The organism is Halocynthiibacter sp. SDUM655004 (assembly GCF_026015885.1).
GTDB classification, from domain to species: Bacteria; Pseudomonadota; Alphaproteobacteria; order Rhodobacterales; family Rhodobacteraceae; genus Falsihalocynthiibacter; species Falsihalocynthiibacter halioticoli.
Map to the genome: position 1 here is coordinate 171,408 of NZ_JAPDUG010000001.1, position 112,164 is coordinate 283,571.

The window sequence follows — 112,164 nt, forward strand, 5'->3', positions numbered from 1 at the left end:
GATTCTGACGTCGAGTCCTGTTGCTGGGTCGAGCACCATATTTATGAGATCGGGCGCAAATTCTATATGGATGTCATCAAGATCCAACAAATCCCCTAGCGATTTTTCAGCAGCGACCTGTTCGGCGTTGTTTTCGGAAGTGATTTCATCGGCCTGGGCTTTGTTTTTCGTATAAACAAACCAAGATGCAGAACCAAGCAAAGCCGCGCCGAGCATAAATGGGAGAAATGGAAGCCCCGGAACCAGAGCAAATACGCCCATAAGGAAAGCGACGGTCGCGAGCGCAGAGTGGTGGCGTCCGAGTTGTGAGAAAATTGCGAGATCTGTTGAGCCCGTTGCTCCGCCGCGTGCAAGCAAGAGTGCCGAGGCGATAGAGATTATGACGGCTGGAATCTGTGAAACCAAGCCATCTCCGACTGTTAGTATTGCGTAGGTCTCTAGGGCTTGCCCCGCTGGCATTTTGTGAACAACCAAGCCCATTACAAGCCCCATCACTAGATTGAGCAGTGTAATGAGAAGCCCTGCAACAGCATCGCCTTTCACAAATTTTGACGCACCATCGAGAGACCCAAAGAAGGTTGTTTCGGCTTGGTCGTTCTCACGGCGGGCTTTCGCCTCGGCGTGGCTTATTGCTCCTGCGGACATGTCTGCATCGATGGCCAGTTGTTTGCCGGGCATCGCGTCCAATGCAAACCGCGCTCCCACTTCAGCCATTCGGCCTGCGCCTTTAGTGATGACGATGAAGTTGACAATGAGAAGAACACCAAAAACGACTAACCCCAAGAAAACGCTGCCGCTCATTATGAAGCTTGCAAAGCCTTGAATCACATTGCCGGCTGCGTTCGCACCGGTATGCCCCTGGCCGATGATGAGCTTGGTCGATGACACATTGAGCGACAAACGCAGCATGAGTGATGCTAACAGAACCGTCGGAAACGCTGAGAAATCCAAGGGGCGTTCGATGAATAGGGTGACCGTAAACATCAATATCGCAAGAGCAAACGAAGCAGCTAATCCAACGTCGAGAACCCAAGAAGGGACGGGCAAAATCATCATTACGATAACTGCCATCAAGGCCAAAGCCAGCAGTACCGTTGGGCTGAATAGCAAAGGAATCTGGTTCGAGAAACGCATTTTGGATGACCTAATTGCTTGCTATGAAACGCGATGTTTGTCGCTCGCCCATTGGTACGAGGGAGCCGAGTACTGGTAGTTGATCTGTTTGTTGTAGAAGCGGGAACAGGTTCTCGTTTGCGACTACGCTGTTGCTGTCCTGTTCTTCGGAATGGGTCTCCGTTATGGCATCTTTAGGTAGCGAACTCTTTATACGTTTGAAGCGTTTTTTGTATTTGTTGGCAAACTCGGGTGTACGTGAGTGGTATGCGCCGGCAGCGTCTTCCCAGTTGCCCATTTCCTGATAGAGATCTTTCAGAAACCGCGCCGCGTATATCGCGTTTTTCTCCGGGTCGAACATTTCTTGGATCGAAGAGAAATTGTGGCCGTGCCATCTGTAGTTAATTTGAAAACAACCAATGTCGAAACTGCGCGCGCCACCTAGATAACTATCTTGAACATAGTCGAAAGCTTGGTTTCTTGAATCGAACCAGACACCTTTGCCTTCCATATTTACTGTCCAGGGCCAGGGCGAAAAGCTTCCGTTTTTCTTCCGGCCTGTCTCGGCTAGCGAAATAGAATATAGGACTTCTACCGGTACACCTGTTTTATTTGCAGCGGCAAGCGTCGCATCTGAACATACCGAGTTTTGTGAGTTGTTTAGACTTGCGTGGCCTGCAAACGGGGCAGCGAAGGCCAGCAGTACTCCAAGAATAGCTTGAAGCGCGCGTCGCTGGACACGAACAAAAATTTTGTCATTTTGGAGGCTGCCAAGAGCCTTGCAATTCTTGCATCTCATTCTCCCAAAATACAGATCGAACCTTAAGCAAAGGTTAGTGCTGCTGGCTGCTATTTCACGGTGATTGAGTTAGACATTCCACTCAATCTCTCACGGTCTTCGCGACTATTTTGAAGAAGCTGCGCTGCGAATGTAGGGGTGATTTGGCTCTGAGGTGTATCGTTAACAACTTCGACGGTATGTGTTTCGATTTGGGAATCGGCTCGTCGCCCATTGCTGGGCATCTCTCGGTTGCCCCAATCTCGAGTTCTTTCCGCTGTAGGCTTCACTGTGCCTGTTTGTCTCAGCTGAGATTCGTGCGTTATGAACCCAAGTGCGGTGAGCCTCTCGGAGATCTTTTTTTGTAGATTCGGAGGTAGATCGCTGCGCTCTTCCAATGCGCTTTCGCTCAGTTGAAATAGTAGAAACTCCTCGGTCTCTGCGTCAATGTTTGCTTGGAAAATACGCTCAATTAGGCTTGGTTTATACGGACTAAGCAGATTGAATTGGTTGCTCTTCAGCGCAGTTTCGAGCGCGAACTCAAAGTCATTTTGATTTATCAACGCTTCAACTAAGACTTCTTTTGTGTAGCGTCCAATTTCCGTTTCGCGGAATTCTAGATCAATACTTTCCAGGAACACTAGTTCGCTTGCGGCAACCGATTGGGGTTTTGAAAAGTCGCTTACAATTGATTTGAGAGCGCTTGCTTCAAGCTCCCCAAGCTCACGAGCTACTTTTTCACTTATCAAAGGGAAGTAATTGTCATCGCCGTAGCTGACAGCGCCTTCTAGCTCGACATTGTATAACGCTGAGATTTTCTTTTGAAGGTGCTCAGGTAGTAATGCGAACTGCCTTTTCATTTCTTCTGTTTTAATTCTCGGTTCGTTGCGCCCAAGGCTCGTCCAGAAAAGCAATCGTATGCCGCAATTCGCTGGTAAGTTTGCGGTTAGCTCATCGTTTGGATTCTTCCCAGTTAGCCTTTGCGCAATTAGGCTAAGCACGACTCTAGAGTTAAATTTTTGACTTTTCGGTTCGAGTAGCCCTAAGGCTTCAGATCCTAACCCAGCATAGATATGTGCTTTAATCTGCTTTAGTTTGTTACTCTCAGTTGATTCTATTTGGACTGCATGATTGGCTTTGCGTAGATTTTCTAACGGGTCCTCAACTGTCGCCCAGTTGTTTAAGTTAAAATCAAAATCGCAGAATGGCTTTTTATGAAATTTTGATGCATTTGCATGTTGCAAGGGGTCATGGATTTCAGACTGTAGTTGTGTGGGAGTAGTAGAGCGCGGGGCCTCTTCCTGAATTGAATTATTCCTTCGCACTGGGTGTGCGTTGGTGTCTAATTTGACGGCCGCGTCGGGTTTCATCTCTGGTATCGGCTCAATTTCCACGAAACCGTGATTTACAACTCGACCTAGTTCGGTAAGCAATTGTCGCTCAAAATTTGAAGACTGTGCGGCCAAACTTGATGGCCTATCTTTTGCAATTTTGTCGGGTTTGTTTGGATTGATTGAATTTACTATTAGTTTGCCGCTAAGTATTTGGGCTTGAGGCCGCAGTAGAGCCATTTGGGTTATTGCGTAGCCCAATGCAGTTTTAATTCCACCAACTAGCGAAGCGACCTCTTTGTTGTCTTCTGAATTGTTATGTGCAGACCTAGTTGGTTCTTCGCTAAATACGTCTAACACGAGCCTATCGCCCTCCAGCTCAAACGCTTCTGTCTTGCATTCACAATTCAAACGCAGCGATAGGGCTTGTTTGTTCGCATCAAAACTAACATCTGCAATGCGTGTGCGAGGTATGCGATCAAATACTTTGTTTGTAAGTATCGATAGGTCTTTGGATTCAAAGTGAAGCGCGTAACCGCTTTCCACTTTGTGCAGGCTCCAATCAACTTCTTTGGAAAAGTCCAGAACCAGCCTAGAAAAATCTTTGTGCTCGCCAGACCGTACGACAATCGTTTCGGCGGCGAGCGGGACGCCCAAAAACAAAAGCGCGAGGATTAATCCAAAGCGTTTCATACCGCGATCGACTTAACTTCTTTAAGCGCCTCTTCTAGCTCTCCAAAACTTGGGCGACTGTGGCTTGGGGTGTTTTGCCGCCCGACCTCGATGCAAATATTTGTGGCGTGGTTGTGCAAGTTGGCAACGAGCACATCCTTTATCAGGCTGTAGAAATGTGCATCTTCTTCGACGACCGATTGAACCTTTGCTGCAAAGGGGCCCATCAACCCATAAGCGAGAAAGACGCCGAGAAAGGTCCCGACAAGTGCGCCGCCGATCAGTTTCCCAAGTATTTCAGGGGGTTGATCAATCGATGCCATTGTTTTGATAACACCAAGAACCGCGGCAACAATGCCAAGCGCAGGCAACCCATCTGCAAGCGCCTGAAGGGCGTGACTTCCATGCATTGCGTGTTGAAAATTTGCGTCTATGCGCTTCTCCAATACGTCCTCAACTTGATGCGGATCATCGTAGTTCATCGAGGCAGAACGCAATGTGTCGCAGATCAAGCCGATTGCCTCTGCGTCGGCGAGAATGCGCGGGTAGCGTGTAAATATTTCGGATGTTTCTGGTGCTTCGATGTGTTCTTCGAGTGCAACTGAGTTTTGCCGTGCGAGTCTAATGAGCTCAAATAACAAGCAAAGTAGATCGCGGTAATCATTGTGTTTCCAGCGTGTGCCGCGAAAGACTTTTAGAACGTCAGATAATGTGGATTTCGCCCCAGAAGAATCATTCGAGATGAGGAATGCACCAACACCCGCACCGCCGATCATCATCAACTCAAAAGGTAATGAATGAAGGATTATCGACATCTTGCCACCAGCGGCTAAATAGCCACCAAAGACCATGACGAAAATCACGACAATGCCTATTATTCCAAGCATTTACTTTGCTCACTAACTAGGGAAAACTCTGAAAAGAATTGCAGGCGTGTATTAAAAAACCCTCAATATGCCCATCATTCGGACTGAATGTTCGCATTGCGCCCTGCTAAAACGACGCTAATTGCATATGCGGACTCAGCTGGTAGTGATGCGAGAATATTGGCAGCGGTTTCGGACCTCATTCTCGCGATAAAACCGGCGGCGAAATCAGGTTCCATCTGCTCAAAGAGAGGCGCAGATTCGCTGGCTTTCATGTTCTCGTATAGTGCCGTGAGTTTATTAATATCTTCGTCTGCAGCGGAGTTTGCTTGGGCGATTGTTTGGCTTAAGGCCTCTTCTGCGGCGAGGAGATCTTGCATATTTTCTTCATAGACCCGTTCCGCAATTGCAAGTGTTGCTAACCTCTCTGCAATTTCGGCCTCTCGTTTCTCTGCATTTCGTTCTCGTTCTTGCAAAGAGGTTACAAGTGCCTCAAGGCCGTCCGTTGGAATACAGTAATCGGGCTCTGCCGGAGCGGTTAAACTCTCAAATTCGCGTGCAAGCGCTGGGCCCGCGCCACTGCCGAGGCGCATGAGCGCGGAGAGAATAAAGAAGCTAGCAACGATGATAAGGACGTTTCGGCTGCTTTTTCGTTTTCTGGAACGCACGTCTTTAGTTTGCTTAGGTCTCATTTGGCCCCCGATCGATGAAAAAAGCCAGCGCCCTTTACACTCTCTTTCGGGGCTGCTTCAGCTTGCGGCGCCTCGCCGTTCACGGGCAGATCGTGCAGAGAGGCAACGAGAATTTCGAGTTGCTTTGCGGCAGTTTCTGCACGTTCGGTTAGTGAATGAAGCGAAGCGGTTGAGTTGACGGCCGCCTGCTGGGCGTTCTGCAAGGTGGTCGTCATGTCATCGACCTGTGCCGACATGACGGCAACCGCGCCTCCAACCCCTTTCTCAAGGTCATTAAATTTTTTGAGCCGCCGAGAAAGGATCACGCAGTAAAGAGCAGCGCCTAATGTTCCTGCGAGCAAGAATATGTCTGAAATTAAATCCATCTAAGCCTCTCTAGTTTAAAACGAATTCCATGATCAGGAGATCACTCGCATTCTCCTCGCCGACTATGAGTTGAACGCGATAGAGGACTTGGATCCGGAGCATGTAGAGTGAATTCGAACGCTCCAAGTCTTGGACTTTCAAGGCCCTCAAGTAGCGGTTCAGGGTGTCCACAATCCGGGGCTTTAAAGCCTCAACGGCCTTTTCCTTACCCTTTGGGACTTCGATTTGAGCGGAGAACCTAAGGTGCCGTTGGTTGTTGCCGTCGTTGAGCGAAATCAGCAAAGGCTCAAGGGGAACAAACGAAACGTCTGAGTAGTCAGGTGTTTCGCTGGCGTGTTCCTTCGAACTTTTTTTGAACGCATTGGTTCCCATGCTGAAATAAAAGTAGCTACCGGCACCGCCAGCCAAAAAAAGTACGAGACTTAACAGGACCATTCGAATGGCTCCTGATGAGCGGCTTATCTTTTCAGAATCCTGGGCAACCATTTCGTCCACCGTTAAATGCGATGGAATCGTTATGCCGCATGAAAACTAACCGATTGTTAAGGCTGATCGGTGAAAGTTGATTCTGTTGATTTGGCAGAAGCCAATTGAAAAGGAATCGAAGTGCAACAATTTCTCGCTCTCTGGCAGTCTCTGAGTATGCCTCGGAAAATTTCTGTCGTCGCGGCAACTCTGGCTATGTTTAGTGCTGTTTTGATGATCTCGCGGGTCGCATCTTCTACGTCCATGTCTCTATTGTACGCGGGGCTAGAGCCGGGAAGTGCTGGTGAAGTCGTTGCGGCTCTTGAACAGCGTAGTGCGCCATATGAGGTGCGTGGGAGCGCGATCTACGTCGATAGCCAGCTTAGAGACGAGTTGCGGCTCTCGCTCGCCGCAGACGGGCTCCCGGAGAACGGCGCACAAGGCTATGAGCTGCTCGATTCTCTTACAGGTATTGGAACTACCTCGCAGATGTTTGACGCGGCGTACTGGCGTGCGAAAGAAGGCGAATTGGCGCGCACAATTCTTGCCAGCTCTAGCTACAAAAGCGCTCGTGTTCATCTATCGAATATGGTCAAGCAGCCGTTTAGTCGGGATGGTGACCGCACCGCATCGGTGACCGTCAAAGCGCAAAGCACAGTTACCCCGGATCAAGCGCGCGCCCTCAGATTTCTTGTAGCGTCGGCCGTTTCTGGTCTTATGCCAGAAAATGTCTCCGTGATTGATGGGCGTATTGGCAAAGTGATCGGCGCTGAAAATGAAGATCACGGTTTCCAAAATCCGGACGAGCGCGCGAAGGATATCAAGAATCGAGTGCTCCGGATTATTGCGGCACGCGTAGGGCCGGAAAACGTTGCTGTCGAAGTCAGTGTTGAAGCAGACATGGACAGCGAATCTATCGTTTCGCGAGAGTTCGATCCAGAGAGCCGTGTAGCGATCAGTACGGAAATTGAGGAACGGACTGCGAAATCCAATGATGTTCGAGGGTCTGCTGTGACCGTCGCGAGCAATCTGCCGGATGGTGATGCGGGGGCAAAAGATGACAACCGAAGTAGCGAAGATCGAGAATCAAAAGAGCGGACAAACTATGAGGTTTCTGAGACGAAACGCGAAGTTCTAAAGGCTCCGGGCGCGATAAAGAAGATAACCGTAGCAGTACTTGTCGACGCGGTTCATACGGTCGACGAAAAGGGTAACGAAAGCACAGCCCCACGTTCGCAAGAAGAATTGGATGCGCTCAGAGACCTTGTTGCTTCCGCGGTCGGGTACGACGAATCTCGCGGCGATGTAATTACCATCAAGTCCATGGTGTTTGAAAAAACAGCCGAACTCGGGACGGTAGCTGATGTCGATATTCTGACTACAATGGGAATCAATCTGACCCAAATCGTTCAGCTTGTGTTGCTCGGTTTGGTCGCGATGATAGCAATTCTATTTGTGATCAGACCATTTTTCTTGGGGAAACATAACGTAGGTCAGGCTGGTGAAACGCTTGAACTGCCAAATGAACTCACGCGCGAGCAGCGCCAAAACGCTCCAATCAGCGGTGAAATTGATGATGGAAGTCTGCCGATTCATCAGATGAATACAATTGCAGAGTTTGATTCTGGCAACGAGTTTGAACCATTGCCGGAGCTCAATGTGGCCTCCGGATATGTCGGTCAAACCGAGCCTAGCGATCCTGTCGCGCGGCTTCGTAAGATGATTGAAGAGCGTCAGGAAGAAACGGTTGCGACATTGAAAAACTGGATGGAAGAAGGGGAGACAACATAATGTCAAAACCTCTTCAGCTTGATGATTTTTCAGCTACAGAGCGACTGGAAATCAAAAGTCAAAAGCTTCCTATTGAAAAGCAGGAAGAGATCCGTCTCGCGGCATATGAGCAAGGTTACAAGGCGGGATGGGAAGATTGTGTTGCCGCTAATGAAAGTGACCAGACGAGAATTTCGGAAGAACTCGCGAGCAACCTTAATGAGTTGTCATTTACGTATCATGAAGCGCGGTCGTCAGTTCTGAAATCACTTGAGCCCGTGCTGAAGAAAATAACGGGTAAAGTTCTTCCAAGTATTGCGATGGATAGTTTTGGCGATCTTGTGGTTCAGAAAGCGTTAGCGCTGGCGAATGGTGCTTGCGATGTCCCGGTTGAGATTGTCGCATCCTCTGCAACTCTTGAAAAGATCACACCTTCTTCCAGCAAAGTTGAAAGCCTTCCATTGCAGTTCGTTGAAGAGCCCTCTCTTGGGGTCGGCCAAGTGTTTTTGCGTTTTGGAGCAAGCGAGCGTCAGATCGATGTCGAAAGCGTATTTGAAGGCATTAATGAAATCGTAGACGGCTTGTTTGAAGAAGACGGAGGGCTGGTAGCAAATGGATGAGAATTCAATGAACGAGACTGTGGGCAAGCTGTATACCGACCTCCCGCTAGAGTTAACCGTATCAGTCGGGCGCGCGCGCCCTCTGATTAAGGATTTAATCGAAGCACAAAAGGGAACAGTACTGCCCTTAGATGCGCGCGTTGATGATCCAGTAACGATCTATTTGGGCAACAAATTGGTGGCAACGGGTGAGCTGGTTGAGATGGACGGAGATCAACGCGGCAACCTTGCCGTCAAGCTCACGACAGTTAGCGGTTTGACAGAAAGTCAAAACAGATGAACTCGCTCCCAATTCGCGTTCTATTCCTGACCTTTCTAATTCTAGCCGTGTCAGGAGATGCAGTTAACGCACAGGAAATTGCGATCTCCTTTGGCGAGGGTACGTCTGTAGCTGGTCGCAGTATTCAACTCATCGTGTTGCTGACGATTCTCAGTGTCGTACCTGGGCTGGCGATCATGATCACGTGCTTTCCATTCATTGTGACTGTGTTGTCGATATTACGACAAGCTATTGGCTTGCAGCAATCACCTCCCAACATGTTAATTGTCAGTTTGGCAATGTTTTTGACTTATTTCGTAATGCAGCCTGTGTTCGAAGAAGCATGGGAGACCGGGCTTGATCCTCTCGTTGCCGAGGAGCTGGAACTGAAGGATGCGGTAGAGAACATGCTTTCCCCGTTCAAGATGTTCATGATGTCGAGAACAGATCCGGAAACGCTCCAGTCTCTAATCGACCTGCGAGAATCCACAGTTTCTGGTTCTACAGAGGCCGAGGAACAGCTTTCAATTCTAGTACCTTCATTCCTCATTTCTGAAGTGACGAAGGCATTTCAGATAGGGTTCATTGTTTTCCTACCATTTCTCATCATTGATTTGGTCGTTGCCGCGATCCTAATGTCGATGGGTATGATGATGGTGCCCCCCGCGATTGTTTCGCTTCCGTTTAAGCTGGCTTTCTTTGTCGTAGCGGATGGCTGGACGCTCATTAGTACAGCGCTTGTTGGCAGTTACTTTTGAATTTGCACACACGATGAAATCGCCAAAATTCTTTTGAAAGCGGCAACCTCTTCTCACGACAAAAAACTCGATTCGGCTAATTTTTCATGGCTAGCGCAGGGTTGCGGGTGGAAACAATTCAACCGATTGCGGCGAATTTGTGATGTTTAGACATGTTTCTGACATAATTTGAGCCAAATTCGCCTAAGTTCTTCCATATTTCGATGGGTTGGCGCATATTGAAGGTAGTTTAAGGCGCTCCGAGCGTCATAGTAATTCGTATCAGGAGTACAGAGTCATGAGACGCTTGGGTTTCAAGAATACAGTCGCAATTGCAATTTTAGGGTCATTCGCAGCAACCGGTGCTATGGCTCAGAGTAATTCCAGCAGCGCGAAATTCTACACGATTTCGGATGTTAAGAGCGCTGGAGATATTAAAATCCTCTGCGCCTTCAAGGATCTTTCCAATGGTCAGGTTGCGTATCTTCAAAGCATGCCAAACTTCGACGATATCCTCGCGGCTGCGGTTAAAGTTTGCCCAGATACGGCGCTCGACCTGACAGATTTTGCAACTGCTTCGGTTGGCGGCGGCGATGTCGGAAATGATAAAGACGAAAACCCAGTTTTTATGGGTGAGCCAAAACGCAAGAAATCTAGCTCCAAGCCAACTTCCGTCAAAACCAAGCCAACCTCCGTCAAAACTGTGCGCGAGTATGATGATGACATAGAGGACGAGGAAGAAGATTCAGGCGACGACGGTAATGACGGCGGCGGCACTGGAGACGGTGGTGGAACTGGCGACGGCGGCGGCACTGGAGACGGTGGCGGTACTGGCGACGGTGGCGGTACTGGCGACGGCGGCGGCACTGGAGACGGTGGCGGTACTGGCGACGGCGGCGGCACTGGTGATGGTGGCGGTACTGGTGACGGTGGCGGTACTGGTGACGGTGGCGGTACTGGTGACGGTGGCGGTACTGGAGACGGTGGCGGCACTGGAGACGGTGGTACAGATAGCGACGATGAGAAGCGCGGTAACGGCAATTCATCCTCTACCAATGGCAACTCTGGTGGTTCCAAAGGTAACGGTAGCAGCACCTCTAGCGGCAACCAAGGGAACGGTCAGTCCAAAAAATAAGTATCTTCAAGCCTGACAAAAAGAATGCGCGCGGTGCAAACGCCACGCGCATTTTTTCGTACTAATGTCAGATTTTCAGCTTTTTAGAATGCCGCCTGTTAAAACAGCAACCCAGTTATTTGGTGATTTCGGGCTTTGCATGCGCAGGAAAGTGTAGCCTGTTTTTCTCCAAGGTTTGATCTGATTTACCAAGTTATCCAGCACATAATCGCCGTTTGACGTGCGCATGATCAGAACAGCATGGGCATTGCGCTTTTTGTCTAGAACAGTTGCAATCAAAAGCGCTTCGGGCGGATAGCCCATTTTGATGAGTTCGCGCTTCTTAAGCAGAACAAAATCCTCACAGTCTCCACCGCGTCGTGTCGGGAGCGCCCAGTATTCTTTTACGCGATACTGTTGGCTGTCAGAGATTTCATTCACCCGTCGATTGATACTCGCGTTCAATCTCTTAATCTTGTTCATATCGAGTTGAACGTTCGCGGATTTTGACGATCCAGCACAGGCCCATGAATAGCGCCCGCATACGCCAGCAAATCCCATTGGTGCCGCAGCAGGGGAGCGTTGAATGAGAAAACGGCTGTCGACCCGTTCGGAGGCTTGTGTTTGCGTAGCGCTGGAACCGACTGCAACCGCAGCAGCACAGAGAAGCGCGATCGCCGCGCGTGCAAGCTTGACTTGAAATAGTCCTTCAATTCTGTTCCGCATAACAATAGCCCAACCTAAAAACACTGTTGAGCCTAGGAAGCCATTCGAATCTGGCGGGAATGTGGTGCGAAATTGGGTCATTGTGTGTCGATAATCAAAGTCTTGTCACATGTTGGTACTATGACTTCTTTAGCAATAAGGACTTTTTCAACGCCTCCGGTTTTGTTATTTGATAGTCCGTTGAAACGGAACTTACGTTGGTTGCAATTCGTGTGTGATGATAATTATCAAGAGAAACGTAGCAGCAACCGAGCACAAAAGGTAAGCCTCTTCCGATAACATTGCGATCTGAATTGGTCACAATTCGGTTGGTCGGCGAAAAGACGCGAGGTTTGTGCGAAACCTCGCTCATTTATGACACTTCGTTTCAAGAGCAGCATGTTTTGAGCCCCAATTCTATTCGGTTACAACAGGGCCAGCGGCGATCATTTCAGAAAGCCCGCCGGATTCAACGTCGTCTGAGCCAGCTCTAGCGGTGATCGCCAGAATGCCGCCATCAAGCTGGGAACGGATCTGTTCGGCTACGATGAAGTCAGTTGCGCTATCCTTAGGTAGGACGCCCAATGACACGGGGATAATAGCACCGGAAGGGATTAGCCAAAGCTCCAGTTCAGTTCCGTCCGCGGGTTGCTCTTCTTTGTCCTCGATGTGTACGGCGCCGGAACTCACGTTGTAAGTCAGCGCAAGAAAAACATCATCGCCTTCTGTTTGAAGGGTTGCGCTATGAGTTGCCACGGGAAGAGGCTCAGGCGCAGGAAGCGTTGCAACACCAATTGCTAGAATTATCATAAGTGCGGAAGCGGCACCTAAAAAGAAGCGAAACCAGGAATGTTTCCGCTTCGGGGCTTTGGGCGATGCCTTTTTAGTTGGCGTTGCGACAGCCGGTTCCGATAACCGTTTCTTTATTGTGAGCTTGATATGCCGTGGCGGCAAAATTGGGACGATGACATCTGGTTCGTTTTTGTCAGCGCTCTGAAACTTTGGCGTTTGGCGCGCGGTCCAGAAAATCCATTCGATTGGGTCCAGGCCGCTTGCCTGATAGCTGCCAGCAGTTGCCCAGATTGCGAGATACGTATCGAACAAAGCCTCTTCGGATTGAACACGGCTTCCCAGAGTTTGATTGCAATATCCGAATAATTGCGAGCCGGTCTCATTGTACAGCTTGGAAAGCGCGTCTTGGTCGCCGTTTCCAATCTGCAGGATCAAATTCTCTAGTTCGTTTGTACTGGTCATCACAGGCCTTTGGTCGTTCTATGATGTTGCTAGACACGGAAATCGTGGCGGCATTGAGGGCGGATTTCGTCAATTTTGCAGAACCGTCAAATAAACGGATCATATGCCCATTGCAGAAGCGCTTGCCGCTGTTTGGGTCGGCAGAATAGATCGTTTGGGTGGCAGTTTGACTTGATTTGCCCTGCATGGCGCGCGAAGGATTTCCAGCGCTTGATCTGAATTGAGTCGATGTTCTCCAACCGTCTGCCCATGTAATACCGGCAATACCATTGAAACCAGCCGCGTGGGTCAGGTCCGTAGATCCAACCTTTCTGTTTCCAGACACTTAGAGGTTGGCGGCTTTTGATGCCGAAATAGTTGAGTTGAACAGATGGCTTGTCAGCAATTTTTGCCATTTCGAACCAGTCTTCGGGAAATTCATCTTGGCAATCGTTGATGTACTTTCCTTCAAATACGCCGAGTTCAAGCATTTGCTTTGGCGTATGAAAGGGACGGAACGCTGGGTCAAAATTCTCACCCGGTTCCGCAATGCACAAATACACGTAGTCAGTTTGAAAGCTATCGTTTACGTGAATCTCGCGGGTCATAAAAAAACTTCTTGAAAAGTGGCGCTCCGCCCGAAATTGACGGAGCGCCGTAGGGTTTAGCAGCTTGGTTTAGTGCCGGGGAGCAGCACTTTGTCGACAACGTGGATTACGCCATTATCCGCCATAATATCTGCGATAACAACGTTGGCCATTTGACCTGTGCCGTCAGCTACCATCACCCCGTCAGCGCCGGCTTTGATGCAAAGGCGATCGCTTTCGAGCATTGGTTTCACGTAAGTTGAGCCAGCAGGGATCATGTCTGAGGTCAGCTTACGGTCGTCTACGTGGTAAAGAAGGACGTTGGTGAGTTGCTGTTTGTTCTCTGGCTTGAGAAGCGTCTCGACTGTGCCTTCTGGCAGAGCAGCAAATGCATCATTCACCGGAGCGAATACTGTGAACGGACCTTCACCGGAAAGTGCGTCTGCGAGGCCGGCTGCTTGTACGGCTGCAACCAGAGTTGTGAAGCGCTCATCGCCTGCTGCGATTTCAACGATGTTGTCAGCAGTTGCGGCGGAACCTGCGGCGCTGATTGCGAGTGCTGCTACTGTAGCTTTGATACCAAATTTCATTTTATCTTCTCCAAATTGCTGGACTGTTTTGCTAGTCCGTTTCTGTGTTCGTATCTCGATTACGCGAGCCGTCTGGAGATGGATCAGAAAATCACGGTTTCGTGATGATTTATTTTTAATCGACTGATTTAAAACATAAAAACCCGCCAATGTTGGCGGGTTTTGTTTCTCTTCGTCGTTTTATTGGTGCCTAGATTTTGAATATCGGCTGCAACAATCGCGGCATTAACGAGTTAAACTTTAGTGGAGCATCCGTTGCGGCCAAGCAGATGCACGGATCACCTGCATCAGCGATTGGGGTATGCTCAACATCTTCGTTGGCAACCTCAACATCTCCGACACCAAAACGTCCACCTTCGTCACTAAAGCTACCTTGCAGAACGAGCGTCAGCTCAAGGCCTCCGTGGGAGTGATCTGGCATGGCTTGACCTGGGGGAATGTGAAGCAGGCGAACAGAACCATTCTCTCCAGCAGAGATGATGCATTGCTTTACGCCCAGCCCAAGAGATTTCCATTTTGGCGGCTGCCCTTCGAGCGCCTCCATAACCGGGCCGGGGAGTGCGCCTTCGCGCTCATATACCGGTTCACGGACGAAATCATCGTCAAGCTGCGCTAGAATGCTCGCCTTCAAATCTTTTGAAAGGCGTTCCTCCAGCGTCGTTTCAAGTACGACACCGCCAGCGGCATTGTGCGCCTCAAGCGAAGCGCGGCAGTCGTCACATAGTGACACATGCGAGGCAACAACCAACGCAAAAGGCTGTGGAAGTGTTCCTGCGGCATATGATGCGAGCAGGTGGTCTGGTAAATGATGGGTAATCGCGGTCATGATCGCATCCCCTTTAACTCATGTCTTAGGCGCTCCAACCCCAGTCGGACGCGCGATTTGATTGTTCCAAGCGGTAACCCCGTCTGGTTGCTGATCTCCTGGTGGGTCAGCTCACCGAGGTACACCCTCTCGATTATTTCCCGTTGGTCCGGTTTAAGCCGCTGAATGGCTTCTCTGAGCTTGGTAGCTTCTTGTTCTAGTGCGAGCGACTGTGACGCATCTGGTTCCGGATCCGGCTCTTGCGTGAGCTCTTCCGGAATGGGGCGCCGCTCCTTTCGGATCATGTCGATCATACGGTTGCGGGTGACCTGATAAACCCACGCAGAGACTTGCGCTCGGTTCGGGTCAAATTGATCTGCCTTACGCCAAACTGTCAGCATTACGTCTTGAACGATCTCTTCGGCTTGACCCGAAGATACTCCAGAACGCATGACAAAACCTTTCAGGCGTGCGGCGTAATGGTCAAACAAAGCCCCGAATGCGGCTTTGTCGCGATTGTCGCGGACGGCAATCATCCACTGTGTTTCTTGTGATAGCGCGCTTTGCGTGTTCACGTCGGTCCTATCCATTTGCCAAGCGGGTATACCCGAACGCCTCACTGGTGGTGAGACATAGGTGCGCCGCCGTGGCTTGAGGGCTGTTTGTGTTTCTGCTTCTACAACTATCATACTTCCAATACGGGGCAGCAGAAAATTTGGATCAAAAATGATCCGAACTGTTTTTTTCGGCGTAATATCAGTCAACAACAAGCTGGAGAGACCATGTCATTTGATATCCCTCACTCAGAACCAAAGCGCGTAGCCATTATAGGTGGAGGCATTTCAGGGCTTGCCGCAGCGTATCTACTCTCGACCCGCTGCTCGGTCACTCTATTTGAAGCGGGTCAGAAACTTGGCGGCCACGCACGAACGATTCATGCGGGCCGGAATGGTAATCAGCCTGTGGACACCGGTTTCATCGTATTCAACAAAGTGAATTACCCGCATCTGACGAAGATGTTTGAGCATTTGGATGTTCCGATCATCAAAAGTGATATGAGCTTTGGCGCGACGATTGATGATGGGCGGGTCGAGTACGGCTTGGCCACACTTGGTGCTCTCTTCGCTCAGAAGCGCAACCTTCTCCGCCCAGGTTTCGCGCGCATGATCCGTGACATCGGACATTTTAACAGCCAAGCCGAGAAGCTCGCCACAGACGACAGCGCCACAATCGGCGAACTTATGGACGATCTTCGCGTTGGCGAGTGGTTCCGACGCTTTTATCTGTTGCCGCTTTGCGGTGCGATCTGGTCCACGCCGCCCTCCAAAATTCGCGACTTTCCAGCGCACACGCTTGTACAGTTTTTCCGCAATCACGCGCTTTTGTCGGCGACGGGACAACATCAGTGGTGGACCGTAAAGGGCGGAAGCCGAGAATATGTGTCACGCTTGGAACATTACCTGCGCGCGCGCGGTGTTGCCCTGCGTACGGGTACTCCTGTCTCAAATGTTGTGCGGAAAGAAGGGGGCGTAACAATTCAAACCTCGGCTCAAGCACCTGAACAGTTTGATGAGGTGATCTTTGCATGCCATTCAGATCAAGCGCTAAAGCTCCTGCAGAATCCAACACCAGATGAAATCGCTGCACTTTCTGCAATTCGCTTTCAGGACAATGAAGTCATCCTGCATCGTGATGAAACACAAATGCCGTTGCGCCGTTCTGTTTGGTCAAGCTGGGTTTATCGCGCCAATTCAACAAAAGACGAGCCGAAAATCGGTGTGACCTATTGGATGAACCGGCTTCAAGCCATTCCCGAAAATGATCCTCTTTTCGTGTCGCTTAACCCGCTTAAGCCCGTACCGGACGAGCTGATTTATGACCAAAAAACATTTCGGCACCCTGTTTTCGATGGGGCCGCTCTAAAGGCCCAGCATGCGTTGAAAAGCATACAGGGGCAAAACCGAACTTGGTTTGCAGGGGCGTATACACGTCACGGATTTCACGAGGATGGTTTTGCAAGTGCCGTACGGATTGCCGACGCAATGGAGATGCAGACAGCATGACCTCCGCTGTTGAACATATTCGTGGTGTAACCCATCATATTCGGCGCGGCGATGTTCAGCATCGCTTCCGCTATGGTGTTGACTACGTCTTGCTTGACGCCGAAGCGAAGAATGCAGCGCCAAGCCTGTTCTCGCGGAATAGGTTCAACCTGCTTTCGGTCAATGACCGGAGCCACGGTGGCAAAATTGCAAATGGTGACGGAGCAAAGTGGGTCAGGAGGGTGTTGGCCGAGAACGAGATAGAAGCAGCCGACACCAAGATCCTTTTGCTCACTCAACCAAGCTTTCTTGGTTATGTCTTTAACCCAGTCAGTTTTTGGCTGGTGATGCGCGAAGATGCGTTGATTGTAGTGATTGCCGAAGTCTCAACACCTTTCGGTGATCGGCACTCCTATCTGTGCTTCAATGAAGGGTTAACACCGATAACAACGAATGACCGGATTAAACGTCAGAAGAAACTGCATGTTTCACCCTATCAACTTGTTGAGGGGGAGTATGAATTCGGCTTCGATATTCGGCCGGATCAAATTTCGATACGGATCATTCATACGCGCGGAAATGAAGGATTGGTTGCGACTTTGTCGGGTGGACGCGGGCCACTTACGAACACTGGCATATTGAGTGCGATTGTTCGGCGACCGCTTGGCGCCGCGCGAACGGTTGCCCTGATTTATTGGCAGGCGCTGAGGCTAAAGCTCAAAGGTGCAACCTATCGAACGCGGCCCGCGCCACCCGAAACCGAGGTATCCAAATGACCACCATATCTTTACTCCTCTTTGGGGCATTGCTCTTCGTGCTGCTTTCGTCCGGCTTTAAGCGCCAGAAACTTGAACAGTATGCTAAAAGCGGTCCCCGTTTTGATGTAAGCGAAGTTTTTGATGGAGCTGTTCTCTGTGAGGGTGTGATCTATGGCCCGATGGGGTCTGTGACCTCTCGGTTCGTTGCCACCATGGATGGAAAGTGGTCGAAGGACGCTGGCAACATTCATGAAGTATTCACCTATGCAAACGGCGAAGAGCAGTCGCGAAACTGGCGTATCACGGTGAAAGAGAACGGCCATTTCGAAGCGACTGCAGATGATATTGTTGGCGTTGCGAAGGGGCGGCAACTTGGTTCTGCTGCGCGCCTTACATATCGCTTGCGGCTTCCTGAGTCCGCTGGGGGGCACGTTCTTTCGGTCACAGATTGGATGTACCAACTCGACAACGGGACGATTATCAATCGATCCGAAATGAGGAAGTTTGGTTTCAAGGTCGCTGAACTCGTTGCAACGATGCGCCCTCTTGGAGCTTCCGATGTTTAGCGGAAAAACCTATTGGATTGTTGGTGCCTCCGAAGGTCTTGGCCGTGCGCTTGCAAAAAGCTTAAGCAATGAAGGCGCGAAGCTTGTGGTGTCGGCCCGCTCCGAGGAACGCCTGAAAAGTCTTGCGGATAAACTGCCAAACGCTCGCTGTGTTGTCATGGACGTTTGTGACAAGAGCTCGGTGGAAGTGGCGTCCCAGCAAGTTGGTGAAATTGATGGGCTTATCTATTGTGCTGGAGCATATGATCCGATTGGGGCTCTTGATTGGCAAAACGATAAGGTTTTGCGAATGGCGGATGTCAACTTTCAAGGCGCGCTTCGCGTGCTTGGTGAGGTGATGCCGAGCTTCAGCGCGCGCAAGTCGGGGCATATTGTCCTGATTGGTTCGCTCGCGGGTTTTAGCGGATTGCCACAGGCCGTTGGATATGGCGCGAGCAAATCTGCATTGATGCATCTTGCAGAGAACATCAAAGCAGATGTCGCTCGTACAGATATTCAAGTTCAAGTTGTAAATCCGGGTTTCATAAAAACGCGACTTACGGATAAGAACGATTTTGACATGCCCTCGATCATGGAACCAGACCAAGCAGCGACCGCCGTCGTTAACGCGATGAAATCTGGACGCTTCTCAACAAGCTTTCCGCGTCCGTTTTCATGGATATTTAAGCTTTCGCGCTTTGTGCCGCTGTCGCTGTTTCATCGTATAGTTGTGCGATGATTGCGGATTTGTTCATATTTTCGCGACTATTCGGTATTATTTGAGACATTTTTGCATCCCAAGACCAGTTGGCTAAAATTTTACTCGACTTTAAGTTGAGTGGTTCCTAACACTTATACGCAGTTATGCGATACTGCAGGGTGGCGGTGTCTGACCTTTGGGAGGTTTGACTGTGAAAGACGTGTCTTTTGACGCGGAAATGAACAACCTAAGCGTGTGTTATGAGTTTCCTGCGCCTCGTTCTGGCGGGTTCTATCAGAAACGGTTAAAGCGTCTATTCGATCTCATAATGGTCGTGTTCTTGCTGCCGATTGTTGCCCCGCTCGTTTTTCTGTTTTGGCTATTGATCCAATTTGGTGGCGGCAAGGGTATTTACCGTCAGGACCGTGTTGGACGGGGTGGCAAACCCTTCTCGTGCCTTAAACTGCGAACAATGGTTTGTAACGCCGAGCAGACATTAGAGGATTTGTGCAAGAATGACGCTCAAATCGCCGCAGAGTGGGCCAAGAACCAAAAGCTGGCCAATGATCCGCGAATTACCAAACTTGGCCGTTTCCTACGGGCGACGAGTTTGGATGAACTCCCACAGATCTGGAACGTGCTCAAAGGTGACATGAGCTTCGTTGGGCCGCGCCCGATTATGACCGGGCAAAATCAAGCCTACAAAGCCGCTGGCGGTCGCGCGTATTACACTATGCGCCCTGGTATTACGGGTCTTTGGCAGGTTGCAGGTCGAGGAACGACATCATTCGCAGACCGCGCGGCTTTTGATGAAATCTATTCGGAGCGAATTAGTTTTGTCGGCGACCTTAAACTCATTCTTAACACAGTTAATGTCATTTTCGAGCAAACGGGGCATTGATGTTTAGGTTATCGATGGCTGATTCAACTCGAACTCCTAGCGCTGTTGGTAGCGTTTGGTCGAGTGATTTTTGCTCGCGTCCCGTTGTCATCAGTATCCTAGAACGGGGCATTAACGAATGAAGATTGAGGAAACTCCACTCGACGGCGCGTTGGTCATTACGCCTGACCGTTTCCAAGACCAACGCGGGTTCTTTTCAGAGACATACGTAAAGAAGAATGTCGAGGAGGCTCTCGGCGGCGTCGAGTTTGTGCAAGACAACCATTCCTATTCCAAAAGCGCGGGAACCCTGCGCGGCCTTCACTATCAAGAGCCCCCGTTTGATCAGGCGAAGCTGGTTCGTTGTACGCGTGGTTCGATCTTTGATGTGGCGGTCGATTTTAGGCAGGGATCAATAACATATGGAGAGTGGTATGCCGAGGAACTGAGTGCAGAGAATGGTAAGCAACTCTTTGTACCACAGGGTTTTTTGCATGGCTTCCTGACGTTGGAAGATGACACTGAAGTTCTCTACAAGTGCAGTAACTATTACGCGCCGAGTCATGATCGGACTATCGCGTGGGATAGCGCGAATATTCTTTGGCCGATTGAAGGCCAACAGCCGATTATCTCTGAAAAAGACGCCGCTGCGCCAGCATTTCAAACTGTCGATTGTCCGTTTAGTTTGGAGGCCTGCGCATGAAGCTTCTTGTTACAGGCGGAGCGGGTTTTATCGGGTCAGCAGTTGTGAAGCTCGCTCTCAAACGAGGCTACGAGGTCGTCAACCTAGATGCGCTCACATACGCGTCATGCCTCAGAAGCCTTAGCGATGTCTCGGATCATCCTGCCTATAGCTTTGAGAAAGCGGATATTCGAGACAGATCAAAACTTGATCAAATCTTTGCAAAACATAAGCCGGATGCCGTTATGCATCTTGCCGCAGAAAGCCACGTGGACCGGTCCATTGATGGCCCAAGCGCGTTCATCGAAACCAATATCGTTGGTACGTTTAATTTGCTGGAAGCGTCAAAATCGTATTGGCAGGTATCAGGTCAACCGAAAAACTTCAGGTTTCACCATGTGTCGACCGACGAGGTTTTCGGAACCCTCGGAGAAACGGGTATGTTCACTGAAACAACTCCGTACGCCCCAAACAGCCCATATTCCGCGTCCAAAGCTGCCAGCGATCATCTCGTTCGGGCTTGGGCGGAGACTTACGGTTTGCCAGTGGTGCTCAGCAATTGTTCAAATAATTACGGCCCACGGCAATTCCCTGAAAAATTGGTTCCGGTAGTTATCCTTAATGCGCTCGCCGGCAAGGAAATTCCGATCTACGGCAATGGCGCAAACATTCGTGACTGGCTCTTTGTCGAAGACCACGCGGATGCGCTCCTACACGTTCTTGAGAGAAGTGCGCTTTCTGAGAGCTACAACATCGGTGGCGAAAACGAAGCGACGAATCTTCAGATCGTTAACCTAATTTGCGCTGTGTTGGATGATCTGCGCCCCGCGCAAGAGCCGTATAAAGAGCAAATACGTTTTGTCAGGGACAGGCCTGGTCACGATCTAAGATACGCGATTGACCCGCAAAAAATTCGCAATGAGCTTGGATGGCGGCCTTCGGTAACGCTCGAACAAGGCATGCGCAGAACAGTCGAGTGGTATCTGAACAATCAAGATTGGTGGGCACCCCTATTGATGCGAGACGGCGCCGGAGAGCGGCTGGGAGTGTCCGCATGATCTTGGTTTTTGGTAAAAACGGTCAAGTGGCGCGAGAGCTTAACAAATTCGACAAAGCGCATTGCATTGGTAGAGATGAAGTCAATCTTGAGCGGCCGGAAGAGAGCGAACAAATAATCCGGCAATTGCGCCCTCTCGCAGTCATCAATGCTGCGGCCTACACCAATGTGGATACGGCCGAAACAGAGCAGAAAAAAGCGGCTTTGATTAACTCTGACGCTCCGAGAATTATGGCCAAAACCTGTTCCTCTCTCAGTATCCCCTTTGTACACATTTCGACTGACTACGTGTTTAGCGGCGAAGGCCATCTGCCGTGGCGGCCAGAGGATGAAACTGATCCGATAAACGCCTACGGGCGGTCAAAGCGCGAAGGAGAGTTGGGTGTTCTCAATGCTGGAGGTCGGTCAGCGGTTTTGAGAACCAGTTGGGTGTTTTCAAGCTACGGGACAAATTTCGTCAAAACTATGCTTCGCCTCGGGGAAGAGCGCGAGGAAGTTCAAGTCGTAGCCGATCAGTTCGGCGGGCCAACGTCGGCCGCTGAAATCGCTAAAATATGCATGCAACTGGTTGCGCATTTAGAGGCCGATGCCAGCGCTGCAGGTATCTACCATTTTGCCGGTGCTCCAACAACAAGTTGGGCAGGATTTGCCGAAGCGATATTCGCAAAAGCACATATCGATTGCATGGTTACCGAGGTTCAATCGCGAGACTATCCTACCGTTGCTAAACGCCCCTTAAATTCACGTCTTTGCTGCGAAAAACTCTCTGGTTTCGGAGTTGCACAACCAGACTGGCGCGATGGTTTGACACAAGTAATTGACGAAATGGGAGCCTCTGCATGACACAGAAAAACAGAAAAGGCATCATTCTCGCGGGCGGTTCGGGAACGCGACTATATCCTATCACCATGGGCGTTTCGAAGCAGTTACTTCCAGTCTACGACAAACCTATGATTTATTACCCGCTTTCAGTCTTGATGCTTGCGGGAATTCGAGAAATAGCAGTCATAACAACGCCACGTGATCAGGCGCAGTTTAAAGAAGTTCTCGGCGATGGGAGCCAGTGGGGAATTGAGCTTGAATATATCGTTCAAGCTTCACCGGATGGTCTCGCCCAAGCTTTCATCCTCGCCGATGAGTTTCTTGATGGCGCGCCGTCCGCGCTCATTTTGGGTGACAATATTTTCTTCGGTCATGGGTTGCCGACACAGTTAAAAGCGGCAAATTCCCAAAGCGCCGGTGGAACGGTGTTCGGGTACCATGTTTCAGATCCCGAACGATACGGAGTTGTTGCTTTTGATGACCGCGGAAAGGCGCTAGAGATCATTGAGAAGCCAACGGTGCCCCCATCGAACTATGCGGTAACGGGCCTATATTTCCTTGATGAAAAAGCGCCTCAACTCGCAAGAGAGGTGCGGCCATCGGAGCGCGGCGAGCTCGAAATTACGTCCTTGCTCGAGATGTATTTGCATGCCGGTGAACTCGATGTTCGAACAATGGGCCGTGGGTATGCATGGCTCGACACGGGTACGCACAGCAGCCTTTTGGACGCGGGGAACTTGGTTCGGACTCTAGAGGCACGGCAGGGCATGTTAACCGGAAGCCCTGACGAAATTGCATTTGAATCCGGTTGGATTGACGGCGAAGGGCTAAAGGAGAGAGCCACTCTTTTTTCAAAGACAAACTACGGAAATTATCTGGCCTCTCTGTGTATCGATGGCGTTAACTTTCCTGAAACTCAATGCGCGCAACCTGTCATGGCGGAAGTGCCGAGGCTCATATGAAGGAGAGCAATACAAGCGCACGTAAACTCATTTCAGACAGTATAAGTACTATACTTCTGAAAGCGGGATCATTGCTGGTTTCGCTTGCGTTTGTTTCTGTTCTTTCATTTGCGCTGCCTGCGAGTGAATACGGCAAATTGGCAGTTGTTCTTTCGGCCGCAATGATTTGCTCGGCCATTGGTTCTTTTGGTCAGTACGATTTGCTCGTTCGTGATCTCTCTAAATCTTCGCCCGATCGTGAAGGGTTCAAAAAGCAAATTGCAGTTTCTACAAACTGGGCATTCTGGGGCGGAATAGCCTGCGGCTCCGCAGCATCAATGTTGCTGCTTTTCGGCGGATTTGGCTATCGGCTGGCAATCGCTGTTTTGGCCCTATCTTCGCTCTTGAGTATTAGTTTCGCTTGGTCGGGCGCTGCCCGCGCACGCGGAGAAAATTTCTGGTCTTTGGCACCACGAGAGATTTTGTGGCGGCTGGCAGTCGTTATTATTACGGGCGGGCTACTTGTAATTGATGTTCAGATCTCCGCGGCTTCGATGGGACTGCTGCTTGTTGCAGTGCTTTTGTTGTTCCTGTTGTTGCAAGGTCAAAAACTCGGGTTCCGTTTGCGGTGGATCACTTTGGCCAAGCCGGCGAGATTGCGGACACAACGCGCAAAATGTAGTTTTGACCTGATGATTGGGCAAGTTGCTGCAGTCGGATTGAGCACAGTCGATATCGTTATTGTTGGTCTGATGATTTCCGAAACTGCCGCTGCAGAATACTTTCCGGCGAACCGTATTGCGTTAGCAGTTAGCACTGTTACGTTCGCGCTATACTTAGTGATTTCTCCACTTGTGTCCGCCACGCATTCAAAATTTGACCGCGAGAAGTTGGAGTTTTGGGCGAGCATTGCGACAGCTGCTTCTGTAAGCATAAGCATCCTCATTGGCGCATTGATTTGGGTTGGATACCCTTTGGTTTCAATGCTGTTTGCAACGGCAACGTCCCCAACAGCAACTGCGCTCACAATCCTCATTCTCGCTCAAGTCTTGCAGGCAAGCCTAGGGTTTGGGAACGCGTTCTTGGCGATGACGGGCCGTGAAAGAGCGTTAAGAAAAATTGAGTTTTGGGGCCTAGTGTTTGGGCTAATGTTCATGGCCATTGCCGCTTTGTCGGGATCAATTGTACTTGTTGCAGGCGCGCGTTTGATCGCTGTTGTGGCTAAGAAGGCTGTCGTTGCTTACACGGCCTATAAGCTTACGGGCTTCGCGCCTTTCTCTTTGAAAGCCCCCACGAAGGCTCTGCGGCATGCATAGCTCACCTGCAAATTCAATAATGCCCGGTTTCGAGCCACGTGTTGACTATCGCATCAGCCCAAAACTCGCCGTAGATCTCGTTCTTTTGCTACTAAGCGTGCGCGTTGTTTTGGGTGCAGTTGGCGTTTGGGTTAACGTTGGGCTTTCGGCGCCGCTCACTTTCTTGAATTTCGCTACATTTTCTTTGTTGGCGTTGTCATCGCCAGTCTTCTGTTCGCGTTATCTGAAACTTACTGTTTATCTTTTGTGTTTTGCGTTCGTTTCGGTTTTGAGCTTCATCATTACTGCTCCACCAGAAATCGCACGTGGCTTGGATGCGGTGTTTAGAGTTGTATTTCTTGCGGCTTGGGTTGGATTCGCGTCCATCTATTTTCGCAGTCAATATGCGGTGGAAAGGCTTCGGCAGTTTGTTCGCTTCCTTATCGGCTTCGGATTCGCGATAAGCGTTTTGCAAATCATAGCTGCTCCGGATCGTTTTCAAATTGCCGGAGAAGTTCGCGCGTTTGGCGTTTCGAGCCACCCTGTTTTGTTCGGAATGTTAATGCTGCTCGCGATTGTGGCGGACGAAATTCTCCGCCTGAAACTTGATCGATCTAAAAGCGTCACTGACTATGTGATTAGATTGATGGGCCTTCTTGCCATGACATTTGCTGTTGCTCAAACGGCCTGGCTGATGCTGGCGGTCATCATCGTCGTTTTGGCCTCTTATAACGTTCCTAGACGGCTTCGAGGTGTGTCCTTCTTGTTCTTGGCTGGTGTGTCAATGGGAATGATCTACGCTCTTCCTTGGACGCGGGACCTGTTTTCACTCTTTGAGATATTTACCTCTTTTGGTGAGATATCGAGTGACGTGTACAGCTATCATCTGGTCGATAATTCTATGGCTTGGCGCGTGGTGAATTGGAAGATGTCTTTGAGTGCAGCTATGCCAGTCTGGTATTCTGGTTTTGGCCCAGGGCACTCTGAATTCTATAACTATTTTGGGCTAACACTTCACAATATGTTCTTTGAAGTGTTTGTCGAAACTGGCGTTTTCGGCCTGCTCTTCCTTTTTGCAATTGTTTTGGAAATTACGCGCTGCCTTAGACAATCAGGTCACGTGGGCGCGCTTGGAGAAGTAAGATCCCACAGGCTATTTGTCGCGTTTTCCCTCAGTCTTTTTGCCGCCTGCGTACTAAGTGTCACGCTTCTGGGGCAGACCCTGTTGCTGACTCTATACTTTAGTTTGCTCGTCATTGTGACAACGCCAACTTCGGAAATGGGATAGTTCATGGTTGCTCAGATCGACAAAGAATTGCTGCTCCGCCGCCCGTGGAAAGTGCCAGGAAGATTGTTTTCCTATGCATTCATCGAGGGACGCCCTCTTACGACAAAAGGCAGGTGGATTAACGGGTTGGTCTTCGCGCTTTATCGGTTAGCGCAGGTAATCCCCGCCCCGAAGCGACGCGGTCAGGTGGTTTTCATCGTTGGAACTGGCCGAAGCGGAACCACAATTTTGGGTAAGCTCTTCTCGATACACAGAGAGGTTGTTTTTCTGAATGAGCCAAAAGCTTTGTGGCATTTCGCCTATCCAAGAGAGGATCTGATCGGAAGTTATTCAGAAGGGCAGGCTACAGTCGTTGTGGAGCCTCAGCAGGACTCACAATTGATCGCCAATAAAGTCTCTCGTGTGTATCGATGGGCGCAGTTCTGGGGGGGCGCGCGTTGCGTTGTCGATAAGTATCCAGAGTTGGTTTTTCGAGATCGCTTTGTTTTCGATCTCTTCCCGGATGCAAAGTTTATCGCGATGCTTCGCAATGGTGTCGATACCTGCTGTTCGATTGACAAGTGGTCGGCAAAGAATGGTTTGTCAAAAAATGGCGAGACACATGATTGGTGGGGACGAGATGATCGGAAATGGCGTTTGCTCGTTGATGAGCTTGTTCCACTACATCCAGATTTGTGCCCTTACATAAGCCAGATTCGGCAGTTCACAGATCATCGGGACAGGGCCGCAGTGGAATGGATTTTGGCAATGCGCGCGGCCGTGTCCGTAACGCGCTCTCAACCTGAGTCGGTTCATATCGTTAGGTACGAAGACCTATGCAATCAACCTTCGAAAACCTTGTCGCGCCTGTTGGAGTTTTGCGGCTTAAAAAGTGACTACACTTTCTTTCGCTACGCGGAGTCAAAGCTCTCTCGCGTTTCATATTATCCAGGCGTCGCGCTTGATCCCATAATCGTAGTACCGTTTCGCGAAACCATGGTTGAGCTTGGTTATCGAGAAAGCTGTGATCGCGTTCAGCCGCGAATAGAGCACGATGAAGAGGTTTTGTTTCCAGCTAGCAGAGATGAATATGCGCGTTCTACTGGCTCATAAGTTCTTCAACCTTGTGGGCGGTGCAGAGGTGTTCGTGCAAGAAACTGCGCGCATACTACAAGAGAATGGTCATGACGTTCATTTTCTTACTACTGGTAATCCGGATGACGTGGATTGGTCGGATGCAATCAGCCCATCCCAGGTTACCTTCGTCGACCCGCCGGAATACCGAAGCGGGTCGCCGGTCCAAAAACTTGCAAATCTGCCTAAAGCAATTTGGTCAACCCAAGCCAAGAAGGTTACGGCTGATCTTCTGAAGAAATTCCAACCAGATTTACTGCATTGTTTTGCGGTTCACGTGCATTTAAGCCCATCAATTTTAGCCACTGCAAAAGAAGCGAAAATTGCGACGGTTATGACTTGCAACGATTACAAACACATCTGCCCGAACTATAAGTTGTTTCATCACGGACGCGTTTGCGAAGATTGTGCCGGCAGCAAGTTTTTCAACGCCGTTAAGAACAGATGCGCGAAAGATAACTATGCGCATAGCGTCGCGAGTGCACTAGAGGCGCAGTTCCATGCGAGCCGAAATGTCTATGGAGAGTTGGTCGACCATTACACGTTCTCCTCTGATTTCATGGCGAAAAAAACAATCGAATTTTGGCCGGACCGCGAGTTCAGCTGGAGCAAGCTAAGAAACCCTTTCAACAGCAGGGACTTCACGCATTCGATGGAAGACGACGGATATGCGCTCTATTTCGGAAGATTGGTCGAAGAAAAAGGAGTTTCGCTATTACTTGAAGCCGCAAAGCTTTGTCCTGATGTTCCAATTAAGATTGTCGGTGACGGACCAGAACTAGAGCGGCTTCAATCAACAAAACGGGCTTCCAATTTGGATCAAGTTGACTTCTTGGGGCCAGTTTGGGGGGACGCATTAACCCCTATACTTAAGCGAGCGCGGTGTATTGTAGTTCCTTCGCTTTGGCATGAAAACTTTCCCTATGTGATCAATCAAGCGTTCGCAGTTGGCCGTCCGGTAATCGGTGCAAATCGTGGCGGCATTCCGGAGTTGGTCGCAGACGGCGAGCGCGGATTAGTTTTCAAAGTTGAGGACGTTGGTTCTTTAGCGAAGGCCTTAGACACACTTAACAATTCGACAAAGGACGCAGCGCGCATGGGTCAGAACGCAAAGCTCTGGTCGGATGAAACCTTTTCGGATCAAGCCTACTACACCGACCTGTTGTCGGCCTACGAAGGGGCAATTCATGCGAATTCTGATCACGGGCGGTAATGGCTTTATTGGATCACACTTCGTTGGCCAAGCCGTGAAGGCGGGCCATGAGGTTTCTGTGCTTTCTCGAAAGGCACAGCCGGTATTCGCCCACGGACAGGAATTTCAGCACCTGCCTGGCGGGTATGAAGCCTTGGCGGCACATCCCGAGTGGCTGAATGGTGTAGAGACGGTTGTACATGCGGCATGGTCATCGGTTCCCAAGACCGCCACCGCAGACATGCAAGGGGATGTGCAGGCAAACGTTATTGGAACGCTCAAGCTTCTGGAGATGTTGAAAGATGCCCCTTCCCTGAAGCACCTCGTGTTTCTGTCCTCTGGTGGTGCTGTCTATGGGGCCGCTGGCGGAGAGCAAAGCATCCGAGAAGATCACCCTCTTGAGCCAATCAGTGCTTATGGCGTCGGAAAGCTGAGCGCCGAGAAATATTGTCAGCTATTCTCCAACGAAACTGGCGTTCAGTTAACCATTGTTCGTCCTTCAAACCCTTTCGGTATGGGGCAAATTTCAGTGGGGGTGCTTGGCGTTGTTTCGACATTTCTTGTAAATGCTATTCAAGGCAACCCTAGCAAGATTTTTGGAGATGGAAGTGTTGTTCGGGACTACCTTCATGTGAGTGATTTGGCGCGGTTTCTATGCAAAACGGTCGAATGTCGCAAATCTGGGATTTACAATTGCGGTTCTGGAATAGGGACCTCGATAAACGAAGTCGTTGAAGCAGTTGAATCTGCGTTGGGCAGGCCGCTCGTCGTCAATCGTATTCCTGCAAGAGCATTCGACCCGCCCCATATTGTTTTGGATAATTCTCAGGCAAAACTCAACTTCGGCTGGACTCCTGAAATACCTTTGAAAGATGGAATCTCGGCATTGGCGCGGGAGCTTAGTTCACATGCAGATTAACATAATGGGAACACGGGGAATTCCAGCCGCGCACGGAGGTTTTGAAACTTTCGCAGAAGAGTTGGCGCTTTTCCTAGTAAGTCAAGGACATGAGGTGTTGGTTTATTGCCAGAATGATCACGGCGAATCTGGCGTCTGGAAAGAGGATCATTGGCGAGGGATCAAACGCAGGTTTTTTGCCCCCAAAAGCCTAGGCCCGCGCGGAACGATTGAGTTTGACTGGGCTTGCACTCGCGATGTTCTTAGGCAGCCCGGCGTTGATTTGGTTTTGGGCTATAACACTGCGGTGTTTAGCGTTGCCCAGCGCCTTCGGGGGCGGTGCGTCTATATGAATATGGACGGGATCGAGTGGAAACGCGCCAAATGGTCCTTGTGGGCAAAGGTATGGTTTTTTCTAAATGAAGTTATCGGCGCAAATATTGTGAATGTCCCGATTGCCGATCATCCCGAGATCGCGCGCCATGTTCGAAAAAGATGCCTGAAGAATCCAGTCGTGATACCTTACGGCGCAAACCCGATCGAGCATGCTGACGAGACTGCTCTCTCCGAGTTTGGCCTTGGAAAAGACTCTTTCCTGGTTTCGATCGCACGTATCGAACCTGAGAACTCGATCCTTGAATTGGTAAGGGCTTTCTCCAGCATTTCAACTGATAAAAAACTGGTCGTCCTAGGCCGATTTGATGGCGACAATCCATATCATAACTCTGTTAAGAAAGCGGCTAGCGAGAATGTGTGTTTTCCCGGCGCGATCTACGATCCAGAAAAGGTAAGTGCACTAAGATACTATTGCCGCGCATATCTACATGGTCATCAGGTCGGGGGGACGAACCCATCGCTGGTAGAAGCGCTTGGCGCAGGTAACGCGGTAATTGCCCATAGCAATCCGTTCAATCGATGGGTTGCTGGCTCTGACCAATTTTTCTTTTCGGATGAGGTCGAGTTGAGAGAAATCTTGGATTTTGTTCTTTCAGAAAATACCAAACTTGCAGCCGCTCGGCACGCCGCGAAGAAGCGGCATGCCGAGAATTTTCTATGGGAGGACGTGCTTGTTCAATATGAGAAACTACTGACAACTCAATTCACAAAGCGGCAGATCAAACTGGCGAGAACCTAAGCGAGCGCAGGTGTCTGCTTGTGAGCGGAGGCCAATACCCAGCCGAAACAGATTGCGCTGCAAGCGCTTCTTCTGAACTGTCGCCATATTTTGCCGTCACATCATAAATGCCGCTCAATCCTGCAACACCGCAAATATCGGAAGCTCGCGAAGCAACTTGCCCCGACGTTCGAATGTAGGAGCCGTGCGAATTTCCATGTTCTGCTTGTGCGCCCAAAAGAACTATAGAGTCGCCGGATGTTCCGCTCTGTGGACCGAGCCCGAATTCAACACTACCACTCACGTTCGGAGTGAAGAAAAAGCGGGCGCGATAGGTGGTCCCGTCAGCAAGAAGTGTCTGATCGAATGCCGTGACTGATCCGATTTGCGTACGTGTTTCGGATAGATTGCCAACTGGTCCGGAAAAGTGCGTTTCACCTCCAGGAAGGCCACTGAATGCGAAGCGAGCATTTTGAGAGGTACCGGCGCGATAATACGCGGTGATTGCGTAGGTTTCCGCCGCGGTGACGTTGAAGATCGTTTTCAATCGACCCCAAATCATCCCTGTAGAAGATACTTCCACACCGTCAAATTCGCCAAGCGCGTTCAGAGATAAGGCGTTCGCATTGCATGCATCCTTGATCCAATTGGTTGTATTGGCGCGGGAGTGCGCAATTAAATTGGTGCTTTGCGTTTCTAAAAGCAGACCCAAAGCGACTCCCGTAACTGGATCATGGTCGAAACGCGGTACATCGGAGGCGACTTCAGAAATGTTCCCTGATTGGTCAAAATGATATGCACCCGTGCTTCGAGAGTGACTCACGTTTAGGGGCAAGCTCCCGCCTGTGAAATCAAATACTGTCTCACGCGACAGTTTCCGCTGTGCTGCGGTGTATGAAAGTCCGTATCCGATCATGCTCAAACCACGAATGCATGGATGCCGGACGCTGTCGTTCCTGTCGCGAATACGCGGCGAACACCTGTGGGCAACGTCATAAAATCTGAAACCTTAACCGTGCGCGTTTCCTCCTTTTCGGTCAGAATAACGAGCGTACCGCCAGTTTCGATGTAAAGCGCAAGGGCGACTGAAGAGAGATCTGTCGTATCGTTTGGGGCAACTGGAACGAGGTCCGTTGACGGGCCGTTTAGATTTGGTTGTCGGTTTTCAAATGGGTTGTGCATAGCAATTCCTTATTGTTCAGCAATCGATGATTTGCGCGGGATGCGGTGAATTTGCACACAATGAATTAAGGAGTCGTGCGAGCGGCGTTCGCTGGAAACCGGCCATCGCAACAGCTGAATTAAACTAAATTCTTGATACTTAAGTTCGGAGGGGTCACGCAAAATTAAGGCTGCTTGTGCGTTCAATCGTGAGGGATTGAGGTCAAGGAGAAGCAATTGCCACGCATTGCAACAGAAGTCGTTTGTCGAGTTACGGTTAGCCTGCTTTTTACGTGCTGGCTCTACAGCTTGGCATTTGCCGAAACCGTCGTGATCCGGAATGATGCTGGTGGAAACCTTATAGATCGAGTCGCAACGATAGAGCGCTATCGCAAGAGTGCTACCAATGTAGAAATCCGAAAAGGCTACTGTGCTTCGGCTTGTACATTGTTTTTAGGGCTACCTAACGTTTGTGTGGAAAAGGGCGCTCGATTTGGTTTCCATGGGCCAAGCTCTGCCTACACTGGTATATCGTTGCCGCCTGATAAGTTCGAATATTGGTCTCGTCAAATGGCATTATACTACCCGCCTCGAATTGCGCGCTGGTTCCTTAGTTCAGGGCGCTTCAGATTGGTCGGATTCTACTTCATCAGCGGCTCAGAGATGATCCGCCAAGGGATTCCAGAATGTGCACCGAGGAAAGGTCAGGGTGTCTAGGCTGGGCTCGCCGCAAAAGGTGTTGAGATGTTTGATAGCTCTGGTGCTCGCCCGCTTTCCATTTCTCTAGCAAATCCCAAAATAGACGAGGTCTGCCCAGCTTCACTGGAAAGCCCCGAAATCTCAGTCAAGACAGGGGATAATTGAGCGATGTTTGAAGGCGATGCGCCGCTTGTTGCGTTCAGTACTGCGCTCGCAAGAACCGCTACTTGGCTATTGAGTTCAGCTTCAGTGAGATTTGCACTTTTAAGTTGTGAAATTAGTTGTTGAACTAAGGCCGCACAATTCTCAGAAGACACCGCGCAGGCAGCACTAATTACCTCTGCATCGAAGAAAGTCGATTGAGCTATTGCGCCTTTTGCAAAAGGGCCAAATGCTGCGAGGAGTACCGTTGCTAATATGGCGCGTCTCATGTTTTTCCTCGCTTGAGTTGTGATGGCACCTGAGAATTTGCACAAATTCCTTGATTTTACAAGGGTAATTGCATCATCTGAGTTTAGAGGTGCTCGGAAGTTTGAAATGCATAACTGCGCTCAAATTTCTAACAAGGCCTAGATTGAGAGCTTGATCAGGCCTGAGCCAAGTCGCGAAAATCGCCAGCGAGGAAAAAATGAACAGACGGGAGAGGCTTGCAAGAGTATGCATTTTGGTTCCCGCTATGATTGTATTTTTTCTTTCAGCTATCTTCGGAATTAGTGAGTATAAGTTTTTAGTCCATGCGCAGTCTTCAGAACAAACAGCCCCTCCATCGCTATCATCACGGCGCCAACTCTTAGAGCGCTGCATCCAATTGCTGGCGGATCCAACGCTTAACATCAGGCCGTCATTCGAAGTTTCAAATTCGGCAGAACGATGCCTTGCAACCGCATTGAAAATTGAGAAGCTTTCAGCCGAAAGTAGTCGGTCTCAATTAGTAATCGCGCAATCTTCACTTCTGGTGGGGAAAGAGGCCGCCGCTATAGGCGCGATATCAAACTCACAGAAATTGGCGCCGAGTGAGGGTTGGCTCGCCGCGCATCGCGTTAGGCTTTTGGTGCCACTCATACCTTCGCTAACGCCCGAAGCTCAAAGTGCGTTCACACAGGACGCTTCGGTCCTTTTGGCGTCCGCAGAGTATTCCTGGGTTCTTCCGCAAATTTATGTCGGTCAGAAGAGCCTCCGACCGTATCTGCAAAGTATTGTCGAAGAACTCCCTGAGTTTCAGAAGCAGGTGTTTCTCAATCAACTTGCAAGAAGGGCCGAGCAAACAAATGGCTGACCTTTCTGTGCCCGCTCAAGGGGTGTCTACCCGCCAGTTTAGCGCAAACCAAAGTTTAGTGAGAGTATCGCTGCTTGCGATTATTCTCATCGCGCCCATTCCTGCCGGTTCAAATCTTCCAATAGTGTGGTGCATTTGGGCGGTCGCTCTGTCTGCCTTAACATTTCTCTGGTGCTTCAGTGCGCAGAGCGGCTCAATTCTTGATGTGGTTTTGACGGCCAGAACACCACTTGTGTTGGGTTGTTGTGCAATCGGTTTTGCTGTCGCTCAGAGCTTCGCAGGCAGCCTCGCGCAATCCGCCACTCTACTTGGCGCGATACGGCTCCTAACCTATGCCTTCCTGTTTTTTCTGTTGGGCGCAACGGTGAAAAATACCGGACAATTCGCTGACGTGCTGTTTTTCGGAATCGCGCTTCACGCCACTGTTGCTCTGTTATTTTTGTACGGGATTAACGACTTCTCTATCTGGGGCCCGAAGCAGCATTACCTTGGCTCCGCCACGGGGACTTACATCAACCGAAATGCTTTCGCATCCTTGCTTTCCATGGGGTTGATACTGGGGGTATCACGGTTTGCGCGTCCCCAATTTGATAAGGGCTTCTGGGCGCGGGGCTGCGCATGTGGGATCATCATCGCGGCGTTGCTGGCGACACAATCGCGCGCAGCAATTTTGCTGGGCTTGGGAATAGCAAGCATCTGTTTCGCAGTGTCTTGTGGAGCGGGACAGAGGCGAACTTTACGCGTAGCACTTTTTGTTTTGCCCTTTGTCGTGGTCGTCGCCGGTTTGACTGCTGTCTCAGATCGCAGCGTTTTCGCATTTGTAGACCTGCAAACCCGTGCGGAACTCTGGCACCAAACGCTAATCATGATCGCGGATCGTCCGTTTGCGGGATTCGGATTAGACACATTTCCCATGGCATTTGAACGGTATCACTTGCCTACGTTGCCAGTGGATGTGGTCTGGCTCCATCCGCACAATACGTATCTGACGCTCTGGTCAGAGCTTGGCATGATCGCCGGAAGTTTGATTCCGTTGGCGATCGGTTGGGTGTTTGTGATCTTGCTCCGCGCACAATGCCTGTCTGCAAACCACAGCTCGATCCGAGTTGCCGCAATCGGTGTTATCTCGTTTGCGTCGCTCCATGCGCTTGTCGATTTCAGTATGGAAATCCAAGCGAACGTATTCCTTTTCATCGCAATCATCGCTCTAGCTATCGTCGAAAATCGTTCGCGGAGTGAAACACCAGTCGAGGTGGAAAATGGTTAAACAACATCCGCAGCATCAGTTCGGTGGCGCCGAGAAAATAGGCGTGTCAAATAGCGCTCAACAAGTTGGCGAATACTTGGATTTGCGAGACCTTGTCGTTGTTCTCTATCGGAAAATTTGGCTAATCGCGGGTATCGTAGCCGGTTTCCTTGCGGTTGCTGCGACGTTCTTGGTTTTGACGACGCCGCAGTTCACGGCCACTGCGTTGCTCTTGGTTGATCCCTCACAAAAGAATTTGCTCAATCCCGATGAGGGGTTTTCTCAAGGCGGTATGTCTGATGCCGCTCGGGTAGAAAGTGAGGTTGAGATACTTCGATCCGGAACGGTCTCGCTGGCAACGGTCGAGCGCCTTGATCTTGTTACTGATCCGGAATTTGGCCCATCGCTCGGGCTCTTTGAAAAGCTTGGGCTTGCGTTTGGGCGAAATGAGAATCCTGCAGTTGGTACGGATCTTTTGAGTCAAACTTTGGATCGATTCATGGCTGCAACTGAAATTCGTAGGCGTGGCCAGACCCACCTCATTGCGGTTTCTGCCACGTCTGAATCCGCGACGAAAGCGGCATTGCTCGCGAACACATTGGCGCAAACCTACATCGGGCTTCAAATAGAGGCCAAGGTAAACATGTCGATGGCGGCGCGCGATCTCTTGCTGGCGCAAATTGAGCAGGCGCGTGAGAGCCTTGCGCAGTCAGAGGACGCACTCGATTTCTATGTTGAACAAAACCTGGAACGGTTGAGCCGAGAAGCAGGGGGCATTGATATCGAGCAACTGCGATCAGAGCTCGAAGACTTACGCAGCTTGCAAGTTCAATCAACCGCACAGAGACAGGCGTTGTCGAGTGCCTATCAACAGCGCGATTGGGCGCAGATCGCGCAAGTTCTCGAGGACAACGCGCTCGCAAATCTAGTGGGACAGCGCGAAGCACTGATTGCGCGACTGAATACAAGCACGGAAACAACCACGCGCGTCGACCTGCAGCAGGAGTTGGAGCGCCTAGATGCTCTGCTAGATGCAGAAGCCGCAACGAATTTGCAGTCTGCTAAACTCGATGTGGACAATTTGAACGCAGAGGTACGGAGCAAACAGGGCGCGTTGCGTTCTGCCATCTTTGACGGAAACTTGTCCTCTGCGACGCTCGCGGAACTTTATGACCTTCAACAAAAAGCTGACATCGCTCAAAGGCAATACAAAAACCTTCTGTCACGGGCGCGGGATCTAGATGCGCAATCACTTGTCCAGATGGCGGACAGTCGAATTGTCTCCGAAGCGTTGCCACCACGACAGCCAAGTTTCCCTAAGAAAGCAATGGTCTTGTCCTTCGCCTTTGTGCTCGCGCTCGGCGTCGGTGTTTCGGCTGCATTTCTTAGCGAGTTCTATTTTGGCGGTATCACTTCGGTTGCTCAGCTTGCGAACGTTTTGCCGATCCCCGTAGGTGGCGCGATTCCGAAGGTCGAACAACAAGTGGGGCACTTTTCTGTTGCGGACACGGTTATTCAGGCTCCGCTTTCGCCTTATGCAGAGTCAGTCCGTCAACTTCGGGCAAGTATCGATCTTGGTGTTTTAACGCCCAAAGGCAAATGCACGGTCGTTATGGTGACGTCTGCGTTCCCGAGCGAAGGGAAGAGTTCTTTGGCGCTCGCCTTGGCGCGCACTTATGCTGTGGCGGGAAAGTCGACGCTATTAGTTGATACGGATTTGCGAAAACCGAGCCTGCACCAATATCTAGGGCTCACGCCTCAAACCGGTTTCTTCGATTACCTTCGATACCCCGAGAAACTTGCTGCGCAATCGGGCTTCTATGATACGGATACGCTTTCGAAAGTTGGCGTTGTCCTTGGCCGCGGCCGCGCTGATGTGCCCACGGATCAGCTGCTTCAGTCTGCAATATTTGAGCGGTTCCTTGATAAGGCACGCGAAGCAATGGATGTGATCATTCTTGATACATCACCATTGTTGCCAGTCGTCGACGCTATTTATATCGCGCGGCATGCCGATGTTGTGTTGAATTGCGTTCGCTATGGCGGCACAGGGCAGACGAATTTGCGCGAGGCGCTCGACCGACTGGCGCGAGGGGTACAACCTTCAACGCCGGTCTACTCCGTACTCACGCACAATCGTTCACGCGGCTCTGATTATGAAAACACCTATGCTCATCCGGGTGGTGTTTAGCCGCCTAAACCTCGCAAATCCTCCTCTCCGATTGACTTTGAGCCTTTAGTTCGGGATACGAGCAGAAGGGAATGATAGCGGTAACATCGCCGCCCTCGAGGAGGACTAGAATGCACATGGAATTGAATAGCGGCTGGGTGCTTCGGCAAGCTGGCAAAGAAAGCGGCATGCCATTTAGCGTGCCAAATGATGTGCATTCAGTGTTGCTGTCCGAAGGACAGATCAAGGATCCGTATTGGCGCGATAGAGAGGCGTCGCTTGATTGGGTCCACGAAAATGAGTGGGTTATTGAACGCACGGTTCAGGTCGAAGAAGGCTTGGATGGGCCAGTTTATCTGACACTAAGCGAAGTGGATTGCCACGCAGAAGTCAGCGTGAACGGCGCTCTTGTCGGAGTGTGCGAAAACGCATTCCTTCGTTATGATTTTGAAGTGTCTGAGCACCTGGTATCGGGTGAAAACAAGATAGAAATCCTCTTCTTGTCAAATAGTAAGGTCGCAGCCGCCAAGGCAGATGCATTTCCCTTTGCCGTGCCTTTTGTGGAGTGGAACTGTCGGCTTCCGCACTACAACTTCTTGCGCAAGACACAGTGTGATGCAGGCTGGGATTGGAATATCGCGCTTTCACCAATCGGTGTTTATGGAGGTGTTTCGCTTCGGGCCGGTAATGCTGTGCGGTTTGATGATGTAAAGCTTACTCAACATCACGAGAACGGTCGCGTTCGGCTTGATTTTGAAGCGTATTTCCTCGCGGATTCCGTTGGGAATGTGCCGCTGAAAGTCGAAATTGATGGAAAAGTTGTCGAACAATCCGTCGCTTTCTATCCCGGTCAATCTAGTGCACGGGTATCGATCGAGATCGATGATCCCAAACTTTGGTGGCCCGCTGGTCACGGTGAGCAGCACCTTTATGATGCCGAGATTACGCTTGGTGGCGAGTGTCGGACAATGCGTGTTGGTTTGCGTGAGGTCGAGCTTGTTTGCGACAAAGACGATGTCGGCCAGCGATTTGCATTTCGTGTGAATGGGCGCGAGATTTTTATGCGCGGTGCAAACTGGATACCTGCTGATGCTCTCCCTGCGCGATCCACTCCAGAAGCCGTTCGCGACCTCCTGACCTCGGCGATTGAAGCGAACATGAACATGATCCGAGTCTGGGGTGGTGGGCGTTACGAGCCGGATTGGTTCTATGAAATGTGTTCCGAGATGGGCCTGATGGTTTGGCAGGATTTCATGTTCGCCTGTAACATTTATCCTGCGGCTGACCGTGATTGGCTGGCATTGATCCGTGAAGAGGCCAAGCAGCAGGTTCGACGTTTGTCCGCTCATGCCTGTATTGGGCTTTGGTGTGGTGACAACGAACTAGTTGGCGCGCTTGGCTGGTTTGACGAGTGCAAACAGGACCGCGACAAATACCTCGCTATGTATGATCGTTTGAATCACGCTCTTGAAGAGGTTGTGCTGGACGAGAAGATCGACGTTCCATGGTGGCCAAGCTCACCTTCAGTCGGGCCTCTAAACTTTGACGATGGCTGGCATGACGATACCTCTGGCGACATGCATTTCTGGGATGTTTGGCATTCGGCGAAAGATTTTGAGCACTACCGAACTGTGCGTCCGCGCTTTTGTTCGGAATTCGGGTTTCAGTCATTCCCCTCAAATCGGGTTGTCGAGAGTTTTACGGAGGCCGAGGATCGAAATGTCTCTTCTTCGGTGATGGATGTCCATCAGAGGAATGTCGGTGGAAACAGCCGGATCGTAGAGACATTGGCGAGGTATTTCCGCTTTCCCGAAAGCTTCGGCGACATGACCTATCAAAGCCAGATTTCACAGGCGCTCGCGATGAAAACTGCCATCGAATTCTGGCGCGCAAACAAACCGCGCTGCATGGGAACGCTATACTGGCAGCTCAACGATACTTGGCCCGTTGCAAGCTGGGCGAGCCTTGAATACGGCGGCGGCTGGAAGCTGTTTCACTACGCAGCCAAGGAGTTCTTCTCGCCTGTTTTGGTTACGGCGCAACCAGATGAGGCAACGGGCGAGATAGTTCTATACGCTGTGAATGACACGCCCGTGCCCGCAGAGATTTCGGTCAACCTACGTCGCGTTGACGTTGGAGGCGAGGTTTCGGAAGCGAGTTCCTTCGATGCCAAAGTGCCTACCGATAAGGCGATTGAAGTTACGAGATTGTCCGCAGCTTCGCTTTCGGAAACCGAATTCCTGCATTTCGATTGGAGCGATAAATCGGGCGAGCACAGTGGCGAGAACGAATTCCTACCTAAGCGCCCCAAAGAGTATGAATTCCAAACGCCAGAGATTGAATGCACAGTTTCTGACAACGGAGATGTCACCCTCGTAAGCGACAGGCCAGCGCTTTATGTCACTTATGACCATGGCGGTGATGATATCTATTCGCAGAATTGCGTGACGCTCCTGCCCGGAGTGCCGAAGACCTTAAAGAAGCTCCGCAAACGCAGATCACATTTGCCAGCCTCGAAGCCGAGCGTTCGATCTCTCATGTCTTGAAAAATATCTGACCGGAGTCGCTAAATAGAATAGCGGCTTCGGTTTCGAAGGCCAATTTGGGATGAAGTGAATTTTTGGGAAATTGGTGCCCAGGAGAGGACTTGAACCTCCACGTCCATACGGACACTAGCACCTGAAGCTAGCGCGTCTACCATTCCGCCACCTGGGCAGGTGTCGTGGCGTGGGAATTACTTCGGTGTGTGTGTGGTGTCAACGGGATTCGCGTAAAAAACGCGGAACATCCCAAAAACGCTGTGCCTGCGACGTGATAGTTGCTTGTCCAATTGCAAAGAGAAAGCTATTGAAGCAGATGAAAATAGTATCGGAGGCACCCATGTCCAAACTAGTCACCATTTACGGCGGTTCCGGTTTTGTCGGGCGGTATATTGCACGGCGAATGGCGAAAGCTGGTTGGCGCGTGCGCGTCGCGGTGCGTCGTCCGAACGAAGCGATGTTCGTGCGTCCCTATGGTGCGGTTGGTCAGGTCGAACCGGTTCTGTGCAATATTCGCGACGATGCCTCTGTCGCAGCAGTTATGCATGGCGCAGACGCTGTAGTGAATTGTGTCGGAATTCTATCGGAGACAAAGCGCAACAAATTCGACTCTGTACAACATGAAGGTGCAGAGCGGATCGCGCGTCTTGCCAAAGAGACTGGCGTTGCGAAGCTTGTCCATATCTCGGCGATTGGCGCAGACGAGAATGCAGCAAGCGATTATTCGAAGTCGAAAGCTCTGGGTGAGCAGGGGATTCTTGCGAACTTCCCAGAGGCGGTAATCCTTCGCCCATCGGTGATTTTTGGCAATGAGGATGAATTCTTTAATCGCTTTGCGTCTATGTCGCGGCTCGGGCCCATTCTTCCGATCTTTGGCGGCAACACTCGCTTTCAGCCAGTGTATGTGGATGACGTAGCAGAGGCCGCTGAAAACGCGATCCTTGGCGACGCAACAGGCATCTATGAGCTTGGTGGTCCTGAAGCTCTTACACTGCATGCTGCCATCGAAAAGATGCTCGGCGTGGTGCACCGAAAACGCCTTGTGATGAACCTACCGTTCTTTGCAGGTCGGATCCTCGCGGGTATCCTTGATTTTGTTCAGTTCGTATCGATGGGGCTTATTCACAACGGTGTCTTAACGCGGGATCAGCTCAAGAGCTTGCGCGTTGATAATGTTGTTTCCGACGATGCCAAGACACTAAGTGATCTTGGCGTTACGCCTACGACAATGGAAGCCATCATGCCGACGTATCTATGGCGCTTCCGCCCGAATGGTCAGTTCGAAGAGCTTCGGGACTCTGCGAAAAATCTCAAAGCCTAGGTATAGGCAACGACCAATAAGATAGTGCCGAGGATCACCCTATAGATGACATAGGGTGTGAAACTTACGCTGCGCAAAAGTCGCATCATCAGAGAGAGTGCAGCGAGCGCCATCAAAGCGGATAGGGCAGCGACGATCAACGCATCGCGAAACGCACCGGATGTCTCTGACCCCGCAAGATCAAGAGCGGAAAGTGTACCGGAGGCAATAATGGTTGGAATAGACATGAGCATAGCCAGCTTTGCTCCATCCGTCCTCGTATATCCAAGCAAGCGCGCGCCGGTAATTGTTGCGCCCGAACGCGATGTCCCCGGAATAAGCGCGACCGCTTGCCAAAGCCCCATCACGAGCGCGTCTTTCACATTCCATTCGCCGCTAACTTTGCGCTCCGCGCTTTGTTGGTCGGCCCAATATAGTACGAGCCCAAAAATGAGCATCGTCCAGCCAATCACGGCCATACTTCGCATGCTGTCGCTTAGGCCGGTTATCTTAAGGATGAAGCCCGCGATGATTACGGGAATAGTCGCGATCAAGAGAAGGAACGCCAGTCGCGCACCTGGCTCCGAAATGCGACCAGTTAACATTGCAGGGACGCCGCGCGCAGCAAGCGATACATCCGCCCAGAAATAGATGATCACTGCAAAAAGCGTTCCGACATGGGCGGCAACATCGATCACTTGGCCCTGATCTGGCATATCCATGAGAATCGGCAAGAGAATCAGGTGACCGGAGGAGGAAACAGGAAGAAACTCTGTAATGCCTTGAATTATCGCCACTAGGGCAAGATGTAGCAGGGGCATATGCACTTCCTTGAACGAAAACTTCCCCACAGGTTAACCATTTGTAAATAAATGGAAAGTGGGAAAATAGGTAACTTTGGCTTACCTAAAATGCAGGAGGCGCTACAAAAAATGTCATAAATCATGTCGTTTTTTCGTATATAGGTCAGTAATACTGCCTTTTCTTTTGTTCTGGCCTTGCGTAAAAGGTGCTTCCACTTAGATTTCGGAGGCTCCGCCATGGCAAAACAGCCAATGCTAAAATTTGTGTCGCTTAATCGCGCAATGCCGACCAAACGGGAAGCAGAAGAGCGTAAGCAGGATTTCGACGAGATCTATGCCGAATTTGCCGCAGCAAAAGCCGCAGAGCAAGCTAGCCGTTGTAGCCAATGTGGTGTGCCTTATTGTCAGAGCCACTGCCCGCTGCACAATAACATCCCTGACTGGCTCAAATTGACTGCCGAAGGGCGTCTACAGGAAGCCTACGAAACATCCCAGTTTACGAACACGTTCCCCGAAATCTGTGGTCGTATTTGTCCGCAAGACCGTCTTTGCGAAGGCAACTGTGTGATCGAACAATCCGGCCACGAAACAGTCACCATTGGTGCGGTTGAGAAATATTTGACCGACACTGCTTGGGAGAACGGCTGGGTCAAACCAATTGTGCCGGTTTCTGAGCGTGACGAAAGCGTGGGCATTATCGGCGCTGGTCCTGGCGGACTTGCCGCGGCTGATGTTCTGCGCCGCCAAGGTGTACAGGTAACTGTCTATGATCGCTACGATCGCGCGGGCGGGTTGATGACATATGGCATCCCCGGCTTCAAACTCGAAAAAGATGTGGTTCAGAAACGGATCGAGCAGCTTGAAAAAGGCGGCGTGAAATTCGTTTTGAATTGTAATGTTGGCGAAGACATTACATTCCAAGCCATTCAGGGGCAGCATGACGCGGTTCTGATTGCGACTGGTGTTTACAAGTCCCGCGACCTTCAAGCGCCGGGGTCCGGTGCAGAGGGCGTAGTTCGAGCGATTGATTACCTCACAGCGTCTAACAAAAAGAGCTTTGGCGATGATGTGCCGGAGTTTGACGGCGGTGACCTGAATGCTGAAGGCAAGCGCGTTGTCGTTGTTGGCGGTGGTGATACCGCCATGGACTGTGTCCGGACCGCGATCCGTCAGGGTGCAAAGAGCGTGAAATGCCTTTACCGCCGTGACAAGGCCAACATGCCAGGTTCCCAGCGAGAGGTTCAGAACGCCGAAGAAGAAGGCGTGGAATTTGTATGGCTCTCAGCGCCGAAGGGCTTCACTGGAGATACGGTTGAAAGCGTTCTGGTTCAGAAGATGCGCCTTGGCAAACCAGATGTATCCGGTCGCCAGTCACCAGAGGTCATTGAGGGTGCGGACTACGTAGAAGAAGCCGATCTTGTGGTTGCAGCGCTTGGGTTCATGCCAGAAGACCTGCCGACTCTTTGGGGCGAAGAGGCGCTTGAAGTGACCCGCTGGGGCACAATCAAGGCCAACTTCAAAACGCACGAAACCTCGCTTCCGGGCGTTTACGCTGTTGGCGACATTGTGCGCGGCGCGAGCCTTGTGGTTTGGGCGATCAAAGACGGGCGCGACGCTGCCGAGTCGATCCTCGATCACCTGAATTCCTCCAGCGCACAGGCTGCTGAGTAACCGAATAATTTGCGGACAGAGGCGAAAGCTCCCGCACCAGAATGTGCCCGAACGGGCAAATGTGGAGACTGAACATGACCAAGTTTGACCAAAACTGGAAAGCCGCCGAAGAGGCAAAACGCCAATGGATGGCCGAGAACGGCATGTATTCCGAAACAGACGAGCATTCCTCCTGCGGGGTTGGACTGGTTGTTTCGATTGACGGGAAGCCTTCGCGGGCTGTTGTCGAGAATGGTATCAAGGCGCTTCGTGCGATTTGGCACCGCGGTGCTGTTGATGCTGACGGCAAAACAGGTGATGGCGCGGGTATCCACGTTCAAATCCCGACCGAATTCTTCGAAGACCAAATCCGCCGCACTGGTCACGAGCCGCATGCCGGTGAACGCATTGCGGTTGGGCAGGTCTTCTTGCCACGTACCAATTTCGGCGCGCAGGAAACATGCCGGACTATCGTTGAGAGCGAAGTCCTTCGGATGGGTTACTATATTTATGGCTGGCGCCATGTGCCGGTTGATATCGATTGCCTCGGTGCAAAAGCCAACGCGACCCGCCCAGAGATCGAGCAAATCCTGATCAGCAACTCCAAAGGCGTTGATGAAGAGACGTTCGAGCGCGAGCTTTATGTCATTCGCCGCCGGATCGAAAAAGCCGCTGCCGCTGCGCAAGTACCAGAGCTTTATATCTGTTCGCTGTCCTGCCGTTCGATCATCTACAAAGGTATGATGTTGGCCGAGCAGGTGAGTGTTTTCTATCCTGACCTTGAGGACGAACGTTTCGAAAGCGCATTTGCAATCTATCACCAGCGCTATTCGACAAACACATTCCCGCAGTGGTGGCTCGCACAGCCATTCCGCATGTTGGCTCACAACGGCGAGATCAACACCCTCAAGGGCAACGTCAACTGGATGAAGAGCCACGAAATCCGCATGGCCTCCGGTGCATTTGGCGAGATGGCAGAAGACATCAAGCCAATCATCGCAAGCGGCTCATCTGACTCTGCGGCGCTGGACTCTGTGTTTGAGGTTCTTGTCCGCGCTGGACGAAATGCTCCGATGGCCAAGACGATGCTTATCCCGGAAAGCTGGGCGCAGCAGGCTGTTGAGCTGCCCAAGGCTTGGCGCGACATGTATTCCTATTGCAACTCCGTAATGGAGCCGTGGGACGGCCCCGCCGCGCTTGCCATGACCGATGGTCGTTGGGTTTGCGCGGGTCTTGACCGTAACGGCCTGCGCCCCATGCGCTATGTCGTAACTGGTGACGGCATGCTGATCGCCGGTTCCGAAGCGGGTATGGTGCCAATCGAAGAAGCCAGTGTCGTTGAGAAAGGTGCGCTTGGACCAGGGCAGATCATTGCTGTCGATATGCAGGACGGTAAACTCTTCCACGACACTGAGATCAAGGATCAGCTTGCTGCGAGCCAGCCTTTTGGAGAATGGGTCCAGAAAATCAGCAACCTTGACGATCAGCTTTCTGACAAAACCGAGACGGCTGTATTCTCTGGACAGGAGCTTCGGACCCGTCAAGTTGCCGCTGGCTACACTGTCGAAGAGCTTGAGCAAATTCTCCAGCCAATGGCCGAAGACGCAAAAGAGGCGATTGCCTCTATGGGTGACGATACGCCCAGCGCGGTTCTTTCCGAGCGGTACCGTCCGCTGAGCCACTTCTTCCGCCAGAACTTCTCTCAGGTGACGAACCCACCGATTGACTCGCTTCGCGAATATCGCGTGATGAGCCTCAAGACACGGTTCGGAAACCTGAAGAACGTGCTGGATGAGGACTCCAGCCAGACAGAGATTATCGTTCTGGAAAGCCCATTCATCGGCAACGCCCAATTTGACTCATTGATGGAGCATCTTGGACAGAGCGTTGTTACGCTTGACTGTACCTTCCCTGTAAACGGTGATCCGTCAGAGTTGCGCCGTGGCCTTGATCGTATCCGTGCCGAAGCAGAGGACGCCGTTCGTTCTGGTGGTGCGCATATCGTGCTGTCTGATATCAACCAAGGGCCAGATCGCGCGGCCATGCCGATGATCCTTGCCACAAGTGCTGTGCATTCGCATCTGACGCGCAAAGGTCTTCGGACATTCTGTTCGATCTCCGTGCGGTCTGCTGAATGTATCGATCCGCACTACTTTGCCGTTCTGATCGGCTGTGGTGCAACAATCGTGAACGCGTATTTGGCCGAGGATTCACTCGCTGACCGTATCGAACGCGGTTTGATCGATTGTACGCTGACCGAGGCGGTGGCTCGCTATCGTGGCGCGATTGATGCTGGCCTTCTCAAGATTATGGCCAAGATGGGGATTTCGGTGATTTCCTCCTATCGCGGTGGTCTGAACTTTGAGGCCGTTGGCCTGTCTCGTGCGATGGTTGCGGAGTATTTCCCTGGCCTCACTAGCCGTATTTCCGGCATCGGTGTGCTGGGTATTCAGCGCAAGGTCGAGGCTGTTCACAAGCTCGGTTGGGGCGGGGGCTCTGATGTCCTGCCAATCGGCGGTTTCTATAAATCGCGGAAGTCCGGCGAGTTCCACGCGTGGGAAGCGCAATCCATGCACATGCTTCAGGCTGCTTGTACCAAAGCGTCCTATGAGCTGTGGCAGCAGTTCTCTGCTAAAATGCGCGCGAACCCGCCAATCCATCTTCGCGATCTGCTGGCGATCCAACCACTTGGAAAAGCTATCCCGATCGAGGAAGTCGAGAGCATCACTGCAATCCGCAAGCGTTTCGTAACGCCAGGCATGTCCCTCGGTGCGCTCAGCCCAGAGGCCCACAAAACGCTTAACGTTGCAATGAACCGCATCGGCGCCAAATCTGACTCTGGCGAAGGCGGCGAAGATCCGGCGCATTTTGTTCCGGAGCCAAACGGCGACAACCCGTCTGCCAAGATCAAGCAGGTTGCTTCGGGGCGCTTCGGTGTAACTGCCGAATACCTGAACCAATGCGAAGAGCTTGAAATCAAGGTTGCCCAAGGCGCGAAGCCGGGTGAGGGCGGACAGCTTCCGGGCATGAAAGTGACCGATCTGATTGCGCGTCTGCGTCACTCGACAAAAGGTGTGACACTGATTTCGCCGCCACCACACCACGATATCTATTCCATCGAGGATCTGGCGCAACTTATCTATGACCTCAAGCAGATCAACCCGCGCTGTAAGGTAACAGTTAAGCTCGTTGCGGCTTCAGGTGTTGGTACGATTGCTGCCGGCGTGGCCAAAGCCAAGGCCGACGTGATCCTGATTTCGGGTCACAACGGCGGAACAGGTGCATCGCCAGCCACCTCTATCAAATACGCGGGTCTTCCGTGGGAGATGGGTCTGACAGAGGCACATCAGGTTCTCGCAATGAACAACCTACGTGAGCGTGTAACGCTGCGCACGGATGGTGGCCTTCGTACTGGCCGCGATATTGTGATGGCAGCGATGATGGGTGCTGAAGAATACGGCATCGGAACTGCCGCACTGATTGCGATGGGCTGTATTATGGTTCGTCAGTGTCAGTCGAACACATGTCCGGTTGGTGTATGTACACAAGACGAAGACCTGCGTGCCAAGTTTAATGGTTCTGCTGAAAAGGTTGTGAACCTCATCACTTTCTATGCACAAGAAGTTCGCGAAATTCTCGCCAGCATCGGTGCACGGAGCCTAGACGAAGTGATTGGCCGCGCTGATCTTCTGTCTCAGGTGAGCCGCGGTTCTGCGCATCTTGACGATCTTGATCTCAACCCTCTGCTTATCAAAGTGGATGGCGCGGATAACATCGTTTATGACCGCAACAAACCACGCAACGCTGTGCCGGATACGCTGGATGCGCAAATCGTGAAAGACGCCGCGCGCTTCCTGAACGAAGGCGAGAAAATGCAGCTTCAGTACGCGGTGCAAAACACCGACCGTACAATTGGCACACGCACATCGAGCCACATCGTTCAGAACTTCGGCATGCGCAACTCGCTACAGGCCGACCACCTGACTGTGAAACTCAATGGTTCGGCTGGTCAGTCTCTTGGTGCTTTTGCCGCGCCTGGTCTCAAGATCGAGGTGTCCGGCGATGCGAACGACTACGTAGGCAAGGGTCTTTCCGGAGGTACAATCGTCGTACGTCCGCCAATGAACTCGCCTCTTGTAGCTGCTGACAACACTATCATCGGCAACACTGTCCTGTACGGTGCAACGGATGGCTATCTCTTTGCGGCTGGTCGTGCTGGTGAGCGCTTCGCGGTGCGGAACTCCGGCGCCAAGGTTGTGATCGAGGGCTGCGGCGCTTCGGGTTGTGAATATATGACTGGCGGTGTTGCTGTTATCCTTGGTGACATCAGCGCAAACTTCGGCGCAGGCATGACCGGTGGTATGGCTTATGTTTATGACCCATCGGGCAGCGCATGCGATCTGATGAACATGGAAACATTGGTGACATGCCCTGTAACCGTTGATCATTGGGAGGCCCAACTTAAGGGTCTTATCGAGCGCCATGTCGAGGAAACCGGAAGCATCAAAGCTGCGGAAATCCTGCGTCATTGGGATATCGAGAAATCGCATTTCGTGCAGATTTGTCCGAAAGAGATGCTCAAACATATCCCGCATCCGCTCAGCAACGAAACAGACGCTGCTCGGGCCTAACCCGGCCAATCGCACGAGTAGATTATTGCGGCCCGACCTTTACGGATCGGGCCGCAATTGCGTTTGGCTGACTTGACCGCTCCTCGAATGCATGGTTCCTAGAAGCGTGGCAAAACGAGCAAAAAAGAAACCGGCCAAAGCGCCAGCAAAGAAACAGAGCAAACGGGCAAAGCCAAAGGCAAAACCCGAAAGCGATGGCGGCTGGCGTATATTCGCGCCGTTCCGCCGCGCGCGGAAATGGATTGTCCGTGGCGCTTTGGGCGTCTTGGCTTTGATTTTAGCGGTTGTTTTCCTCTTTGGTTTCGTTGCGCCGCCGACAACACCTTATATCGTTTCGGAAGCGCGCCGATTGGGCGGTATTGATCGTTCGTGGATTGCGTTTGAGGATGTCGCCTCTGTAATGCCCCGAAGCGTGGTTGCGGCAGAGGATGCGAATTTCTGTTCTCACTGGGGCTTTGACATGGAAGCCATCCGTGAGGCCCTTGAAGCCGGTGGGCAGCGTGGCGCCTCGACTATATCGCAGCAAGTCGTGAAAAACGTCTTCCTCTGGCAAGGCCGCTCATGGCCTCGAAAAGCAATGGAGGCGAGTTTGACCCCTCTTGTTGAGGCTTTGTGGAGCAAGCAGCGTATCCTTGAGGTTTACTTGAACGTTGCCGAATTTGACGAAGGTGTTTTTGGGGTCGAGGCGGCCGCCCACCATTATTTCAAAACCCATCCGTCAAAGCTTACAGCCCGTCAGGCGAGCCTTCTCGCGGCGGTCTTGCCAAACCCCAAGGGCCGCTCCGCTTCAAATCCGTCTTCGTGGTTGTCGCGACGGGCCAACAGCATTGCCGACGGGGCGGCTACAATTCGCGCGGATGGTCGCGCAGAGTGTTTCGAAGGTTGAACTACCTGTCGTTTCACGGCAATTAGAGAGAAACCCAGCAAGAGTGTTCATTCTATGATCCGACTTTTTCACGTTCCCCTTTCTCCGTTTTGTCGCAAAGTTCGACTCAGTCTCGCTGAGAAAAAGCTGGAGGTTGAGCTTGTTGAAGAGCGCTATTGGGAAAAGGATAGCGAGTTCTTGCGCCGCAATCCTGCGGCCAAGGTGCCCGTTCTGAAGATGGATGGGCTGATGATGGCCGAAAGCAGCGCGATCTGTGAGTACATCGAAGAAAAGCATCCTTCGCCAGCATTGTTGCCCAAGGGCGCGGCGGAGCGTTTTGAAGTGCGGCGCATGGTGAGCTGGTTTGACGATAAGTTCCACCATGAGGTTACCTCCAAACTGCTGTATGAGCGCGTAAATAAAAAGGTGATGTCGCAGGGGTATCCCGACTCTGCAAATGTGAAGGCGGGCGCGCGCAACATCAAATATCACATTGATTATATGGGTTGGCTTCTGGACCAGCGCCGCTGGCTCGCCGGTGATGTTATGACGCTTGCGGATTTCGCAGCGGCCGCGCATTTCTCCGCGCTTGATTACATTTCGGATGTGGATTGGAACCGCAACGAGAATGTCAAAATGTGGTACGCCAAAATCAAATCCCGTCCTGCCTTCCGTTCGCTTTTGGCGGATCAGATTCCAGGCTACCCACCCGCACAGCACTATGCGGACCTTGATTTTTGAGTGATGACTTACGAGAAAAACTTGAGGCCTACGCGCTAGAGGCCGGATTTGCCAAAATGGGCATCTGTCGGCCGGATGCTGTACCTGAAATTGCTTCCCGACTTGCCGAATACGTTGACAAGGGCCGCCATGGCCAGATGGGGTGGATGGCGGAGCGTATGCACTGGAGAGGCGCGCCGGATGCGCTTTGGCCTGAAGCAAAATCTGTCATTATGTTGGCCGAGCCTTATACCCAAGAGTTCGATCCTCGAGATGTACTCGAGATGCCTGATCGCGGCGCGATTAGCGTTTATGCCCAAAACCGCGATTACCATGACATTGTCAAGAAGCGCCTCAAGCGTGTCGGGCGGTGGCTGATCGAGCAAGCGCCCGAAGCGCAGATCAAGGTTTTCGTTGACACCGCCCCGGTCATGGAAAAGCCGCTTGCTGCAGCGGCGGGGCTTGGCTGGCAGGGGAAGCACACCAATCTAATATCGCGGGATCTTGGCAGTTGGTTTTTCCTTGGTGCGATTTTCACAACGGTCGAGTTTGCGCCTGATGATCGCGTACGCGAGACCTGCGGGAGTTGCCGCGCGTGCCTTGATGTCTGTCCGACCGACGCTTTTCCTGCGCCTTACCAACTCGATGCGCGGCGGTGCATTTCCTATCTCACAATCGAGCATCATGGCCCGATAGACGAAGAGCTGCGCGGCCTGATGGGTAACCATATCTACGGGTGCGATGATTGCCTTGCGGCTTGTCCGTGGAACAAGTTCGCGGTTGAGGCCAGCGAGATGCGCTATGCGGCCAAAGATGATTTGATCGCGCCGAAGCTTGCCGAGCTTGCAACTCTGGACGACACAGAGTTCCGCCAGAAATTTGCTGGCTCGCCCGTTAAGCGGATCGGGCGCAACCGGTTCATCCGCAACGTACTTTACGCCATTGGTAACTCGGGTGACACGACGCTGCGCGCAAGTGCTGCGGCGCATCTCGAGGATCCGGATGAGACCGTCTCCGATGCCGCGCGCTGGGCTGTTGCCCAACTCACATAACCCAATGCCCTTAGGGGCTGGAGCAAACATGAACCATTACGCAGGAATACTGTCGAAGCTTTTGTCCGTAACAATTTTTATGGGCATGGCGACCTGCGTCAAAGCGGTTTCTGGCGATATCCCAGCCGGAGAGATCGTATTCTTCCGCTCTTTCTTTGCGCTTCCGGTAATCATCGTTTGGCTTGCGATGTCGCACAATCTTCCGAATGGATTGCGTGCCGCTAATCCGCTTGGCCATGTGTGGCGTGGCTTCATGGGGATTATCGCAATGGGGTTCGGCTTCTCTGCGATCGGCCTGCTACCGTTGCCGGAATTTACCGCGATTGGCTATGCCGCACCGCTTCTGGTGGTTATTTTTGCGGCGATGTTCCTCAATGAAAAGGTCGGTGTGTTCAGGTTGTCAGCCGTGACTGTTGGCCTAATTGGGGTGATCGTTGTGATCTATCCGCGCTTGTCGATTGGAGGTGGTGGGCTTGGCGACAGAGAGGCGCTGGGCGCGCTTCTTGCTCTTATGGGCGCGTGTTTCGCCGCCCTTGCACAGGTGTTCATACGTAAGATGACCAAGACAGAAACGACAAGCGCAATTGTGTTTTGGTTCTCCGTAACTGGTTCGGTTATGGCTTTGTTTACCATTCCTTTCGGCTGGGTTATGCCTGACGGGCGAGAGTTGTTGCTCTTGGTGCTATCGGGCATCCTCGGAGGACTGGGGCAAATTTTCCTGACGACAAGCTATCGGCTTTCCGACGCATCTCTCGTCGCACCGTTTGCTTATGCGTCGATGATTCTGTCAATTGCTGTTGGGTATTTCGTATTTGACGAAGTACCCACGGTTATCATGCTCATCGGTGCTTCAATCATCATTTCCGCGGGAATTGCGATTATTCTGCGAGAACGGCACCTTGGCCTCAAACGCGCGCAGCAGCGCAAAAGCGACAGCAGCTTCTAAGGCCAGATTTGGGCGAAACCGCCGTTTTGTGCTAGGATGGGGGACAGCCAGATTTGGAGGGTCCCATGAAAAGACATTTGCTTGATCACCCGCGTACCCGCGAAGACAGCAATCTAATTCAAAAGTTCAACAGAGTCCGGCGCAACCTCGGGAGTTTCGGCCCGCATGAGTCGATCCGTTCGCTACATCGCCGGAGTCACGCGGCAGAGCCTGGCAATGCGCGCATGGTGCAATACGCCAGAATCCACCGCGCGCAATCCTAGCTGCGTACGAGCTTTTCGTAGCTTTCCGAAATATCGCGTGCGAGCGCGCCAACCTCGAAATTATAGTCGCCGATCTGGCCAACTGGTGTCACTTCGGCGGCTGTACCTGTGAGCCAGCACTGTTCGAAACCTTCAAGCTCTTCGGGCATGATATGGCGTTCGTTTACGGTGATACCCTTTTCCTTGAGCATTCCGATAACAGTTTGGCGGGTGATCCCGTTTAGGAAGCAGTCCGCTTTTGGTGTGTGAACTTCGCCGTTCTTCACGAAGAAGATGTTCGCGCCCGTCGCTTCAGCTACATAACCGCGATAGTCAAACATCATCGCATCCGAGCAGCCTTTTGCTTCGGCGGCGTGCTTTGACATGGTGCAAATCATATAGAGACCCGCAGCCTTGGCTTCGCAAGGGATCGTTTCGGGGCTTGGGCGTTTCCACTTGGAAATGTCGAGCTTGGCACCCTTGAACTTCGCGTCGCCGTAATAGTTGCCCCATTCCCATGCAGCTACAGCGAAACGGACCGGGTTTTTGGCCGAAGCGACACCCATATCCTCGCCAGCGCCTCGCCACGCAACAGCGCGCACATAGGCATCAGTCAGACCATTGGCTTCCATGGTTGCGTATTTGGCAGCTTCGATTTCTTCAACGGAGTATGGAACTTCAAAATCAATCAGCTTGGCCGAGCGCTGAAGCCGCTCACTGTGTTCGACGCTTTTGAAAATCTTGCCGTTGTAGGCGCGCTCACCCTCAAAAACAGAAGACGCATAGTGAAGCGCATGAGTCAGAATATGCACGTTTGCATCGCGCCATTCGACGAGCTTGCCGTCCATCCAGATTTTCCCGTCGCGGTCGTCGTATCCACCGGCCATCTGTAAACTCCTCTTGTTGCGCGATTTTTTGGTCGCGCTTTTCGATTGTTGCGCAATAAATGTCCGTTTCGGTCATTTTGTTGCTGAAAAACTGACCTTTGCTACTATTTGAATCTTGGAAAGTCAACAAGGCTGACATAAAATCAAATCCAAGAATTTGATAAGGAGAATTGCAATGGTCGAAGGCGCGAGCGTGCCTGGTGGTGAAAGCCTCCTGTTTCTTACGGATGAACAGCTGCGCAAAGCAATCGAGGCAATGTTCTTTGCGTATCGTGGTTTTACCTCCGATCCAGACCGCATTCTCGAAAACTATGCTTACGGGCGCGCACATCACAGGGCGATTCACTTCATTCATCGCAGCCCGGGAACCACTGTTAACAACTTGCTTCATATCCTTGGCGTCACGAAACAGTCTCTAAACCGCGTTCTTCGTACCCTTATTGCGGATGGGTTGGTCGAAAGCCGTGTTGGCGAGCGTGACAAACGCGAACGCCATCTATTTTTGACGGATGAGGGCGAAAAACTGGAAGCCGAGCTTTCAGAGGCCCAGCGTACACGGATGCGCGCGGCGTTTCGCGCAGCTGGACCGGACTCGGTTGCCGGTTTCAAACAGGTTCTTGAAGCAATGATGGACCCCGAGCAAAGACGGCAGTACAAAAGTCTTATGGAGAAAAGTACATGAGCGACGCCGCCGAAGCCCACCTGTTGATTGTCGATGATGATGAACGGATTCGGGGGCTGTTACAGAAATTCCTAATCCGCAATGGATTCTGGGTGACTTCCGCACGCGACGCCGAACACGCCCGCCGCATTTTGTCTGGTCTTGAGTTCGACATGATCGTTCTGGATGTCATGATGCCTGGCGAGGATGGTGTGGCGCTGACGAAAAGCCTGCGGGAAACCCTCGCAACGCCAATCCTATTGCTTACTGCCAAAGGCGACACCGAAGATCGCATCAAAGGGCTCGAGGCAGGTGCGGACGATTACCTCGCCAAGCCGTTTGAGCCAAAAGAGTTGCTGCTTCGGATAAACGCCATTCTGCGCCGGATGCCGGATGCCACAAACCGCGCAGACGGGCCGAAATTTGTGAACCTAGGGCCATTGCGATATGACGTTGAGCGCTCGGAGCTTTTGAATGGCGAAACTGTGATCCGTCTTACGTCTACGGAGAGCGCGCTTATGCGGATTTTCGCGGCAAACCTTGGCGAGGCCTTAAGTCGAAGCCGCCTTGTCGAAGACCTTGGCCGCGACAAAGGGCAAGCACAGGAGCGCGCAGTTGACGTTCAAATCACACGTCTTCGCCGCAAAATTGAAGAAGACCCGAAACAACCGCGCTTCCTGCAAACGGTTCGTGGCGAGGGTTACCTTCTTTCTTCTGATTAACAGAAGGCAACAGACGATATGACGACAGCTCTGCTGACTCACTCCGATTGCTTACTGCACCAAACACCAGCTGGCCACGCCGAACAAATCGCGCGGTTAGAGCATGTTCTTGCGGCATTGGATCATCCAAAATTCGACCCTATTCTGCGCAAAAAGGCCCCATTGGTGGCAGATGATGACCTTCTGCGGGTACATCCCAAAGCCCATATTGATGACATCAAAGATAGTGCGCCCGAGAGCGGGATTGTGCAGCTTGATGCCGATACATTCATGTCTGAGGGCTCGCTTTCTGCCGCGTTAAGAGCGGCGGGCGCAAATACGCGTGCTGTTGATCTTGTTTTGTCGGGTGAGGCGCAGAATGCGTTTGCTGCTGTTCGCCCTCCTGGTCACCACGCAGAGAGACAGACTCCAATGGGGTTTTGCCTCTTCGGCTCTGTGGCGGTTGGTGCGAAATATGCTCTTGAGGTCCACGGCCTGAAACGCGTCGCGATCATTGATTTTGACGTTCACCATGGCAACGGAACGCAGGATCTGCTCGAAGGTGATCCACGCGTTTTCTTCGCGTCGAGTCACCAGATGCCGCTTTATCCTGGAACGGGGCATGCACACGAAACAGGTGCGGCAAATAATGTGTTGAATGTTCCACTTGCCGAAGGAAGCAACGGTCGGGATCTGCGGCGCGTTTACGAAGAGCAAATTCTTCCAAATGTGGCTCTATTCCGCCCTGAATTGATCTTCATATCCGCCGGATTTGATGCCCATAGCGCCGATCCATTGGCTGGTTTGAATTGGTCCACCGAGGATTTCCGCTGGCTCACTCACCGGATATGCGATTTGGCGGATGAAACTTGCTCTGGGCGGGTGGTTTCATCCCTCGAAGGGGGCTATGATTTGAACGCGCTGGCTGAATGTGTCGCCGCGCATGTTGAAATATTGATGGAGCGTGGCGCATGAGCGATACACCCGTAACCGAATTGAGCTTTGAGCAGGCGATTGCCGAGTTGGAGAACGTGGTTAGTCAGCTAGATAACGGGCAGGTTGCTCTGGATGAATCGATCAAGCTCTATGAGCGTGGGGCCAAGCTGAAAGAGCATTGCGACGCCAAGCTCAAAGAAGCCGAAGAAAAGGTTGCGGCCATTAAGCTCGGTGAAAACGGTACGCCAAGCGGAACAACCCCTGTCGAAGGGCTCTAGCCGATGTTCAAAAATGCGCTGGCACAGGCGGCGGAAGAGGTTTCGACCTGCCTGACAAACGCGCTATCTACCTATCCCGATGGGCCGATCACCGATGCGATGAGATATTCCGTGTCGGGTGGAAAGCGATTGCGGGCGTTTCTGGTTATTGAGGGCGCGCGGCTCTATGGCGTTTACCCGCGCCAGTCTGTTTGGGCAGCCGCAGCGGTTGAAGCAATGCACGCCTATTCCTTGGTGCATGATGATCTGCCCTGCATGGATGATGACGATCTGCGTCGTGGCCTGCCTACGGTTCATATCAAATGGGATGAGGCCACTGCCGTTCTGACTGGGGATGCGTTACAGGCACTTGCATTTGATCTGTTGGCACGCCCCGAAGCTGCTCCTAAAGCTGAAACGCGCGTCGAGCTGATTCAGACTATGACCAAGGCCGCTGGCGCACGCGGAATGGTGCGCGGTCAGGCGCTAGATATCGCGGCGGAATCGGCTCTAACGCCGCTGAACTTGGAAGAAATCACTGAGCTTCAGGCCGCAAAGACAGGCGCTTTGATTGAATGGTCGGCGATGGCAGGGGCCATTCTGGCGGGGCAGGATGTTGGCCCATTGCGCCACTATGCTGACGCGCTTGGTTTGGCGTTTCAAATTGCAGATGACATCATGGATGTCGAGGGTGATGCGGCAAAGGCGGGCAAGCGCCTCGGCAAAGATGAGGACGCGGGTAAAGCCACATTTGTTTCGCTTCTGGGTCTTGATGGAGCTAAGGCGCGGGCGCGTGAATTGGTCGCTGAGGCAGAGGCCGCGCTTGCACCTTTCGGTGATAAGGCGCAAAACTTGCGTCAGGCCGCGCAATTCGTTATCTCGCGCGACAGTTAGCCCGCAGCCAAGGATCTCCGCATGAGCCAACAGCCAGTGACACCGATCTTGGACCGTGTCTCCGTTCCTGCGGATATGAAATCCCTGTCCGACGCGGAACTATGCCAACTCGCCGACGAAGTGCGTGCTGAAACGATTTCAGCCGTTTCCGAAACGGGCGGGCACCTTGGCGCTGGGCTCGGCGTTGTGGAACTGACGACCGCTATTCATGCCGTGTTTGACACGCCGAAAGACAGGCTAATCTGGGACGTAGGGCATCAATGTTATCCGCACAAAATTCTTACGGGTCGACGCGATCGCATCCGTACATTGCGTCAAAAAGGCGGATTATCTGGTTTTACCAAGCGTAGTGAAAGCCCCTTTGATCCGTTTGGCGCTGCGCATTCCAGCACTTCGATCTCTGCTGCTCTCGGTTTTGCCGTAGCGCGGGATCTGGGCGGCGCGCCGGAGTATGGAATCGGCGATACCGTTGCGGTGATCGGCGATGGTTCCATGAGTGCGGGCATGGCATTTGAGGCGATGAACAATGCGGGCCACATCGGCAAGCGGATGTTCGTCATCCTGAACGACAACGAGATGTCGATCGCGCCCCCAGTCGGCGCGATGAGCAGCTACCTGTCCTCGCTTTATGCCGGTGCACCGTTTCAAGAATTCAAAGCTGCCGCCAAAGGTGCGGTGAGCTTGCTGCCTCATCCGTTCCAGGAAGGGGCACGGCGCGCCAAAGAGATGGTCAAGCATATGACCGTTGGCGGCACCCTGTTTGAGGAGCTTGGCTTTTCTTATGTTGGGCCGATTGATGGCCACGATATGGATACACTCCTGTCGGTTCTGCGCACGGTTCGCACACGCGCGACGGGGCCGATGCTGATCCATGTGGTAACGACCAAAGGCAAGGGTTATGCCCCCGCTGAAGGTGCGCGCGACAAAGGCCATGCGACCGCAAAATTCGATGTCGTAACCGGCAAGCAGAAGAAAGCGCCAAGCAACGCGCCAAGCTACACAAAAGTGTTCGCTAATGCGCTGATTCAAGAAGCTGCTGAGGACGATAAAATCGCCGCCGTCACAGCTGCGATGCCGGATGGAACGGGGCTGAACCTTTTTGCCGAGCGCTTCCCGAGCCGCTGTTTCGATGTTGGCATTGCTGAACAGCATGGCGTGACGTTCTGCGCCGCGCTTGCTGCGGGCGGTATTAAGCCATTCTGTGCGATGTACTCGACATTTCTTCAGCGTGGTTATGATCAGGTGGTGCATGACGTCGCAATTCAGCGCCTGCCGGTGCGGTTTGCAATTGATCGCGCGGGCCTTGTTGGCGCTGATGGCGCGACGCACGCAGGAAGCTTTGACATTGCCTATCTTGCCAACTTGCCCGATTTCGTGGTGATGGCCGCGGCGGATGAGGCGGAACTTGTGCATATGGTCGCAACCGCTGCGCGTATTGATGATCGGCCAAGTGCATTCCGTTTCCCACGGGGCGAAGGCGTGGGTGTTGAGCTTCCTGAGCGGGGTATCCCACTGGAGATCGGCAAAGGGCGGATCATCAAAGAGGGAGCACGCGTTGCGATCCTGTCGTTTGGCACCCGTTTGAGCGAGGTCGAGAAAGCCGCCGAGTCACTCTCTGCACGCGGTATCAATCCAACAATCGCAGACGCTCGTTTCGCGAAGCCACTGGACGAAGAATTAATTCTTGAGCTTGCCGCAAATCATGAAGCGCTCATTACCATCGAAGAGGGCGCAGTTGGCGGTTTTGGAAGCCATGTTGCACAGCTTTTGAGTGATGAAGGCGTGTTTGATAATGGGCTGAAGTTCCGCTCAATGGTTTTGCCCGATACGTTCATCGACCACGCCAGCCCGAACGAGATGTACGAAGATGCAAAGCTTGATGCGCATCACATCGAAGCCAAGGTTCTAGATGTGCTCGGCGTCGCACAGATGAGCCGCAAAGCCTAGTCTATTCCGCCTCAAGAAGCGCTTTTAGGCCAGCTTTGTAGGTTGGATATGTGAGCCGAACACCCAGGTCTTTCTTGATTTTATCGTTCCGCACACGCTTGGATTCCGCATAGAAACTGCGGGCCATTGGTGTCATCTCTGCTGTTTCGTAATTTTCAGCGGGCGGAATGGGTAGGCCAAGCAAATTGGCCGCATAGGCAATCACGTCTTCGGGCGGGGCTGGATCATCATCACAGAGGTTATAGATTGCTCCTGCGCTTGGTGCATTGACGCTGGCGCTCAGTGTTTGAGCGATATCCGCGACATGGATGCGAGAAAAGACCTGCCCTTCTTTGAGAATGCGCCGCGCGGTGCCGGCACGTACTTTGGAGAAGGGGCCACGCCCCGGGCCATAGATGCCGGCAAGTCGGAATATATGAAGCGGAAGGTCGCATTGCTTTGCCAACGCTTGCCATTGCGCTTCAGCCTTTACGCGCATCTCGCCGCGTTTTGTCGAGGGGGTTAACGGCGTATCCTCATCGACCCAACCGCCGTTATGATCGCCGTAAACGCCAGTTGTTGAAAGGTAGCCAACCCATTTGAGTTGTGGCGCGATCTGGGCGATTTGCGGGGCGAGGTGCTGAAGCACAATATCGCCGTCCTCATTCGGTGCGATAGACACCAAAACATGAGAAACAGTCTCTAACAAAGGGGAAATGTCACTTTCCGGCCAAGCGATCGTGTCTTCGCCACCGGCGCGAGAGGTGCCAGTAACTTCCCATTCATCGGGATTTAGTTTCGCGGCAAAGGCACGCGCAGAATAGCCGTGGCCAAAAGAAAGCAGATGATTTTTCATGCAATCTTGATCTGAAATGCGCAGCCAAAGTGCAAGGGAAATATCGTGGCGTGAGGAGCAAGTTTTGCCGCGATGTCATTGTTTCTTCACTTGCACATCGGGAAAATCTCCTCAAAGTTGGTGCATGGAAAATCAATCTCTAAAATCATGGCCCGAAAGTGCTGCGCGGCTTGTTGCAGTTGCTGCAGGGCGGAGCGCCGCAGATGTCGTCATCAAGAATGGCACTTGGGTAAACGTTCATACACGCGAAATTTTAAAGAGTTCGGATCTGGCGATTGCCGATGGTCGGTTTGCATATTGCGGGCCGGATGCGAGCCATTGCATTGGTGATACTACAGAGGTGATCGACGCCGATGGGGCCTATATGATCCCCGGCCTTTGTGATGCCCATATGCATATCGAAAGTGGAATGCTGACCCCCGCAGAGTTTTCTCGGGCCGTCATTCCGCATGGCACCACGAGCATGTTCACTGACCCCCACGAGATCGCCAATGTCCTTGGCCTCGAAGGGGTGCGTTTGATGCATGATGAGGCTCTATTACAGCCTATTAACGTATTTACACAGATGCCAAGCTGTGCGCCTTCCGCTCCTGGGTTAGAGACAACTGGTTTTGAAATCTCGCCCGAAGACGTGGCTGAGGCCATGAGCTGGCCCGGTATCATTGGGCTTGGAGAAATGATGAATTTCCCGGGTGTAATTCATGGCGATGCCAAGATGCTTGCCGAGATCGCCGCTTCCCAGAATGCGGGCAAAACCGTGGGTGGCCACTACGCCAGCCCTGACCTTGGTCCTGCATTTCATGCTTATGCTGCCGGTGGCCCTGCGGACGACCACGAGGGAACCTGCGAGGCCGATGCAATTGCTCGCGTGCGTCAAGGGATGCGGCACATGATGCGGCTAGGCTCTGCTTGGTATGATGTTGAAAGCCAAATCACAGCCGTTACCGAGAAAGGATTGGACCCGCGCAGTTTTATCCTGTGCACCGATGACAGCCATTCGGGCACTTTGGTTAATGATGGCCATATGAACCGCGTTGTGCGCCATGCAATTGCCTGCGGATGTGACCCTGTTGTTGCCCTTCAGATGGCAACGATCAATACGGCGACGCATTTCGGCCTAGAGCGTGAATTAGGCTCTATTGCTCCGGGTCGTCGGGCAGATGTGATCTTAACCTCTGATCTAAAGACGTTGCCGATTGAACGGGTAATTGCGCGTGGCGATACGGTTGCGAAAGATGGAGAGATACTGGTCGACTGCCCACATCTTGATTGGCCGGACAAGGCCCGCAAAACAGTCAACTTGGGGCGGGATAGGGTCGAATCCGACTTTGAAATCTCTGCGCCAAGCGGCGCGAATAAAGTAACGGCAAAGGTTATCGGTGTTGTTGAAAACCAAGCGCCAACCAAGGCGCTTACCCGCGATCTTGGTGTGATCGATGGTATCGTGGAACCGGACGAAGCGCAGGACGTTTGCCAGATCGCACTCGTTGAGCGGCACAGGGGCACCGGCGGCGTTACCAATGGTTTCGTGTCCGGCTTTTCCTACAAAGGCAAGATGGCGATAGCTTCGACCGTCGCTCATGATAGCCATCATATGATCGTCGTCGGAACCGACCGCGCCAATATGGCGGCGGCGGCGAACCGGCTTGGCGAAGTCGGGGGCGGCATTACCGTGTTTCAGGATGGGCAAGAGCTTGCGTTGGTTGAATTGCCGATTGCAGGGCTTATGTCGGATGAACCGGCCGCAACGGTCGCGGCGAAGGCCGAGCATATGGTCAAGGCCATGGAAGCCTGTGGTTGTTCGCTCAACAATGCCTACATGCAACACTCTCTACTTGCGCTGGTTGTTATCCCTGAACTGCGGATAAGCGACCTTGGCTTGGTAGATGTTACGAAATTTGAAATTACAGACCTATTTGAGGATCATTAATGAGAGCAGCAGATATCGACTTGCCCGTTCACACACCGCCAAAAACACGGCACGAGAGCTTTGACAATGCAGAGGAGGCCGTAGAGCGCCTGATCGCATTGTATCAGGAGGCAACGCATTATCTGAGTGAGAAGTTCAGCGCAAAAGCAGGCGGGCCGCTGCCCGACGCGCGCTATCGGGCCTATTATCCAGAGATCCGGATTACTACCACGAGCTTTGCCAAATCTGATAGCCGCCTGTCGTTTGGCCATGTGGCCGAGCCGGGAACCTATGCAACAACAATTACGCGCCCCGACCTGTTCAAAGCATATCTTACGCAACAGATCGGGTTGTTGATCCGAAATCATGGCGTGCCCGTATCTATTGGCGTTTCCGATACACCAATGCCGGTTCATTTTGCGGTAGCGAACGATCCGGATGTGACGGTGCCACAAGATGGCGCGATGGCCTATCCTCTGCGCGACATTTTTGACGTACCCAATTTGGCGACAACCAATGATGACATCGTCAATGGGTATGCCAGCCCCGCACCCGACGGAACTGGGCCGCTCGCGCCATTTACCGCGCAGCGTGTGGATTATTCGCTTGCACGTTTGGCGCATTATACGGCGACTGACGCGGAGCACTTTCAGAACCACATCCTGTTTACCAACTATCAGTTCTATGTGGATGAGTTCGAAGCCTATGCCCGCGAGATGCTCGCTGATCCTGACAGCGGCTATACCGAATTTGTCAGCACCGGAAACACCATCATCACTGCGCCGGACGCACCACTCGACGCGCCGGTGAAATTGCCCCAGATGCCGACCTATCACCTCAAGCGCGAGAATAGCTCTGGTATCACGCTCGTGAATATTGGGGTCGGCCCAAGCAACGCCAAAACAGCGACCGACCACATTGCCGTTTTGCGTCCGCATGCATGGTTGATGGTTGGTCATTGTGCGGGGCTGCGAAACTCTCAAAGCCTTGGGGATTTTGTGCTGGCGCATGGGTATCTGCGTGAGGATCACGTTCTGGATGATGACCTGCCGCCGTGGGTGCCGATTCCAGCGCTGGCCGAAATCCAGATTGCCTTGGAAGGTGCCGTGGCGAGCGAAACACTGTTGAAAGGGTATGACCTTAAACGGATCATGCGGACCGGGACAGTTGCGACAATCGATAACCGAAACTGGGAGCTGCGCGATCACTCCGGCCCCGTGCAGCGCCTTAGCCAAAGCCGTGCAATCGCGCTTGATATGGAAAGCGCGACAATTGCCGCCAACGGCTTTCGCTTCCGTGTGCCCTATGGAACCTTGCTGTGCGTCTCGGATAAACCGTTGCACGGCGAGCTGAAACTTCCCGGAATGGCGAGCGACTTCTATAAAACACAGGTCGCTCGGCACTTAAAAATAGGGATTCGGGCAATGGAGAGCTTGCGCGAGATGCCGCTTGAACGTATCCATTCACGTAAGCTCCGAAGCTTCGATGAGACCGCTTTCCTATGACTTCGGGTCATTTTTCCAAAAAAATCAGCGAAAAAGTGGATATTTGCACCACTAAACGTTGTGTCGCGTAACAATATTCAGTTAAATGCCGTCAATGAGGCCCAATATTCAGGGCAGAACGAGGAGACCTAAAAATGGCAAAACCAATGACAAAGACCCAGCTTGTAGCAGCGCTGGCAGAAGAAATGGGTACAGACAAGAAATCCGCTTCCGGTGCTCTTGATGCTGTTATCGCGATCATCACGCGCGAAGTTTCCGCAGGTGGCGCAGTTACGCTTCCTGGCGTTGGCAAAATCTACTGCCGCGAGCGTCCTGAGCGTATGGTTCGCAACCCTGCCACTGGCGAGCAGATCAAGAAAGATGCCGACAAGGTTGTTAAGATGACAATCGCGAAGGCTCTGAAAGACAGCGTAAACGGCTAAGGCCAATAACGCTTCGGCCATTAGGCCATCAAGAATTTCGAGGGTCGCTTCTGGCGGCCCTTTTCTTTGGCAATATCGCGCGAGGGCACCATGGATATTCGGTCGTTGTTGATGGGGCTCGCTTTTGCCTTTGCGTGGAGTTCGGCGTTTACCTCTGCGCGAATAATCGTGAGCGAGGCACCGCCACTTGCAGCGCTGTCTTTGCGGTTCCTTCTGTCTGGAGTCATTGCGGTTTCGATTGCGCTTGCATTGGGGCAAACATGGCGGCTGACCCGCGCTCAGTGGAAGGCAACGATTGTGTTCGGGATTTGCCAAAACGCGCTCTATCTCGGGCTGTTCTTTTCGGCGATGACTCGGATTGAGGCATCCCTTGCGTCGATCATAGCGTCGACCATGCCTCTGTTGGTTGCTTTTGCCAGTTGGTCGATCCTTGGTGAGCGGCTTTCGCGGATGGCAGTCGTTGGGCTAGCGGTTGGTTTTTCCGGAACTGTTCTGATCATGGGATCGCGGTTTTCAGGCGGAATAGACCCTATTGGATTTGTTTACTGCATCATCGGTGTCGCGGGATTGGCGACGGCCACACTTGTGATGCGGAATGCGTCGACGGGCGGCAACGTTATGATGATTGTCGGCCTACAGATGTTTGTCGGGTCCGCAGTGTTGGCTGTTGTGTCACTTTTGATTGGCGAGAACCTTGATGTTTCACCAAGCGAAAGTGTGATGTGGGCCTTTGCCTATACGGTGATTGTCCCCGGGGTTATGGCCACATTCATCTGGTTCAAACTGGTGGACCGTATCGGCGCAACGCGCGCAGCCACGTTTCATTTCCTCAATCCGTTTCTCGGCGTTGCAGTGGCGTGGTTCTTTCTGGGCGAGACACTGGGACCGCTTGATATAATCGGGGTGATTGTGATTTCGGTTGGTATTCTTACGGTCCAATTGGCGCGCCAACCCGAATTCAAAACTTGATCACAAAGCCGTATGCGCTCCTGACAGGTTTTTCAAAAGCTGCTAGCGCAAATACATGGAGTTTGTATTTGCCTATCTTGCCGGAACGCTCACGCTCATTAACCCCTGCGTGCTACCCGTCTTGCCGATCGTGCTTGCCTCGGCGCTTCAGGCCAGCCCTAAGGGGCCGTTGGCGCTTGCTGCGGGGCTTGGGGCCAGTTTTGTGGTTGTCGGTGTTCTTGTGTCGAGCGTGGGGCTTGCGTTTGGCATTCTCGCCGAAGATGTCGCCCGTATTGGCGCGCTCATTATGGTTGGTTTTGGCGTCGTGCTGCTTAGCCCCGCGCTTAGCAGTAAGTTCACTCTCGCCACCGCCGGGTTTTCGGACCGCGCGGATCACGGGATGGACGTGATTGACCGTTCAACCTTGCGCGGCCAGTTCCTTGGCGGCGCTCTCCTTGGTGCGGTCTGGAGCCCCTGCGTCGGTCCGACGCTTGGCGGCGCAATTGCGTTGGCCGCTCAAGGACAGAATCTCGCAAAAGCGACCCTAATCATGGTGTTTTTCGCGTTTGGCGTGGCCACAATCGTTCTGCTTCTGGCATATGGCGCGCGCGCGACTTTGCTGAAACGGCGTGAATTTATGCGCAAACTTGCCAGCAAATCCCGCACCATCATGGGCGTGATGTTTATTCTCGTGGGCCTTGCGCTCTTGCTTGAGCTTCACATCGTTGCCGAGCGTTGGGCGGTTCAGAATCTGCCTGCTTGGTTCACCGACTTATCAGTCTCTATTTAGGAGGAATTCATGAAACGAAGAGATTTTATCGCAGGTGCAATCCTTGCAGTCTCGTTGCCGTTTGCGGCGATTTCAGGTGAAACAGTCGAGTACAAGCCGGGCTTGGTCGACGAAGCCTTGGCCGAGGGGAAAACTGTATTTGTCGATTTCGGCACAGATTGGTGCACAACCTGCGCCGCACAAAAACGCGCAGTTGAAGCGCTTCGGGATGAGAACCCAGCTTATGACGACGCGATCACATTCGTCTATGTAAACTGGGATCAATATTCCAAAGACGCATTGTCAAAACGTCTCAAAATCCCGCGCCGCTCGGTACTGGTTGCCCTGCGGGGAAATACAGAAATCGGTCGGGTGACGCTCGGAACCAGTAAGAAAGAGATTAAGGCTCTGCTTGATGCAGCTCTTGCTTCTAGTTGAATTCTAGCCGATTTGCCCTTGGTTAGAGCCAATTTGACCGCGGTGCAGCAGGATGTGATCCAAAAGGGTGCAGGCCATCATCGCCTCGCCCACAGGCACCGCGCGGATACCAACACAGGGGTCATGGCGGCCTTTGGTGATGATCTCGGTATCATCACCTGTTTTGGTCACGGTCTTGCGCGTGGTCAGGATCGAGGATGTCGGCTTTACCGCAAAACGCACCACGAGGTCTTGGCCCGTGGAAATGCCGCCTAATATTCCGCCTGCGTGGTTTGAGGTGAATTCCGGCCCGTTTTCGCCCATACGAATTTCATCGGCGTTTTCTTCGCCAGTTAGTGCCGCCGCGTTCATACCTTCGCCGATTTCCACGCCTTTCACGGCATTGATGCTCATCATCGCTGCTGCCAAATCAGTGTCTAATTTGGCGTAAACCGGCGCGCCGAGGCCTGCGGGCGCGTTTCTGGCCACAACTTCGACAATCGCACCAACCGAGCTGCCTGCCTTACGCAACCCGTCCAGATAGTCCGCCCAGCTTGCAGCGGTGTCTGCATCAGGGGTCCAGAATGGGTTTTGGTCGATCTGGGACCAATCAAATTTACTGCGGTCAATGGCGTGAGGCCCCATCTGGACCATGTAGCCTTTGATCTCGAGGTTTGGCACCAACGCCTTCAATGCCGCGCGTGCAATGCCGCCCGCCGCAACCCGCGCTGCGGTTTCCCGCGCAGAACTGCGCCCGCCGCCACGGTGATCGCGAATGCCGTACTTCTGGAAATAGGTAATGTCGGCATGGCCGGGGCGGAATTTTTCGACAATGTCGCCATAGTCTTTGCTTCGTTGATCCGTGTTTTCGATCATGAGCTGAATCGGCGTTCCGGTTGTTTTGCCCTCGAAAGTACCTGACAAAATACGCACCGCATCCGGTTCTCGCCGCTGGGTGGTGTATTTGTTCTGGCCAGGTTTGCGAAGGTCGAGCCATTGCTGCAACATTTCTTCGGAGACTTCGATATTCGGGGGGCAACCATCAACCGTTGCGCCAAGCGCGGGCCCGTGGCTTTCGCCCCAAGTTGTCACGCGAAAGAGGTGTCCAAAGCTGTTCATCGACATATGCGGCTCCTTTTCAAGGTTCTGTACCTGCCTCAAGGCCTTGGCTCAAGGGGATATCGCTTGCCTGCACGGGATCAAGGGCATAGGAGTGGAAGAACCTCGGGGGGCCGGAAACGGCTGAGATGCAGATGCGGACCCGTTGAACCTGAACCGATTAAGATCGGCGGAGGGAAGGTATTGGACGTTTCCACCCTTCATCCGCCCATCAGATGATGGAGCGCGAAATGAAATTTCCCATGATTGCAGCGGGTCTGGCGATGGCCTCAATGGCATCGGCCGAGACACCGGAGTTGATCGTTTACACATACGACAGCTTTGTATCCGAATGGGGCCCTGGCCCCGCGGTTGAGAAAGCGTTTGAAGCGCAGTGCGAATGTGATCTTAAGCTGGTTGGCGTCGGTGATGGGGCGGCAATGTTGGCTCGTGTACGGCTCGAAGGCGCCCGCACAGAGGCGGATGTTGTCCTTGGCCTCGACACGAACCTCACCGCGGCGGCGACCGAAACCGGATTGTTTGCCAATCACGGCATGGATGATGTTGCGTTTGATCTACCGGTTGAATGGAGCGATCCGATGTTCTTGCCCTATGACTGGGGCTATTTTGCATTCGTGCATGACACCACGAAAACACCAGACGTTCCGCAAAACTTCAAAGCGCTGGCTGATAGCGATCTACAGATCGTTATCCAAGATCCGCGCAGTTCAACGCCTGGGCTTGGTCTGCTGATGTGGGTTAAGGCGGCTTACGGCGATGAGGCTCCTGTAATTTGGGAAGGCCTTGCCGATAACATTGTGACCGTTACCAAAGGCTGGTCCGAGGCTTACGGAATGTTCCTAGAGGGCGAGGCCGATATGGTCCTTTCTTATACCACCAGCCCCGCCTATCACCTGATTGCCGAGGAGGACGCCACCAAAGCGGCGGTGGCTTTTGACGAGGGTAATTACCTTCAAGTCGAAGTTGCGGCGAAGGTTGCTCATACCGAAGAAAGTGATCTGGCCGACGAATTCTTGACCTTTATGGTGAGTGACACGTTCCAATCCATTATTCCGACAACCAACTGGATGTATCCTGCCGTTACCCCAGAAACTGGGCTTCCTTCGGGATTTGAAACCTTGGCGAATCCTAGCTCTGCTCTTTTGTTTCCTGCGGGGGATGCAATGGCGGTACGTGACGCGGCACTGGACGAGTGGCTCAACGCGCTGTCTCAATAAACGGAGTTCTGCGCGGGCTGGTTCCTTGGGCGGGTGCAATTGTCAGCGCTTTGCTGGTGTTGCTCTGTTTGGGGACTGTCTTGGCGGTATTCCTTCGTGCGGAAAGCGCTGCGCAGTTTTCGCGTTCTGATTGGGTTGCTGTTCGGTTTACCGTTACGCAAGCCTTTCTATCTGCACTCCTGAGCGTTGTTCTCGCGATTCCGGTTGCACGTGCGCTTGCGCGGCGAGAGTTTCGTGGGCGGCACACAATGATCGCGTTGCTCGGTGCGCCGTTCATCTTGCCTGTGATCGTGGCGATCCTTGGGTTGCTTGCTGTATTCGGGCGCACCGGCGTCTTCAGCATCGTTCTTGGATGGTTCGGATTACCACCGGTTCAAATTTACGGACTGCATGGCGTGGTTTTGGCGCATGTATTTTTCAACTTACCACTGGCCGTGCGATTTCTCCTGCAGGGATGGGCCGCAATTCCGGCAGAACATTTTCGGCTGGTGGCTTCTCTTGGCGGTGGCCCTAGAGATGTAGGCCGCCTACTCGAGCGGCCCATGCTTTGGCGCGTGTTGCCCGGAACTTTTGCGCTGATTTTTCTGATCTGCACCACAAGTTTTGCAGTGGCCCTTGCTCTTGGCGGGGGACCAAAGGCGACCACGGTGGAACTGGCAATCTACCAAGCATTTCGATTTGATTTTGACCTAAGCAAAGCTGCGCTTCTTGCGGTTGTTCAGCTTGTACTTTCTGGATCAGCGGCGATTGCGGCGTGGAAGTTCTCGCGCCAACACGATGCAGGGCAGGGGCTTGATCGTGTGGTTCAGCGTTACGATCGCGCGCATGGGCGGCTTGCTGACGCTGCGTGGCTTGGATTCGTGGTGCTGCTTCTTGGTTTGCCGCTGGTAATGGTGGTGATGCAGGGCGCGGCAGGGTTTCTCTCGATGCCGGCAAGTGTCTGGGCTGCCGCAGGACGCTCGCTCTTGGTCGCATTGGCCTCGACATGTTTGGCGGTTACTTTCGGGCTTGCGCTCTCGCTCTGGCTGGCGCGTTTGCGTGGTGCGCCGCGAGCCTTGGGAGAGATGGTGGCATATCTCACTGTGGCGGTTTCTCCGCTTGTGATGGGGGCGGGGCTATTCATTCTGATCTTTCCTTTCGCAAGCCCGCGAGATTGGGCGTTGCCGATAACGGCGCTTGTAAATGCTGCAATGGCGCTTCCTTTTGTCACTCGCGCACTGATGCCTGCAGTTGAGGCGTGCGAGGCGGAATATGGCCCATTAGCAGAAAGCCTACGTCTAAGGTCTTGGGCGCGGCTGCGATACCTCACCCTGCCGCGCCTACGCCGCCCGATCGGGTTCGTCGCGGGGCTTGCGGCGGCTCTGTCGATGGGCGACCTTGGTGTTGTGGCGCTTTTTGCGGATCCAGAGCAGGCAACATTGCCGCTCAAGCTTTATGACCTGATGGGAGCTTACCGGATGGAGGCGGCGGCGGGCGCGGGTTTGTTGCTTATGGGGCTGTCGTTCGGATTGTTTTACCTGTTTGACCGCGGAGGGCGGATGAATGCTTCGGTTTGAAAATGTGGTGCTTGAACAGGGTGACTTTCGCCTGACCGCTGATTTTACGCTTGAAGCCGGCACACAAGCCGCATTGATCGGTCCGTCCGGTGCAGGGAAGTCCACACTGCTTTCGGCCATCGCGGGGTTTCTTGAGCCGTCAAAGGGCGTGATCCGCTGGCAAAGAGAAAGCCTATCCGGTGTGCCTCCCGGTGACCGGCCGATGAGTATTCTGTTTCAAGACAACAACCTTTTCCCGCATCTGACTGTGGCGCAGAATGTCGGGCTTGGACTACGCCCCGATTTGCGGTTGTCAAAAGCGGAAACAGCGCAAGTTACGGAAACTCTGGCGCGGGTTCGATTGGCGGAGAAGGCTGATGAAAAGCCTGCGTCGCTCTCGGGTGGACAGAATGCCCGCGTGGCAATTGCGCGGCTAATGCTACGGGCAAAGCCTCTCTTGCTGCTCGATGAGCCTTTTGCTGCTCTCGGGCCCGCTTTGAAATCCGAAATGCTGGAGCTTGTATCAACCCTAGCTGCGGAAACCGACGCGACGCTAGTTATGGTTTCGCACGATCCGGATGACGCACGCCGCATTGCGAATGAAACGGTCCTCGTTGCCGAAGGCGTCGCTCATCCGCCCAAGCCAACAGAGACGCTCCTCGCCCATCCACCAGCGGTGTTGGCGGCCTATCTAGGGCATTAATAAAATTTCGTTCAGAAAACAAAAACGCGCCCCGAGGAGCGCGTTTCTTTTTGGTTTTGCGTCTGGCTTAGACGTTTGTCTTTTTGCCTTTGTGAGGTGCCCAGAGCTTTTTGTTGGTCAGGAACAACAGCACCGAAAGAAGCGACAGAAGCAATACGGCGGTGAATCCGACCTGTTTGCGCGCCATCATCTTTGGCTCGGCTGCCCACATCAGGAAGGCCGCGAGGTCTTCTGCTTCGTGGTGCAGATCGTTGCTGTGGCCATCGTCAAAATCAACATCCTCACCGTAGAGTGGTGGCGCCATAGCGATCCAGCCACCTGGGAAAGCGGTGTTTTCATAGAATGTTGTTCCAGCTTCTTCTTTCTCTTCACCTGTGTAGCCTGTGAGAATACCGGCGATATACTCTGGGCCACCGATGCCACGGAAGAGTTGGTTCAGACCGGTACCCATTGGGCCGTGGAACGCAGCGCGCTTCTTGGCCATGAGCGAAAGGTCAGGAGCCTCTTCCAGTGCCGAAGCAGGGAAGTGGTCAGCGGGTTTGGCTTCGCGGAAATCATCAAGCTCTGCGTCAAAGACTTCGAACTGTGTTGAGTATTCGCGAACCTGATCTTCAGGAAGGTGCGGACCGCCTTCGTCAGCCAGCGTGCGCAGTGGCACGTACTGGAGGCCGTGGCAGGACGAACAAACTTCGGTGTAGACCTTGAGGCCGCGCTGAAGTTGATTCTGGTCGTATTTGCCGAATGGTCCTTCGAAGGAGAAGTCCACATCGTGAACGTGTCCAGCGTCGCCCGCAGCGTTCGCCGCTCCTGCTGTCAGAGCGACAGCAGCCAGTGCGGAAAGGGTGAGTTTCTTAAACATTGTCTCTAAACCTTTCTCACTTCGCCGCCGATGCATCATCAGAAGCATCTTTGGGGTAGTGGGCGTTGAAATCATCTTCGATTGTCGCAGGAGTTTGCAGCGGTTTCTCGATTACACCCAGTAGTGGGAGGATAACGAGGAAGTAAGCAAACCAGTAAGTCGCGCCAATGAGCGAGATGGTGGAGAACGGAGGCTCCGCTGGCATCGCGCCGGCCCACATCAGAACGATGAAGTCGAGGGCGAGCAGGGCAAACCACCATTTGAACATCGGACGGTAACGGCCAGAGCGAACGCTGGATGTATCCAGCCAAGGCGCCAGTGCCATTACAAAGATCGCAGCGAACATCGCGATAACACCGAAGAACTTCGCATCAACGATGCCGCCAGTAACGAAGGAAGCAATCTGTACGACCCAAACATCCGCAGTAAAGGCCCGCAGGATCGCATAGAACGGCAGGTAGTACCATTCAGGAACGATGTGCGCAGGTGTCACAAGCGGGTTGGCTTCGATGTAGTTGTCAGGGTGGCCAAGGTAGTTTGGCATAAAGCCGACAACGGCGAAGAACACGACGAGCACAACAGCGAGAGCAAAGAAATCCTTGATCACGAAGTAGGGCCAGAATGGCAGCGTGTCTGCGTCAGCTTCTTTCTTGGAGCCGCGACGCACCTCAACACCTGTCGGGTTGCTGTTGCCTGTCGTGTGGAACGCCCAGATGTGAACGATCACAAGGCCTGCAATCACAAACGGCAGGAGGTAGTGCAGCGAGAAGAAGCGGTTCAGCGTTGCGTTATCAACCGAAGGTCCGCCAAGCAGCCAAGTCTGGATTGCTTCGCCGACGAACGGAACCGCACCAAAGAGGCCTGTGATAACAGTCGCGCCCCAGAAGGACATCTGCCCCCATGGAAGCACGTAGCCAAGGAAGCCGGTTGCCATCATCGCAAGATAGATGAGCATCCCGATGATCCATGTCACTTCGCGCGGGGATTTGTAGGAACCGTAGTAAAGGCCACGGAAAATGTGCAGGTAAACAGCGATAAAGAACAAAGACGCGCCGTTTGCGTGCAGGTAGCGGAGCATATGGCCGCCGTTTACGTTCCGCATAATGTGCTCAACACTTGCGAAGGCAAGGTCAACATGCGGTGTGTAGTGCATTGCGAGGATGATGCCGGTTACGATCTGCAGAACAAGGCAGAAAGCCAGCACGATACCCCAGATCCACATCCAGTTCAGGTTCTTGGGTGTGGGGATCATGATCGTGTCATAGACAAGGCCAACAACGGGCAGGCGCTCGTGTAGCCATTTTTCAAAGCCCGTCTTGGGCTCGTAATGATCGTGAGGAATTCCAGACATTACGTTCTCCCTATCCGAGTTTGATTGTTGTTTCGTCTTCAAAGACCGCGACAGGAACCGGAAGGTTTGTCGGCGCTGGGCCTTTGCGGATACGACCGGCTGTGTCGTAGTGGCTACCGTGGCATGGGCAGAACCAACCATCGAAGTCACCAGCGCCATCGCCGAGCGGCACACAACCGAGGTGCGTACAAACGCCCATCATCACAAGCCATTCACCGGATTCGTCGAGCGCACGGTTTTCGTCGCTTGCGTCGCCGGGGTGGTTTGCGTTGCGCGATTCATTGTCTGGAAGATCGCCCAGATCAACTGCACGGGCTTCATCGATTTCTTCCTGCGTGCGACGACGGATAAACACGGGTTTACCCAGCCACTTAACTGTGAGCTGCGTGCCGGGTTCAATATCCGCAACGTCAACGCGAATTGACGCCAGGGCTTGGACATCTGCGCTGGGATTCATCTGATTGACCAGCGGCCAGACGGCTGCACCAGTCGCGACTGTGGCAGTACCAGCGGTCGCATAGTACAGGAAATCCCGGCGTGTGCCTTCGTGATCTTCTGCGTGGGACACGAGTATCTCTCCATTTATTGGCCACCAAGGCCGGAAACGAACGTCAGCTTTGCGGACAAAACTGGCTTATCGCGGCTTTTAGCTGTCTGATACGCCTACGTCTAGCGGTCAATCTGGCGCAGATAGCTTCTTCTGTTCAAATGTGGGGTTTTCGCACCCCGATTCTGCCCTATCCAGCAGGAATCGTTGCTTTCATCGACGGGCGTTCGCTGAATTTAGCATACCAATCGTCTAATCCGCCTGCATTTTTTCTCCAACCACGGGCGTCATGGCGAAAATCAAGGTATCCGAGCGCACATCCAACCGCAATTTGCCCGATCGACAAGGGACCAGAGAGGTTTGACAGCCATTTTTGATCAAGTGCCTCAACGGCTTGCTCAACTTTGTGCCATTGGGATTCGATATAGTCGTGGAATTGTTTGTCGTCGGGGCGGAGGCGACGCTCATAGACCATAAGAAGAGCGGCATCGACGATTCCATCGGCGGTGGCCTCGACAACGAGGTTGCTCCATTTGCTCTCGCCTTCGCCATAAAGCGAAGCCCGCGCACGATCATCAAGGAACTGACAAATTACGCGGCTGTCATACAGCGTAGGGGCGCCGTCACGAGCAAGCGCCGGAACTTTGCCTAGTGGGTTATGAGCCGGAAGGCCTTTGGCAGGAGCGAGGGGTGTTCCCGAGGTCGGGAGCTTTTCAACGTCTTCAAGCTGGCCTGTTTCATGAAGCAGAACCATGATTTTGCGCACAAAGGGTGACGTCGGGCTATAATACAGTTGCATGGTTTAATCCTCCTGAACGCCCGTCATCAGGGCTGCGAGCATGGTTGTTTCTTGGCCGTGATCATATGTTTTTACGAACCCCGCAGCGGATTTGCGGGCGTCTTCGGGTTTGTTCTGTCCAAGCTTCCAAGTGCCTTCGACGTTTTCGATTGTTAAGCGGCACGGAGTAATCATCCGCATCATCTTGGCGAGGGCGTCTTCGGGCATCTTACTCGTGAGCCAAGGCACTTTTGGCAAAAGCCGAGCTTCATTCACTTCGGAGAGGCGGTCAAGATGGCCGCGAAGTTCTGTGGCGGGTAGAACTTCCAATTCTCCGCGCAAATGCACTGCCACATAATTCCACGTTGGAACCTGATCATCCATCTCGTACCAATCGGGCGAAATGTAGCCATCTGGACCTGTAGTCGCCAAAACCGCCTTTTGAGCTCCTTCTATACCACGAATGATCGGATTGGACCGCACAAGGTGCATCTCGGCATATGAGCCATCCGGCGAAATCCAGAATGGGACATGTGCCAGCGTTGGGCCAGCTTCGCCGTTAACCGCAAGTGTGCCGAACCCGCGCTCGCGCGCGAACTGTAGGTTTTGTTCGATAGTTGATTTGCGGAAAACCGGATTGGGGTGCATGGCAGGCCTTTCGTTCAAGCGCGCACATGTTCCGCAGAGCAAGGGCAACGCGCAAGCGAAAACCGCACACAGCTTTAAGGGAAATCAATGCCTTTTGTGCCACTTTGCCAAACAGGATGCTTCACCATGATCTTTGCAAACCGCTCGGAAGCCAGAAACTCTTCAAGCCAACGGAGCAGGTGGGGCCAATCTTGTGTGTCAAACCAAGCCCGATCCACATTCGCGTATTGGCGCACGAAGGTCACTGTCGCCATATCGGCTATTGTGCGTGTTTCGCCAAAGAGGAAGGCGTTTTCCGATAGGCGTTGATCAAGATCGCGCAGAAACACAGCGGCCTTTTCGCGTTCGGTTTCGCGGTCTGCGTCCTCATATCGAGTGGCGTATTTATAGCGGTCGAGCGCGGTTTTGAATTCGGTGTCCGAGCGTTCAATCAGGGCAAATGCCTCGTTCGGCACATCTAGCCACGCTTCCGGATCATGGCGCTTCAATGACCACAACATGATGTCGAGGCTCTCGTCGATCACTTCGCCCTCTGCGATGAGAACAGGTACGGTACCTTTGGGCGAGGCCGCGAGCATCTCCTCTGGCTTATCACGCAGCAGAATTTCCCGTAACTCGCATTTGATCCCCGCGCTTGCCAGAGCAAGGCGCGCTCGCATCGCATAGGGGCAGCGGCGGAATGAATAAAGAATGGCGGAGTGATCGGTCATGCGACGAGCTGGTTGCCTTGGCTTGATTTGATCGCGGCTGTCACAATTTGCCCTTCCGCTTGTGGATCGGCAAACGTTACTTCGGTGAATTGTTCTGTGCGCCCCATATGCGGATTTTCCATCAGAACAGAGTGTGTCTTGCCGATTTGCGACGCCAGATGTGCAGCGACCTGTTTCTCGCCCTCTGCTCGAAGACGGGCGGCGCGGGTTTTGATCGTTTTCCCATCAACCGCTGGCATACGCGCCGCAGGCGTTCCTTCGCGTGCGGAGTAAGGGAATACGTGCAGCCACGTTAAATCGCATTCGGAAACAAGTTTGATCGAATTTTCAAACATTGCGTCTGTCTCTGTGGGGAAACCGGCGATGATGTCTGCGCCAAAGGTCATATTCGGCCGCAATGCACGGGCCTCTTCACAGAACTGGATGGCATCATCGCGCAAGTGACGGCGTTTCATCCGTTTGAGGATCATGTCATCGCCTGCCTGCAAAGACAGATGCAAATGCGGCATCAAACGCGGCTCGGTCGCAATGGCTTGCATTAGGCTCTCGTCCACCTCGATCGAGTCAATCGAGCTGATGCGAAGGCGCGGCAAGTCCGGAACGAGTCGCAAGATCCGCATAACCAGATCGCCGAGCTTTGGCGTCATCGGCAGGTCCGCGCCCCAGCTTGTAAGGTCCACCCCTGTGAGCACGACTTCATTATAGCCGCGATCCACAAGGCGTTTGATCTGATCAACCACCACGCCCGCCGGTACTGAGCGGGAATTCCCGCGGCCATAGGGAATGATGCAAAACGTACAACGATGATCACAGCCATTCTGCACCTGAACATACGCGCGGCTGCGTGTACCAAACCCGTCAATCAAGTGCCCCGCGGTTTCGGTCACGGCCATGATGTCGTCAACTTGAACCGCTTCAGTATTGCCGATGAAATCCGGCCCCATACGAGACCACGTTTCGGGCTGCATTTTCTCTGTGTTGCCAATCACCACGTCAACCTCATCCATTGCCGAAAAGGTTTGCGGCTCGGTTTGGGCGGCGCATCCGGTAACGATGAGTTTGGCATCAGGGTTTTCGCGCCGAAGCTTCCGAATCTCCTGACGCGCCTTGCGCACGGCCTCGGCCGTTACTGCGCAGGTGTTCACAACAACGGCGTCTTTCACGCCTGCTGCTTCGGAGAGTTCCTTCATCGCCTCGGTTTCATAGGCGTTCAAGCGGCACCCCAGCGTGGTGAACTTGGGCATAGCCATCAGATCGACTCCAGAAACTGCCGCGAAAGGCTCGCGTCAAATGCATGCATCGTTGGCCCTGTCATCCAGACGCCATCGTCACGCCAATCGATCGTGAGCATCCCGCCATCGGTAACAACCTCGACACTACGCCCTGTGAGACCTCGCCGCGCCGCCGCTACGGCGCTCGCACAGCTTCCAGAGCCAGAGGCCATCGTAACGCCAACGCCTCGCTCCCAAATCCGCATGCGAATCCGGTTTGGCGCAACACGCGAGATGAACTCAACATTCGTGCGCTCGGGGTAAAGCGGATGGGTTTCGAACTCGGCTCCGAGTTTTTCCAAATCAACAGACTCAGCGTCCTCAACGATGAATGTGCAATGGGGGTTGCCCATGCCTGTGGCAACTGGATCACCGTCAATCGGGAGAGAAAGCGTATCCATCTTTGAGGCGATCGGTATTTCATCCCATTGCAGCAGCGGCGCACCCATATTGATTCGGGTGAGCCCGTTGCCGGCATCTTCGCCCAAAAGAATACCACGCTCGGTTCTCAGGCTGATCTTCTCGGCTCCGGATTCGTTCATCAAATACCGCGCGATACAGCGCGTAGCATTCCCGCACGCGCCCGAGGTCGAGCCATCAGAGTTATAAAAAACAAGCTCTGCGTCTGTCTCATTGCTTTTGAGGATCTCTGCAAGCTGATCAAATCCTACGCCGGTGTGGCGATGACCCACCGCGCGCGCCAAATCAGGCGTCACAATCGCGCCTGTTTGTCGGGAATCAATCACGACAAAATCGTTACCCAGCCCGTGCATTTTCATAAACGGCAGGGAATCTCTGTCAAAAGCCTGTTTCATAAGGCGGATATAGACCTCGGAAAAAAGATTTACCAGCAATCTGCAAGAAATCTTCAGAATCGGCTTGACCCCGCCCCCGCGCTTTCTTAGAGAAGCGCCACAGTGTGGGCCGTTAGCTCAGTTGGTAGAGCAACTGACTTTTAATCAGTAGGTCGATGGTTCGAACCCATCACGGCTCACCACTTTTTCTCTTATATATCAGAGTGTTGTGGTGTTTGCGTTTGTTCGTAAGTCGTGCGCGTTTCGTTGCCGGAAGCAATACGGAAGCAGTAGAACGGGAAATCTCCGGCTGTTTTGTGGTGTGGAAGTGCCACGCATGGGATTCGGCGAATCGGTTTCTAGATAGCTGATTTAGATTAGGGACCGACGCACCTAACGTCGTGCGCGACGCCAACCAGCAGCGCGTGCATCTGCTTCCGCGTAAAATCAACGCTCTGCTTGTAACGCGTGAATTCGTGTTCTGAAGTAATTCTCTTGGTCACGAACGTGATAGTTTTTTACCAAAATTGTAGCTTCGATTGGCTTTGATGTCGCATGACGTAAGTCTAACGGCAACAACTGGGTGTTCCGCTTGAAATCGCGCGGTAACAGCTAAAAGGTACGATGCCGCCCTGCAGGTTTTTTGCTTTGTCTATAGCTGCCGTTGTCGAAGAGATGCCTTGCCATGGAGGAGGTTCTTAAGTTTGAAACTAAAAACATCACATCCTTTTAATTGAATAAAATGTTTCATATCTGTGATGCAGGAAATGGAGGTCACCAATGGCATTAACTATGGACATGGATTCGAAGAAAGCAGAGCTACTGTTGCGTGCAGCGTTACTTGATGATGCAAGTAACGTAGGTGAAAGACTGGCTGCCTTAGGTGCTGACATCAGCGTTGATGATGACGGCGATGCGTGGATTGCGTTGGACATGGACCTCTGGCCAGAAGACAAAACTTCTCCGGAGGCAGAGACAATAGCAAAGATGCTTTGGCTGGACGTTGAATGGGTGTCGACAGTCGGGACATTCCCGTTTGCTTGGCCGGGTCTGAGTGAATATTCCGACAAGACAACTGCTTACTTTAAGATGGTTTTAGATGCCTACGGTGGGCAAGGGCCTAACAAGGATGAGCGCTAAGCTGGCTTTGGGATGACGCTCGACATCTTACACTTTTGCAGTGCCAATAGGCGGCTTTCATGAATGAAGTAGCAACCCACTAGATTCTGGGGAGAGCTTGTAGAAAGTCTAGGCTATGCAAGTTGAATATGTTCTCTGCCAACACTAGGCAGAGAGCAGCTTACCTTTTGTATACTCACGAGACGCTTCGGATTGATGACTAATCATTTCCATGAACTCTTCTCGCTCTTGTTTCAGATCTCGGGCCTTGGCTTCATCTTGCACTTCATTTCGAGGTTGTTTTTGCTTCTCACGATCCATGTCAACTACTCCCTTTGGTGCTTCTATTGTGAATCACTTTCAATAAGGGATCAATACTTGCCTTGACGTCGGCTAAAGATCATTCGAAACTCTCGTTCTGATTGTTGAAAGGACGCCTAATGAGTAACCGCGTTGAACTGGTTTTTGGTTTGGTAGGTCCGATTGGTTGCCCGATCCATCAAGCCGGTGACATTCTGGCGTCGACTCTGAAAAAGATGGATTATATTCCTGTAACGGTATCGCTCAGTTCAGAGATGGATAGACTCCTGAAAGCGAAGGGTAGCGAAGTCGATGGGCGATTTGATTCCGCGTTAGAAGAGAAAATTCTCAAAGGGAATAAAGTTCGCGAGACATTTAATAACAACGGAGTTCTCGCCGCTGAAGCTATTAGGCAGATAGTTGAATATCGAAAAGGTTTTGCAAAGAATCGTGGAGAAACAAATGCTGCAAAAATAAACGAACGAGCACTTATTCCTCTTGATGAACATGCATTCATCATCGACCAACTTAAGCGACCTGAGGAGGTCGAGCTGCTCATCAAGGCATTTGGAAAACGCTTTGTTCAAGTATCTGTCGTCACATCTTTAGAACAACGTAGACAGTCTTTGGTCGCTCGTCTACGCAGCGAGCAACACAGCTGGGATAACGAGCGCTGTGAAGCCCATGCCGGCACGTTGATCGCGACTGATCAGAATGAACGGAGCGATGAACGTGGGCAGCGAATTTCAAAGATTTTTCATCTTGGTGATGTATTTTTCGACGGCACCTCAGAAGATTCTTTGGAGAGATCCAGCCAACGTTTCATAAAGGCCTTCTTTGGGCGCAACAATGTTGCGCCAACACGCGATGAGTTTGGCAGCTATATGGCTAAAGCTGCTTCTCTGAGATCAGTTGATCTTTCACGGCAAGTTGGAGCTGCAATTGTAACGTCTGAAGGAGATTTGATCTCTGTCGGTTGTAATGAAGTCCCTAAGTACGGAGGCGGAAATTATTGGGATGAAGACGCTGACAAGAAAAGAGACATTGATCTAGGTGGCGAAGCAAATAAGAATGAAATCAACAGAATAATCTCTGATTTTTTGGGTGTGCTTGAGAAGCAAGGAATAATTGCAAAGGGACAAACAGTTAATAGTATTTTGCAAAATGATGGGCACCGAAAAGCGATTAAAGGCTCGTTAATAGCTGGTGTGACAGAATATGGGCGAATGGTGCATGCAGAGATGAATGCCCTGTCTGATGCGGCGCGATTAGGTAGGTCTTTGAAAGGCGCTTCAATTTTCGTAACCACTTACCCCTGTCATAATTGTGCTAAACACCTAATTGCCGCAGGCATAGAGCGGATTGTCTTCATCGAGCCGTATCCCAAAAGTAAAACTGAAAGCCTATTCCAAAATATTGTGGGTCACGATGCTACCGAAAGTGCTAAAGTCAGTATTGAACACTTCTTTGGTATATCTCCTCGACGGTACCGCGACATTTTTGAAAAAGGCTCGCGCCAAACGAAAGAAGGCGAAGTGATTGACTGGTATAAAGGTGAACAAGCACCACGCTTGGGCAATATTGAGGTAGGTGCACCAGCCCGCGTTATTTATGCAGTGCTCGAAAACCTATATGCTGTAGATACGATAAGCACGACTGATTAGGTGTTCCAGCGAGTAAAAAGCCGACAATCACTTCACGCATACCATCTAAATTAAAACCTACTTCTTTTGGCCTTTGCGTAAAGTAACATTTACTTCACGTGTCATCTTTACTCTTAGCATATATTCACGTGAGTTTGAATCGCGCCTTGCGTCCTGCGAATTCCATGCCGATGCAATAATTTCACGGCGTTTGTACGAATATGGCTCGTTTCTGATCCGCTTCATCTACTAACCCTCATTCTTTAGAACGCCGCGTATCTTTGTTGGTGTCATTGTCGCCTTGCAGTGAGCAGTCTTTCGTCGCGTTTTCCCGTTCTTGGCTGTCAAAAACGCGGTCGAACCATCTCCTTTTACCACAAAAGTCTTGAGTGTTCCGTTCTCACTACGTTTCCAACGCCTTTCTTCGCCAACTGTTTCATATTCCCAGTCGAAACAGTTATCCACCTTAGCAAGTTCATTTGCGACCGCTAATGCCGAAAGAAATCTATCGTTTGGACTTGGTTGCAAGCACTGAATGACAACGCTTTTTAGACGATTAGGTATGTGTTCTGGGAATGCCTGTCGGTTCGGATAAATTCCTTGTTCGAGTGCTGAAACAAAAGCCTGTTGATCGCCTCCGAAGGCATCAAATTGCTTTCTCACCGAACTACCACCACAGCACATCCTGTAAAGTGTTAAGCCAAACTGATAGATGTCGTGTTGCAAGTTAAATGGTGGACCTATCACCCTTTCAGGTGGAGCTATAGGCATATAAAACTGGTCCTGCCATGCCTCACCGGCATACATCTGTTTTGCTAGACCAAAATCAGATATGAGAGCTTCACCTCGTTCAGATAGAAGAATGTTGTCAGGTTTAATGTCGAAATGGATCAAACCTTTCGAGTGTATGTTGTGAAGTCCTGACAATAATTGGCATGACAACCTAATTATCTCTCGCACAGTTAGGTTGCGGGATGCCATGAGCGCTGACAGTGAACCCTGTTCAAAAAACGGCAGCGCAACGTAGACGAATTTGTCGTCTTCACAGGAATATAAAACTGGGACGACGTTTTGATGTGCGGTTGCATATAATGCCTTCGCTTCATCAAAATATTCAGAAGCAGATTCCAGCTTTGACTTCGCGATTCTCTTCATCACAATTTCTGCACCAAGCTGGACGTCCTCAACAATATGCGTGGTTGAGTTTTTACCTTCCAGCCCAATCTCGCGAATTTCGTGCCACTCTACTTCCGCTCTCTTATGAGGTCTAAGCATTGTGTTCAGCTCCAAGGGCACATAGGACTGCCTCTCTTTCTTCATTAATCATATTCTGCCAGCCATCGACTTCAAAGGGCACGTTGCCTTCGATCATCGGCTTTAGGTGTGTTCGAGTTAGGCCTAAGCGCGAAGCGATCGATGAAATATGCCCAACATAGTAGCCCTTTAACGGGCTGCTCGCGAATGCCTCTATAATCACACCCTCAATCTGGAGTCTTTTGATATTCATGCGTTGCGAGTTCGGCTCAGTGGCTCTGATTCCGGCTTGCTGAATGTTGTATTCACGAATTATGTCTAGAAAGTTACTTCGGACATATTTAAGTGCTTCGGGCGTATCGAACGCCAACGGCACAACAATCTGATCAATATTCACAACGGAACTGTCTTCCGTATCCACGACAGCGTAGACTACGCTAGATGGTCGGGCTCTAATGCCGATTGTAATCATCTAACCTCACATCGAACGAGAACATAAAGTGAACACACTGGAAACATATGTTCCCTATCCTGTTATTGCAACCTAACTTTATGCATTACTATTACGTAGCCCCCAAAGACAAAACGCTGCGACTATAAATATTCTCTCGACTTGAAATGATCGAACTAGGACGTGAGTTGTTTGCTCTACTTTAGTGCGCTTACCACAACCGATACCTTCTCCTCACCTTGTCAAACCTTTCCTCAATCGGCTTCGGGTGCTCTTTGCTCATTCTTGCGAGCGGCTGAACGTGCTGAAGCATGAATTCTTCGAAGTCGTCGGGCTTCACGTCCGAAAGTGCAGCGCGGGAAACGAAATACCCTAAGAGCTGGGTATCAAACTGACGCCACTTCTCAAACTTGTTGGCATAGATCACATTGCTTGGCTCAACGCCGGTGCGGTGCTCTAGTAGGTTTTCTGCCACCCTATCCCTTACGGCCCTCCAGATGGGCTGTACCGGCCATCGTGCGCGGTTGGTGTCGCCTGTGGGGGTGCAGTAGCGGATTTTCTCGAAGAACTCGTTGAGGGCGTCTCCGATAGTTTCGCGCAGGTCTTGCCAGCTTCGCATTTCATAGCGGTTGCGGAGTTGTTTTGAGCCAAGACGCATTTCAAACCGCCAAATCTGGCTTGCAAAACGATCCTTCAAATCCAACTCGGGTTGGCCCACATCTCGACGGGCTTGGTTCCAGATTGTAAGCCAGCCCGCGTTTTTCTTCTGCATGACTTCGAGGCGCTTGTCGTAGATGGCAAGTTGGCGGTTTGCAATGGCACCGGCGCGAAGGCCGGTCACGCGGTTGCTGCTGGCGAGGGTTTCGGTTTCATCAACGCCGGTGAGTTCGCTTACCTTGGTGTGGGCAGGAACCACAAGCGCTTCTCTGCTTGGTTCGAACCACGGGGCGAGCACATCAACCGCGAAGTCAACGCGGCTCACACGGAGCTGGGTTTCGACGTAGGGGATTTCAAAGGCTTCCATGCAATCACGGAAGTGTTCTTCGGCTCCGTCCAAGCCATGAAGCGCAAGCCCCATGGCGCGGAAATCAACTTTAATCATCGGGTTGTTGGGGATCGGGTTTTCTGGGTCTTGAATGAGCCAGACCGCGCCCAAGTCGCCCGTGTGACAGGTAAAGCCACGCGCCCCTGTTGCGGTGACAGATAGTTTGATCTTACCCAAATCAAGGATGCATTCGGCGCGGGTTTCCCAAGCAAAGGCTTTGGCCGATGCAAGCTCTTGGGCGAAGTCGGGCGGAATGTCGGTGGAAACGGTGAAGGTTAGACCGTCAAAGCCGGAATGAAGGATGTCTATCATGGTTTACGCTGTACCTGCTTTTTGTATTTGTGGAGGGGGGTGTTACAAGACCCCCCATTGTCTCCGCATGTTATTGCGGCGTTCGATGGCTTGAATGTGAGGGAATGACCGGAAGTCGTGCCTCCGGCGGGGCAGTTTGTGTTTTGGGGCCGGATTGAGAAGCCCGACCCCTAAAGTTTCATCGTGTTGAAAGCTGTCTGCTGATCCAGATTTCCGCGCGTTCCGCAACCTTGGCGACGTTCAGAAGATCGGAGTGGAACAGACTTCCTGTGTTCTTCCAGTCGCCCTGAGCGTCCTTGTAGGAGCGGGTAATGTCGACGGAATAGTTCCCGTCATTGTCCCAGATTGTTGCGGTTGTGAGGCCCAATTTGATTTTGTGGGCAGGTAGATTGCTCATGTGTTTTCCTTTTCGAAGTTAAGTTGTCGGCAGACATATGAAGGGCGTGAGGTGACGTTTGACCCCACGCCCTCTAAGAAGCCATCCGGCCCCAAAATCCCGCACGTCGCTGCCAACTCCGTGCGGGCAAAACTGGATTATTCAACGAGCGATAGGCTCGTGTTTGCGACCCGCTTTTCTGCGATCCATTTCTGAAGGTCGCGGCGCGTGTAACGAACCGAACGGCCTGATACTTTGATAAAAAGCGGCCCGCCGCCACGAACGCGCCAGTTCTGGAGCGCCCTTACCGAATAACAAAGGTAATCGGCGGCATCTCTCTCTCCGATAAGCCGGTCGTAGTAGTCTGGATCAATCTGTGTTTGCATCGTTGCCTCACTGCTGTTTGTTTCGATGTAAACAGAATGCAGCGTAAGGCGTTCGCGTTCTAATGGCATAAATGGTCAAATTTTGATCCATTTTCGCCATAGCCTATTTTCTAAGGCCAAAAACGCGCCGTGCGGTGTCGCCGATTGTGTGTGAAGTCGGAAATTGCCGCCCGTTCACCGACCAGAAAAACGCATAGAGAAAATCAAAGAACCTGCCATGATAGGGGCGCTCTTGATCAATCTCGTTATAGCTATATGAGGCCATTGGCACATCACCGGTGAAATACTCGAACACCTTGCCCAGCTTCGTGATTGTATCTTCAAGCGATTGGTTCTGCTTTGGTCGGGCACGGGGGCGCTTGTGTTCGGTTAGAGCGTACTCAACCAATACGTTCAGTTCCGGCAAGGCGGCTTGAAGTTTTTCAACAAGGAACTCGCCATATCCAAGCCCCTCGTTTTCGGTGTCCATTATGGCTTCATCAAAGCCTTCCGGCTCAAGGGCAAATCCTGCTTCCTCAAGCTCCCATTCAGCCGATGGCGGCAAGTGCGAAAGTTGCGCCAATAAAGTAGAAGCAGATTTTTCGATCTTTCCGTATAGCGCCTTGCGCTCTTTCGCGGAGAGTTTAGAAACGCTGCGATTTTTAGGATCGTAGGCTCGGGCGATAAACTCGATCTCGCTTTCAAACTCCGTGGCCATCGGCGCGTCTAAACCTAACGCCTCCCAAAGTTTGCCAATATCTAAGGTAACGGGAGGCGTGGTTGTCGTGGTCATTTCTGCTGTCCTCTAATCTTATGCAAGGGGGGAGCCGTTCTGCGCGGACCTGTTCGGTAACATTACTTTACATAGGGCGGCCTTAATGCTCGCGCTATCTCTATGTAAGGTAACGTTAGCCGACAACACGGAGCGGCGGTCTTCGAATATCGCTACGAACGGAAAGTGCAAGGCGACTTGCAACGGAACCTGCAGCCCGTTGCACATCTTCGTCGGCAAGGTGCGCATATCGTAACGTAGTGGTCAGGTTCTTGTGTCCTAGAATTTCCTTTAGCGTAAACGGATCAATCCCGTCTTGCATCGCAACTGAGGCATAGGTGTGCCGTAGATCGTGAATGCGGACATCTTCAATGCCCGCCAATTTGCGGATTCTTCTCCACGGCTTTTGCAGGTTAATCAGGTGGCTAGTTTCAGACTCGCCTAAGATAACGTAAGGGTTCCCTTCCATGCGCGGTAAGTCGGCCAGAATATCATATGCTTCACGGGGCAGAGGAATGCGCCTCCGGCCCGTCTTGCTGTCGGGGAGTTCCAGATGGTGCGTCGTAACGTTTTCCCATTTGAGGGTCAGAATTTCGCTGTGACGACATCCCGTGTAAATCAGCAGAAGGATTGCAGAGACTGCATAGATTGTCTCTGAGCCATCCTCTAGCGCCTTTGCCAAAACTTCACCAAGCCGTCTTTGTTCATCAGCAGAGAGGTAGCGCTTTTTCTCCTCTTCGCGGAACTTCTTGATGCGTCGAGCAGGGTTTGAGCCAGCATCCCGCAGTCCCCAATCTTCCGCCATATTAAAGAGCTTGGAGAGCATGCTTGCCGCACGATTGGCTTGATAAGGCGTTTCACGCAAGCCGTGGTGAAAGGCGACGACATCAGCGCGCGTTACTTCGTTGATCGCAATCAGGCCAAGTTTGGGCCGGATAAAACGGCGGATGATGCTGCGATAGTCGCGAGCGGTAGTCGGTTTGCAATGTTGGTCGACGTATTCATCCAAGAATCGGTCGCAGAGGCCCGCAACGGTTGGTGCGTGGCGTTTGGCGTGTTTTGCGGCGGAAGGGTCAGCTCCGCCCGCAATCTCTCCCAACAGCTTCCTCGCGCGTGTGCGGGCTTCATCTGCAGTTACGTTCCCATGTTGTCCAAGTGTAATGCGGCGGCTGCGTCGACCAGAGCGATATTGCACGACAAAGGCTTTTCGCCCCGAGGGATAAACACGAACACCAAAACCGCGAATGATCTGGTCCCAGATGATGTACTCTTTATCTGTGACCTCTAGCGCTTCGACACTGCGTTTTGTGATTTTGAACATATCCACTCTCTCCCTCTCGTTTGCCCTGAAATCCGAAAACTCTACGGAAGCATTAGGCGGCGAAGTGTGGCGTTATTCATGAAAGGTTGGCGCGGCGTCAGTCAATATAAATATTTGTTTTTGCTGTATTTTTGTCAGTTTAGCGCAGTGTGGAGTAGGTGGTGAAAACATCCCTGAGAGCCCTTTTAATCAGTAGGTCGATGGTTAGAACCCATCACGGCTCACCACTTTTTCTCTCAGATTATTGGGTGATGTGGTGTTCCTGTTTGTGCGCCGAAAGCGCATCGTTTCTTCTACGGAAGCAGTTCGTCTCGTATGCGTTGGACGTAAACCGCAATGACGTGCTCTAGATTATTTTCTTTGCGATGAACGTCTGTAGCGACGAATCAAATATTTACTAGCTTTGGGAGTTCGGTAGAGAAATCTACATCAATGGCGATTCAGCTGTTACTTGCTCGCAATGTATGTCGCGATTGCTTGATATCCGTAGAGCTGCCCTGCTCTTAGTCGCCGATCATGTTCGCCGACGAGGGCTTCGGCTAAGTCTTTGCCGATTTCGCCGCGTTCCGCCATCAAGCGGGTGGCTTCGGTGACCCACGGTAGCATTTGCTCTTTTGATGTAATGACGCGGCTCGTGATGTCGAAATGCTCGACACTGAACCCAGCTGCGCTGGTGAGTGGCCCCAATTTTGCGACGATGTGGGCGTCAGTTACGAACTCGCTTACGAACGCCTTGGCGCAAATGTCGAGTGGGTCATTCGGGAAGCTTCCTAGTGCGGCCTTGGAAAAATCTACGTCGCAGATGACAAGCTTGCCGCCAGGCTTCAGAACCCGAAAGCCTTCGTTAATAAGGGCTGACGGGGCAACCACATGGGACAGCACAGTGTGCATCACCACGTTGTCTACGGATTCGTCTTCCAGCGGGAGCGCCGCGCCATCAGCGGCTTCGAATGACAGGTTCTCAAGCCCTGTTACGCGCTGCTGGGCCTCTTTGACAAAACCCTGGGATGGTTCATAGCCGACAACTTTGGTTGGATGGGCAAACGCAGCAATCCGCCTCGTAACCGCCCCAGCCCCTGCACCAACTTCGATTGTGAGGCCAGATGGTTCGAATGTGAGCCGTGCGAGATAATCGGCCACAATCTTCTCCATTTTGGGATCTGACTGACGCTGATCCATTGAATCCGCAAAGAGCCGAATGAACTCGGCGCCAGCGGCATCAACGTCTTGAAATGGATCGGCCATAAGAAAGCTTCCAAAAAATGTCGTGTAATAATGTTACGAGTATGCCCTAAATTGGCTAAAAAGTTTAGAAAAACGTGAATGCCCGTTTGAGCGAGTGCTGAGTGACGTCCGACAGGCCCAGCGCGCGCAGCTCTTTAGTGTTGCAAAACGAAGTGTTTTCAATCGGGTGGGCATAGCACTATGCTACGGCCAAACAGCGAAACGAGAAAGCGGATAATATGCGCACAGCATTGGTAACGGGGTCAGCAGGGTTCATCGGGTTTCATCTGTGCCAGACGCTGCTTGATGAAGGCTTCAAGGTTGTCGGGCTTGATGCGCTGACGGATTACTATGATGTTTCGCTCAAGGAAAAGCGGCACGCGCTGCTTGAACATCCGAATTTCACGCCAGTTGTGGCGCGCCTTGAAGAGCCGGAATTGCTGATGTCTCTATTTGCGGAGTATCGGTTCGATGTTGTTGTGCATCTCGCGGCTCAGGCTGGTGTTCGGTACTCGATTGATGCGCCGCGCACTTATCTTGAGTCTAACCTGATCGGTACATTCGAATTACTAGAATCGGCGCGGGCCTATCCTCCTGCGCATATGCTCTTGGCCTCTACAAGTTCGGCCTATGGGGCGAATACAAAGATGCCCTATGCTGAAACGGATAAGTCTGATGCGCAAATGTCGTTCTATGCCGCTACGAAGAAGGCCAATGAGTCCATGGCCCATTCTTATGCGCATCTGTATGATTTGCCGATCACCATGTTTCGCTTCTTTACGGTCTATGGTCCATGGGGGCGGCCGGATATGGCGCTGTTTAAATTCACCAAGGCTATTCTCGAAGGTTCCCCGATTGATGTTTACAACAACGGGGATATGCGGCGCGACTTTACCTATGTAACCGATCTCGTGGCGGCGATCCGTCTATTGGTTGACGCAATTCCCGAACGGCCCGCAAGCGAGGGCGATATTGCCAGCTATGATAGCCTTTCGCCCGTGGCGCCGTTCCGCGTGGTGAATATCGGCAATTCGGAACCGGTTCAGCTTCTTGATTTCATCGACGCAATTGAAGAGGCCATCGGGATCAAAGCCGAGCGCAATATGATGCCGATGCAGCCAGGTGATGTGCCTGCGACTTGGGCAGACGCAACACTCTTGCAAAAGCTTACGGGTTATACCCCGAAAACAGATGTGGCCAAGGGCGTTGCCGCCTTTGTTGATTGGTACAAAGAGTTTTATAAGGTTGGGTAAGAGGCGTTAGAGCTTCGGCCCGAACTCGCCCAAAACCTTGCCATAGAGATTGCGTTTGAATGGCACAATTGACTCGATCAATTTGTCGGGCGCCATCCAGCACCATTCTGAAAACTCCGGCACTTCGGTTTCGATATTGATGTCCGAATCCGTCCCGTTGAAACGCATCAAAAACCACAGCTGTTTCTGGCCGCGGTACTTGCCTTTCCACAATTTGAGCGAAAGGTCGTGCGGCAGGTCGTAGGGAAGCCAATCTTGAGTTTGGGTTTCGATCGTCACCTTATCGGCCTCGACACCTGTTTCTTCCCAAAGCTCGCGGAGTGCGGCGGCCTCCGGCGCTTCGCCATCGTCGATGCCGCCCTGTGGCATCTGCCAGGCTGGCGGTTCATGTGCGGGGCGGTCATTGCGCTGGCCTGCGAAAATCAAGCCGTCTTGGTTCACAAGCATAACGCCCACGCAGGGGCGGTAAGGGCGTGTGTCGGGATTTGAAACTGTCATGGAAAACGCCGGTGTAAGGCGGGTCCGGCCGAGGCCGAACCCGTGTTTCTTTAGTCTTCGAGGTCGAGTGCGGAAAGACCGTGCAGGAGGTCAATCGCATAAGAAAGTTGGTAATCCTCATCCCGCAGCTTTGCCGCTTCTTCGGCTTTCGCTTCTTCTTCCTCAAGCTGACGACGCTCGTCCTCTGTCATGGAGTCGTTGCTGAGGCTGCCACGCAGATCAGCTTCAGAGCGAAGGCGTGGTGAGTCATCCTCTTCCTCTTCTTCGGCGAGTGGATCTCGGCGGGGTTGCTCAACAATGATATTGGGCGAAACGCCAAGCGCCTGAATGGAGCGGCCCGATGGCGTGTAATACCGAGCGGTGGTCAGGCGCATCGCGCCGTCGCCCTTGAGCGGCATGACCGTTTGAACCGAGCCCTTACCAAAGCTCTTTGTGCCAACCACAATCGCGCGGCGGTGATCTTGAAGGGCACCGGCAACGATTTCCGAGGCAGAAGCAGAGCCGCCGTTGATCAACACAACAATCGGTTTGCCTTGGGCCAGATCGCCAGGGCGCGCATTGAACCGCTCGCCATCTTCGGCGCTGCGGCCACGGGTCGACACGATTTCACCAGCCTCAAGGAAGGCGTCCGAAACCAGAACCGCTTGTTCGAGCAAACCGCCTGGGTTGTTACGAAGGTCAACTACGAACCCTTCGACATTCTCGATGCCGCCGGCTTCTTCGATTTGCTCTTCGATGCCTTCTTTGAGGTTTTCGAATGTTTGGTCGTTGAATGTTGTCACGCGCAATACGATGGACTCACCTTCTGTGCGGGTCCGTACAGCTGTGAGCTTGATTGTGTCGCGGATGATCGAAACGTCAAATGGCTCGGGCACATCCTCGCGTACGACTGTGATGATGATCTCGGAACCAACAGGGCCGCGCATCATCTCAACTGTTTCGTCGAGTGTGAGGCCCAGAACGCTGGCACCATCTACGTGGGTAATGAAATCGCCAGCTTCGATACCTGCGGCATCCGCGGGAGTGTCATCAATCGGGGACACGACTTTCACAAAGCCCTCTTCCTGCGTCACCTCAATGCCAAGGCCGCCGAACTCGCCGCGCGTCTGTTCGCGCATGTCGTCGAAATCGGCGGGGGGTAGATAGCTGGAGTGCGGATCAAGTGACGTGAGCATGCCATTGATCGCGGCTTCGATCAGGTCGGCTTCGTCAACTTCTTCGACGTATTGGCTGCGAATGCGTTCAAACGCGCTGCCGAATAGGTCGAGTTGTTCATAGATTGTGCTTTTGGATTCTGCTTCCTGCGCCAGCAAAGGCGCCGCGACTTGGGTTGTCACGATTGCGGCGAGCACCGCGCCGCCTGTTGCCGCCATTAAGAACTTTTTCATACCGTCTATTCCTTTGTCACAGCAAACCACGGAGCCGGATCAACCGGTGCGTTGCCCTGTCTTACCTCTATATAAAGCGTTTCCGAGCGTTGAGCGCCACTCCCTTCCGTAGAATTTTGTAAAAACTCTTCTGCATTCGGGGATTTTCCACCCATCAAACCAATCGCCGTGCCGCCTGAAACGACTTGGCCGACCTCACCATACACCTCGTTCATGCCCGCGATAACCATGAGAGTGCCGGATTGCGGTTCAAGGATCATCACATTTCCGTAGTCCAGAAGCGGGCCACGGTAACGGATCGTTGCAGGGACTGGCGCGGTTACAAGTGCGAGCGGTTGAGTGCCGAGGAGTAAGCCAGGGCGGCGGATGCCCGCGGCGTCGGCTTCGTTAAATCGGCGCAAAACAGTTCCGCTTGCGGGGAGCGGCAGCGTGCCTTGGAGCGCGTCAAAGTCGAGACGCAGAGCAGCAGGCTCTTCCTCATCTGGGACAAGTCCGCTGGCGAAGGCTTCAAGCGTTTCGCTGCTTTGTAAGAGTGTGTGCAGATGTTCCGGCTCGTCCAAAAAACGTTGTGGCAGGTCGTCACGGTCGGAAATTGCTTGCGAAAGCTGCGCGCGAGCTTGTTGCGCGCCGAACAGTCCCTCACGGAGGCTATCGACAGCGCTTTCCTGAAGCGCGCGAAGCGTGGCGACCTCATGAAGCTGTGCGCGCAGCCCTTCGACCTTGGCTTGCAGGCTCGGCGTCACATCGGAGAGCATCATCCCTGTTCGCGCTGTTCCCAGTGGTCCGGCAGGGTGAAGAAGTAGGAGGGGCGTGGGCGAGGATTGCATGGATTGCAAAACCCCGATCAGTTGCGCGACCTCCTCGCGACGGGCCTCGAATTCAAGTTCGATGGCACGTTCACGGATCGTGGCACGGCGCAATCCCTCGCGCATCGCCGAAAGTCCTTCCTCGAAAGCCTCGACCGTTTGGGTCAGAGCCGCGACCCGATCACTCGCTTTCTCGGCTTCGTCCAGCGCCAAAGTTGCTTCGCTTATCTGTTGCGAGGCGCGGCGGGCAGCATGGGCCGGATCCACTTCGGCAAGCGCCGGAGTGGTCGACAGCAAAATAAGGGCTAAGGCCCGAATGGCGGCGCCTAGCTTCATGTGATGATGAGAGTCTCGCCTGTCATTTCAGCGGGTTTTTCAAGCTCCATCAAATCAAGCACGGTCGGCGCAAGATCAGACAGCCGCCCAACGCGAAGCGATGCGCCCTCTGGCCCGCCAAAGAGCGCGACAGGAACCGGATTAACCGTATGCGCCGTATGTGGTCCGCCGGTTTCGGGATCAACCATGGTTTCACAGTTGCCGTGATCAGCGGTGATAACCATCGCGCCGCCAGCCTTTTCGAGCGCGTCCAGAACGCGGCCAAGTCCGCGATCAACGGCCTCGCAGGCTTTGATCGCCGCGCCAAGATCGCCCGTATGCCCAACCATATCTGGGTTGGCATAGTTGGTGACGATCAGGTCATATCCGGCCTCTATGGCCTCAACGAATTTGTCTGTTACCTCATCGGCAGACATCTCTGGCTGAAGGTCATAGGTCGCGACCTTTGGCGAAAGCGGCATGCAGCGATCTTCGCCTTTTTCTGGCTCTTCTTTGCCGCCATTCAAGAAGAAGGTCACATGCGGGTACTTCTCGGTTTCGGCAAGGCGGAACTGCTTTAGGTCGTGCTTCGCGACCCATGCGCCGAGCGTGTTTACAAGGTTCGCCTTGGGGAAGCACACATCCACATAGGCGTTATGGGCGTCTGAATAGGGAACCATTCCGAGGAATGCCGCAAGCTTAGGGCGGGTGCCGGTTTCGAAGGCGTCAAAATCCGGCTGACCGATCGCTGCGAGGATTTCGCGCGCGCGGTCGGCGCGGAAGTTGAGACAGAAAATGCCATCGCCATCGACGACGCCTTCAAAGCCTTCAAGAACAGTTGGCGCGATGAATTCGTCGGTTTCGCCGCGTGCGTATGCCTCTTTGACAGCCTGCTCAGCGTTTGCAGAGCGAAGCCCTTGTGCCTTGATCATTGCGTTATAGGCCTGTGAAACGCGCTCCCAGCGATTGTCGCGATCCATGGCGAAGTAGCGGCCAATGACGGTCCCGATCCGTGCGGTCTCGGGCAGTCCGGCGAGCAGCGTTGCGATGAATTGATCCGCCGATTTCGGCGCAACATCGCGGCCATCGGTGATTGCGTGGACAACGCAGGGAAGGCCCGCATCGGCAACAGCCTTGGCTGCGGCAATGATGTGCGCGTGATGCCCGTGAACACCGCCATCGGAAACAACGCCCATAAGATGCGCGGTTCCGCCAGTTGATTTCAGCGTATCGATGAATTTTGTCAGAGCCGCGTTTGAGAAAAAGCTGCCGTCCTCGATTGCGAGGTCGATTTGGCCGAGGTCCATTGGAACGACCCGCCCTGCACCGATATTAGTGTGGCCCACTTCGGAGTTGCCCATCTGCCCCTTGGGCAAACCGACGTCTGGTCCGTATGTGGTTAGTGTCGCAGAGGGGCCTTCGCGCATGATGCGGTCGAAATTGGGTGTATGGGCAAGAAGCGGGGCGTTTGCCTCTTTGGAGTCGCTTTGGCCCCACCCGTCAAGAATACACAAAACAATTGGTTTTTTCGGGCTCATAGATCTCTCGTTTCTTGAAGTTGCTTTGTTCTACGCAGCGCAAGCGACAAGGGCAAGCGCGCAAGGGAACGCTAAACAAATCAGCTTAGACCTGTGGCCATATCAGGCACGATGATAAGGAGAACCCGCAAGAATTGTTGCTGCGCGGTAAAGCTGTTCCGTCAGCATGACCCGCGCCAGCATGTGCGGCCAGACCATTGCCCCGAAAGAGAGCCGGAAATCTGCGGAAGCCCGTAGCGATTTGGCAAGGCCATCCGCGCCACCAATAACAAAGGCAACATCGCTTTGCCCGTCATCGCGCCAATGCGCAAGCGTCTGTGCAAAGGTCGGGCTTGGGATGACTTTGCCACGTTCATCAAGGATCGCGACGATTGCATTATCTGGTATGACGCGGGATAAGAGGCGCGCCTCCTCTTCGGAGCCGAGCCCCTTTTTATCCTCGACTTCATGCACTTGAACCGGCCCGAGCGACAAGGCGCGGCCCGTTCGGTCAAAACGTGTCAGATAATCGTCGATTAGGTCGCGTTCAGGGCCAGAGCGAAGTCGCCCAACGGCGCAGATATGAACGCGCATAAGAGTGCCTTAGGACAGCGAGGTTGGATCCGCAGAGCCCGGTACGCCAGACTGCCACATCTTTTCAAGCTGGTAGAACTCGCGCACTTCGGGGCGGAATACGTGAACGATCACGTCGCCCGCGTCTACCAGAACCCAGTCGCCTTGGCCCTTGCCTTCGAGCTTGGAGAAATAGCCCATCTTTTGTTTGATCCGGTCCGAAAGCTTCTCGGAGATCGCGGAGACCTGACGCGAAGAACGGCCCGAGCACACAACCATTGTGTCGGCCATCTGAGACTTTCCGGTCAGATCGATAATGACAACATCCTCGGCTTTGTCATCTTCAAGAGACTCCAGAACAAGCTCCAAAAGCGCCTTGCTTTTTGCCATGTCCGAAGCAGATTTGCTGCTGGCCGATCCTTTGGCCGCGTCAGATGTTTGAGACAGTGTCCTGCCCTCCGTAATGCGCACCTAGAGAAAGGGTGCCGAGAATACTCGAAAGATACCACCGAATTAAGGGAATCTCAATCGTCAGGGCAGGGGGAATAGGCCTATGTCGGCGGAATGGCAACAGCACAACGATGCATTTGCCACTTTGACGCAAGATCGGGCGGAAAAACGCTTAAATCCGAATGAATTGGCCTAGTCGGAAGCGCCTTTTGAAGGCGGAGAAATCGGTTCGACCGCAGAAACTCCGTCCTGTGGGTCGTTGAGAACCCGAACCTCGCGTTGGGGGAACGGTATCGAGATGCCGTGTTCTTTAAACGCATCCCAAAGCGCCAGATAGACTGAACCGCGCACATTGGTGAGACCGCGGGTTGGGTCGGAAATCCAGAAACGCAGGATGTAGTCGACCGAGCTGTCGCCAAACCCGACGATATGGCACACGGGCGTGTGGGTGCGGGTCAAAACGCGCTGCACGCGTCCGGCGGCTTCGCAGGCGATTTGGCGCACTTGGTGTGGGTCGTCTGTGTAGGCTGTACCGAAAAAGATATCGAGCCGAACGTAGGCATCTGAATGGGACCAGTTGACCACCTGTCCGGTAATCAAATCCTCGTTCGGGATAAGGTATTCCTTGCCGTTCCGCGTAACGACCGAAACGTATCTTGCACCGAGCGCGTTGATCCAGCCGAAGGTTTCTCCCAATGAGATAACATCACCGGGTTTGATCGACTTATCCAGCAGGATGATGACACCAGACACGAGGTTGGACACAACCTTCTGCAGACCAAAACCGAGGCCAACGCCGATTGCACCGGAAAGTACCGCAAGCCCCGTTAGATCAAAGCCAACCGCCTTAAGCCCGAAGAAGAAAGCAGCACCGTAAAGAAGGACTTGCATCGCCTTCACGAACAGCACCTGCATAGACGGGGAAATATCATCGTTGGATTTGATCCTTGATGCCGACATGCGCGCAATAAGCCGAACCACAGCGAGAAGGGCCGCGAGAATGACGAACGCTTTGATCACGTCCAGAAGTGATAATCGTGCCTCACCCGTGTTGATCGCGACCGAATCCAGCAACGAGGAAATCGAGTCTAATGCGCCCGTAAAATGAAGCGTGACATATATCCATGCGCTCCATACCACGATCCGTCGCAACAGTCGGTTGTGGATGACCCGCGCGGCCAAAGACACCACCAGCCATGCTGTCGCGATCGACGCGACGATACGCAAAACGTAGGTTCGTGAATACCACGTGACTTCCTGCATGAAGAAAATTAACGCCCAGATCATCACGACAAATAGAATGAGCCGCATCCGTTTGTGGAGGATCAGGGATAGACGCAATTGCCATTTACGCCACCCGCGCCGCGCGCGGAGCCATTCGCGCACATTTTGGCGGGTAAGGTATTCGATGCCATATGCAATCGCGATCAGCAGAAGGATCAGCAAAACCTGATAAAGGCGCCAGCCGAGTGTCACAAAGGTCGCACCAAACTCCAGAGCTTCGGCTGACAGGGCCTGAACCTGTTCCGGCAAGGATTGTGCAACTGCTTCGTTCGGGTCTTCGTTATCCATAGTCCCTCATGCTCGCACGGGAATCTTTGCACAGGGAGGGGCGATGCGACAAGGGTTTCAGGTGTCTGCTCAAGGGATTGTGCGCAAGCCAGCTTGTAGATTGCTTGACGGAACCTCCGAAATATCGCTCTCAGACGCATCCAAGAAGAGCGAAAGCCGTTGCGAGACTCGGCTAAAGCTTATATGGCAACGGCATGAAACGGATTTACGAAGTAGATGACCACGCCTTTTTGCCTTGGCGGTTTTACGGTCAATCCCTGTCTATCAACGCCGACCTATAGGTTTGGCGCGCCATTGGCGCGAGCCAGAATCCGGAAGGGTGCGCCCTTCTCATGACTTTTCCAGCAACGACGGGAGCGGACCATGTCCCCCAAAACACTCTATGACAAAATCTGGGATGCGCATATCGCGCATGAGGCCGAAGACGGCACAACCCTTCTCTATATTGATCGCCACCTTGTTCACGAAGTGACAAGCCCGCAAGCCTTTGAAGGGCTGCGGATGGCAGGCCGCACAGTGCGCGCGCCAGAGAAAACAATCGCGGTGCCAGATCACAACGTGCCGACCACAGAAGACCGCGTAAACGGTATCGACAACGAAGAGAGCCGTATTCAGGTTGAGGCCCTTGACCAAAACGCCAAGGATTTCGGTATCCACTATTACCCTGTGTCTGATGTGCGCCAAGGTATCGTACATATCGTTGGCCCAGAGCAGGGCTGGACCCTTCCGGGCATGACTGTTGTGTGCGGCGACAGCCACACCGCGACCCACGGTGCGTTTGGCGCGTTGGCGCACGGCATCGGAACATCCGAGGTTGAGCACGTTCTGGCAACACAGACGCTCATCCAGAAGAAATCCAAGAACATGAAGGTCGAAATCACCGGCAAGCTGAAGCCGGGTGTAACTGCGAAAGACATTACTCTTGCGGTTATCGGCGAAACAGGTACCGCAGGCGGCACTGGTTATGTGATCGAATATTGCGGCGAAGCGATCCGCGATCTTTCGATGGAAGGCCGCATGACCGTTTGTAACATGGCCATTGAGGGCGGCGCACGCGCGGGCCTGATTGCGCCGGATGAAACCACTTACGAATATGTAAAAGGCCGTCCGCACGCTCCGAAAGGCGCGCAATGGGATGCGGCTCTTGCATGGTGGAAAACGCTCTACACAGACGAAGACGCACATTTCGACAAGGTCGTGACGCTTAAGGGCGAAGATATCGCGCCTGTCGTAACTTGGGGCACATCTCCTGAGGACGTGCTGCCGATCACTGCGACCGTTCCAAACCCGTCCGACTTTAGCGGCGGCAAAGTCGAGGCCGCACAGCGCGCGATCGAGTACATGGGTCTTGAGGCAGGGCAAAAGCTCACCGACATCAAGATCGACACGGTATTCATCGGGTCTTGCACCAACGGCCGGATCGAAGACCTTCGCGCCGCAGCAGAAGTCCTCAAAGGCAAAAAGATCGCGGATGGTATGCGGGCTATGGTTGTTCCTGGCTCTGGTCTTGTGCGTGCGCAAGCCGAGGAAGAAGGCATTGCGCAGATCTTCATTGATGCAGGTTTCGAGTGGCGTATGGCAGGTTGTTCCATGTGTCTCGCCATGAACCCAGACCAACTCGCACCGGGCGAGCGTTGCGCGGCAACGTCAAACCGGAACTTTGAGGGACGTCAGGGTCGCGGCGGACGTACGCATCTGCTATCTCCACAAATGGCGGCTGCCGCAGCGGTGACCGGTCATTTGACAGATATTCGCGACCTCACATAACGGAAGGCGCGACTTTTATTGAGGAGATACGAAGATGAAAAGTTCAATGAGCTGGATAATTCTTGGTGCATTTATGGTTCTCGGCGGCGTGTTCGCGCTACTGAATCCCTTTGCGGCATCACTTGCAGTAACAGCACTGGTCGGGTGGTTCTTCCTGATCGGGGGCGCGTTTGCGCTGTTCGCTGGTTTTAAGGGCGAAGGCTCCGGCACGTCCAAAGTTCTGAATATCCTACTTGCCGTCTTTTTCATTCTTGCGGGTATCTCGCTTCTCGCCAACCCATTCAAAGGCCTGATCACACTGACAGTGCTTTTGGGTATTCTGTTCATGGTTACAGGCGTCATGCGCCTCTACCTGAGCTGGTTGCTGCGCGGAGAAAAATTGTTCTGGGTGATGCTCATTACGGGCGCCGCCTCTGTCATCATTGGCTTTATGGTCCTGAATCAACCGCTGGAAGCAGCTTCGAGCTTGCTGGGCATCTTGCTCGCAATCGAGCTGCTCTCTGATGGCATTGGTTCCATTGCGTACGGTATAATCCTGCGCAAAGCCAATAAGGCCTAGCAAATCAAGGGGGCGAAAGCCCCCTCCACGGAGACTGAAATGGAAAAATTCGAGAAAATTACGGGTGTTGCGGCGCCTATGCCGTTGATCAATATCGACACAGATATGATCATTCCCAAACTGTTTCTCAAAACTATCAAGCGGTCCGGTCTGGGCGTAAATCTCTTTGACGAGATGCGTTACGACGATGACCGCAACGAGATTCCGGATTTTGTTCTGAACAAGCCGGCCTATCGTGATGCCGAAATTATCATCGCAGGCGATAACTTCGGTTGTGGCTCCTCGCGGGAACATGCCCCTTGGGCCATCAAGGATTTCGGAATCCGCTGTGTGATTTCCACAAGCTTTGCCGACATCTTCTTTAATAACTGCTTCAAGAACGGCATTTTGCCGATCGTTCTTCCCGAAGCCGAGCGCGACTTCCTGATGAAAGATGCGGAAAACGGCTCTAATGCGCGGATGACGATTGACCTTGAAGCACAGGAAATCACGGCCTCAGACGGCACGGTGATCTCCTTTGAAGTGGATGCGTTCAAAAAGCACTGCCTTCTCGAAGGTCTCGACGATATCGGCCAGACAATGGCGAAAGTCGACTCAATCGCGAGTTTCGAGAAGCAGGCGGAAGTAAGCCGACCTTGGGTTTAACGTTAACCCAGGGATTGTTCACCTCATAGGTGACCGACATAGGTTCTCTACAAGATATTGGGGTGTGCGGAATATCTGCGCACCCCGTTTTTTTGAATGATGCAATCTCGCACCAGTTCTTCCATGAAATTGCCTTAAATTTTTTGTCAAACTTAACCATTACTTGCGACGATACTGGAAAGTGGGCAAAAATTGGCTGAAGAAGAAACTATCCGTCGTGAAGTACGGAACGAAGTTGGACTAAAAAAACGCGTAAAAGGTGTTTTGGGCCAACCAAAGGGTAGATGGGCTGTGTTATCTCGACTGACTGGCGCCGCAGTGCGCGCGATATTGGTGGCCATACTGATTGCCACGCCGTCGATCGTGTTGCCGCACACGCATAGCGATGCAAACCAGATCGTCGCCCTGATTTCTATTTTCGCCGCGATTCTCGTCATGATTGAGTATGCGTCGGTTTATCCGAGCCTGATCGAGTTTCGTGATGCGCCGCCGTTCAACCGGATCCGCTATGTCAGCCTCATGCTGATGGTTTTCCTTCTGTCGCAGATCATGGCCGTTTCCGGCAATCCAAGTACGTTGGCTGAGTTTACCTATGCCGTCGGTACGGTGATCGGCATGGCGATGGATTTCCCCTATAGCCCCGTGCGCTTGTTTGTTCTGGCTGTTCCTGATGGTGCGACGATCGAGCAAATTTCCCTTGTTCGAACAGCGGCTGGACTTTGCTATCTGATCTCACTCGTATCGCTTGCTGTTTTCCTCATTATTATCCGCATGGGCCGTTGGCCATCACGCGGCGCAAGCTTCAACGTATGGGTAAACCTGCCAACGTTTGACCCGACCGCTGGCGGAGATGTTGTTGATCGTCTGACACGCGATTCTCGGCTGAACGTCATTCTTGGCTTCTTGCTGCCATTCGTAATTCCAGCGGCGATGCAGACTGCATCCAGCCTCTTTGACAGTTTCACTTTTGCTTCCCCTCAAACGATGATCTGGACGATTTCGGCATGGTCCTTCCTTCCTGCAAGCCTCTTTATGCGTGGTATCGCAATGGCGCGGATCGCGGCCATGATCGCGGAAAAACGGCAGTTCCTTACTGCGCAGCAAGACGGGCTTGTCTTGGCTTAGCGCTGTCTCTCGCCCTCGCGGGCGGCGCATCTGCGGCGGACAGGGTTCGCCTCGCTATCTATACAGTCGATTTTGAGCGAAAGGGCCCAGGGCTCTTCCTAAGAGATATGCGTGCAGGGAAGGCGCAGGATGCCAGACGGGCCGCTGCCGTGATCGCGCATGTAAATCCTGATGTACTCGTTCTGGCTGGAATAGATTACGACCACGGCCTTGCCACGCTCGGTGTATTTGCTGATGAGCTTTCAAGAGCGGGCGTTGACTATCCCCATCATTTTGCGCAGCGGCCAAATACCGGAATGCCGACGGGGCTTGATGTAAATGGTGATGGGTATTTTGGTGATGCCGTGGATGCGCAGGGCTATGGGCGTTACTCTGGCGAGAAGGGCTTGGCCATTCTTTCGCGGTATCCGTTTTTGCGTGATGAGGCGCGTGATTTCTCAGAGTACCTATGGCGCGATCTACCTGATGCGAACCTGCCCGAAGTTGATGGCAACCCGTACTATTCTGATGAGGTGTTAGCGGTTCTTCGTTTATCCACCACGGCGCATTGGGATGTGCCGATTGAAACGGGCAACGGGCCGCTGCACCTCCTGACGTATTACGCCACACCGCCGGTTTTTGACGGTCCAGAAGACCGCAACGGCAAGCGCAACGCTGATGAGACGCGGTTCTGGACGAAATACCTGAATGGTGAACTTTCGGAACAACCTGCCAATGCGCCATTTGCTTTGATCGGAAATGCTAACCTCGATCCGCATGATGGCGATGGCAAAGGCGCAGCTATTGCGGAACTGCTCGCGCATCCCTCGCTTCAAGATCCAAAGCCCGCAAGCGTGGGCGGAGTCGAGGCCGCCAATGCATCGCATTCTGGCGACCCCGCCCTCGATACAGCCGCGTGGCCCGAAAACGACAAACTCCCGGGGAACTTGCGGGTAGAGCATGTTCTCCCTTCTCGCGATCTGAAGGTTCTGGACGCTGGTGTGTTTTGGCCGGAAACCGGAACTGAAGAGGTAAGCTTGATTGCCGAGGGCGAAGGGATAACGCGTCATCGGCTTGTTTGGGTCGATATCGAGATGCCCTAGGCGGCGAATTCTTTGGCCATGAGAGAAGTTGGGACTTCGGCGCAAAGAATGTCCGTCTCGGCTGTAGGCGTAAACTCGGGCAACAGTTCTGCGAGTCGCTTGCCGCAGAGGCTATGAGGCGTCTCGCTAAGGTATCGCATCTCGAGCAATTCATACGCGAGCGTCCAAAATGGCGAGGCCACATGGAGCGTCCACCATGGGAATTTCTTGATGCTGATGTGACGTCCTGTCGCCATCTCTAATGCGCTTCGCAAGTCCTGCATTGTGATTGTCACGCTGGGCGCGGGGACATCTTCAAACTGTTGCAAAGTATCTCGTTTCTCTGCAAGCATTACCGCCGCGCGAGCCCAATCGGGCAAGTAGCTAAACGAGCGAGGGCAATCTACGGGCCCCATCGTCATGAGCTTGCCTTTGCTCAGCTTAGAAAGAAACACCAGACTCATGAGCGTGTCTGAAGGCGCGGAATCAATGAAGTCGCCAGCGCGAAGGATGAGCGTTTGCACCCCGTCACGCGCGGCGCTCCGATACTGTTGCTCCATTTCAATGCGGATTTTGCCTTTGCGGGTCTCGGCTCTTTGCGGGGTGTTAGGCCCCCATGCGCCGGGCGTGTTGCCATAATTATAAACGTTGCCAGGAACGATAACCATCGCGCCGCTCTGCTTGGCGGCTTCAATAATTTGCGCTGTGTAGCGCGGCACTTCCGTTGCCCAGTTGCGATAGGCGGGCGGGTTGAAGCCATTCACGATGACGTCTGCGCCCGTTGCGCTTTCGCAAAGGTTATCACTTGCACGATTGAATGTCCGAACCTGCCAACCGGCCTTTGTGAATGCCGCGTTCGCGTGGCGGCCGATCTTGCCTGTGGCACCTGCGATGAGAACTGTTTTAGACATTTTGAACCTCTTTGCTGAAATGCGTTGAGGCGAAAGTATGCATTCACTATTGTCGGGTAAATTGGCTGTAATCGGATATTGGGTATTCATTTATGAATGATAAGGCGTTTGCCTCAATCGATTGGACTTTGATCCAATCCTTTGTTGCGGTTGCTGAGTGCGGCTCGCTTACGGCAGCTGCGCAAAGGCTCCGTGCGAGCCAACCAACAATTGGGCGGCACATCTCGCAAATTGAAAGCAGTTTGGGCGTTGTTTTGTTTTCGCGCGTGCATCGGGGGTTGGAACTTACAGCAGAGGGCGAGGCACTTCTCCCCGCAGCTCGTGACATGAAGGCCGCAGCGGCGCGGCTCTCGCTTGCTGCCGCGGGCCAAACACAAAATCTTTCTGGAGTTGTGCGGATAACAGCATCTGTATTCGTCTCCCATTACATCCTGCCGCCATTGCTCGCAGAACTGCGCGCGATGGAGCCGGATATAGAGATTGAGCTTCATGCCAGTGACAGCACCGACAACCTGTTGTTTCACGAAGCGGACATTGCATTGCGGATGTACCGCCCAGAGCAACTTGATACGATCACGCGCCATATCTGTGATTTCGACGTGGGTATATACGCCGCTAAAACCTATTTGGCGCGCCGTGGAGTGCCGCAGGATCGAGACAAATTGATGGCGCATGATTGGGTGGGATATGACCGGAACGATCTGATGATCAAAGGGATGCGTGCCGTCGGCTGGACGGTGGATCGCAGCTTCTTCAAGATCCGGTGTGACAATCAATCGGCCTATTGGCAGCTTGTTCAGGCAGGGTGCGGCGTTGGCGTGGCGCTAAAATGCGTTGCACAACACTGCGCGGAAGTTGAGCAAATCTTGCCCGAGGTAGAGGTGCCGCCACTGCCGGTTTGGTTGACCGCACCAGAGGCATTGCGCAAGTCTCCCCGCATCCGCCGTGTGTTTGATTTTCTTGCTGAGAAGCTGGTTGACGTGGGTGGCGCTTGAATTTCGCCGCAACCCGCGATAAGCCCCTTGCAACCCTGTAATACCACACTTTTCAAGCAATCGAGGACTCCATGAGCAACCCATCTATCCTGATCCTGCCGGGCGACGGCATCGGCCCCGAAGTAATGGCCGAAGTCCGCAAAGTAATCTCTTGGTTCGGTGAAAAACGGGATCTGGCGTTTGACGTGTCCGAAGACCTCGTTGGTGGCTGTGCCTATGACAAACACGGCACACCTCTGCATGATGATACGATGGCAAAGGCGCAAGAAGTTGACGCTGTTCTTCTTGGTGCCGTGGGTGGCCCCAAGTATGACAACCTCGATTTCAGCGTAAAGCCAGAGCGTGGCCTTCTGAGACTTCGTAAGGAGATGGACCTCTTCTCCAACCTCCGCCCTGCGCAATGTTTTGATGCACTGGCCGATTTCTCCAGCCTCAAGAAAGACGTTGTCGCTGGTCTTGATATCATGATCATTCGCGAACTGACATCTGGCATTTACTTCGGTGAGCCACGCGGGATCATCAACGAAGGCAACGAGCGCGTAGGCATCAACACCCAGCGTTACACAGAGAGCGAGATCGCCCGCGTTGCGCGCAGCGCGTTCGAGTTGGCCCGCAAACGTAACAACAAGGTCTGCTCGATGGAGAAGGCCAACGTTATGGAGAGCGGTATCCTGTGGCGCGATGTTGTTCAGGAAATCCACGACGCCGAATATCCTGATGTTGAGCTTTCGCATATGTATGCCGACAACGGCGCGATGCAGCTTGTTCGCGCGCCAAAACAGTTTGATGTGATCGTCACAGACAACCTCTTTGGTGATATCCTTTCTGATGCGGCGGCGATGCTCACGGGTTCACTCGGAATGCTGCCTTCTGCGTCGCTCGGTGCGCCAATGGCAAACGGTCGCCCCAAGGCGCTTTACGAGCCGGTCCACGGCTCTGCTCCTGATATTGCGGGCCAAGGCAAGGCAAACCCGATCGCGTGTATCCTGAGCTTTGCTATGGCGCTTCGCTACTCTTTCGATCAGGGTGATGAGGCTACACGCCTTGAAGACGCTATCGAAGCAGTTCTGGCCCAAGGCGCGCGCACAGCTGATTTGCTTGGCAATGAGGGTGAAACGCCGATCAGCACCAGCGAAATGGGTGATGCGATCCTCAAGGCTCTCGACGACAGCCTTTAATATTTGGCAAAGAGATTTAGAAAAGGGGCGCTTTGGTGCCCCTTTTTTCGTTTGCGGGGCTGCATTTGTGGCTTGCCCAGCTTGGTCTTTTCCTTTCTGGTAATAGCCACCTGTTAGCGTTCACGCACGGGTTTGATTTGAGGAAAGTTTATATGGCCAAGCTAACGCCCAACGCCAAAGGCGCGATACTTGCGTTGATTGCATTTGCGATTTTCGCGACCCACGACGTAATCGTTAAATCCCTTGGCGGGACTTACTCTCCATTTCAGATCGTGTTCTTCAGCGTGCTTCTCGGCTTCCCGCTGGTGACGCTCATGCTGATACAGGACGCCAGCAGAGACACGCTGCGCCCCCGCCACCCTTACTGGATGGCCCTTCGTACCGGAGCAGCCGTTGTCACGGGTGCGTCGGCATTTTACGCTTTCGCGCATCTTCCGCTGGCCCAAACCTATGCAATTCTCTTTGCTTCGCCATTACTGATTACGATCCTTGCTATTCCCATTCTTGGGGAGCGCGTGCGCCTGCGTCGTGGCCTCGCGGTTGCGGTCGGGCTTGCCGGTGTGTTGATTGTATTGCGTCCAGGCCAAGCGGATTTGAGTGCGGGGCATATCGCTGCGATGGTTGCGGCTGTTGGCGGTGCGATTAGTTCAATCATCGTACGCAAAATCGGTCCGGAAGAGCGCAGCGCAGTTCTCCTGCTCTATCCGATGATCGGGAACTTCGTCGTCATGGGCTGTGCAATGCCGTTCGTCTATGTGCCGATGCCGTTTGCAGATTTTGCGGCGCTTGGCGTGATCGCCCTTCTTGCTTTCATTGCTATGATTTTCCAGATCTTGGCTTATCGGAATGGTGAAGCGGTTATCGTTGCGCCAATGCAGTATTCCCAGATCATTTGGGCGAGCATTTTCGGATATTTTATCTTCAACGAGCAGGTCGATGCGATGACATATATTGGTGCTGGGGTGATTATCCTCTCTGGTATCTACATCGTTGTCCGTGAATCGGCTCCTAATGCTTCGGCGAATACGCCTGTTTTGCGGACGAGATCGCGCGCAGGGACATTTGGCGGCTTGCGGGTTGGGGCGCTTATTCGGCGTGCCCAGCGAAACCAGAAACGCGCGGATGACATAAACGAGGATCGCTAAGTTTGTTGGTGGTGTGATGTGTTGGCAAGGCCGCAACAGTCCAAACGGATTTTGCTCTCCCCCTTGTTACCGACCCATGCCGCGCATACATGCCCGCTATGAAGCGTTGGATCCCCTTTATGAAATCGCACCCACGGGTGGCGGTTGTGCGCCTGAGTGGCGTGATATCTTCATCTGGCCGCGGTAGCTTGAACGACGCTGGGATTGGTCCCGTGCTTGAACGCGCCTTTACCCGTGGCAAACCTGACGCGGTCGCGCTTGTAATCAATTCCCCTGGTGGCTCCCCTGTTCAGAGTGCGCTTATCGGCGCGCGAATTCGTCGCCTCGCAGACGAAAAAGGCATACGCGTCTATGCGTTTGTTGAGGATGTGGCAGCATCAGGTGGCTATTGGCTCGCAAGTTCCGCTGATGAGATCTACGCGGATGCCTCCTCAATTGTTGGATCTATCGGCGTTATATCCTCGGGCTTTGGACTTTCCGAGTTTATAGAGCGCCATGGCATCGAGCGTCGGGTTTACACAGCAGGGAAATCCAAAAGCACCAACGATCCTTTCAAGCCCGAAAAGCCAGCAGACGTGAAGCGCCTAAAGGGGCTGCTTGATCAGATACACGACGTGTTTAAAGCCCAAGTGACTGAGCGACGCGGCGATAAATTGACCGCAGATACAGACATCTTCACAGGAGAGTACTGGATCGGCGCGCAGGCAACAGAGCTTGGCCTGATTGACGGGTTGGGGCATCTGTCGTCCAAGATGAAAGAACTCTATGGCGAGAAAGTTTCGCTTATTCGTTACGACCAAAGGCGACCGTTCTGGCGGCGCTTCGGCATCAATATCGTGGATGACGTTGTGAGCAATATTGAAGAACGCGCCGAATATGCGCGGTTTGGACTTTAGGTGATGGTCAAGATTATTAGCCTTTTCCTCGTCGGAATGGTCGTTCTGGCCATGTTCGGACGGCTGCGCTACCCGGGACAGAAAACTATCGCAAACGCCAAATGCCCGAACTGCGGGCGGATGCGCTTGAGTAAATCTCCGTGCCGATGCGACGGGGGTAACGGGGCATGATGATCGACTGGCTACTCGTTGGTCTCGGGCTGATTATTCTTCTGCTCGCGGGCGATCTGTTGGTGCGCGGCGCGGTGAACCTGTCACTTCGTTTGGGAATACCGGCGCTTATCGTAAGCCTTACAATCGTGGCGTTTGGTACATCTGCGCCAGAATTGCTTATTACGATTGAAGCGGTTTCGGATGATCTCTCCGGTATGGCGCTAGGTAATGTGATCGGATCTAACACCGCGAATATTTTGCTCGTGCTTGGTGTGCCTGCTCTTCTTGCCACGATGCACACCAGCGAATGTAATACCCGCAAGAACTATCTCTATATGATCGGGGCGACCCTATTGTTTATGGTGGTGTGCTTCCTTGGCCCAATCACGTGGATCCATAGCCTTGTGTTGCTCGGGACATTGGCCTTGATCCTGTTTGAGGCGGGGCGCGAGGCCGTAAATCATCACAAAGATGGCAAGCAATGCATCGACGATGATCTTGAGAATCCAGAGGGCGCCGACCCGCATATGCCAAGTTGGCGCATCGGGGTATTTCTGATTGCTGGTCTTATTGGCCTGCCTTTCGGCGCGGATTTGCTTGTTGAGCATTCGGTGAATATCGCCGACCGGTTTGGCATTAGCGAAACCGTTATTGGCCTAACGCTAGTTGCGATCGGCACGTCGCTCCCAGAGCTGGCAACCACAGTCATGGCTGCGCTCCGCAGGCAGGCGGATGTGGCGCTGGGTAATGTCATTGGCTCCAACATGTTTAACCTGCTGGCGATCATGGGTGTTGGCGGTTTGATCGGTCCGATTGTGATTGAGCCGGAAGTGCTGAAATTTGATATCTGGGTCATGCTTGGCGCATCGCTTCTGTTGGCACCATTTGTGTTTCTGCGGTGGAATATCACGCGGGCATGGGGCATTCTGCTGACAGCGGCCTATGGAGGGTATCTCTACGCCGTGGTTCAGTAACCCGGGAGGCAGAGATGCAGCAAAGAGCGCTAGTAACCGGAGCCGGTGCGCGGCTTGGTCGAGCAATGGCCCTCTGTCTTGCTCAGCGAGAATTTGACGTAGCTATTCATTACGCAACCTCCAAGGAAGGCGCCGAAGAAGTCGCTGAGGAAATCCGCGCGCTCGGGCGCAAAGCCGAGTTGGTTCAAGCGGATTTGCTGGATTTGGATCAAGCCGAGCCTCTTGTAGACAGAGCCGCCGAACGTCTTGGTGGTCCGCTGAACGGCCTGATCAACAATGCTTCGATCTTTGAGTACGACACGATCGAGACCGCGACGCGCGAGAGCTGGGACAGGCACATGCTTACGAACTTGCGGGTGCCCTTTATCTTAACGCAGTCCTTCGCGAAACAGGCTCCCAAATGCACCAAGGATCGCGATGGTCAGCTTATCGCACGCTCGATTGTGGTAAATATGGTTGACCAGCGCGTCAAGAAACTGACGCCTGAATTCATGACCTACAGCCTTGCAAAACATGGGCTTTGGACGCTGACGCAAACTGCGGCCCAAGCGCTCGCGCCTGACATAAGGGTGAATGCCATCGGGCCGGGAACAACCCTTCGGGGCCACCGCCAGTCGCAGGAGCATTTTGAAGGGCAGCGCAGCAAATCTCTGCTCCAACGTGGTCCGAATGTGTCGGATGTTACTGCTGCATTGGGGTATTATTTGGATGCGCCGGCCGTGACCGGTCAGCTTATTTGTGTGGATGGCGGGCAGCACCTGACGTGGCAGACGCGGGACGTTCAGGGCGTTGAATAGTGCTATAAATCCGAAAGCTGCGACGACTTGTACACTTGCAGCATTTCCTTCACAAAAATGTTAGAATTTTGTTAATGTTTTCATACGCTTGCTAAATTTAATAATAAAAACGTTCAAAAACAATGACTTAAAAGTTTGCCTAAATAATGGGCAAAGCGTCGAAAACCACCAAAACAAAAGGAAAATTGATGTTCACGGAAACTTATCTACTAAGTTATCCACAGAAACCGTGGACACATTAACACTTGCTTCCCATTCGATAAGATTGCAGCGGGTAACGGAATCACAATGACGCAAACTGATCAAAGCTCTGAAACTGCGAAAACCGAGCCACCGTTGCTTGGGCATGCACGTGTGCAGAGCTATCTCAAGACCCTCGATAATTCTCCGGGCGTGTATCGGATGCTCGATTCCGAGTCGCGTGTTCTTTACGTCGGTAAGGCGCGGTCGCTGCGCAAGCGGGTGAGCAACTATGCCAACCCGCGAGGGCATACGGGACGGATATTGCGGATGATTTCCGAAACCGCTGAGATGATGTTCCTCACCACCCGCACGGAAACAGAGGCGCTGCTCCTTGAGCAAAACCTCATCAAGCAGCTCAAGCCGAAATACAACGTTCTGCTGCGCGACGATAAGAGCTTCCCGAATATTCTGGTGAGCAAGGCGCATCGTTTCCCGCCCGTCAAAAAACACAGGGGCCGAAAATCGGAGAAGGGGAATTACTATGGCCCTTTCGCGAGTGCTGGTGCTGTGAACCGGACTCTGAACCAGCTTCAGAAAGTGTTCTTGTTACGTGATTGTTCGGATGCAACCTTCGAAAGCCGTACGCGCCCCTGTCTGCAGTATCAGATCAAACGCTGCTGTGCGCCTTGCGTGGGGTATGTCTCGGAGAAGGACTACGAGGGGTTGGTTCGAGATGCGGAACGTTTCCTACAAGGGAAATCAACCAACGTTCAGACCAAACTCGCTGAGGAAATGGCAGAGGCAAGCGAAGCGATGGAATTTGAACGCGCCGCCGCTTTGCGAGATCGCATCAAGGCGCTAACGCAAGTTCAGCAGAGCCAAGGAATCAATCCGCGCGGCGTTGCAGAGGCGGATGTGATTGCGCTGCATCTTGAGAACGGTCAGGCCTGTGTGCAGGTGTTCTTCATCCGCGCCAACCAGAATTGGGGCAACCGCGATTTCTATCCCCGCGTTGGAGCCGACGTTGGCGCTGCCGAGGTGCTGGAAGCGTTCCTTGGTCAGTTCTATGACAACAAGCAGCCTCCACGACAGATTTTGCTGAGTGATGGCATCGAAGATACGGAACTTATGGAAGAGGCGCTTTCTCAAAAGGCAGAGCGCAGGGTCTCTATTCTTGTTCCGCAACGCGGTGAAAAACAGGAGCTGATTGCCAATGCGGCGCGTAACGCGCGAGAAAGCCTTGCGCGCAAAATGTCGGAAACGGCGGCGCAAGGGAAATTGCTAGCTGGTCTTGCAGAGGCCTTCGATCTTCCCGCTCCACCACAACGGATAGAAGTCTACGATAACTCGCACATCCAAGGCACAAATGCAGTCGGTGGTATGATCGTTGCCGGACCAGAAGGGTTCATGAAAAGCCAATACCGCAAGTTCAACATCAAGGACGAAAAGATAACTCCGGGTGACGATTTCGGCATGATGAAAGAGGTGCTGACACGCAGGTTCAAGCGGTTGCTCAAAGAAGATCCGGATCGCAAGGGCGAGACTTGGCCGGATATCTTGTTGATTGACGGCGGCGCAGGTCAGGTGAGCGCGGTGCGGGAAATTATGACCGAGTTGGGTGTTGGTGACGTACCTATGGTGGGTGTCGCCAAAGGTGTTGATCGGAACCACGGCAAAGAAGAGTTCTACCGCACAGGTGAGCGTCCGTTTGCGCTTCGTCATAATGATCCGGTTTTGTATTTCATCCAGCGCCTACGCGATGAGGCGCATCGCTATGCGATTGGAACGCATCGGGCAAAACGCGCCAAGGCAGTTGGTGCGACGCCGCTGGATGATGTGCCGGGTGTTGGGGCCGCGCGAAAGCGTGCATTGCTTGCGCATTTCGGCAGCGCAAAAGCGGTATCACGTGCGGGCTTGTCTGATCTGAAAGCTGTAGAAGGCATTTCAGATGCGCTTGCCGAAACTCTATACGATTATTTCCACGATAAAGGGTAGCGCTTCGCATGTCGCCAATACGCGAAATGTGGATAGCGCCACGTAAGAAAAAGGGCTAACAAGAGCGCATGAGCTGGAACATTCCGAATATTCTGACCGTCATCCGCCTGCTTGCTGCACCGCTGCTGGCGCTTGGGTTTATCTTTTTGCCCCGTGGGTACGCAGATTGGTTTGCGCTGATCCTGTTCATCGGGGCCTCTGTCACCGATTACATCGACGGTTATCTTGCGCGGAAGTGGGGGCAAGAAAGCAAATTCGGCGCGATGCTCGATCCTATTGCCGACAAGGCGATGGTTGTAATCGCGTTGATGGCGCTTGTGGCGATCTGGCAGATGGATGCCTATGTTCTGTTCCCCGCAACGATTATTATGTTCCGCGAAGTCTTTGTGAGTGGCTTGCGAGAGTTCCTTGGTGCGGATGCGGGTAAGTTGCAGGTGACGAAGCTTGCCAAGTGGAAAACCACCGCACAGATGATTGCGATTTCGGTTCTGTTTGCGAAGGGCTTGTTTGAACACTATTTCTGGGCGCTGACCTACGGAATGGACGAGGCCGTAGTCTCGAGCATCCTGTCAGGTAACACAGAGGACGAAATGGGCCTCTGGTGGATACGGAACGGCGCTTTCGCCACCTATTATATCGGGCTCTGGCTCCTCTGGATTTCAGCGACTCTGACGCTGATTACTGGAGTGGATTACTTCAACAAAGCGCGGCCTTACCTCGCTGAGGATAAGTCATGATCGAAGTCATGTACTTTGCTTGGGTGCGGGAGCGTATCGGCATTCCCCGCGAAACGGTCGAGACAAACGCCAAGACCGTTGCCGAACTCGTTGAGGAGTTACGTGCCCGTGAAGAGCGTTATGACGTGGCCTTCTCTGACCTGTCCGCGCTTCGTGTTGCGATTGATCAAGACCTCACCGAATTTTCAGCATCGCTCGAAGGCGCGCGCGAAGTAGCGTTTTTCCCACCGATGACGGGCGGCTAACATGGATATTCGCGTACAGGGATCGCCCTTTGATGCAGGCGCTGAATTGAACGCCTTCACCAACAAGGCGCAGGGCGCGGGCGCTATCGTCAGCTTTTCTGGTATCGTTCGCGATACAGCGGCTGGCGATCTTGAGAAAATGGTGATCGAGCATTATCCGGGCATGACAGAACGCGCGATAACCACGATTGCAGAAGAAGCACAGGGGCGTTGGAATCTAGCCGATGTTCTCGTGATCCACCGTTTCGGAGAGTTGTCTGCAAACGATCCGATTATGATGGTTGCCACGGCATCACGACACCGGAAAGCAGCGTTTGAAGCGGCGGAATTCCTGATGGACTTCTTGAAGTCACGCGCACCTTTTTGGAAAAAAGAGATCACCGGAAAAGATGCAGTTTGGGTCGAGTCAAAAGACCACGACGAAGACGCGCTCAAACGTTGGTGAATACGCCTAGCTTGGCTGGTTGGCCTTTTCAATGTGCGCGCGCAACTCGTCTGCCTCACGGCGCGCATCGCGTAGGCCTTCCATCGCAGCATTGAGTTCCGCCTCTGTCTGGGCGATGTGATTGGCCAATTCGCTCTCGCGCTGCTCTACATATGTGATCGCCTGATCGCGCAACTCTTCGGCGTCGTGCAGGGCTTGGGCCATTTTGTCGAGTTCGCCGATATCGGCCTGCGTGACGCGGCTCATGCGGTGAACCAGCCAGTTGGCAAACCATCCGAGGCAAAAGGCCACAAAGAGGATGATGGCGGTTGCGGCGATAAATTCGTTGTTATTCATCTGCGGTTTCTTCCTCGTTGGCTTCTTCCTGTTGGGCCTCTTCAGTGCCTTCGCCTTCGGCATCTTGAGCGGCTTCTTCTGCCGTCTCTTGGTTTTCGCCGTCTACATCGTCTGCGCTCAGGAGTGTAAACTCAATACGGCGGTTTTCTTCGCGGCCTTCCGGTGTGTCGTTTGTGGCAATCGGGTCAGTCTCGCCATACCCCTTCGCGGTCAAGTTCGCGGTAAGAACGCGTCGGGACATCAGCGCCATAAGAACGGCCTCCGCGCGCGCTTGTGAGAGCGAGAGGTTCATGGATTCGCGGCCTTGGCTGTCGGTATGGCCAGCGATTTCAATTGGCACATCCTGACAGTCGCGCATGATTTCAGCGATCTGATCAAGCGTCTGAGACGCACCGGGGGCCATTGAGTCTGCGCCTGGATCAAATGTGAGCTTGTTGGCGCTCAGGATGGCATTGATCCGGTCAACGCATTCTTGCGGGCTTGGTAGCGCGGCAGTCGGGTCCAGCGTCTCGATATAGGCCACATCAATGGAAACATCTGTTCCAGCGGGGATTTGCTCCGCGAGAATTGCGGCGAGCCGAGCGCGAGTGTCTTGATTTCCTGTGACGCCCTTAATGGCGATCTGATCAGGTTGCACATCAACAGAGCCATAATTCAATTCAGCAAGTGCGGCGAGGCCCGCAAAGACGCGCATCGGCCAGCCTTCCGGCATCTCCGGATCAAGCGACAATGGCGCATAAACGAAGTCTCTGCCAAAGCGCGCTATTGCGTAGCTTTCGACAGCGCTGCGGATGCGTTCGTTTGTAACATGGCCACGCAGTTGAACTTGCCCTTCGGGGCTGAGCGTCGCGACAAAATCTCGCCGTTCGTCGCCTTCCTCCCCAGATGGCTCCTCTGCAACGAGAAGCTGTGAGGACAGAGAGAAGAGTTCTGGAAGGTCAGCTTCAAGCTCCGCGATTGTGCGCTCGTATAGCTTGGGATCGGTTCCGGCTTGCGCAGTAACGACAATATCAGCGTCTGCGATGCTCAGTGTACCGCCGCCGAGCGTGGCGAGCGCGTCAATGCTGGCTTCGACTGCGCGAGCCCAAGTTGTTGACGGCACACCAAGGCCAATCGTGCAGGTTCCGGCTTGGGCAAGGCCTGCGCGTTGTGCGGCGGCAATGATCCGCGCTTGCGCTTCTGGCGAGTCTGCGGCGCAGGCGTCAAAGCGCCCGACACCATTTTCAAGCGTGAAGCGCAGGGCAAAAGGCGTAAGAACAGGGCGTGGCGCGGAGATGTCGAGCGTCAGTTCAACTCCCTTTGGCACGCGGTCTCGGAACCGCCGTTCAAGAGATGCGCGCGCTTCCTGACTTTCGGTAATCGCAGTGATCGAAACACCATTCGCAGAGACCGAAATTTTTGAGCGCTCAAGCTGTTTCAAGGCTTCATAAGCAAAGAGCAGTGCCTGATCCCAACCTTCGGGAGTGTCGTATTGGGCTGATTGCAACAAATCGACTACTGGGCTGCCGTTCG

The 112,164-nt window shown here is 52.9% G+C and carries 111 protein-coding genes, 2 tRNA genes and 1 riboswitch (2 of these 114 running past the window's edge); of the genes, 65 read left to right on the forward strand and 48 right to left on the reverse strand.

What is annotated here, in order from left to right:
- From flhA to fliL, 7 genes are all read right to left on the reverse strand, one after another.
- Positions 1–1,134, reverse strand: partial view of a flagellar biosynthesis protein FlhA gene (gene flhA / locus N9C89_RS00815; protein WP_263951911.1) — the 5' portion only. The gene continues 957 nt to the left of window position 1, outside the view; only the first 1,134 of its 2,091 coding nucleotides appear in the window; it begins with the start codon at positions 1,132–1,134; the stop codon falls past the left edge of the window.
- A 10-nt stretch (positions 1,135–1,144) separates the two neighbouring features.
- Entirely contained in the window at positions 1,145–1,912 is a 768-nt protein-coding gene (locus tag N9C89_RS00820) for a lytic transglycosylase domain-containing protein (protein WP_263951912.1), read from the reverse strand.
- A gap of 50 nt (positions 1,913–1,962) precedes the next feature.
- Positions 1,963–3,915, reverse strand: coding sequence for a hypothetical protein (locus N9C89_RS00825; protein ID WP_263951913.1), 1,953 nt, complete (start codon positions 3,913–3,915; stop codon positions 1,963–1,965).
- The gene (motA, locus tag N9C89_RS00830) at positions 3,912–4,781 is read right to left on the reverse strand and encodes a flagellar motor stator protein MotA (protein WP_263951914.1); all 870 of its coding nucleotides are present in this window, start codon (positions 4,779–4,781) and stop codon (positions 3,912–3,914) included. The genes N9C89_RS00825 and motA overlap by 4 nt, the downstream gene beginning before the upstream one ends.
- A gap of 74 nt (positions 4,782–4,855) precedes the next feature.
- A complete protein-coding gene (locus N9C89_RS00835; protein ID WP_263951915.1) occupies positions 4,856–5,452 on the reverse strand; it encodes a MotE family protein in 597 nt (198 codons plus the stop codon).
- Positions 5,449–5,817 (reverse strand): hypothetical protein, encoded by a 369-nt coding sequence (locus tag N9C89_RS00840; protein ID WP_263951916.1) that lies wholly within the window; start codon positions 5,815–5,817, stop codon positions 5,449–5,451. The genes N9C89_RS00835 and N9C89_RS00840 overlap by 4 nt, the downstream gene beginning before the upstream one ends.
- Positions 5,818–5,827: 10 nt before the next feature.
- Positions 5,828–6,304 (reverse strand): flagellar basal body-associated protein FliL, encoded by a 477-nt coding sequence (gene fliL, locus N9C89_RS00845; protein ID WP_263951917.1) that lies wholly within the window; start codon positions 6,302–6,304, stop codon positions 5,828–5,830.
- Positions 6,305–6,424: 120 nt separating this feature from the next.
- On the opposite strand from fliL, the gene fliF reads away from it, so the two are divergent.
- The 5 genes from fliF (at position 6,425) to N9C89_RS00870 (ending at position 10,804) form a co-directional block, all read left to right on the forward strand.
- Complete coding sequence (gene fliF, locus N9C89_RS00850) at positions 6,425–8,074, forward strand: flagellar basal-body MS-ring/collar protein FliF (RefSeq protein WP_263951918.1); 1,650 nt, start codon at positions 6,425–6,427, stop codon at positions 8,072–8,074.
- Entirely contained in the window at positions 8,074–8,673 is a 600-nt protein-coding gene (locus N9C89_RS00855; protein ID WP_263951919.1) for a flagellar biosynthesis protein, read from the forward strand. The genes fliF and N9C89_RS00855 overlap by 1 nt, the downstream gene beginning before the upstream one ends.
- Before the next feature lie 7 nt (positions 8,674–8,680).
- Positions 8,681–8,953 carry a FliM/FliN family flagellar motor switch protein gene (locus tag N9C89_RS00860; RefSeq protein ID WP_263951920.1) on the forward strand — a complete coding sequence of 91 codons (273 nt, stop codon included), beginning with the start codon at positions 8,681–8,683 and terminating at the stop codon, positions 8,951–8,953.
- Positions 8,950–9,690, forward strand: a complete 741-nt coding sequence (gene fliP, locus N9C89_RS00865; RefSeq protein ID WP_263951921.1) for a flagellar type III secretion system pore protein FliP — start codon at positions 8,950–8,952, stop codon at positions 9,688–9,690. Before N9C89_RS00860 ends, fliP begins: the two co-directional genes overlap by 4 nt.
- 277 nt (positions 9,691–9,967) lie before the next feature.
- Entirely contained in the window at positions 9,968–10,804 is an 837-nt protein-coding gene (locus N9C89_RS00870) for a hypothetical protein (RefSeq protein ID WP_263951922.1), read from the forward strand.
- A gap of 75 nt (positions 10,805–10,879) precedes the next feature.
- Here the strand turns inward: N9C89_RS00870 and N9C89_RS00875 are convergent, their stop codons facing one another.
- The 6 genes from N9C89_RS00875 to N9C89_RS00900 all read right to left on the reverse strand — a co-directional run bounded on the left by N9C89_RS00875 (position 10,880) and on the right by N9C89_RS00900 (position 15,293).
- Positions 10,880–11,509 carry a transglutaminase-like cysteine peptidase gene (locus tag N9C89_RS00875; protein WP_263951923.1) on the reverse strand — a complete coding sequence of 210 codons (630 nt, stop codon included), beginning with the start codon at positions 11,507–11,509 and terminating at the stop codon, positions 10,880–10,882.
- A gap of 396 nt (positions 11,510–11,905) precedes the next feature.
- Positions 11,906–12,742, reverse strand: coding sequence for an anti-sigma factor domain-containing protein (locus N9C89_RS00880; protein ID WP_263951924.1), 837 nt, complete (start codon positions 12,740–12,742; stop codon positions 11,906–11,908).
- A gap of 86 nt (positions 12,743–12,828) precedes the next feature.
- Positions 12,829–13,329 (reverse strand): hypothetical protein, encoded by a 501-nt coding sequence (locus N9C89_RS00885; RefSeq protein ID WP_263951925.1) that lies wholly within the window; start codon positions 13,327–13,329, stop codon positions 12,829–12,831.
- A gap of 56 nt (positions 13,330–13,385) precedes the next feature.
- Positions 13,386–13,898 (reverse strand): fasciclin domain-containing protein, encoded by a 513-nt coding sequence (locus N9C89_RS00890; protein WP_263951926.1) that lies wholly within the window; start codon positions 13,896–13,898, stop codon positions 13,386–13,388.
- 190 nt (positions 13,899–14,088) lie between these two features.
- On the reverse strand, positions 14,089–14,724 hold the full coding sequence (locus N9C89_RS00895; protein ID WP_263951927.1) for a ChrR family anti-sigma-E factor: 636 nt from the start codon (positions 14,722–14,724) through the stop codon (positions 14,089–14,091).
- Positions 14,721–15,293 (reverse strand): sigma-70 family RNA polymerase sigma factor, encoded by a 573-nt coding sequence (locus N9C89_RS00900; RefSeq protein WP_394358464.1) that lies wholly within the window; start codon positions 15,291–15,293, stop codon positions 14,721–14,723. The genes N9C89_RS00895 and N9C89_RS00900 overlap by 4 nt, the downstream gene beginning before the upstream one ends.
- 192 nt (positions 15,294–15,485) lie before the next feature.
- On the opposite strand from N9C89_RS00900, the gene N9C89_RS00905 reads away from it, so the two are divergent.
- The 15 genes from N9C89_RS00905 (at position 15,486) to N9C89_RS00975 (ending at position 30,051) form a co-directional block, all read left to right on the forward strand.
- A complete protein-coding gene (locus tag N9C89_RS00905) occupies positions 15,486–16,766 on the forward strand; it encodes an NAD(P)/FAD-dependent oxidoreductase (protein ID WP_263951928.1) in 1,281 nt (426 codons plus the stop codon).
- The gene (locus tag N9C89_RS00910; RefSeq protein ID WP_263951929.1) at positions 16,763–17,521 is read left to right on the forward strand and encodes a DUF1365 domain-containing protein; all 759 of its coding nucleotides are present in this window, start codon (positions 16,763–16,765) and stop codon (positions 17,519–17,521) included. Before N9C89_RS00905 ends, N9C89_RS00910 begins: the two co-directional genes overlap by 4 nt.
- Positions 17,518–18,069, forward strand: a complete 552-nt coding sequence (locus tag N9C89_RS00915; protein ID WP_263951930.1) for a DUF3833 domain-containing protein — start codon at positions 17,518–17,520, stop codon at positions 18,067–18,069. Before N9C89_RS00910 ends, N9C89_RS00915 begins: the two co-directional genes overlap by 4 nt.
- Complete coding sequence (locus N9C89_RS00920) at positions 18,062–18,787, forward strand: SDR family NAD(P)-dependent oxidoreductase (RefSeq protein ID WP_263951931.1); 726 nt, start codon at positions 18,062–18,064, stop codon at positions 18,785–18,787. The genes N9C89_RS00915 and N9C89_RS00920 overlap by 8 nt, the downstream gene beginning before the upstream one ends.
- A 172-nt stretch (positions 18,788–18,959) precedes the next feature.
- Entirely contained in the window at positions 18,960–19,649 is a 690-nt protein-coding gene (locus tag N9C89_RS00925; RefSeq protein ID WP_263951932.1) for a sugar transferase, read from the forward strand.
- 118 nt (positions 19,650–19,767) lie between these two features.
- The gene (rfbC, locus tag N9C89_RS00930; protein ID WP_263951933.1) at positions 19,768–20,331 is read left to right on the forward strand and encodes a dTDP-4-dehydrorhamnose 3,5-epimerase; all 564 of its coding nucleotides are present in this window, start codon (positions 19,768–19,770) and stop codon (positions 20,329–20,331) included.
- The gene (rfbB, locus tag N9C89_RS00935; protein ID WP_263951934.1) at positions 20,328–21,368 is read left to right on the forward strand and encodes a dTDP-glucose 4,6-dehydratase; all 1,041 of its coding nucleotides are present in this window, start codon (positions 20,328–20,330) and stop codon (positions 21,366–21,368) included. Before rfbC ends, rfbB begins: the two co-directional genes overlap by 4 nt.
- Complete coding sequence (gene rfbD / locus N9C89_RS00940) at positions 21,365–22,210, forward strand: dTDP-4-dehydrorhamnose reductase (protein WP_263951935.1); 846 nt, start codon at positions 21,365–21,367, stop codon at positions 22,208–22,210. Before rfbB ends, rfbD begins: the two co-directional genes overlap by 4 nt.
- The gene (gene rfbA / locus N9C89_RS00945; protein ID WP_263951937.1) at positions 22,207–23,151 is read left to right on the forward strand and encodes a glucose-1-phosphate thymidylyltransferase RfbA; all 945 of its coding nucleotides are present in this window, start codon (positions 22,207–22,209) and stop codon (positions 23,149–23,151) included. The genes rfbD and rfbA overlap by 4 nt, the downstream gene beginning before the upstream one ends.
- On the forward strand, positions 23,148–24,446 hold the full coding sequence (locus tag N9C89_RS00950) for a lipopolysaccharide biosynthesis protein (RefSeq protein ID WP_263951938.1): 1,299 nt from the start codon (positions 23,148–23,150) through the stop codon (positions 24,444–24,446). Before rfbA ends, N9C89_RS00950 begins: the two co-directional genes overlap by 4 nt.
- 97 nt (positions 24,447–24,543) lie before the next feature.
- Positions 24,544–25,713 carry an O-antigen ligase family protein gene (locus N9C89_RS00955; RefSeq protein ID WP_263951939.1) on the forward strand — a complete coding sequence of 390 codons (1,170 nt, stop codon included), beginning with the start codon at positions 24,544–24,546 and terminating at the stop codon, positions 25,711–25,713.
- A 3-nt stretch (positions 25,714–25,716) separates the two neighbouring features.
- Positions 25,717–26,805 (forward strand): sulfotransferase family protein, encoded by a 1,089-nt coding sequence (locus tag N9C89_RS00960; RefSeq protein ID WP_263951940.1) that lies wholly within the window; start codon positions 25,717–25,719, stop codon positions 26,803–26,805.
- Complete coding sequence (locus N9C89_RS00965; protein WP_263951941.1) at positions 26,783–28,039, forward strand: glycosyltransferase; 1,257 nt, start codon at positions 26,783–26,785, stop codon at positions 28,037–28,039. Before N9C89_RS00960 ends, N9C89_RS00965 begins: the two co-directional genes overlap by 23 nt.
- Positions 28,014–28,937 carry an NAD-dependent epimerase/dehydratase family protein gene (locus N9C89_RS00970; RefSeq protein ID WP_263951942.1) on the forward strand — a complete coding sequence of 308 codons (924 nt, stop codon included), beginning with the start codon at positions 28,014–28,016 and terminating at the stop codon, positions 28,935–28,937. Before N9C89_RS00965 ends, N9C89_RS00970 begins: the two co-directional genes overlap by 26 nt.
- A complete protein-coding gene (locus N9C89_RS00975) occupies positions 28,927–30,051 on the forward strand; it encodes a DUF1972 domain-containing protein (protein ID WP_263951943.1) in 1,125 nt (374 codons plus the stop codon). The genes N9C89_RS00970 and N9C89_RS00975 overlap by 11 nt, the downstream gene beginning before the upstream one ends.
- Here the strand turns inward: N9C89_RS00975 and N9C89_RS00980 are convergent.
- The 3 genes from N9C89_RS00980 to N9C89_RS00990 all read right to left on the reverse strand — a co-directional run bounded on the left by N9C89_RS00980 (position 30,032) and on the right by N9C89_RS00990 (position 32,321).
- Positions 30,032–30,946: a phage head spike fiber domain-containing protein gene (locus N9C89_RS00980; protein ID WP_263951945.1), complete on the reverse strand. Its 915-nt coding sequence runs from the start codon at positions 30,944–30,946 to the stop codon at positions 30,032–30,034. The two genes, N9C89_RS00975 and N9C89_RS00980, sit on opposite strands and share 20 nt — an antisense overlap.
- Before the next feature lie 2 nt (positions 30,947–30,948).
- Positions 30,949–31,212: a spike base protein, RCAP_Rcc01079 family gene (locus N9C89_RS00985; protein WP_263951946.1), complete on the reverse strand. Its 264-nt coding sequence runs from the start codon at positions 31,210–31,212 to the stop codon at positions 30,949–30,951.
- 692 nt (positions 31,213–31,904) lie between these two features.
- Positions 31,905–32,321, reverse strand: a complete 417-nt coding sequence (locus N9C89_RS00990; RefSeq protein WP_263951947.1) for a hypothetical protein — start codon at positions 32,319–32,321, stop codon at positions 31,905–31,907.
- Between the two features lie 837 nt (positions 32,322–33,158).
- Between N9C89_RS00990 and N9C89_RS00995 the strand changes: the two genes are divergently transcribed.
- The 3 genes from N9C89_RS00995 (at position 33,159) to N9C89_RS01005 (ending at position 39,128) form a co-directional block, all read left to right on the forward strand.
- Positions 33,159–34,433 carry an O-antigen ligase family protein gene (locus tag N9C89_RS00995; RefSeq protein WP_263951948.1) on the forward strand — a complete coding sequence of 425 codons (1,275 nt, stop codon included), beginning with the start codon at positions 33,159–33,161 and terminating at the stop codon, positions 34,431–34,433.
- Positions 34,426–36,603 (forward strand): GumC family protein, encoded by a 2,178-nt coding sequence (locus N9C89_RS01000; RefSeq protein WP_263951949.1) that lies wholly within the window; start codon positions 34,426–34,428, stop codon positions 36,601–36,603. Before N9C89_RS00995 ends, N9C89_RS01000 begins: the two co-directional genes overlap by 8 nt.
- A 116-nt stretch (positions 36,604–36,719) precedes the next feature.
- A complete protein-coding gene (locus N9C89_RS01005; RefSeq protein ID WP_263951950.1) occupies positions 36,720–39,128 on the forward strand; it encodes a beta-mannosidase in 2,409 nt (802 codons plus the stop codon).
- Positions 39,129–39,211: 83 nt separating this feature from the next.
- On the opposite strand, the gene N9C89_RS01010 is transcribed toward N9C89_RS01005, so the two are convergent.
- A tRNA-Leu gene (locus N9C89_RS01010) sits at positions 39,212–39,297 on the reverse strand.
- Between the two features lie 165 nt (positions 39,298–39,462).
- Between N9C89_RS01010 and N9C89_RS01015 the strand changes: the two genes are divergently transcribed.
- Positions 39,463–40,443, forward strand: a complete 981-nt coding sequence (locus N9C89_RS01015; protein WP_263951951.1) for a complex I NDUFA9 subunit family protein — start codon at positions 39,463–39,465, stop codon at positions 40,441–40,443.
- Here the strand turns inward: N9C89_RS01015 and N9C89_RS01020 are convergent.
- Positions 40,440–41,243, reverse strand: a complete 804-nt coding sequence (locus N9C89_RS01020) for an undecaprenyl-diphosphate phosphatase (protein ID WP_263951952.1) — start codon at positions 41,241–41,243, stop codon at positions 40,440–40,442. The genes N9C89_RS01015 and N9C89_RS01020 overlap by 4 nt on opposite strands.
- A 219-nt stretch (positions 41,244–41,462) precedes the next feature.
- Between N9C89_RS01020 and N9C89_RS01025 the strand changes: the two genes are divergently transcribed.
- The 7 genes from N9C89_RS01025 to N9C89_RS01055 all read left to right on the forward strand — a co-directional run bounded on the left by N9C89_RS01025 (position 41,463) and on the right by N9C89_RS01055 (position 51,352).
- Complete coding sequence (locus N9C89_RS01025) at positions 41,463–42,896, forward strand: NAD(P)-dependent oxidoreductase (protein ID WP_263951953.1); 1,434 nt, start codon at positions 41,463–41,465, stop codon at positions 42,894–42,896.
- A 74-nt stretch (positions 42,897–42,970) separates the two neighbouring features.
- Entirely contained in the window at positions 42,971–47,506 is a 4,536-nt protein-coding gene (gltB, locus tag N9C89_RS01030; protein ID WP_263951954.1) for a glutamate synthase large subunit, read from the forward strand.
- Positions 47,507–47,597: 91 nt separating this feature from the next.
- Complete coding sequence (gene mtgA / locus N9C89_RS01035) at positions 47,598–48,392, forward strand: monofunctional biosynthetic peptidoglycan transglycosylase (protein WP_394358465.1); 795 nt, start codon at positions 47,598–47,600, stop codon at positions 48,390–48,392.
- A gap of 54 nt (positions 48,393–48,446) precedes the next feature.
- Positions 48,447–49,112 (forward strand): glutathione S-transferase family protein, encoded by a 666-nt coding sequence (locus N9C89_RS01040; RefSeq protein ID WP_263951956.1) that lies wholly within the window; start codon positions 48,447–48,449, stop codon positions 49,110–49,112.
- Positions 49,109–50,143, forward strand: coding sequence for a tRNA epoxyqueuosine(34) reductase QueG (queG, locus tag N9C89_RS01045; protein WP_263951957.1), 1,035 nt, complete (start codon positions 49,109–49,111; stop codon positions 50,141–50,143). Before N9C89_RS01040 ends, queG begins: the two co-directional genes overlap by 4 nt.
- A gap of 28 nt (positions 50,144–50,171) precedes the next feature.
- A complete protein-coding gene (locus N9C89_RS01050; RefSeq protein ID WP_263951958.1) occupies positions 50,172–51,089 on the forward strand; it encodes a DMT family transporter in 918 nt (305 codons plus the stop codon).
- A 65-nt stretch (positions 51,090–51,154) separates the two neighbouring features.
- Positions 51,155–51,352, forward strand: coding sequence for a hypothetical protein (locus N9C89_RS01055; protein ID WP_263951959.1), 198 nt, complete (start codon positions 51,155–51,157; stop codon positions 51,350–51,352).
- Here N9C89_RS01055 and N9C89_RS01060 read toward each other — a convergent pair.
- Positions 51,349–52,218 (reverse strand): branched-chain amino acid aminotransferase, encoded by an 870-nt coding sequence (locus N9C89_RS01060; RefSeq protein WP_263951960.1) that lies wholly within the window; start codon positions 52,216–52,218, stop codon positions 51,349–51,351. The two genes, N9C89_RS01055 and N9C89_RS01060, sit on opposite strands and share 4 nt — an antisense overlap.
- A gap of 175 nt (positions 52,219–52,393) precedes the next feature.
- Between N9C89_RS01060 and N9C89_RS01065 the strand changes: the two genes are divergently transcribed.
- From N9C89_RS01065 to dxs, 6 genes are read left to right on the forward strand one after another with little or no spacing between them, the layout of a single operon-like run.
- Positions 52,394–52,900, forward strand: coding sequence for a MarR family winged helix-turn-helix transcriptional regulator (locus tag N9C89_RS01065; protein WP_263951961.1), 507 nt, complete (start codon positions 52,394–52,396; stop codon positions 52,898–52,900).
- A complete protein-coding gene (locus N9C89_RS01070; protein WP_263951962.1) occupies positions 52,897–53,601 on the forward strand; it encodes a response regulator in 705 nt (234 codons plus the stop codon). The genes N9C89_RS01065 and N9C89_RS01070 overlap by 4 nt, the downstream gene beginning before the upstream one ends.
- Before the next feature lie 18 nt (positions 53,602–53,619).
- Positions 53,620–54,555, forward strand: coding sequence for a histone deacetylase family protein (locus N9C89_RS01075; protein WP_263951963.1), 936 nt, complete (start codon positions 53,620–53,622; stop codon positions 54,553–54,555).
- The gene (locus tag N9C89_RS01080) at positions 54,552–54,794 is read left to right on the forward strand and encodes an exodeoxyribonuclease VII small subunit (protein WP_263951964.1); all 243 of its coding nucleotides are present in this window, start codon (positions 54,552–54,554) and stop codon (positions 54,792–54,794) included. Before N9C89_RS01075 ends, N9C89_RS01080 begins: the two co-directional genes overlap by 4 nt.
- A gap of 3 nt (positions 54,795–54,797) precedes the next feature.
- A complete protein-coding gene (locus N9C89_RS01085; RefSeq protein WP_263951965.1) occupies positions 54,798–55,667 on the forward strand; it encodes a polyprenyl synthetase family protein in 870 nt (289 codons plus the stop codon).
- A gap of 21 nt (positions 55,668–55,688) precedes the next feature.
- On the forward strand, positions 55,689–57,614 hold the full coding sequence (gene dxs / locus N9C89_RS01090) for a 1-deoxy-D-xylulose-5-phosphate synthase (RefSeq protein ID WP_263951966.1): 1,926 nt from the start codon (positions 55,689–55,691) through the stop codon (positions 57,612–57,614).
- Between the two features lies 1 nt (position 57,615).
- Here dxs and N9C89_RS01095 read toward each other — a convergent pair whose 3' ends face one another.
- On the reverse strand, positions 57,616–58,449 hold the full coding sequence (locus tag N9C89_RS01095; RefSeq protein WP_263951967.1) for an SDR family oxidoreductase: 834 nt from the start codon (positions 58,447–58,449) through the stop codon (positions 57,616–57,618).
- A gap of 124 nt (positions 58,450–58,573) precedes the next feature.
- Here N9C89_RS01095 and ade point away from each other — a divergent pair, with 124 nt between their 5' ends.
- From ade to N9C89_RS01125, 6 genes are all read left to right on the forward strand, one after another.
- Entirely contained in the window at positions 58,574–60,379 is a 1,806-nt protein-coding gene (gene ade / locus N9C89_RS01100) for an adenine deaminase (RefSeq protein ID WP_263951968.1), read from the forward strand.
- On the forward strand, positions 60,379–61,863 hold the full coding sequence (locus tag N9C89_RS01105; RefSeq protein ID WP_263951969.1) for an AMP nucleosidase: 1,485 nt from the start codon (positions 60,379–60,381) through the stop codon (positions 61,861–61,863). The genes ade and N9C89_RS01105 overlap by 1 nt, the downstream gene beginning before the upstream one ends.
- Positions 61,864–61,997: 134 nt before the next feature.
- Positions 61,998–62,285, forward strand: a complete 288-nt coding sequence (locus N9C89_RS01110) for an HU family DNA-binding protein (protein ID WP_263951970.1) — start codon at positions 61,998–62,000, stop codon at positions 62,283–62,285.
- A 90-nt stretch (positions 62,286–62,375) separates the two neighbouring features.
- A complete protein-coding gene (locus tag N9C89_RS01115; protein ID WP_263951971.1) occupies positions 62,376–63,254 on the forward strand; it encodes a DMT family transporter in 879 nt (292 codons plus the stop codon).
- A 55-nt stretch (positions 63,255–63,309) separates the two neighbouring features.
- Positions 63,310–64,023 carry a cytochrome c biogenesis CcdA family protein gene (locus N9C89_RS01120; RefSeq protein ID WP_263951972.1) on the forward strand — a complete coding sequence of 238 codons (714 nt, stop codon included), beginning with the start codon at positions 63,310–63,312 and terminating at the stop codon, positions 64,021–64,023.
- A gap of 9 nt (positions 64,024–64,032) precedes the next feature.
- Positions 64,033–64,440: a thioredoxin family protein gene (locus N9C89_RS01125; RefSeq protein ID WP_263951973.1), complete on the forward strand. Its 408-nt coding sequence runs from the start codon at positions 64,033–64,035 to the stop codon at positions 64,438–64,440.
- 3 nt (positions 64,441–64,443) lie between these two features.
- Here the strand turns inward: N9C89_RS01125 and aroC are convergent, their stop codons facing one another.
- Complete coding sequence (aroC, locus tag N9C89_RS01130) at positions 64,444–65,544, reverse strand: chorismate synthase (protein WP_263951974.1); 1,101 nt, start codon at positions 65,542–65,544, stop codon at positions 64,444–64,446.
- A gap of 90 nt (positions 65,545–65,634) precedes the next feature.
- A riboswitch (TPP riboswitch) is annotated at positions 65,635–65,733 on the forward strand.
- Between the two features lie 35 nt (positions 65,734–65,768).
- On the opposite strand from aroC, the gene thiB reads away from it, so the two are divergent.
- Genes thiB through N9C89_RS01145 form a run of 3 tightly spaced genes read left to right on the forward strand, consistent with a single transcriptional unit; the run spans position 65,769 to position 68,993 of the window.
- Positions 65,769–66,755, forward strand: coding sequence for a thiamine ABC transporter substrate binding subunit (gene thiB, locus N9C89_RS01135; RefSeq protein ID WP_263951975.1), 987 nt, complete (start codon positions 65,769–65,771; stop codon positions 66,753–66,755).
- Positions 66,731–68,311, forward strand: a complete 1,581-nt coding sequence (locus tag N9C89_RS01140) for a thiamine/thiamine pyrophosphate ABC transporter permease ThiP (RefSeq protein WP_263951976.1) — start codon at positions 66,731–66,733, stop codon at positions 68,309–68,311. Before thiB ends, N9C89_RS01140 begins: the two co-directional genes overlap by 25 nt.
- A complete protein-coding gene (locus tag N9C89_RS01145) occupies positions 68,298–68,993 on the forward strand; it encodes an ATP-binding cassette domain-containing protein (RefSeq protein WP_263951977.1) in 696 nt (231 codons plus the stop codon). The genes N9C89_RS01140 and N9C89_RS01145 overlap by 14 nt, the downstream gene beginning before the upstream one ends.
- 67 nt (positions 68,994–69,060) lie before the next feature.
- On the opposite strand, the gene N9C89_RS01150 is transcribed toward N9C89_RS01145, so the two are convergent.
- From N9C89_RS01150 to dapF, 8 genes are all read right to left on the reverse strand, one after another.
- Positions 69,061–69,852 (reverse strand): cytochrome c1, encoded by a 792-nt coding sequence (locus N9C89_RS01150; RefSeq protein WP_263951978.1) that lies wholly within the window; start codon positions 69,850–69,852, stop codon positions 69,061–69,063.
- A 16-nt stretch (positions 69,853–69,868) separates the two neighbouring features.
- Positions 69,869–71,203 carry a cytochrome b gene (gene petB, locus N9C89_RS01155; protein ID WP_263951979.1) on the reverse strand — a complete coding sequence of 445 codons (1,335 nt, stop codon included), beginning with the start codon at positions 71,201–71,203 and terminating at the stop codon, positions 69,869–69,871.
- A gap of 10 nt (positions 71,204–71,213) precedes the next feature.
- Positions 71,214–71,771: a ubiquinol-cytochrome c reductase iron-sulfur subunit gene (petA, locus tag N9C89_RS01160; protein WP_263951980.1), complete on the reverse strand. Its 558-nt coding sequence runs from the start codon at positions 71,769–71,771 to the stop codon at positions 71,214–71,216.
- A gap of 169 nt (positions 71,772–71,940) precedes the next feature.
- Positions 71,941–72,549, reverse strand: coding sequence for a glutathione S-transferase N-terminal domain-containing protein (locus N9C89_RS01165; RefSeq protein WP_263951981.1), 609 nt, complete (start codon positions 72,547–72,549; stop codon positions 71,941–71,943).
- 3 nt (positions 72,550–72,552) lie between these two features.
- Positions 72,553–73,176 (reverse strand): FMN-binding negative transcriptional regulator, encoded by a 624-nt coding sequence (locus tag N9C89_RS01170; RefSeq protein ID WP_263951982.1) that lies wholly within the window; start codon positions 73,174–73,176, stop codon positions 72,553–72,555.
- A gap of 74 nt (positions 73,177–73,250) precedes the next feature.
- Positions 73,251–73,886 (reverse strand): glutathione S-transferase, encoded by a 636-nt coding sequence (locus tag N9C89_RS01175; RefSeq protein WP_263951983.1) that lies wholly within the window; start codon positions 73,884–73,886, stop codon positions 73,251–73,253.
- On the reverse strand, positions 73,883–75,136 hold the full coding sequence (gene mtaB / locus N9C89_RS01180) for a tRNA (N(6)-L-threonylcarbamoyladenosine(37)-C(2))-methylthiotransferase MtaB (RefSeq protein WP_263951984.1): 1,254 nt from the start codon (positions 75,134–75,136) through the stop codon (positions 73,883–73,885). Before mtaB ends, N9C89_RS01175 begins: the two co-directional genes overlap by 4 nt.
- Positions 75,136–75,972 carry a diaminopimelate epimerase gene (dapF, locus tag N9C89_RS01185; RefSeq protein ID WP_263953257.1) on the reverse strand — a complete coding sequence of 279 codons (837 nt, stop codon included), beginning with the start codon at positions 75,970–75,972 and terminating at the stop codon, positions 75,136–75,138. Before dapF ends, mtaB begins: the two co-directional genes overlap by 1 nt.
- Before the next feature lie 106 nt (positions 75,973–76,078).
- Here dapF and N9C89_RS01190 point away from each other — a divergent pair.
- Together N9C89_RS01190 and N9C89_RS01195 are read left to right on the forward strand one after the other, a co-directional pair.
- Positions 76,079–76,154 (forward strand) — tRNA-Lys (locus N9C89_RS01190).
- A 577-nt stretch (positions 76,155–76,731) separates the two neighbouring features.
- Positions 76,732–77,091: a hypothetical protein gene (locus N9C89_RS01195; RefSeq protein ID WP_263951985.1), complete on the forward strand. Its 360-nt coding sequence runs from the start codon at positions 76,732–76,734 to the stop codon at positions 77,089–77,091.
- 144 nt (positions 77,092–77,235) lie between these two features.
- On the opposite strand, the gene N9C89_RS01200 is transcribed toward N9C89_RS01195, so the two are convergent.
- Positions 77,236–77,391 (reverse strand): hypothetical protein, encoded by a 156-nt coding sequence (locus tag N9C89_RS01200; protein WP_263951986.1) that lies wholly within the window; start codon positions 77,389–77,391, stop codon positions 77,236–77,238.
- A gap of 119 nt (positions 77,392–77,510) precedes the next feature.
- On the opposite strand from N9C89_RS01200, the gene N9C89_RS01205 reads away from it, so the two are divergent.
- On the forward strand, positions 77,511–79,034 hold the full coding sequence (locus N9C89_RS01205; protein ID WP_263951987.1) for an anti-phage dCTP deaminase: 1,524 nt from the start codon (positions 77,511–77,513) through the stop codon (positions 79,032–79,034).
- 228 nt (positions 79,035–79,262) lie between these two features.
- On the opposite strand, the gene N9C89_RS01210 is transcribed toward N9C89_RS01205, so the two are convergent.
- The 8 genes from N9C89_RS01210 to N9C89_RS01245 all read right to left on the reverse strand — a co-directional run bounded on the left by N9C89_RS01210 (position 79,263) and on the right by N9C89_RS01245 (position 86,154).
- The gene (locus N9C89_RS01210) at positions 79,263–80,288 is read right to left on the reverse strand and encodes a serine/threonine-protein kinase (protein ID WP_263951988.1); all 1,026 of its coding nucleotides are present in this window, start codon (positions 80,286–80,288) and stop codon (positions 79,263–79,265) included.
- Complete coding sequence (locus N9C89_RS01215) at positions 80,281–80,664, reverse strand: hypothetical protein (protein ID WP_263951989.1); 384 nt, start codon at positions 80,662–80,664, stop codon at positions 80,281–80,283. Before N9C89_RS01215 ends, N9C89_RS01210 begins: the two co-directional genes overlap by 8 nt.
- 265 nt (positions 80,665–80,929) lie before the next feature.
- The gene (locus N9C89_RS01220; protein WP_263951991.1) at positions 80,930–82,075 is read right to left on the reverse strand and encodes a hypothetical protein; all 1,146 of its coding nucleotides are present in this window, start codon (positions 82,073–82,075) and stop codon (positions 80,930–80,932) included.
- 178 nt (positions 82,076–82,253) lie between these two features.
- Entirely contained in the window at positions 82,254–82,472 is a 219-nt protein-coding gene (locus N9C89_RS01225) for a hypothetical protein (RefSeq protein WP_263951992.1), read from the reverse strand.
- Between the two features lie 137 nt (positions 82,473–82,609).
- On the reverse strand, positions 82,610–82,906 hold the full coding sequence (locus tag N9C89_RS01230) for a helix-turn-helix transcriptional regulator (RefSeq protein WP_263951993.1): 297 nt from the start codon (positions 82,904–82,906) through the stop codon (positions 82,610–82,612).
- Between the two features lie 34 nt (positions 82,907–82,940).
- Positions 82,941–83,609, reverse strand: a complete 669-nt coding sequence (locus tag N9C89_RS01235; RefSeq protein WP_263951994.1) for a hypothetical protein — start codon at positions 83,607–83,609, stop codon at positions 82,941–82,943.
- A gap of 115 nt (positions 83,610–83,724) precedes the next feature.
- Positions 83,725–84,909 carry a site-specific integrase gene (locus N9C89_RS01240; RefSeq protein ID WP_263951995.1) on the reverse strand — a complete coding sequence of 395 codons (1,185 nt, stop codon included), beginning with the start codon at positions 84,907–84,909 and terminating at the stop codon, positions 83,725–83,727.
- Between the two features lie 447 nt (positions 84,910–85,356).
- Positions 85,357–86,154 (reverse strand): methyltransferase domain-containing protein, encoded by a 798-nt coding sequence (locus N9C89_RS01245; protein WP_263951996.1) that lies wholly within the window; start codon positions 86,152–86,154, stop codon positions 85,357–85,359.
- A gap of 218 nt (positions 86,155–86,372) precedes the next feature.
- Here N9C89_RS01245 and N9C89_RS01250 point away from each other — a divergent pair, with 218 nt between their 5' ends.
- A complete protein-coding gene (locus N9C89_RS01250) occupies positions 86,373–87,386 on the forward strand; it encodes an NAD-dependent epimerase/dehydratase family protein (RefSeq protein WP_263951997.1) in 1,014 nt (337 codons plus the stop codon).
- A gap of 6 nt (positions 87,387–87,392) precedes the next feature.
- Here the strand turns inward: N9C89_RS01250 and N9C89_RS01255 are convergent, their stop codons facing one another.
- The 7 genes from N9C89_RS01255 to N9C89_RS01285 all read right to left on the reverse strand — a co-directional run bounded on the left by N9C89_RS01255 (position 87,393) and on the right by N9C89_RS01285 (position 94,505).
- Complete coding sequence (locus N9C89_RS01255) at positions 87,393–87,884, reverse strand: RNA pyrophosphohydrolase (RefSeq protein WP_263951998.1); 492 nt, start codon at positions 87,882–87,884, stop codon at positions 87,393–87,395.
- A 50-nt stretch (positions 87,885–87,934) separates the two neighbouring features.
- A complete protein-coding gene (locus N9C89_RS01260) occupies positions 87,935–89,272 on the reverse strand; it encodes a S41 family peptidase (RefSeq protein ID WP_263951999.1) in 1,338 nt (445 codons plus the stop codon).
- Positions 89,273–89,277: 5 nt separating this feature from the next.
- The gene (locus tag N9C89_RS01265) at positions 89,278–90,414 is read right to left on the reverse strand and encodes a murein hydrolase activator EnvC family protein (protein WP_263952000.1); all 1,137 of its coding nucleotides are present in this window, start codon (positions 90,412–90,414) and stop codon (positions 89,278–89,280) included.
- Entirely contained in the window at positions 90,411–91,931 is a 1,521-nt protein-coding gene (gpmI, locus tag N9C89_RS01270; RefSeq protein ID WP_263952001.1) for a 2,3-bisphosphoglycerate-independent phosphoglycerate mutase, read from the reverse strand. Before gpmI ends, N9C89_RS01265 begins: the two co-directional genes overlap by 4 nt.
- A 102-nt stretch (positions 91,932–92,033) precedes the next feature.
- A complete protein-coding gene (gene rlmH, locus N9C89_RS01275) occupies positions 92,034–92,504 on the reverse strand; it encodes a 23S rRNA (pseudouridine(1915)-N(3))-methyltransferase RlmH (RefSeq protein ID WP_263952002.1) in 471 nt (156 codons plus the stop codon).
- 9 nt (positions 92,505–92,513) lie between these two features.
- Positions 92,514–92,873 carry a ribosome silencing factor gene (gene rsfS, locus N9C89_RS01280; RefSeq protein WP_263952004.1) on the reverse strand — a complete coding sequence of 120 codons (360 nt, stop codon included), beginning with the start codon at positions 92,871–92,873 and terminating at the stop codon, positions 92,514–92,516.
- Positions 92,874–93,125: 252 nt separating this feature from the next.
- Positions 93,126–94,505, reverse strand: a complete 1,380-nt coding sequence (locus N9C89_RS01285) for a mechanosensitive ion channel family protein (RefSeq protein ID WP_263952005.1) — start codon at positions 94,503–94,505, stop codon at positions 93,126–93,128.
- 363 nt (positions 94,506–94,868) lie between these two features.
- On the opposite strand from N9C89_RS01285, the gene leuC reads away from it, so the two are divergent.
- The 5 genes from leuC (at position 94,869) to N9C89_RS01310 (ending at position 99,683) form a co-directional block, all read left to right on the forward strand.
- Positions 94,869–96,272: a 3-isopropylmalate dehydratase large subunit gene (gene leuC, locus N9C89_RS01290; RefSeq protein WP_263952006.1), complete on the forward strand. Its 1,404-nt coding sequence runs from the start codon at positions 94,869–94,871 to the stop codon at positions 96,270–96,272.
- Positions 96,273–96,306: 34 nt separating this feature from the next.
- Complete coding sequence (locus tag N9C89_RS01295) at positions 96,307–96,831, forward strand: HdeD family acid-resistance protein (protein ID WP_263952007.1); 525 nt, start codon at positions 96,307–96,309, stop codon at positions 96,829–96,831.
- Between the two features lie 39 nt (positions 96,832–96,870).
- The gene (leuD, locus tag N9C89_RS01300; RefSeq protein WP_263952008.1) at positions 96,871–97,476 is read left to right on the forward strand and encodes a 3-isopropylmalate dehydratase small subunit; all 606 of its coding nucleotides are present in this window, start codon (positions 96,871–96,873) and stop codon (positions 97,474–97,476) included.
- A 192-nt stretch (positions 97,477–97,668) separates the two neighbouring features.
- Positions 97,669–98,601 carry a hypothetical protein gene (locus N9C89_RS01305; protein ID WP_317134917.1) on the forward strand — a complete coding sequence of 311 codons (933 nt, stop codon included), beginning with the start codon at positions 97,669–97,671 and terminating at the stop codon, positions 98,599–98,601.
- Between the two features lie 56 nt (positions 98,602–98,657).
- On the forward strand, positions 98,658–99,683 hold the full coding sequence (locus N9C89_RS01310; protein ID WP_263953259.1) for an endonuclease/exonuclease/phosphatase family protein: 1,026 nt from the start codon (positions 98,658–98,660) through the stop codon (positions 99,681–99,683).
- On the opposite strand, the gene N9C89_RS01315 is transcribed toward N9C89_RS01310, so the two are convergent.
- Positions 99,680–100,573 (reverse strand): epimerase, encoded by an 894-nt coding sequence (locus N9C89_RS01315; protein ID WP_263952009.1) that lies wholly within the window; start codon positions 100,571–100,573, stop codon positions 99,680–99,682. The two genes, N9C89_RS01310 and N9C89_RS01315, sit on opposite strands and share 4 nt — an antisense overlap.
- Positions 100,574–100,665: 92 nt before the next feature.
- Here N9C89_RS01315 and N9C89_RS01320 point away from each other — a divergent pair, with 92 nt between their 5' ends.
- The 10 genes from N9C89_RS01320 to N9C89_RS01365 all read left to right on the forward strand — a co-directional run bounded on the left by N9C89_RS01320 (position 100,666) and on the right by N9C89_RS01365 (position 110,316).
- A complete protein-coding gene (locus N9C89_RS01320; protein ID WP_263952010.1) occupies positions 100,666–101,568 on the forward strand; it encodes a LysR family transcriptional regulator in 903 nt (300 codons plus the stop codon).
- A gap of 71 nt (positions 101,569–101,639) precedes the next feature.
- On the forward strand, positions 101,640–102,746 hold the full coding sequence (gene leuB, locus N9C89_RS01325; RefSeq protein ID WP_263952011.1) for a 3-isopropylmalate dehydrogenase: 1,107 nt from the start codon (positions 101,640–101,642) through the stop codon (positions 102,744–102,746).
- A 152-nt stretch (positions 102,747–102,898) separates the two neighbouring features.
- Positions 102,899–103,891: a DMT family transporter gene (locus N9C89_RS01330; RefSeq protein WP_263952012.1), complete on the forward strand. Its 993-nt coding sequence runs from the start codon at positions 102,899–102,901 to the stop codon at positions 103,889–103,891.
- Positions 103,892–103,989: 98 nt separating this feature from the next.
- Positions 103,990–104,787: a S49 family peptidase gene (locus N9C89_RS01335; protein WP_263952013.1), complete on the forward strand. Its 798-nt coding sequence runs from the start codon at positions 103,990–103,992 to the stop codon at positions 104,785–104,787.
- A 170-nt stretch (positions 104,788–104,957) separates the two neighbouring features.
- Positions 104,958–105,914, forward strand: coding sequence for a calcium/sodium antiporter (locus N9C89_RS01340; RefSeq protein ID WP_263953260.1), 957 nt, complete (start codon positions 104,958–104,960; stop codon positions 105,912–105,914).
- Entirely contained in the window at positions 105,857–106,711 is an 855-nt protein-coding gene (locus N9C89_RS01345) for an SDR family oxidoreductase (protein WP_263952014.1), read from the forward strand. Before N9C89_RS01340 ends, N9C89_RS01345 begins: the two co-directional genes overlap by 58 nt.
- Positions 106,712–106,999: 288 nt before the next feature.
- Positions 107,000–108,889: an excinuclease ABC subunit UvrC gene (uvrC, locus tag N9C89_RS01350; protein WP_263952015.1), complete on the forward strand. Its 1,890-nt coding sequence runs from the start codon at positions 107,000–107,002 to the stop codon at positions 108,887–108,889.
- 68 nt (positions 108,890–108,957) lie between these two features.
- Complete coding sequence (gene pgsA / locus N9C89_RS01355; protein ID WP_263952016.1) at positions 108,958–109,626, forward strand: CDP-diacylglycerol--glycerol-3-phosphate 3-phosphatidyltransferase; 669 nt, start codon at positions 108,958–108,960, stop codon at positions 109,624–109,626.
- Positions 109,623–109,871, forward strand: coding sequence for a molybdopterin converting factor subunit 1 (moaD, locus tag N9C89_RS01360; RefSeq protein ID WP_263952018.1), 249 nt, complete (start codon positions 109,623–109,625; stop codon positions 109,869–109,871). Before pgsA ends, moaD begins: the two co-directional genes overlap by 4 nt.
- Position 109,872: 1 nt before the next feature.
- The gene (locus N9C89_RS01365) at positions 109,873–110,316 is read left to right on the forward strand and encodes a molybdenum cofactor biosynthesis protein MoaE (protein WP_263952019.1); all 444 of its coding nucleotides are present in this window, start codon (positions 109,873–109,875) and stop codon (positions 110,314–110,316) included.
- A gap of 6 nt (positions 110,317–110,322) precedes the next feature.
- On the opposite strand, the gene N9C89_RS01370 is transcribed toward N9C89_RS01365, so the two are convergent.
- The gene (locus tag N9C89_RS01370) at positions 110,323–110,652 is read right to left on the reverse strand and encodes a hypothetical protein (RefSeq protein WP_263952020.1); all 330 of its coding nucleotides are present in this window, start codon (positions 110,650–110,652) and stop codon (positions 110,323–110,325) included.
- A protein-coding gene (locus N9C89_RS01375) for an OmpA family protein (RefSeq protein WP_263952021.1) crosses the window boundary here: on the reverse strand, positions 110,645–112,164 show its 3' portion. The gene runs 415 nt beyond the window's last position; 1,520 of the gene's 1,935 nt are visible here — the last part of the coding sequence; its start codon lies beyond the right edge, outside the window; the stop codon is at positions 110,645–110,647. The genes N9C89_RS01370 and N9C89_RS01375 overlap by 8 nt, the downstream gene beginning before the upstream one ends.

What these genes read in the sequence shown, in the direction of transcription:
- N9C89_RS00820 (WP_263951912.1), bottom strand. Translation starts at nt 1,912, where the DNA reads ATGAGATGCAAGAATTGCAAGGCTCTTGGCAGCCTCCAAAATGACAAA.
- N9C89_RS00825 (WP_263951913.1), bottom strand. Translation starts at nt 3,915, where the DNA reads ATGAAACGCTTTGGATTAATCCTCGCGCTTTTGTTTTTGGGCGTCCCG.
- motA (WP_263951914.1), bottom strand. Translation starts at nt 4,781, where the DNA reads ATGCTTGGAATAATAGGCATTGTCGTGATTTTCGTCATGGTCTTTGGT.
- N9C89_RS00835 (WP_263951915.1), bottom strand. Translation starts at nt 5,452, where the DNA reads ATGAGACCTAAGCAAACTAAAGACGTGCGTTCCAGAAAACGAAAAAGC.
- N9C89_RS00840 (WP_263951916.1), bottom strand. Translation starts at nt 5,817, where the DNA reads ATGGATTTAATTTCAGACATATTCTTGCTCGCAGGAACATTAGGCGCT.
- fliL (WP_263951917.1), bottom strand. Translation starts at nt 6,304, where the DNA reads ATGGTTGCCCAGGATTCTGAAAAGATAAGCCGCTCATCAGGAGCCATT.
- N9C89_RS00855 (WP_263951919.1), top strand. Translation starts at nt 8,074, where the DNA reads ATGTCAAAACCTCTTCAGCTTGATGATTTTTCAGCTACAGAGCGACTG.
- N9C89_RS00860 (WP_263951920.1), top strand. Translation starts at nt 8,681, where the DNA reads ATGAACGAGACTGTGGGCAAGCTGTATACCGACCTCCCGCTAGAGTTA.
- fliP (WP_263951921.1), top strand. Translation starts at nt 8,950, where the DNA reads ATGAACTCGCTCCCAATTCGCGTTCTATTCCTGACCTTTCTAATTCTA.
- N9C89_RS00870 (WP_263951922.1), top strand. Translation starts at nt 9,968, where the DNA reads ATGAGACGCTTGGGTTTCAAGAATACAGTCGCAATTGCAATTTTAGGG.
- N9C89_RS00875 (WP_263951923.1), bottom strand. Translation starts at nt 11,509, where the DNA reads ATGCGGAACAGAATTGAAGGACTATTTCAAGTCAAGCTTGCACGCGCG.
- N9C89_RS00880 (WP_263951924.1), bottom strand. Translation starts at nt 12,742, where the DNA reads ATGACCAGTACAAACGAACTAGAGAATTTGATCCTGCAGATTGGAAAC.
- N9C89_RS00885 (WP_263951925.1), bottom strand. Translation starts at nt 13,329, where the DNA reads ATGACCCGCGAGATTCACGTAAACGATAGCTTTCAAACTGACTACGTG.
- N9C89_RS00890 (WP_263951926.1), bottom strand. Translation starts at nt 13,898, where the DNA reads ATGAAATTTGGTATCAAAGCTACAGTAGCAGCACTCGCAATCAGCGCC.
- N9C89_RS00895 (WP_263951927.1), bottom strand. Translation starts at nt 14,724, where the DNA reads ATGACCGCGATTACCCATCATTTACCAGACCACCTGCTCGCATCATAT.
- N9C89_RS00900 (WP_394358464.1), bottom strand. Translation starts at nt 15,293, where the DNA reads ATGGATAGGACCGACGTGAACACGCAAAGCGCGCTATCACAAGAAACA.
- N9C89_RS00905 (WP_263951928.1), top strand. Translation starts at nt 15,486, where the DNA reads ATGTCATTTGATATCCCTCACTCAGAACCAAAGCGCGTAGCCATTATA.
- N9C89_RS00910 (WP_263951929.1), top strand. Translation starts at nt 16,763, where the DNA reads ATGACCTCCGCTGTTGAACATATTCGTGGTGTAACCCATCATATTCGG.
- N9C89_RS00915 (WP_263951930.1), top strand. Translation starts at nt 17,518, where the DNA reads ATGACCACCATATCTTTACTCCTCTTTGGGGCATTGCTCTTCGTGCTG.
- N9C89_RS00920 (WP_263951931.1), top strand. Translation starts at nt 18,062, where the DNA reads ATGTTTAGCGGAAAAACCTATTGGATTGTTGGTGCCTCCGAAGGTCTT.
- rfbC (WP_263951933.1), top strand. Translation starts at nt 19,768, where the DNA reads ATGAAGATTGAGGAAACTCCACTCGACGGCGCGTTGGTCATTACGCCT.
- rfbB (WP_263951934.1), top strand. Translation starts at nt 20,328, where the DNA reads ATGAAGCTTCTTGTTACAGGCGGAGCGGGTTTTATCGGGTCAGCAGTT.
- rfbD (WP_263951935.1), top strand. Translation starts at nt 21,365, where the DNA reads ATGATCTTGGTTTTTGGTAAAAACGGTCAAGTGGCGCGAGAGCTTAAC.
- rfbA (WP_263951937.1), top strand. Translation starts at nt 22,207, where the DNA reads ATGACACAGAAAAACAGAAAAGGCATCATTCTCGCGGGCGGTTCGGGA.
- N9C89_RS00950 (WP_263951938.1), top strand. Translation starts at nt 23,148, where the DNA reads ATGAAGGAGAGCAATACAAGCGCACGTAAACTCATTTCAGACAGTATA.
- N9C89_RS00960 (WP_263951940.1), top strand. Translation starts at nt 25,717, where the DNA reads ATGGTTGCTCAGATCGACAAAGAATTGCTGCTCCGCCGCCCGTGGAAA.
- N9C89_RS00965 (WP_263951941.1), top strand. Translation starts at nt 26,783, where the DNA reads ATGCGCGTTCTACTGGCTCATAAGTTCTTCAACCTTGTGGGCGGTGCA.
- N9C89_RS00970 (WP_263951942.1), top strand. Translation starts at nt 28,014, where the DNA reads ATGCGAATTCTGATCACGGGCGGTAATGGCTTTATTGGATCACACTTC.
- N9C89_RS00975 (WP_263951943.1), top strand. Translation starts at nt 28,927, where the DNA reads ATGCAGATTAACATAATGGGAACACGGGGAATTCCAGCCGCGCACGGA.
- N9C89_RS00980 (WP_263951945.1), bottom strand. Translation starts at nt 30,946, where the DNA reads ATGATCGGATACGGACTTTCATACACCGCAGCACAGCGGAAACTGTCG.
- N9C89_RS00985 (WP_263951946.1), bottom strand. Translation starts at nt 31,212, where the DNA reads ATGCACAACCCATTTGAAAACCGACAACCAAATCTAAACGGCCCGTCA.
- N9C89_RS00990 (WP_263951947.1), bottom strand. Translation starts at nt 32,321, where the DNA reads ATGAGACGCGCCATATTAGCAACGGTACTCCTCGCAGCATTTGGCCCT.
- N9C89_RS00995 (WP_263951948.1), top strand. Translation starts at nt 33,159, where the DNA reads ATGGCTGACCTTTCTGTGCCCGCTCAAGGGGTGTCTACCCGCCAGTTT.
- N9C89_RS01000 (WP_263951949.1), top strand. Translation starts at nt 34,426, where the DNA reads ATGGTTAAACAACATCCGCAGCATCAGTTCGGTGGCGCCGAGAAAATA.
- N9C89_RS01005 (WP_263951950.1), top strand. Translation starts at nt 36,720, where the DNA reads ATGGAATTGAATAGCGGCTGGGTGCTTCGGCAAGCTGGCAAAGAAAGC.
- N9C89_RS01015 (WP_263951951.1), top strand. Translation starts at nt 39,463, where the DNA reads ATGTCCAAACTAGTCACCATTTACGGCGGTTCCGGTTTTGTCGGGCGG.
- N9C89_RS01020 (WP_263951952.1), bottom strand. Translation starts at nt 41,243, where the DNA reads ATGCCCCTGCTACATCTTGCCCTAGTGGCGATAATTCAAGGCATTACA.
- N9C89_RS01025 (WP_263951953.1), top strand. Translation starts at nt 41,463, where the DNA reads ATGGCAAAACAGCCAATGCTAAAATTTGTGTCGCTTAATCGCGCAATG.
- gltB (WP_263951954.1), top strand. Translation starts at nt 42,971, where the DNA reads ATGACCAAGTTTGACCAAAACTGGAAAGCCGCCGAAGAGGCAAAACGC.
- mtgA (WP_394358465.1), top strand. Translation starts at nt 47,598, where the DNA reads ATGGTTCCTAGAAGCGTGGCAAAACGAGCAAAAAAGAAACCGGCCAAA.
- N9C89_RS01040 (WP_263951956.1), top strand. Translation starts at nt 48,447, where the DNA reads ATGATCCGACTTTTTCACGTTCCCCTTTCTCCGTTTTGTCGCAAAGTT.
- N9C89_RS01050 (WP_263951958.1), top strand. Translation starts at nt 50,172, where the DNA reads ATGAACCATTACGCAGGAATACTGTCGAAGCTTTTGTCCGTAACAATT.
- N9C89_RS01055 (WP_263951959.1), top strand. Translation starts at nt 51,155, where the DNA reads ATGAAAAGACATTTGCTTGATCACCCGCGTACCCGCGAAGACAGCAAT.
- N9C89_RS01060 (WP_263951960.1), bottom strand. Translation starts at nt 52,218, where the DNA reads ATGGCCGGTGGATACGACGACCGCGACGGGAAAATCTGGATGGACGGC.
- N9C89_RS01065 (WP_263951961.1), top strand. Translation starts at nt 52,394, where the DNA reads ATGGTCGAAGGCGCGAGCGTGCCTGGTGGTGAAAGCCTCCTGTTTCTT.
- N9C89_RS01070 (WP_263951962.1), top strand. Translation starts at nt 52,897, where the DNA reads ATGAGCGACGCCGCCGAAGCCCACCTGTTGATTGTCGATGATGATGAA.
- N9C89_RS01075 (WP_263951963.1), top strand. Translation starts at nt 53,620, where the DNA reads ATGACGACAGCTCTGCTGACTCACTCCGATTGCTTACTGCACCAAACA.
- N9C89_RS01080 (WP_263951964.1), top strand. Translation starts at nt 54,552, where the DNA reads ATGAGCGATACACCCGTAACCGAATTGAGCTTTGAGCAGGCGATTGCC.
- N9C89_RS01085 (WP_263951965.1), top strand. Translation starts at nt 54,798, where the DNA reads ATGTTCAAAAATGCGCTGGCACAGGCGGCGGAAGAGGTTTCGACCTGC.
- dxs (WP_263951966.1), top strand. Translation starts at nt 55,689, where the DNA reads ATGAGCCAACAGCCAGTGACACCGATCTTGGACCGTGTCTCCGTTCCT.
- N9C89_RS01095 (WP_263951967.1), bottom strand. Translation starts at nt 58,449, where the DNA reads ATGAAAAATCATCTGCTTTCTTTTGGCCACGGCTATTCTGCGCGTGCC.
- ade (WP_263951968.1), top strand. Translation starts at nt 58,574, where the DNA reads ATGGAAAATCAATCTCTAAAATCATGGCCCGAAAGTGCTGCGCGGCTT.
- N9C89_RS01105 (WP_263951969.1), top strand. Translation starts at nt 60,379, where the DNA reads ATGAGAGCAGCAGATATCGACTTGCCCGTTCACACACCGCCAAAAACA.
- N9C89_RS01110 (WP_263951970.1), top strand. Translation starts at nt 61,998, where the DNA reads ATGGCAAAACCAATGACAAAGACCCAGCTTGTAGCAGCGCTGGCAGAA.
- N9C89_RS01115 (WP_263951971.1), top strand. Translation starts at nt 62,376, where the DNA reads ATGGATATTCGGTCGTTGTTGATGGGGCTCGCTTTTGCCTTTGCGTGG.
- N9C89_RS01120 (WP_263951972.1), top strand. Translation starts at nt 63,310, where the DNA reads ATGGAGTTTGTATTTGCCTATCTTGCCGGAACGCTCACGCTCATTAAC.
- N9C89_RS01125 (WP_263951973.1), top strand. Translation starts at nt 64,033, where the DNA reads ATGAAACGAAGAGATTTTATCGCAGGTGCAATCCTTGCAGTCTCGTTG.
- aroC (WP_263951974.1), bottom strand. Translation starts at nt 65,544, where the DNA reads ATGTCGATGAACAGCTTTGGACACCTCTTTCGCGTGACAACTTGGGGC.
- thiB (WP_263951975.1), top strand. Translation starts at nt 65,769, where the DNA reads ATGAAATTTCCCATGATTGCAGCGGGTCTGGCGATGGCCTCAATGGCA.
- N9C89_RS01145 (WP_263951977.1), top strand. Translation starts at nt 68,298, where the DNA reads ATGCTTCGGTTTGAAAATGTGGTGCTTGAACAGGGTGACTTTCGCCTG.
- N9C89_RS01150 (WP_263951978.1), bottom strand. Translation starts at nt 69,852, where the DNA reads ATGTTTAAGAAACTCACCCTTTCCGCACTGGCTGCTGTCGCTCTGACA.
- petB (WP_263951979.1), bottom strand. Translation starts at nt 71,203, where the DNA reads ATGTCTGGAATTCCTCACGATCATTACGAGCCCAAGACGGGCTTTGAA.
- N9C89_RS01165 (WP_263951981.1), bottom strand. Translation starts at nt 72,549, where the DNA reads ATGCAACTGTATTATAGCCCGACGTCACCCTTTGTGCGCAAAATCATG.
- N9C89_RS01170 (WP_263951982.1), bottom strand. Translation starts at nt 73,176, where the DNA reads ATGCACCCCAATCCGGTTTTCCGCAAATCAACTATCGAACAAAACCTA.
- N9C89_RS01175 (WP_263951983.1), bottom strand. Translation starts at nt 73,886, where the DNA reads ATGACCGATCACTCCGCCATTCTTTATTCATTCCGCCGCTGCCCCTAT.
- mtaB (WP_263951984.1), bottom strand. Translation starts at nt 75,136, where the DNA reads ATGGCTATGCCCAAGTTCACCACGCTGGGGTGCCGCTTGAACGCCTAT.
- dapF (WP_263953257.1), bottom strand. Translation starts at nt 75,972, where the DNA reads ATGAAACAGGCTTTTGACAGAGATTCCCTGCCGTTTATGAAAATGCAC.
- N9C89_RS01195 (WP_263951985.1), top strand. Translation starts at nt 76,732, where the DNA reads ATGGCATTAACTATGGACATGGATTCGAAGAAAGCAGAGCTACTGTTG.
- N9C89_RS01200 (WP_263951986.1), bottom strand. Translation starts at nt 77,391, where the DNA reads ATGGATCGTGAGAAGCAAAAACAACCTCGAAATGAAGTGCAAGATGAA.
- N9C89_RS01205 (WP_263951987.1), top strand. Translation starts at nt 77,511, where the DNA reads ATGAGTAACCGCGTTGAACTGGTTTTTGGTTTGGTAGGTCCGATTGGT.
- N9C89_RS01210 (WP_263951988.1), bottom strand. Translation starts at nt 80,288, where the DNA reads ATGCTTAGACCTCATAAGAGAGCGGAAGTAGAGTGGCACGAAATTCGC.
- N9C89_RS01220 (WP_263951991.1), bottom strand. Translation starts at nt 82,075, where the DNA reads ATGATAGACATCCTTCATTCCGGCTTTGACGGTCTAACCTTCACCGTT.
- N9C89_RS01225 (WP_263951992.1), bottom strand. Translation starts at nt 82,472, where the DNA reads ATGAGCAATCTACCTGCCCACAAAATCAAATTGGGCCTCACAACCGCA.
- N9C89_RS01230 (WP_263951993.1), bottom strand. Translation starts at nt 82,906, where the DNA reads ATGCCATTAGAACGCGAACGCCTTACGCTGCATTCTGTTTACATCGAA.
- N9C89_RS01235 (WP_263951994.1), bottom strand. Translation starts at nt 83,609, where the DNA reads ATGACCACGACAACCACGCCTCCCGTTACCTTAGATATTGGCAAACTT.
- N9C89_RS01240 (WP_263951995.1), bottom strand. Translation starts at nt 84,909, where the DNA reads ATGTTCAAAATCACAAAACGCAGTGTCGAAGCGCTAGAGGTCACAGAT.
- N9C89_RS01245 (WP_263951996.1), bottom strand. Translation starts at nt 86,154, where the DNA reads ATGGCCGATCCATTTCAAGACGTTGATGCCGCTGGCGCCGAGTTCATT.
- N9C89_RS01250 (WP_263951997.1), top strand. Translation starts at nt 86,373, where the DNA reads ATGCGCACAGCATTGGTAACGGGGTCAGCAGGGTTCATCGGGTTTCAT.
- N9C89_RS01255 (WP_263951998.1), bottom strand. Translation starts at nt 87,884, where the DNA reads ATGACAGTTTCAAATCCCGACACACGCCCTTACCGCCCCTGCGTGGGC.
- N9C89_RS01260 (WP_263951999.1), bottom strand. Translation starts at nt 89,272, where the DNA reads ATGAAAAAGTTCTTAATGGCGGCAACAGGCGGCGCGGTGCTCGCCGCA.
- N9C89_RS01265 (WP_263952000.1), bottom strand. Translation starts at nt 90,414, where the DNA reads ATGAAGCTAGGCGCCGCCATTCGGGCCTTAGCCCTTATTTTGCTGTCG.
- gpmI (WP_263952001.1), bottom strand. Translation starts at nt 91,931, where the DNA reads ATGAGCCCGAAAAAACCAATTGTTTTGTGTATTCTTGACGGGTGGGGC.
- rlmH (WP_263952002.1), bottom strand. Translation starts at nt 92,504, where the DNA reads ATGCGCGTTCATATCTGCGCCGTTGGGCGACTTCGCTCTGGCCCTGAA.
- rsfS (WP_263952004.1), bottom strand. Translation starts at nt 92,873, where the DNA reads ATGGCAAAAAGCAAGGCGCTTTTGGAGCTTGTTCTGGAGTCTCTTGAA.
- N9C89_RS01285 (WP_263952005.1), bottom strand. Translation starts at nt 94,505, where the DNA reads ATGGATAACGAAGACCCGAACGAAGCAGTTGCACAATCCTTGCCGGAA.
- leuC (WP_263952006.1), top strand. Translation starts at nt 94,869, where the DNA reads ATGTCCCCCAAAACACTCTATGACAAAATCTGGGATGCGCATATCGCG.
- N9C89_RS01295 (WP_263952007.1), top strand. Translation starts at nt 96,307, where the DNA reads ATGAAAAGTTCAATGAGCTGGATAATTCTTGGTGCATTTATGGTTCTC.
- leuD (WP_263952008.1), top strand. Translation starts at nt 96,871, where the DNA reads ATGGAAAAATTCGAGAAAATTACGGGTGTTGCGGCGCCTATGCCGTTG.
- N9C89_RS01315 (WP_263952009.1), bottom strand. Translation starts at nt 100,573, where the DNA reads ATGTCTAAAACAGTTCTCATCGCAGGTGCCACAGGCAAGATCGGCCGC.
- N9C89_RS01320 (WP_263952010.1), top strand. Translation starts at nt 100,666, where the DNA reads ATGAATGATAAGGCGTTTGCCTCAATCGATTGGACTTTGATCCAATCC.
- leuB (WP_263952011.1), top strand. Translation starts at nt 101,640, where the DNA reads ATGAGCAACCCATCTATCCTGATCCTGCCGGGCGACGGCATCGGCCCC.
- N9C89_RS01330 (WP_263952012.1), top strand. Translation starts at nt 102,899, where the DNA reads ATGGCCAAGCTAACGCCCAACGCCAAAGGCGCGATACTTGCGTTGATT.
- N9C89_RS01335 (WP_263952013.1), top strand. Translation starts at nt 103,990, where the DNA reads ATGAAGCGTTGGATCCCCTTTATGAAATCGCACCCACGGGTGGCGGTT.
- N9C89_RS01340 (WP_263953260.1), top strand. Translation starts at nt 104,958, where the DNA reads ATGATCGACTGGCTACTCGTTGGTCTCGGGCTGATTATTCTTCTGCTC.
- N9C89_RS01345 (WP_263952014.1), top strand. Translation starts at nt 105,857, where the DNA reads ATGGGGCATTCTGCTGACAGCGGCCTATGGAGGGTATCTCTACGCCGT.
- uvrC (WP_263952015.1), top strand. Translation starts at nt 107,000, where the DNA reads ATGACGCAAACTGATCAAAGCTCTGAAACTGCGAAAACCGAGCCACCG.
- pgsA (WP_263952016.1), top strand. Translation starts at nt 108,958, where the DNA reads ATGAGCTGGAACATTCCGAATATTCTGACCGTCATCCGCCTGCTTGCT.
- moaD (WP_263952018.1), top strand. Translation starts at nt 109,623, where the DNA reads ATGATCGAAGTCATGTACTTTGCTTGGGTGCGGGAGCGTATCGGCATT.
- N9C89_RS01365 (WP_263952019.1), top strand. Translation starts at nt 109,873, where the DNA reads ATGGATATTCGCGTACAGGGATCGCCCTTTGATGCAGGCGCTGAATTG.
- N9C89_RS01370 (WP_263952020.1), bottom strand. Translation starts at nt 110,652, where the DNA reads ATGAATAACAACGAATTTATCGCCGCAACCGCCATCATCCTCTTTGTG.